Below are 110,441 nucleotides of genomic sequence, written 5' to 3' on the forward strand. Positions count from 1 at the left end.
AATACTCTTTCCAATCCTTTAAGCGAGTGAGAGGGTCCCGCTCAGCCGGTTTTTCTCGTTTTTCTTCCATGAATCCAGTTGGTTTCCCCATGTTCCTCTCCCCTTTCTTACTGTACTACCGCTTGTTTATGGTCTTTGGCAGGCGTTTGGTGAATCTTTGTATTGGCTTCAAAAGCATACATAATTGCGTCTTCTTCTGATAAACCCGCCGCTTTTTGTTCTTCGATGCTGAGGAGCATTTGTTTATAGTTTTTCGGAATGACTTTGATAAAGGTTTCTGCGGCTTTTTCCCAATTGTCCAGAAGATCTGCGGCTTTTTTGCTGTTTGTCAGCGCCGCATGCCGTTTGACCATTTCTTGCACTTCTTTGATCTCCGCCTCATCCATCAGCTTTTCAAATGAAATCATTTCCATGTTGCATTTGCGTTTAAATGCTTTGGCATCATCACTCAGGACGTATGCGATACCGCCTGACATTCCCGCCCCGAAGTTTTTGCCGACTTCGCCGAGGACGACAACCCGGCCGCCTGTCATGTATTCACAGCCGTGGTCTCCGATACCTTCTACAACGACATTGACTCCGCTGTTACGGACTGCAAAACGTTCACCTGCGCGCCCGTTAATGTACGCTTCCCCGCTTGTTGCTCCGTAAAATGCGACGTTCCCAATAATAACGTTATCGTGCGTTTCACAATTGAAGGCATCAGGCGCTTTCACGATGATTTTTCCGCCTGAAAGCCCTTTGCCTACGTAGTCATTTGAATCCCCGTTCAAATGAAGCGTCATCCCTTTAGGGACAAATGCTCCGAAACTCTGTCCGGCTGATCCGGTAAAATGAAGTCTGATCGTATCATCCGGCAGGCCTTCCGCTCCGTAGCGTTTAGAAATTTCACTTCCCGTCACGGTCCCGGCTACGCGATTTGTATTATTGATCTTGATTTCAGCTTCCGCTTCCTGACCGGCTTCAATTGCAGCCTGCACCGCCGGAAGAATAACCGTCATATCAAGCGACTCGTCGATTTTATGGTTTTGCGCCGTACGGAAAGTGCGTACGCCTTCAGGCTGGTACAGCAGTGTGGATAAATCAAGCTGGCCCGCTTTCCAATGCGCTTTCGCACGTTCACTGACATGTAGAACGTCTGTCCGTCCGATCATTTCATCAAGCGTCTTAAAGCCTAACTGCGCCATATATTCACGCACTTCTTCTGCGACAAACAGCATGTAATTTACGATATGGTCAGGGTCGCCCATGAATTTTTTGCGAAGCTCCGGGTTTTGCGTCGCGACACCTATAGGACATGTATCTAAATGGCAGGCGCGCATCATGACGCAGCCGAGAACGACAAGCGGCGCTGTAGCAAAGCCGAATTCCTCCGCACCGAGCAAGGCGGCCATTACGACATCTCGGCCTGTCATCAGCTTACCGTCCGTTTCCAATACCACGCGATCCCGTAAACCGTTCAGCATCAGCGTTTGGTGAGCTTCTGCAAGACCAAGCTCCCACGGAAGACCCGTATGTTTAATACTTGTTTTCGGCGACGCGCCCGTTCCGCCATCGTAGCCGCTGATGACGATGACATCCGCAGTGCCTTTTGCCACACCGGCCGCAATCGTGCCGACGCCGGCTTTTGACACGAGCTTGACGCTGATTCGCGCGCTTCGATTTGCATTTTTCAAATCATGAATCAGCTGCGCCAAATCTTCAATTGAATAAATATCATGGTGAGGAGGCGGTGAGATCAGCCCTACACCTGGTGTAGAACCGCGGACATCCGCGACCCAAGGATATACCTTGTTGCCCGGAAGCTGACCGCCTTCTCCCGGCTTCGCCCCTTGCGCCATTTTGATCTGCAATTCATCCGCATTGACGAGATAATGGCTCTTTACGCCGAAACGGCCGGAAGCAATCTGTTTAATCGCACTTCTTCTGTCGTCGCCATTTTCATCCGGAACGAAACGTTTCGGGTCCTCGCCGCCTTCTCCGCTGTTGCTTTTTCCGCCAAGCCTGTTCATCGCTATCGCTAAAGCCTCATGGGCTTCCTTGCTTAATGAACCGAATGACATCGCTCCTGTTTTAAAACGTTTCACGATGGAAGCAGCTGATTCAACTTCCTCTAATTTTAAAGGCTTGCGGTCTTCTTTGAAGGCGAACAGATTGCGTAAAAATCCGATTCGTTCTTCATCCGCTGCATGAGAATACTGCTTAAACAGGCTGTAATCATTTTTGCGGCAGGCCCATTGCAGCGTATGGATGGTTTTCGGGTTGAAAGCGTGGTGCTCTCCTCCGTTCCGCCATTGGAATTCACTTCCCGGATCAAGGGTTTGGCTGTAATCATCCTTGTACGCCGCTTGATGGCGCTGTTTCGCTTCTTGCGCAATCGTCTCGATATCGATTCCGCCAAGCTGAGATGCAGTACCGGTAAAGTATTTAGCGATAACGTCTTCACCGATGCCGACCGCTTCAAAAATTTGGGCGCCCCTGTAACTTTGCACAGTTGAAATCCCCATTTTTGACATCACTTTCACGACGCCTTCTGTTACGCTCTTTCCGTATTTGCTGACAGCTTCTTCATACGGAATATCAAGCCGGCCTTCATCGATTTCCTGCTTATACGTAGCGTAAGTCAAATACGGATTGACAGCATCTGCACCATACCCGATGAGAGCCGCAAAGTGATGAACTTCACGCGCTTCTCCGGATTCAACGATAATGCTTGCTTTTGTTCGCAGACCTTGGCGGATCAAATGCTGATGCAGCGCACTGACGGCCAAAAGCGGCGGAATCGGTGTCAACTCTTTACTCATTGCCCTGTCAGATAAAATTAACAGAGATACGCCTTCCTTGATCGCTTTTTCCGCCTGCTGAAACAAATCCTTCAGGCCTTTTTCTAGGTCATCGGAAAACAGCGTGCGGATGTTCTGGCTCTTAATGTCAGGATGCACAAGTGTTTTCAGCGCATAAAACTGTTCGTTTGATAATACAGGAGTATAAAGCTTTATGCGGCGTGCATTTCTTTCACTCGGATGCAGCAGATCACCTTCAGCTCCAAGCCAGGTCACCGTAGAAGTTACCAGCTGCTCGCGGATCGCATCAATCGGCGGGTTTGTGACTTGCGCAAACAGCTGTTTAAAGTAATGAAACAGTGATTGGGCGCGGTCGGATAAAACGGCGAGCGGCGAATCATTTCCCATAGAGCCGAGCGGGTCCTTGCCTTCTTTAATAACAGGGATTAAATATTTCTGAATATCTTCATACGTATAGCCAAACGCTTTTTGACGGACGAGAAGATCATCGAATTGTTCCTCTTCCCGGATTTCCGGGTCAGGATTCACTTGAACCAATTCTTCTTCAAGCCATTTTTGATAAGGGAATTCATTGGCAATTTCTGTTTTCACTTCTTCATCTGAAATAATCCGGCCTTCTTCTAAGTCAATGAGCAGCATTTTTCCGGGCTCCAGACGTTTTTTATGAAGAATGTTCTCCTGCTCTACTTCAATAACGCCGACCTCAGATGAGAAAATAATATGGTCATCTTTTGTCACATAGTAACGTGCCGGACGCAAGCCGTTACGGTCAAGGATGGCGCCGATCTGTTTTCCGTCCGTAAACGAAATGGCGGTCGGCCCGTCCCACGGCTCCATTAAAGAGCTGTGATATTCATAAAAAGCCCGTTTCGCTTTAGACATGTGAGTGTTTTCCGTCCATGGTTCCGGAATCAGCATCATTGCCGTATGTGCCGGTTTCCGCCCTGCCATCACGAAAAATTCAAACGCATTATCAAGAATGGATGAGTCACTGCCCTCAGCATTTAGAATCGGCAGCACTTTGTGAAGATCGTCTCCGAAGCTTTCTGAAACGAACTGCTGCTCCCTCGCTCTCATCCAATTGATATTGCCCCGGAGCGTATTGATTTCTCCGTTATGAATCAGATAGCGGTTCGGATGGGCACGTTCCCAAGTAGGAAAGGTATTTGTGCTGAACCTTGAATGCACGAGTGAAAATGCAGATACGAAGGTTTCATCCTGCAAATCCAAATAAAAAGCGTCAACCTGCTCAGGCGTTAACAACCCTTTATAAACAATAGTCTGGCTTGACAGGCTTGCGAAGTAAAAATCAAGCTGTTCTTGAACGCCCCAATTTTCCGCCTGCTTCCGGATGACATACAGTTTGCGTTCAAAAGCAAGGCTGTCTTTCAAATCGTTTGCGGCGCCGATGAATACTTGACGCACATATGGGCAAGTGCCTTGTGCCACTGTTCCGATTTTTCCGACATTTACAGGGACGGTTCTCCAGCCGAGAACGATCTGTCCTTCCTGCTCAATGAATGCATTCACCTGTTTTTCGATCTTTTTTCTTTCCTCTTCATTTTGCGAGAAAAAGACCATTCCTACCCCGTAACGGCCTTTTTCCGGCAGTCTCATTTCTCCGCACTCTTTCTTAAAAAAAGCATCAGGGATCTGAACCATCAGGCCGGCGCCGTCACCCGTATTCGGATCACTGCCCTGTCCTCCTCTGTGATCCAGCTGGCAAAGCATCTTCAGTCCTTTTTTGACAATGTCATGTGAAGGTTTCCCTTTTAAATGGGCATACAAGCCGATTCCGCATGCATCGTGCTCAAATTCCGGACGGTAGAGACCTTGTGCTTTCGGCATTTGATTGTAAGTCATAATTCCTCTCCCCCGATCAGTTTCCGTTAATTATCGGTCATAAAATCTGACAACTTTAAATTAATTGTAAGTTTTCAAAACAATATAAACAATATATAATTTAGATCAAATACATCTCAAAATGAGATAGATAGGTGTGAACGCAATGGAATTACGCCAGCTTCGGTATTTTATGGAGGTAGCAGAACGGGAACATGTGTCAGAAGCGGCTGATCATCTGCATGTCGCACAATCCGCCATCAGCAGGCAGATTGCAAATCTTGAAGAAGAGCTGCAAGTCACTTTATTTGAACGGGAAGGCAGAAATATTAAATTAACGCCGATCGGCAAACAATTTTTAGAACATATTAAAACGGCGATGAAAGCAATTGATTACGCGAAAGAACAAATTGATGAATATCTTGATCCGAATCGCGGAACCGTCAAAATAGGATTTCCGACGAGCCTTGCAAGCCAGCTTTTGCCGACGGTGATTTCGGCGTTTAAAGAGGAATACCCGAACGTTGAGTTTTTGCTCCGCCAGGGTTCTTATAAGTTTTTAATCGAAGCGGTAAGAAACAGGGATATAGATGCGGCGCTGCTCGGCCCCGTTCCGACGGAATTCCCCGACATAACAGGCAATATCTTATTCACGGAAAAGATTTACGCGCTTGTTCCGCTGCATCATCCGCTTGCCAAACAGAAAAATATTCATTTAATTGATCTGCGCGGCGACCAATTTGTTTTATTTCCTGAAGGGTTTATTCTCCGTAACATGGCGATTGACGCTTGCAGACAGGCCGGCTTTGCGCCGCTTGTATCGACGGAAGGCGAGGATTTAGATGCCATTAAAGGATTAGTCTCCGCGGGGATGGGAGTTACTTTATTACCTGAAAGCACCTTTGCAGAAACCACACCCCGGTTCACGGTCAAAATTCCGATTGAATTTCCTCAAGTGAAGCGCACCGTAGGCATTATTAAACCAAAAGGAAGAGAACTTGCTCCGTCTGCAAATGATTTCTATCATTTTGTCATTCAATTTTTCTCCAAACTTGAACAATATCAATAAAAAACAAACCCGAGCTTCAAAACGAAGCCTCGGGCTTTTTCATATTTTTATAGATCTTTCTCAGCCGATCGGAATGGATAGTTCAACGTGGCAGACAAAAGCTTCCGGATCAATGACTGATTGATCGGTCTGTTTGGGCGGCGTTTCTTTAAATGTCTTCAGCTGGGCTGAGGAATAGTTGACGATGCCGAGTCCGAGCTCTTCTCCCTGCTGATCAAGCAGCCTGACAACCGCTCCGCTGCTGAATCTGCCCTTAATCTGCTCGATGTCCTGCGGTGACAGCTCCATATTTCCGTTCGCGACATCGCGGCTGCTTTCTTTTTCCATCACAATTTCGCCTTCGGGGCCGGAATTAAATGCAAGCCATTGTTCTTTGTGGTTTAACGGCAGGGTTCCTTCCGCTTCAAAATAAGTTCCTTCAGCCGCCTCATCTACCGCTTGAAGCAGAATGTCCGGAATGTTAGCCTGCCCGAGAAAGCCTTTAATACCGGAGGCCATCACAATTTTAAAAGCATCCAGTTTCGAACGCATTCCGCCGGTTCCCATTTCACTCCCGGCATCTCCCGCGCTTGCTTCTATTTCCGGAGTGATGTCACTTACATGACTGATTCTTTTCGCTTTCGGGTTGCTGCGCGGATTATCATCATATAAACCGTCAATGTCTGATAAAATCACAAGCATCTCGGCATCAATTAAACCTGCCACCTTCGCTGCGAGTGTATCGTTATCTCCGAATTTCAGCCGGTTGACTGTGACCGTGTCATTTTCATTAATAATCGGAATAATGCCTCGTTCCAAAAGGACGTTCATCGTATTGCGCACATTATGGTAGCGGCATTCATCGGAAAAGTCGCTTCTTGTAATTAAAATTTGTGATGCGACATAACCGTGCGCTAAAAACAGCTTTGAATAAGCCTCCATTAATAATCCCTGCCCGATGGAAGCAGAAGCCTGTTTTTCAGGGAGGCTTTCCGGTTTCTGAATAAATCCGAGCTTCCGATAACCTGCCGCCACTGCGCCGGAAGATACTAAAATCACTTCATAGCCGCTGTCTTTCAGCTGTGCGATTTGATCCACCAATGCTTCCAGCTTTCTTCTGCTGATTTCCCCGTGCAGGCTCGTCAGTGAGCTGCTGCCGATTTTCACCGCGACTCTTTTGATCTTCGTCCGAGACGTCACTGTATCACTCCTGTTTTTTAACGATTATAGTGCTGCCGTTTTTTCAATTGTTTTGCTGATCTCAATAGAACGTTCGGTCGCGTGTTTAATGGCTTTGGCAATGGCTTCTCCGCCGCCTTCTGACCTGAGCGCATCGAGGCCGGCTTCCGTCGTGCCGTTTGGAGAGGTGATGTTTTCCCGAAGCACATCCGGTTTTTCACCCGTTTCCATCAGCATTTTAGCGGCGCCCAATAACGTTTGCGCGCCGATTTTGCGGGACAGCCGTTTGTCTAAGCCGGCTTCTTCACCTGCTTTTTCAATAAACTCCATTAAATAATAAAAGTACGCCGGTCCGCTGCCTGCGATACCGGTGAAAATGTCCATCTGATCTTCCTTGATCACGTACACTTCCCCGAGGCATTCCAAAAGGGATACCGCGGTTTTTGCTGAACCGTAAGAGACATGGTCTCCGAAAGCCGCAGCTGTTGCCGATTCGCCGATCATGCTGGATGTGTTCGGCATCACTCTTACAACCGGCTGACGATCATGTAATGATTGTTGTATAAATGAGGTTGTTATGCCTGCCAGAACAGACAGGATGATTTGATGAGGTTGAATACGCCGTTTCAGCGCAGCCAGAGCGATTTCAGCATCCTTCGGTTTCATGGCTAAAATAAAGACATCAATGTCTTCGGTTTTCATGCTGTCAAAAGCAATGCCTTGAATACCGTATTGATGTTCCAATTCAGCGAGTCGCTCTGTATTGCGGCGGTTTGTCACGCAGATGTTTTGGTTGGGAATTTTTTTTGCGCGGACCATGCCTGATATCATTCCTTCAGCCATTGATCCTGCTCCGATAAAAGCAACTTTCTTTTGATCTAAGATCGGTAACATCTCCCTTGTTCGTATTTTGTTCGTATTTTTCACACGTTTTTTATGTTACCACTTCAGGAGTTGATGTCAAGTTTGAAGGTATTATTGATATGTATTGTTCCGAGCCTGCTATTATGTATAATGAATCACAGAACAAACCTTTTGAGCCCGGGAGGCCGGGGGCGTTCCGGCCGGATTTAAAAATTATCTGAAATGGCTTTTTCTATCAGCTTTTTGCAGCGGTCAAGCTCTGTCTTCAGCTGTTTTTTGTAAAGCTTCGCAGCCTCATAGTCTTTAAATTGATAGAGAACGACTTCCTGGAGTTTGGCTCCCTCTTTTTTCACTTTTACTTGCTTTAAAATCCCGTCATCCAATAGTTCGTGAAGTGAACGGTACACCTCGGTATGATTCGGCTTAAAACCGATGGGTTTAAATTCCGAACGCAGCACTTCGAGAAGCTTCAGTCCGTAAAGCCGTTCCTGCTCTGTCATTGTAATCATGTAAAGCTTTAAAAAAGCTCTTTGTTTCACTAAAAAACCGGTTGAACTTCTTTTTTCTTCTTTCAATATGTGCACACCCTTTCCTCTAACAAATAATTCCATGTACTAAATATTCTCTATAGATGCCCTTTTCCCTTTTTATATGCTGTATCAGTTTTATTTGTATCTTGTTGTTTTTATGGATAGAGGGAAAAATCGAATAACTGAACATTTGGTACATAGTTTATTTAGTATAATTATAACCTGTTTGTGCCGATATTTCATTCTTCCGTTCAGGGGTAGTACCACATCACTATCAAGTTAAAAAACAAAATACCCCCTAAAATGAAAAAATACTGTAAAGTAATAATAAAGATTTGATATTATAATCAAATTATCGAAATGTTTATTTGGAGGTTTTATTAATGAACATTTTAAGTTCGTGGTTATATAACATGAAAATCATAAAATACTTATTGGGAAGGAGTTGATAATTTAAAACTAAAGGAGAGATATTAATGATATATAGAAAAGCAAATCAGAAAGATTATGATACAATTTTGAATATATGGGAAGAGTCGGTTTTAGCTACTCATCATTTTTTAAGAGATACCGATAGAGAAGAGTTTAAAAAAGAAATACCCTCATATTTCCCACATCTTAATGTCCAGTTATGGTATGAGAAAGAAGATTTAATTGGCTTTTCTGCTATAAATAAACAACACTTAGAAATGTTATTCTTAAAACCTAATAAAATAGGTAAAGGATATGGTAAAGCTATTATTAATTCTTTAATTAAAGACTTTGATATTACAACAGTTGATGTAAATAAAGACAATAAGAGTGCAACTAAATTCTATATTAATAATGGCTTTTTTATAGTAAGTGAAACGGAAACAGATTCTTCTGGACGTCCATACCCTATACTAGAGCTAAAGTTAAAATAAGGTAAAGGTGAAAATCCTCCCTTACCTTTGATTTTTGCACTAAACTGCACGTTAGTCCAATAAGAATTAAACAACTTTATTGTCACTTAACAAATACGCTATTCTTTTCTCGTAGAATCATAGGAAAGGATGGCGTATTTGTATGTCTATTTCTATATCTGATGAATTACAATTATTTGCTCAAGAAATTCAAAGGTTTTTATCTCCAAACGCCTTACAGAATCTTACTAGGGAGTTGGGTTTGTTCAGCAATTGAGTAAGTACCAAGCAAAGGATTTAATCGCTTTATGTGTGTGGATGAGCCAAAAAGTTGCTACGACTTCTTTAACTCAGCTATCTAGCTGTTTAGAAGCATCAACTGAAGTGCTTATCAGTCCTGAGGGGCTGAATCAACGATTTAATCAGGAAGCTGTTCATTTTTTGCAACAGATATATCCAAACTACTAAACCAAAAATCAGCTTCATCTGTATCGTTTTCTTCTCCCTATACTTCTGTTTTCAAACGTATTCGTATTCTAGATTCAACTGCATTTCAACTACCTAATTCCTTTTCAAGCGTTTATCCAGGTGCTGGTTTTTGTGAATTGATAGCTTTTAATCTTGGCAAAAGCTACTTCGCTTTGACCGTGACTGTCTACATAATTCTTTTCTATCTTATTTTAAATACACTTCTTTACAAGCTCAGCTTTTAAAGCTGTATGGTACCTACTGACCTATATAGGTTATTTCTTACGTAACCTGGGTGAAATAAATTAAAGATTTTGAATAATAAAAAACAAACACCCTATAAATTCTTATAAAAATCTTTAAAAATGCATATTTCACACAAAGAAAGCTGCTTAAAATGAAACCGTATTATAAATCTTTGTTATTGACTAACATGCTGCTTAATCGATTTTAAAGTATTTGTTAGCAAAGAAGGAGAAGATAGAATGGAAAAATTAGTTGGGAAAGTAGCCGTTATTACAGGAGCTGGCGGCGGATTAGGTAAATATATTGCACTTCGCTTCGCAGAAGAAGATGCTAAACTAGCATTATGTGATATCAATGCAGAAGGGCTTAACGAAACAGCTGAATTATGTAAAAGCAAAGGTGCAGATGTATTTGCAAAAGCTTTTGATGCTACTGATATTAAGCAGTCAACAGAATTTATTTCGGATACGGTTGTACAATATCAAACCGTAGATATTTTAGTAAATTTAGCGATGGCGATTGAGCCACCTCATTCATTTTTGGATCATACAAGAGAGACACTTGATAGAAGTTACCAGACTGGTCTCGTTACAACATGGGATTTTATGAAACTGTGCTATCCATACCTTAAAGAAAATGGTGGTAAAATCATTAACTTTGGCTCTGGAAGTGGTAATGAAGGACAGGAGGGCTATGCAGCTTATGCAGCGATCAAAAAGAGGGATATTGTATGCGTCATAAATCAATTGAGAGATATATTCTAAGTTGTTTTTCATTTTGCCACTCCTGATATATCAAATTTATAAAGCGCCTTCATTTTTGAATTAAAAATAAAGATGCCCCTGGATTGATGAGAGACTGTTCCTTAGAATTCATAGCAAGGTTAAAGTTGTAAAATATTTGGCGGTGTACGCAGGTGAAAAAATTGCTATACATTGTGCCATCACCAAGTTAGATAGCTACTTAGAATTGTAGTGATTATAGTAAAAATAAAAACAACAGGATAATCATAAATGTATGTTATCCAACTTTTTTTATATTATCGCAGGATTGAATGTTTATATTATTATTTGTAATTTCCAAAGTTCCCAAAGCGTCTTTTGGGAACTTTATTTGCTTAACGTTGTAAATCCGCATTTTTCTGACGCTACCCCAATTATAACTTATTTTAATCTTGATATTTCCTTATTTCGGGTTGTGACAGCTTCGCTGGTACTCCCCCGTTCACGGAAATTCAGAAGATGAATCTTTTGATCTATTAACATTCCCTTCAAAAGATAATCAGAAGCGCCGATGGACCGTTTTGAATGGAATAAAAAAGACCCGTCATGAAGACAGGTCCCCTTTTGTTTAAGGATTAGTTGACCACAAACCGGCAGTTTTGATGAAAATGCGCGGATGTAATTTCAATTGAGCAACCATATATTCTGCAAGATCCTCAGGCTGCATGACTTTTTCCGGATTGCCGTCTGTCAGATTTAATTCAATAGACATGTCGCTGGCAACCGTGCTCGGAGTCATTGCGCTGACACGGATATCGTGTTTTCTGACTTCCTGCATGAGAGATTCAGTCAGACCGAGAACGGCAAATTTAGAAGCGCTGTACGCACTTGTCGCCGCGGCGCCTCTTTGGCCCGCCGTAGAAGAAATATTAATGATATCTCCTGATTTTCTCTCAATCATTTCAGGTAGAACGGCGCGTGTCACGTGGTATACACCCATTACATTCACTTGAATGATGTCTTCCCACTCTTCAGGCGTAAGATCCAAAAATCCGCCGAATTTGCTGATTCCGGCATTATTAATCAAGATGTCAATCTCACCGAGTTCTTCTTTAATAGAGGAGACGGCTTGCTCTACCTCTTTTTGGTTTTTTACATCGGCAGCAGCGAATGATGCCTTTACACCAAGGGCTTTCACTTCTTCCGCAACCTTTTCGACATTTGCTTCTGTGCGGCCGATTAAACCGATATTGACTCCTTCTTTGGCTAAAGCGATAGCGGCGGCGCGGCCGATTCCTCTGCCCGCACCCGTGATAAGAGCCGTTTTGTTTTGTAAACTTTCCACGTCTTTCACCCTTTCTGAATGTCCTTATGTACGATTTCACATTATAAGCAGAAAAAAAACAATTAGCAAATAAAATGATTCAACACGATCCGTAAAGGGTATCTACTGAAAAAAAGGAGTGAAAAGCAGATGATCATCATTTTGTATATCAGTGCTGCCGTTGCGGCTGCCGCATTAATTTATGCAGCCGTATCCGCCGTGCATTTTAAAAGAAACACAGCGCCTGATATAAAGAAGATTAACGCCGCGACAGCGTCCATGCAGACGGCCGTTGATGAAATCAAAACAGAAACCGATCTGTTATCGCAAAAGCAGAAAGAGCTGAAAGAAGATTTTCTCACTAAAAAAACAGCCGTGCAAACGACGGCGGCCGAAGTTAAAGGAACGCCTCACGTCCTGAAGATGCTCTGGAACGCCGGTAAAAGTGATGTATGAGCCTGCATGTCATCCGACGTTTTTGATGACACTAAGAGAAACCGGCGGATTCAAGGAGGCATAACATGATTTGCGATCGTGAGCGGCTTGCGCATTTTTTGCAGCAGCTTAAAGCACTATCTTCTTCGGTAGGGTTTACAAAATCGGATTTGCTGACTCCGGCTTTCCATTTAGCTAAGGACGGAGATCTGGATTTGTATTATTCGCCTCATAATGAATATATTAACCCTTATGCAGTCGTTGCCATTTCCGGAATCACACCCGGTTTTTTTCAAATGCAGCTGGCTTACAAAAAAGCGGCACAGCTTTTAAAAGATGGCGAAACTCTTGAAACGATAGCCTATGAAACAAAAAAAGCGGCCGGACTTTCCGGTTCAATGAGACAGAACATCATCGAAATGCTTAATGAATGCGGTCTGCCGGCCGCGCTTCACGTTGAGGATTCATCCCGGTTATTTGATTCAAAACGGGAGCTTCTTCATACAACGTCCGTTATCAAACACCCTGTTTTTTATAAACAGAAAAACTATACGGGACATCGGCCGGCAATCAGCAGGTCAGCTCTTCTCAGCCGTTACGCGCTGACATGTTTTCCGGATGAAATAGAAATGATGAAAAAGGACATTCTGCTTATCCCTCTCGGCAAAGCAGCAGAATCAGCCTGCCGCATGCTGAAGAAGAACGGCAGAATGGGTCATGCGGTCATTCTGGAAGGCTTCCCGCATCCGTCCGGAGCAAACGGACATCGTTTCAAACAATTTCACGAAAACAAACAATCGTTACGTGAACAAATTCAGCGCTTTGCCGGGTTTCTTCAGCAGCTGTAAAAAAACGCCCCGAATTTTCGGGGCGCTGCTGTTAAGAAGCGTATTCAGGCAATGCTTTATTGTGTTTTGCCGTTTTCTCTTCAGGTATTTTGATTTGATTTGTCAAGATTGCACTTACGAAATAGAGCGCTGCGAAAATCCATACAACGCCTTGTGCGCCGACAAGTCCGATGAACGCCCAGGCAAGCGCAGGGCCGACAAATGCCGACAGGCCCGCAGCCAGATTTAACACAGACATGGCAGCACCTTTATCGCTGCCGGCCGCCGTCGGCACGATAGCCCCGATCGGAACGAACCCGGCGAGGAGCCCTCCCCATATAAAACCGACAATGCTGACGAAAAGCAAGTTCCCATGTGATACAACAGGAGCATAATATAATAAAAGAGTAAAAATGCCGCAGCCCACTCCCCCGAACCACATGACAGTCTTCTTCCAGCCGAATGCATCGCCGACTGCGCCGAAGATTAAGTTAAAGACGATATTTCCGAGAAAGATCGTTCCCCAAATTTGAAGCCATACATTTGTAGAAATGCCGTGTTGCGCCATATGCATCGGAAGAAATACCGGAAATCCGTATGTACCAATGCTGTTAATGATCCGAATGATCCCCCCAGAGAGCACACGCGGATTTTCAGCAAGGATGGTGATTCCCTTCATTAATTCCTGCGCCTTTTCCCGCTTATCTGCCTTTTTCTTTTCAAAGCGGTCCCTATTTAAAATCAAAGCAAAAAACGCGCCGAGGCAGACCCAGAAAATTGAACTCCACAGTGTATTCAAATAGCCGAAGGATTTGATGGCCCAGCTTGAATACCAAGCACCGAATACAAACATCCCGCAGCAATATGCAATCCAGAACCAGCCGACCGCCGTACTGAGCCTGTTTTTCGGCGACCGGTAAATCACCCATGTCAAAAAAGAATAGGCAAACAGCGGATAACCCAGCCCTTTAATAAAATACGTGACATACATCACCGGCAAATTAAGATTTTCAAATCCGTATGCGATAAACGCGGCTGTTCCGATAACGTAAAACAACAGCCCCATAAACATCGTCCGCTTTGCGCCGAAGGCTTCGAGGCAGACCCCTGAAAACCAAGACGCCACAGCGAGAGAAACACCGTAAACCGTAAACAGGGATGCTGATTGCTGTACCGTCAAGCCGTTTTCAACTAAAAACGGGCTGAGCCAGCCTTGTTCAAGGCCGTCCCCCATCATAAACAGCACGACTCCCAAAAATCCCCATGCGAGCTGTTTCGGAATTCCTATTTTATTAAGCATTTTTGTTCCTCCTCAGCAATCTTTCATGTTGTCATCTCATCCCCAAGTCAGGCTTTCACCGCCGGCTGAAAATGAGTAAATAATTTTTGCGTATGTTTCCATTCTTCATATAGGAAGAGATCCGTCTGATCCGCTTCCGGCTCAATTACCTTTGTGCGGCTCGAAAGCTCTGCTTTCACACCGAGAGCTTCGTTACAAATCATCACCGCTCCCATTGCGGATGCCTGGCTGAACCCCTCTCTCTTATAGATTTTCTTTTGGAGAAGGTTAGCAAGAAACTGCGTCAAAGCATCACTTTGGAAACCGCCGCCGCACACCTTCACATCATCTTGTGAAAAGGAAGCCACCTCTGTTAACGCCTCATAGTTCCATTTGATTGAAAAAGCGATTTCCAGCAGTGCGGCTTTGACAAAATGGGCTCTGCTTAAGTTTTGGGACAGCGGAGCGTCAAAAATAAATCCGCCTTTTGCCAGTGCGTTTTTCTCAGGCGATAAATAGGATCCTAACGCAGAAATACAAGCATGATCATGTTTCGGCAGACTTGCGATTTCCCGTTCCATGACGCCATAGGATTCATTCGGATAAAAAATGGATTTTAATTTTTGATAATTGAGTCCTGTTACACCCGGATTCGTTTCAAGAAGCCATTGACCTTCTTCTGTATGGCAATTCAGCCATGCTTTCTTTAAACTTTCGGTTCCGGCCTCCGCTGTTATCTTTGTAATCGGCGTCGTCGTACCGGATACGATGACGATATCTCCCGGCTTTGCATCTGCACTTTTGATGGCAAGCTGTGTGTCTCCCCCGCCTGCAATCACAGGCACTCTCTCAGAAAGACCGAGAACCGCCGCTTTCTTGAACGTTAACACTCCGACAACCGTCCCAGATCGGACGAGTGAAGGAAGAATGGCAGAAGGCACACCGAAGATGTTGCATAATTTCTCTGACCACGCCTTTTTCCTTACGTCAAACAGCAGTGTTTCAGCAGCCTGTGACGGTTCATAGCTTAAAATACCGCTCAGCTCAAATGTCACCCAGTCACTGATGCTTGTGATGTACTTCACTTCTTTCCATAAAGACGGCTGTCTGGCTTTTAATCCGACAAGTTTCATGGCGGAAAATAAAGCGCTCGGAAGACGTCCGGTTTGCTGATGCACTTCTTCTTTTGTCTCAATCCCGTCTTCCCATTCACGGCCTCTGTTATCAATGTTGGGCAAACCGAGAAATGCCTTTTTACCTTTATTGATCAGAACAATTCCCTGCCTCTGGCTTGTAGAGGTGATTCCGATTAATGTAATATGTGGGCTTTTGGCAATAACCTTCCTTGCCATAGCGCTGATTTGCTTCCATAACCCTTCCGGTGAGAAATATCGTCCGTCCGGATAAAGCGGATCCGTCACATATTCAATGTCTTCCCTTTCAAGCGCGGTCACTTCGCCGCCGGCAGTCACGACCGCGACTCGCGCATTCCCCGTCCCGATATCAAATACAAGGTAGCCTTTTTGTTCAGCCATTACAGCCTCCTCCTTCCGTTTCAAGTTCTCTTTTGTTATAAAGTTCACGTATTGAGCAGGTTTGATCTTGTTTCCATTTGAAAAGCGCTTCATTTAAAATCTTCACATGATGATCTTCCACTTCAAATGTTGCGCCCGCTAAATGGGGAGTCGCTAACACATTCGGCAAAGAGATCAATTCATAATCAGAAGATTCAGGCGGTTCGTGATAAAACACGTCAAGGATCGCTCCCTTAATCCGCCCTTCTTTCAGCACCCGCAGCAGCTCTTCCCTGTCTGTAACCGCCGCTCTTGACGTATTGACAAAAACAGCTTCCTGTTTCATCAATTGAAAGTGCCGGGCGCCGATAAGGCCGATGGTTTCTTCTGTGCGCGGCAAGTGAACGGAAACAATATCACTTTCAGAAAATACCCGTTCAATCGTCGTTTTTTCATACTCCCGGTTTTCATGACGGACAAATGGGTCATAGTAAAGCACCTTGCAGTCAAAGGCGGCCAATAGCCGGGCGATTCTCTGTCCGACAGCTCCGAAACCGATAAGGCCGACTGTTTTCCCTGTCAGCTCATTTCCTCTGAATTTGACGTAAGCCTGCAAATAATCACCATTCCACTTCCCGTCCTTCAGCCACTGATGGGAAGAATACGTATGACGCAAAAATGAAATCACATTTCCGATAAACATTTCAGCAACAGCCTGGGCATTGCGGGCCGGTGTAAAGAAAACGGGGATTTTTCTTTTAGTCGCCGCCGCAATATCCACGTTAGACGGCATTCCTCTGCAGACACCGATAAAAGCGGAATCGGGCAATATGTCAATAACACGCTCAGACACCTCATCAAGTTCAGTAATAAGCCCCGACGCGTTTGTCTCTTGAATCATTCGGATTAATTCATCTTCCCGATAGGCCCGGCCGTGCTTCTTCCACGGCCGGTGCACAGTCCGGCCGAACAGCTCAGTCAGCTCTTTCAGCCCCTCGTCGTGATATGGTGCGGTAATTAAAACCGTCATGGTGCAAAACATCCTTTTCACATAAATTTTTTCATAAAAAAATCTCTTTCCCCAAAGAAGGAAAGAGATTCATATACCGTCTTTATGCGCTTGAAGCGCACAAATATGTATAGATCATTCTTTCCTATCTTTCAAGCATACGCTTGCTGGAATTGGCACAATAAATGTTGCCGAGGTTTCGTAGGGCCAGTCCCTCCACCTCTCTGGATAGAAAATAAAATGATGAAATTGTCAGGCTGTTTAAAAGAATAAACTCATCATAGAAAAGTCTTTCCATGATGTCAACACTTTTTTTCTGAATTGACGTTCGATTTTGAAATGTTATAATGCTTACAATATAAACAAAGAGGAGAAATGGGCTATGAATTCTGCTGCAACACAGCCGAACGGGGTCTTTAAGTCGGTATGCTCACTAGACTGTCCCGATCAATGCGGCTTGCTTGTGACAAAAAAAGACGGAAAAATCGTTAACATTCAGGGAGACCCCGATCACCCGGTCACATCAGGGAATATTTGCAACAAAGTCAGACACATGGCTGAGCGCATTTATGATGAAAAGCGCGTAACCGTTCCGTTAAAACGGATCGGTAAAAAAGGTGAAGCCGCGTTTGCGCCTATTTCCTGGGAGGAAGCGATCAATACGATCAGTGCGCGCTGGAAAGAGCTTATTGCCGAAGAAGGAGCGGAAAGCATTCTTCCGTACAGCTTTTACGGCAATATGGGAAAACTGGCGGCAGAGGGAATGGACCGCCGTTTTTTCCATCGTCTCGGAGCGAGTCATCTCGAACGGACGATCTGCAGCAAAGCCGGTTCTGAAGGCTATAACTATACAATGGGAGAAGGAGCGGGTACTGATCCGGAGGAGACCATACATGCAAAGCTCTTTATTTTTTGGGGGATCAATGCCGTCAGCACGAATATGCACCAAGTCATGATTGCTCAAAAAGCCCGGAAAAAAGGGGCTAAAATTGTCGTTATCGATGTACATAAGAACCAAACCGGCCGGCTTGCCGATTGGTTTATTCCCATTCGCCCCGGCACAGATGCCGCACTCGCTCTCGGTATCATGCATGTCTTATTCGACGAAAACCTTCACGATGAAGCATTTCTCACAGAATACACCGAAGGCAGTGACGAATTAAAAGCGCATGTCAAACACTATGATCCGGAAACGGTTTCTGCTATTACAGGCGTTAAAGCCGACGATATCAGACGCCTTGCGAGAATGTACGGGGAAACCTCCCCTTCCCTTATCAGGATCGGAAACGGCATTCAGCACCATGACAATGGCGGAATGATCGTCCGCACCGTTGCCTGCCTTCCGGCTGTTACAGGACAGTGGCTCAACACCGGAGGAGGCGCAATCAAGCATAACAGCGCGGTATTAAACTATAACAGACAAGCGCTCCAGCGGCCTGATCTGCTTTACGGCAGGAAGCCGCGATCATTTAATATGAACAGGCTCGGAAGCGTTCTTTTAGAAACAAAACCGCCCGTGCGCTCCCTGTTTATTTACGGTACGAATCCCGCAGTGGTTGCGCCGGAAGCGAATAAAGTCAGAAAAGGACTGCTGCGGGAGGATTTATTTACAGTCGTTCACGATCTGTTTTTAACGGAAACCGCCAAATATGCGGATATCGTGCTCCCTGCTGCATCCGCTTTTGAAAACACGGATTTTTACACGTCTTACTGGCATCATTTTATTCAGCTGCAAAAACCGGTGATCGAACCCTACGGGGACAGCAAATCGAATACGGAAGTGTTCCGTTTGCTTGCCGGAGCAATGGGCTTTACCGAGCAGGAGCTTCAGGATACCGATGAAGAATTGATCAGACAGGCACTGGACTTTCCCGACAATCCGTATATCGAGGATATTGATTACGAAGCGCTCTCACGCCATTCCTTCATGAAAGCCAAACGGAAAAAACCGCTTTTTCCGGGAAAGCTCAAGACACCGAGCGGAAAAATTGAATTATATTCTGAAAAGATGAAACAAGACGGTTATCCGGCGCTGCCGACACACATCCCCCTTGAGAGCGATGGCGATTTTCCGCTTTTATTTGTCCCGGGACCGAATCATAATTTTTTAAATTCGACATTTTCGAATAATGAAAAACATGTAAAACTGGAAAAAGCGCCAAAGCTTTTTATTCATACAGAGGATGCTGTACGCCGGAACATAGAAGACGGGGAAACCGTTAGAGTTTGGAATCACCGCGGAGAGTGTGAATTGACAGTTTCGGTCGGCGAACAGGTGCTTCCCGGCGTTGCAGTCAGCCAAGGTCTTTGGGCCGATATGGATGATAAAAAACAGCTCGTCAATTCGCTCACGCCCGATCGGCTGGCGGATATGGGCGGAGGCGCTGTTTTCTTCTCCGGAAAGGTGCAGGTGGAAAAGCTCAGCAATCAAAACCGTCCGCAATAAACGCCGGGCGGTTTTGATGAAGGCCGAATCCTTTCAGCCGGCTTCACCGTATAAAAAGTGATAACGTTTATTGGAGGTTTGCTTATGGATATCATTACCGGCATCGGAATCGCTTTAGCCGGATATTTCATAGGAGACGGATTGAAAAACTTTAAATCACCTGATCCTCATGAACACACTGACCACATTCTCATTAAAGAAAAAGATCTGCACTTCTATATTGGTTATTATTTAGGGGTTACGAAGGAAGAAGCAAAACAAATCGTGCCCGACACCTCTGATGTTCCGCATATCACGAGAAACGGAAAGCGGTATGTACAGAAAACTGCATTAAGAGAATGGTTGACTTCCATGCTGGAAAAAGTATAACAGCTGCCATGAAAAGCGGGAAGGGTTTTTCTCTTCCCGTTCATTAAGATTTGCCGCCCTTTCTCTCTTCAACCCCAAACATACGATGGATATCGTTCTTACGTAACGAAACATCCCCTTCTTTTGATTTCAAATAAAACCCTTTCATATATAACCGTATGACTTCCTCATATGTAAGCTCATGACGAAGGAGCGCCATTAAACGCCCGTCTTTTTCATCTTGTTTATTGAACCATTCATACCGTTCTGACCAGTTCACTTTCTGCATGTCAAACACCTTCCCACTTTGGATTAATGCCCTTTTCGCATTCTTTTACTTATTACCCCTTCTGTAAATATTCCGATTACCTGTGACATTTTTGAAAACAGCCGTAACCCCTCCCATTAGTCACCGTGTTGACTTGTTTCCCATTTCGTTGTATATTATAATTGTCAACATGGTGATAATTTAGATGGGAGATATTATGGATATTAATTTATTAATGAAGGAACTGCATGTCATGCAACAAAGTTACGCATCATTATTTTCGGTTGTCAATAAAGTGCAGGCTCGGGGGGACGAATACTTAGAAATGTTGACTTCCCGACAGCACATGACTCTTATTGCTATTGCCCATTTACCGACGGAAGATACCACACTTATGAATATCGCTAAAAAGCTGGGCACAACAAAACAAACCGCTAACAAATTAATTTCAACCCTCGCGAAAAAAGGATATGTTCACACTGTGCCAAGCAAACTGGATAAACGTGCAATCAATATTGAGATTACCGCTGAAGGAAAAAAAGCGTTAATTTCCTGTTCAGAAAAATCCACCTATTTTTTAGCGGATATGTTTCATGACTTCACAACTGATGAAATTGAAACATTCTGGAGGCTATTGCAAAAACTTTATCGTTTTGATGGTGAAGAACAGGATGGTTTTGAAGAAAAAGCACATTTGAAAGTTGAAGATCAGGCACAATTCATCTCAGATGACTATGAAGAAAAAATCATGACTGAATTTTCAAAACGGCGATATGGGAGTGCAGACGATGAATAATATGCTTTATCGAAAAGTAAAAGAAACAGAGGATAAAATGAAGGAAAAATGCTATGAGCTGAAAGATAAAATTGATCAATTTATTTCTCATACTAAATACAAAATTCATTGCAACCGTAAACTGGACCGAGCCGGCAATTATATATCAATTGCCATTGGACTCTTTATCCTAACTGCCTCATGGCTGACCGCAACACAATGGCTGCTTTGGATAGGCGCGGCGAGTATTTTGAGTAATGCCTGCTTGCTCATTATAAAGCCTGTTAAAAATTGAAAATCTGAAAAAAGCTCTCTAAAAGAGAGCTTTCTTTTATTAATCGTCCCAGTCTTCATCTTCTTCCCAGTCATCTTTCGCTTCTTGAATCTTATTATAAAAAAATTCGATAAAGCTTTCTGCAACGATATCTTGATAGCCAATTATCCTATCCCATTCCACTACAGGGCATTCTCCGTCTTTCATTTTATTCGTATCTAGACAGTAAGCAAAGAAATCAACATCTTCTATGACAACAAGACCATCAGCAAGTCCATAATGTTGTTTATATTCTTTAGTTTTATCTGCAACTGACGCATGATCGAAGTTATAGCCTAAAACTAAAACCCCAAATAAACCACCAGCACCGTATTTTTCTAAGAACCATTTATAGCTAATAGGAAGTTCGCATTGGAGGATTTCTTCAATGCGAGTTATGTTTTCATGGCTTGCACCCTCTGTGAATATAGCATTTTGCTTGTTTTCATTAATAAAGGTTTCAACCTTTGAATAAATCATTTAATTTAAACACCTCAATTCTCATTCTCAAATTGTTTCGCTCTCCACTTCCAATATCTCTTTCGAAAGCTTCCATATTGTGCTTTTAAAACCTTATCATTTCTAAAACTTTCACCATCAGTCTTAAGCTTATGAATAACATCACTATATTTTGTATGTAAACTGTTTGGAATTTCAAGCATTGGCCCAGGTTCTTCTTGAATCAAGTGATGTAAATTAATCTGTGTGCCATCTTTTGCATAAGGAGCATTACCGTTTTTCGTAAGCTGAAGATTTGTTACGCCAAATTCTGTTTTTTGGTTCATATCAATATCTTTTATAGTATACACTCTGCGGCTTATGTCTTTAACTTTTCCCTTTGCTTTTACCTTGCCCTTAACCTCAAAGGCACCATACTTTTCTTTATTTAACCAAGGAAGGTTTATTTCTTGACCAGTAAACGGCTTTCTCGTTCCATCCGGGATTTTCTTTGCATTGGTCAAAAGTTCATTTTTAAGGTTTTGGCTGTCAACCACATTGTATGGTACGTCACCCGACAGAGCAAGATCATATTTAGAGTTATAAGGAAGCAGTTCTGGAAGTTTAACGTCTTTAATTTTCTTCCCTGCCTGTCCTGCCTTGTTTATGACCTTCCCCGCCGCATCAGCTTTGTTAACGGCTCCTGCGCCTTTCGTTCCGACGACAGCCACAGCTGCTGAACCAATTGCATATGTCACCCATCTTGATCTGGAGTAAGCATCTCCATTTACCATATCCTTTTGATACGTTTCCTCGATTGCTGCTGAAACAGCATCATATGTTTTAACAGGATGAAGTACTGCATTCCCCAGTGCTGACAAGGTTTCTCCCGGATCGGTTATGAAGTCCCATAGACCGGTTACCGTGTCTTTCCCGACATCATATAAACCAACGCCGGCTCCTTTTAATATATCCCAAGTCACTTCTCCGGCTTCTTCCAGCTGTTTTGCTTGTTCAAGCTGAATGACATATTGCTGCTGGGAAGGTTCAAGGTTTTCATAGCCGATCTTCTTCGCAATTTCTAAATATTCATCTGGATCGGTCACACCGTCGGCGAGTTTTTTCTTCAGATCCTTGATTTCCCGCTCTTTCGCTTCTTCCTTTTTAAACGTTAAATATGTGTCTGAGTGTCTTGCAATCTCGTCTTTTTTCTTATGTATGTCGCTTTCTCGGTATGCCTTGGCGTTGTAATAAAGCGGAGTGGCGTTTTCTCCTTGGCCTGTTGCGTTTTGGAGCTGCTGAAAGTCGGCCTGAATGAAATGTTCATTTGCCTCGGTTTCTGCGTATTCTTTCGTTAGATCGTGATCAAGCTTTCCGAGTTTATGTATGGTATCGTTCCTTTTTTTATCTGCTGAATCCAGCTTTTGATCGACATCTTCTGTCGAGAAAACATCAAGATGAATGATATCACTGATTTCATCAAGGATACCTTTCATTTCATTGCGCTGCTCCTGCATGATGGCTTGTGATTTATTCTTCGCATGAATCAGCTCGTGTTCTAAAAATGACTCTTCCACAAACGAATCGGCCAGTCCCGCATCAGCTACTTTTCCAGAAATACTGTTAAGAAACGCAATCTTCATATCGATCAGATCAAGCCAGCTGTCTGTGACACCGGCGTGATCTTGAAAGAATGCTTTAATGTTGTCGGCGCCTTTGCCTGAAAACTCACTGTCATCTAAATCAGCCATTCCCTGAAATGCTTTTCTGAGATTGATAAATTGTTCTCTAATCTGATCGTATTGTTTTGCCCGCTTTTCTGCGGCTGAAATAAACGAGGCTGCTTCGAATACTTTCATTTATGTCTCCTTCCCGCTTCTTCATTCCTAAATTTTACCACAAGATAAAAGATTAGATGAATCTCTTGCATTTGTCGAACTGCTTTATTCAAGATCATAAAATTTCAAACAAAACCTTACACGAAGGGATCTGGGATCGGCAAAACAAAGCCAGATATAACATATATTAAAAAATCTCTTGCATTTCCACACCCGCCATGCTATATTGATATAGCGATGAGCTGAATTGTGTAAGCCGATGCACATGCCCTTGCGGCACACACGAATGTGGCGTGTGGTGTATCGCCTCAATACGCAAAAGACGTTTGCTTCTGCAAACGTCTTTTTTTATTATCCGATTTTCGTTCCGTTCGGTACTGTCTGCTCTGGCGTAAGCAGGACAACGTCTCCTTTTTCCGGGATGCCGCCGAGAACGAGAACTTCTGACTTAAATCCGGCGATCCGCCGCGACGGAAAGTTGACAATAGCTGTCACCTGTCTGCCCGTCAGATCACCCGGTTCGTACCGTTTTGTAATCTGGGCGCTTGATTGTTTCATGCCGATCTCTTCGCCGAAATCTATTGTCATCTTAATGGCCGGCACCTTTGCTTCCGGAAATACTTCCGCTTTTACGACCGTTCCTATTCTGAGATCAAGCTTGATAAAATCTTCAATGACTGCCATATCAAAAACTCCTTTTTTACAATCATGTTACCAAAAAAAGAAGCAGTTTATTTAACCGATTTTCAGGATTATTTATCAGATTGAAAGGTGTTTCGGAAGACACGCGGCGTTATTCCCTTATGTCTGACAAACCATCTGGTAAAGGAAGACAAATTTTGAAAGCCGACCTCCTGACTGATGTCTGTCAGCCGGCATTTTGTTTCAATAAGCATTTGTTCCGCTTTCTTCATACGGAGCTCAGCAATATAAGCTTGCGGGCTTTTCCCCGTCTGCTTTTTAAACCAGTCGGAATAATACGCCGGGTGGTAATGTTCCATTGCGGCAAGCTCTTTAATTGTAAAAGTCTTTGAGAGATTTCGGCGGATATACGCAATTGAATCATTTGTACGGTTTTCTTGTATCTTTTCAGCAATATATTCTGCAAGCAGACTCAATGAATGAGCCGATTGCTGCTTTGTCTCTTCTGTCAGCAGAAACCGAATCGATGTCCAAAAAGGATCAAGCTTATTCAGAACGCCGGGGGCAAAGGAACCTTTGAAAAAATATGCCGGTATGTCGAGAACGAGACATTCATTTCGCTCCAAAGAACGGAACCGATGTTCATGCCCGGGCGGAATATACAACATTTGATCAGGTTTTAATCTGATTTTACGTCTTTCTGTCTCCAGGTCCAGCTGTCCTTCGAGCGGAAAGAGCATTTGACAGTATGTGTGTGCATGAGAATCAAAAATATGTGAATAGGTGCGCCGCTCACAAATGATATGTTGTAATAAATCCATTTGTCCCTCCTTTTTACATGATGCGTCTTTTTATTTAGTTTACATAATAATATTATTGTTTCCTCTCCTGCAAACCTCTTAGGAAAGCAACAACTGCAAACTTCCGGCTTTCCTTAATTGATTCGGTTAATTCAAATGCACTCTGTTTTCTCAACACGGCAAATCCGTGAAGAAGGCTCCTCAGTCCTCTCGCAGCATGAATCGCAGTGTCAGACTGTGCATATCCGTTAGCTGTCAGCTGCCTGACAACAAGCCCTACAAGCAGGCTTGACAGATTCTCAATCCGGCCATCTTTTATCTTTTGAAATGTTGCGTCATATAATCCGGGATTGGCTTCGGCGAAATTGATATAGGCATCGGCGAGAGCAAGCAAAGCCGTTTCGCCCGTCAGTCCTTCTGCAGAGGCCGCCATTTTTTCATATAACATAGTTAAACCGGAGACAGCCAGCTCTGTTTTAATTCCTTGAAGGCCATTGACAAAATTGTAAAGGGAAGGCGGTTTTACGTTTAAGGACTTTGCAACAGCCGCAAGCGTCACTTCGTTCAGCCCTTTTTCGTCAGCGATGCCTGCTGCAGCTCTCAATATCATGTCAAGGCTCATTCCGACTCTCGGTGACATTATGATCGGCCTCCCGGCAGGCTTCGTTCGGCTTCCTCAACAGCCTCAGCCATCATTTCAACGGGATTGCAGAGAACATTTCCATGTCCGGCGGCCAGACTGCTTGGTTGATGAGCGATAAGTGTTCTTGCTGTTTTTACAGCTTCTTCTTTATTCCACGTAGCAAAAGCCGGAAACGGAAATTTCCATTTCAGCTTCCCAGAAACAGCAAGGCCGCCCCGTACTTGAAAGGCATCTCCGACGATCAGCATATCATTTCTCATATCTTTAAAAGCGAGGCTTCCCGGCGTATGACCGGGAGCGGGAATGACAAGTAAAGATCCGATCCGCTCGCCGCCTTTCAGCAGGCGATCAGGTTCGGTCTGAACATTTTTCGGCACTCCCCCCTTTATCGGCGTTTGTGCTTCATGCTCAAATAATGAAGTGTCACCTTTCAGCAAGAAAGAATCCCGCTCAGAAATACAGACGGAAGCATCCGGAAATTCCGCAGCTAATGAGTCAAGCGAACCGATGTGATCCCCGTGCGCGTGGGTGAGTAATATGTCATTCAGCGGCTTCCCAAGCTGCCGCAATGCTTGTTTGATTCCTTTATGACTGTTAGGCAGTCCGGCGTCAATCAGGGTTACTCCTTCTTCTTCTTCAACCAAATAACAATTCACCGGGAAGAGCGCGGGAAAAAAAGTCAGCTGCCAAACGGTTCCGTATTGTAAGATTCTCATCAACATCCCCCTAAAAACTAATATCATTAGTTTTATTATAACTAATACCGTTAGTTTATCAAGAGTTTTCTGTTTAAATCCTGAATAAGGCGCGGGCGCTTCTCTTATGCAAAAAAAAGAAACGTGCATACTGTGATAAAAGATGCTTTCAGCCTGCGAATAAATCAGACTACTAAAACCAGCCGGATAAGCATACACTACTCAACGGAGGGGGAGTTCCACACCATGCATATCACACTTCAAAGCATCTGCCCTGTCTTAATGATTGCCTTTTTTCTGTATAAAAAGGTGAAACGGTCCGTCGGCTTTCAGCCTTTGAAACCCCGCTGGCTTTATACAAGAATGATTTTGTTTTCATTGCTGGCCGCAGCTCTGGCGTTTTTCAGCATCACACACCCAGCTTTATACGGCTATCTTATATTCGGCACTTTTTGCGGCTGGCTTCTGGTCCTGTTTGCAAAACGGAACATTTCATTTGAAGAACGCCGCGGAAAAATGTATTTTCGCACTCACCTGTGGATTGAACTTATTCTATTAACGTTATTCCTATCGAGATTTTTTTATCGCGTTATTGAAATGTACCGGGTCACAGCGGACTTTACCCATCCGGAGGCATACAGCCAAACGGTCGGGGCCGATCCGCTGACCATCAGTATCTTTTATTTCATCGCAGTTTATTACAGCGGCTTCTCTTTTTATGTTTTAAAAACGAGCAGAGACCAAACCAATAACAGTCAGTACGGCTGACATCCCTGTCTAAAAAGCAGGGATGTTTTTTAATCGTGCCGCGTATGGTGAATCATTTGCTGAAGCACATCTAACACATGTTCATCCTCAGGAGAATAATAGATGGATGTTCCTTCTCTGCGTGATTTGACGAGGCGCAGATTTTTAAGAAAACGCAGCTGATGAGAAACGGTAGACTGCAGCAAATTCAGCTTTTCTGCGATATCATTTACCGCGTGCTCACCCTGTGACAGCAAATGGAGAATTCTGATTCTGGTCGGATCAGACAGCGCCTTAAAAGTCTGGGCAACCAAAAATAAAGTTTCCTCATCTAAATCGACAGCGGGGTCATTTTTGTTTCCGGATTCGTGAAATTCAGTCATATACCTCACCCTTCTTTTCTCAAGTAGCCCAATTATACCAAATGTCAATTGATGCAGATACATCCTGCGCCTGACAAAAGAACTGTTATTTTAAATTTATGTTTCAAATACGGGTTTCCGCTTGGTTTCGCGCATTCATCTGTGTCATAATGAAAAAGTCATAATGCTCCTGAAATTGAGGGTGAAACACAGTGGAGAAAAAGAAAAAAGGCTGTTTCGCTGCCGCGGGTCTTATGATGATATGTGTTTTTGTCATGGTTTCCTTCTTCCTCATTCTGTTATTTTCAAATAATGAATGGCTCAAAAGTCTTCCGTTTGATGTCAAGCCGATCGTCCTTGAACGGCTGACAGATTACAAACCGCTTGTTGAAGACGAGCTGGATGAAAAAGGACTCACCAAATATACATCGCTTGTACTCGGCATGATATATCAGGAGTCAAAAGGAAGAGGAAATGATCCCATGCAGTCTTCAGAATCTCTGGGTTTAAAGCGAAATGAGATTAAAAACCCTCAAACCAGTATCAAACAGGGAATCAAACAATTCACTCTCATGTACCAAACAGGCAAGAAAAAAGGCGTAGACTTGGATACGATTATACAAAGCTACAACATGGGAGCCGGCTATATTGATTTTGTGGCTGAACATGGAGGATCGCATACTGAGGAACTGGCAAAACAATACTCCGAGCAGCAGGTCAAAAAGAATCCGAAACTTTACACTTGCGGAGGGAACAAAGACAATTTCCGTTATCCCTACTGCTATGGTGATTACACGTACGCAGAAAAAGTAAAAGCAAAAACAAAAACCGTTGAACAATCCTTAAATGTAACAACACTTGAAACGCTTGAAGAGTAAAAGGCGCCCTGATGAGGCGCCTTTTTCAATCAATAGAAAAAAGCCGCGCAGAGCACGGCTTTTTTTAATAATACGGTGAGATCATTAAGTATACAATGACACCCGTCAGACTGACATACAGCCAGAGCGGCATCGTCCATCTCGCGATTTTTTTGTGGCGCTCCACTTGCATGCTGAATCCTCTGATCAGCGTAAACAGCGCAAGCGGCACGATAACGGCGGAAAGACAGATGTGCGTAATTAAAATAAAGAAATAAATCCCCCGAATGATGCCGTGGCCGCCGAATAAAGTATTTTCAGCCACAGAGTGGTATACGACATAGCAGATCAAAAACAGCAAAGTCGTCGTAAACGCCGCCAAAATAAAACGTTTATGCGCTTGAATATTTTTTTGCTTAATCATAAAGAGCGCTGCCAGCAAAAAGATAAAAGTAAAGCTGTTAAAAATGGCATTTAACATCGGCAGAATATGAATATTGGCAATGCTGACCTGTCCCGATTTCGGCATAAAAAACAGCACCGCAATTAACCCGTTGATCAGAACGGTCAATGTCAGCACGATACCGGTATAACTTTTAGGTTTGTTTTCTGTCTGATTCATCTTATGACCTCTCTCAATTTTACTGACTATCCAAATGGTATGAGAATTCAGCTTTGATGTCAACGGTTTCGCCCGCTTCGTCAGAAATTAGACAAACTTAAGCCCTAAAAAAGACCGGGTGTTTAAGACCCGGCCTTTCGTCATATCATGCTTCCTTCAACAGTTCTTCTATCACCTTATGTTCGTTTTCATTCAACAGATTTTTTGGAATGATCCGATCTATCGGTTTATTCATATGCTGATCGAGAATATCGGCTGTTTCTTTGTCCCCTGCGATTACGAGACGCTCCCATTGGTGTGAAGCGGCCTTTTGATCAAGGTTTGAAGCCAATCGTTTATACAGCCTGTTTTGGTTTTCTTCGACGTGGGCTTTGGCAGCGTCTTCGTCCATCGACGCGGAGCGGCTTCCGCTTACATCCTGCGGTTTCCACGATTCATTGATGACGTCGTAATGATAATGCTCCACTCCTTCAATTTTTCCGAGTACGGTTTCTATGATCTTCACTTCATTCTGCTGGGTGAGAATAAAAGCCGTGCTCGGAAATTGTTCACGAAGAATTTCTAATTGATCAAGGACAGCCGTCTCTTCCCAATAAAATCGTGTTTCAACAGGCACCTGCAATTCAATCGTCTCCCAAATACCGCCTTCTCCCGACGCAAAAAATACGAGACTTCGCGGCATCTCTTTACCAAGCCCATCGATATATTGATAGACACGTTCCATGATGCGGACGAGAGATTTTTCTTCTTCCGGATCACTGGCAGACAGATACTCTTTTAATCTCCGAAAACCGGTTTTCAAGGCGATTTTCCACTCTCCCCCCTGCTGATCCGGATTTCTCATATCCGTATTTACATATAAGGAAAGCATTTTATCAGGAGATTCCGTCATTACGTACTTCAATTTGCCGATGAGTGAGTCAATTGCCATTATAGATTCCTCCTTTTTCCGCTGCTCACTGTTCCTTTCCCTATCCGCACCGCCTTAAAAACGTCAATCCACATATAAACGGCAGACTTTTCTAAAAAAGTTTTTGCAAAACCCATTTACAAACCAAGACATCATTTACTACAATGGATACTTGTGTTTAACTAAGACTTTTACGCTGTGAAAGGAGTATGATTTTGTTTACTGCAGAAGAAAGAGATCAGAAAGAGCTGGAAAAAGAGCTTCATAAACTTGAATTTCAGATTTTCAGAATGCGGGAAAATCTGATAGATGTATCAAAAGACGCGCGAGTGCTTGGTATTGATCAATCGAACAATGACGATTGGATCATTGTTTCCTCGATTGATGATGGCCAAACATGTAAGATTATGCTGACTGATTGTGAATCAGCCTACCGGGGAAGAGGCTGTTTTTCACTGATCGCCTCTTATTATGACAATGCCATTCATATCGGGGACATTAAAGGCCCGCCGAACCATGGCTACGGCTCGATCTGCATGAAATTTTTAAAACATATCGCCAGAGAGCAGAATATCCCGAAAGTGACGGGCGACATCGCTAAGCGTGATTGGGATCATGTCGACAGACTCGTTCATTTTTATGAAAAGCATCACTTTGATGTCTGGATTGACAATGATACGCAATCAGGCGGCATTAAATGGGTCGACCTGTAAAAAATAATAGAGAAACCCTCTTTTATATGGTGTAATAGATTAAACCATATAAGGAGGGTTTTTTTTGTATCCGGAAAAATTGAAAAAAGGTGACGGCATTCGTATTGTGTCTCCGGCCACAAGCATGTCCGTTATGTCAGATGAAAATATAAATGCCGCGAAGACAAAATTGGAGGAGCTGGGCTTTTGTGTCTCTTTTTCAGAGCATGCGAAAGAAATAAATGAATTTGATTCATCATCCATTGAATCGCGTGTATGGGATCTGCACGAGGCTTTCGCTGACCCTGACATCAAAGCGATTTTGACGACACTCGGCGGGTTCCAATCAAATCAGCTGCTCCGCTATCTTGATTATGAAAACATCAAGCGGCATCCGAAAATTCTTTGCGGCTATTCAGATATTACCGCTCTCGGCCATGCCATATATCAAAAAACCGGCCTTATTACATATTCCGGTCCCCATTTTTCTTCATTTGCCATGAAAAAAGGGCTGGACTATACGATTGACTCTTTCTTGGCCTGCTGTGCTTCTGACAACCCGTATGAGGTAAAGCCTTCATCCGAGTGGAGTGATGATAAATGGTATTTGAACCAGGAGGACAGACGTTTTTATCGTAATCCGGGACCGCTCGTTATTCAACCCGGATATGCGGAAGGAACACTGATCGGAGGAAATCTATGCACACTGAATCTTCTGCAGGGCACCGAATACTTTCCGGAGATGGAGCAAGTGATTCTGTTTATAGAAGATGATCATATGTCGGACATTCATATGTTTGACCGGGATTTGCAGTCACTCATCCACCTTCCCGCTTTTTCAGCCGTGAAGGGAATTGTCATCGGACGTTTCCAGCATGCTTCAAATGTGTCTGAGGAGGCTCTCTGTGCCGTCATCCGTACAAAAGAAGAACTGTCATCCATGCCTGTTATCGCAAATGCTGATTTCGGCCATACCTCCCCTTTGATGACATTCCCGATCGGAGGAACATGCAGGATAGAAGCTGGCTCAGAAGGCGGACGGATATGGATCGATCGGCATTAATACATAAAGACGGGAAAACCGCCCCGTCTTTTTATTTTGACGCCTTATGCCGCAGCGTGCGCGGAGCGATCATAATTCGTCCGCCGGCCGCTGCCGTCACCCATACGGAAGCTCCTTCATAAAAACGGCTGATCTCTTCATTATATACGGCGTGTGTCAGTTCACGTTTATCATGCGTTCCGTCTTGGTTTTTTACGTTTAAAATAAGCACAAGCTCGTGCCTGCCATTCTTCATCACGCCAGTATGTCTCACCTTTTCAATAACGGCTGGCCTTCCTCTCCCTCTGTCAAGCGCCTGAAACAGCCTGACAGCAGGCATAGACAGTCCGATAACGAGCACAATGGCGAAAGCGGTGCATATACCTGCTTGAAACACCGGTGATTCTGTGAAGGCATTCCATAAACATATAAATTCCGGCTCCATCAAATTCATACATCCCTTCAGATTCCGTTTTCACATCCATTCCTTATTATATTAGAGAAACGCTTTTTCTTTTTCCGCATATAACGATTATATACAGTCAAAAAAGGGAAGAAAAAAAGAACACAAAGCATTTCGCCTTGTGTTCTTCATCTCTATATGAAACTAGTCTAATACTTTAACATTTACTGTTCTGACGCCCCAGTTGTTAGCGTCACTTTTCTTTGCAACAAATACGTCAATTTTATTTCCTTTAATTGCGCCGCCTGTATCTGCTGCTGTTGCCACTCCGTAACCTTCAACATAAACCTTAGAGCCAAGCGGAATGACACTAGGGTCTACCGCGATGACTTTTGCATCAGGGTTTTTGTTTAAGTCAACACCGGTTGCCGTTACACCGGAAATGCCGCCGTCGTTAGCAGAGTAAGCAGTTGCAGTCATTGTCAGCTGCTTTTTAGGCTCTTGTTGGTTTGTATTTGATTGAACAGGCTGCTGTTTTGCTTCGACAGCCTTCGCTTCTTGTTTAGGTTGTTGTTCTTGAACAGGTTCTTGTTTAGGCTGCTCGTTTTTGACAGCTTCTTGTTTCGGCTGTTCTGTCTCGGCAGCTGGTTTTTGTTCAGTTTGCGGCTGGCTGGCTTCTTGAGCCGGCTGTGCAGCCTGAGCCTGACCTTTCACATTTAACGTTGTGCCTGCGTAAATTATATCTGATTGCAAGTTATTCAAGCTTTTCAGATTGCCGACTGATGTTCCGAATTTCTGAGCAATTTTCCAGAGGCTGTCGCCCTGCTTCACTGTGTACTGCCCAGATGTGGTTGTTTCTACTGAAGAAATAGTCAGTTTCTCTCCTTCAATGATTAAATCAGAAGATAACTGATTCCATTCTTTTAAGTCCTTTAGGTTCACTCCGTTTTTTTGCGAGATCCCCCAGAGCGTGTCACCCTTTTGCACCGTGATTTCTTTAGCAGAAGCGTGAGCTCCAAATGCAGTTGTTGAAATTGCTGCAACTGCGACAAAGGACATAATCGTCTTCTTCATAAGTAAATCCTCCCTTGTTAGCTTTTTATTGGCGGCTAACAGGTGATATCGTAACATATGAAAATGTCAGTTCAATAACAAAACGATTTGAATTAGATTACAGTTCCTTTACATGAAACATTTCTCTCGCTTGGTAAGTCTTGCTGAAACCTTGATACAGCAAGGGTTTTCAAGCTTCTGATTTTTCCGGCGCCAATGAAAAACACAATGTGCAAATTTCTAAAAAAACTTTTTTTCACTCTGTTTCTCTTACATAATTTCGGATTTCTTCTAAAAAAACTGCTCCATATTTCAATCTTTTTTGTTCCCCGACCCCTTTTACGGAAAGAAGATCCTGATCTGTTTTCGGAAGTTTCGCCGACATTTCTTTTAACGTCTGATCTGAGAACACGACAAATGGAGGCACACCCTGTTCAGCTGCAATCTCTTTGCGGAGACGCCGGAGAAGCTCAAATAATTCATCATTCTCGGTAACGGCGGCGGCCTGTAAGGCTTCTTTTCTCGCGACTGCGCTTTTTCCAAGCAGAACATCCCTGCCTTTTTGGGTGACCATAAGCGTCGGAAATGTGCCGTCCGCCATTCTGATATATTCATCTGAAATAAGGAATTCGATAAAATCACTGATTTCCGCTGCGGATTGATGCTTCATAATGCCGTAAGTGGACAGGCTGCTGAAGCCGTTTTCCAGCACTTTTTTATTTTTAGATCCGCTAAGCACCTGCGCCACCATCGTTTTTCCGAAACGCTCATTCATTCTGATGATGCATGATAATACCATCTGCGCTTCTTTTGTGACGTCATGGGCGGTCCTTGTATCAGTGCAATTGCCGCATGCTTCGCAAGCTTCCGCCTCATTCTCGCCGAAATACTTCAGAATAAACCGCTGCAGGCAATCTTCCGTATGACAGTAATCCACCATCTGTCTCAGTTTTTTGAGATCCTGCTTTTGTTTTTCTTCTCCGGCGGCCGATTGGTCTATTAAAAAACGCTGCACCATAATATCCTGCGGCGAAAACAAGAGCACACACTCGCTGTTAAGACCATCGCGCCCGGCCCGTCCGGCTTCCTGGTAATAGCTCTCCATATCTTTCGGAATCTGCGCGTGTAAAACGAACCTGATGTTGCTCTTATCGATTCCCATTCCGAAAGCGGACGTAGCTACCATCACTTGTATCTGATCGTTAAGAAACCGCTCCTGCTGGTCTTTTCTGTCATCATCCGCCAATCCGCCGTGATAACGGCCGGCATTGATGCTGCTGCGTTTTAATTTCTCATATAAACGGTCGGTTTCTTTTCTTGTCGCTGTATATATAATGCCGGCTTCGTGTTTATTTTTTTCCAGATACCGCTCGATAAACCGGTCTTTGTTTTCGCCCTTTACTACTTTAAACGTTAAATTCTCTCTGGCAAAACCGGTATATACAGTTTGTTCTTTCTTAATATGAAGCTGCTTGCAGATGTCATCATGAACCTCAGGCGTAGCCGTCGCCGTTAATGCGATGATGACGGGCGGTTCTTTTAATTCATTAAAAAGGATTTCGATATTCCGGTAACTCGGCCTGAAATCATGTCCCCATTGCGATATACAGTGAGCTTCGTCAATGGCGACAAGAGGAACCGTAATATTCTGCAGGATGTGAATGAATTCAGAAGAAGTCAAACGCTCCGGTGTGATGTAAAAGAGCCGGTAAGCCCCTTGTTTCAAACCGGTCAGGCGCTCATGAATGTCACGGCTTGTCTGGGAACTGTTAATATAAGCTGCCGCGATACCCGCTTCTTCAAGCGCGTCGACTTGATCTTTCATTAAGGAAATAAGAGGGGAAATAACGATTGTGGTTCCTTCAAACAGCAGTGCGGGAATCTGATAGCAGATTGATTTTCCGCCCCCTGTCGGCATAATGCAGACCGTGTTTTTTCTTTTCTCTGCAACTGATTGTATCGCCTGCTTTTGGCCCGCGCGAAGACTGTCGTAGCCAAAATAATGCGCCAGAAGGGATTGGGCTTTCTCCAGCATATGTTGTAAAACCTCACTTTGTCTTTGATTCTTTCATTTTATCATACTGATAAAGTACGCTGCTCAATGGCAATTCAAAATAAAAAGCCATCTCCGCAAGGGAAATGGCTTTCGCTACGTATGCCGTACGCAAGTAAGAAAGTTTTAAACCACCACTCCTCAAAGTGGGTGTTTGCAGAAGCGTTCCTGTCGTCCTCTGCAATGGAGGCATGACATTCCGGCTTCGATATAAAACTCCCTATTACAGCTTAAAGGTTAAAACTTAATTAACAATACGAACAATGTAGCTTCTCTTATATCCTACACCATCAGTCGTATTTTGGCAAGAGGGTTAATTCTTTTACAGAAAACCTTTTTTCTTTGTGAAAAATGCTTTATTCTACATAAAAATTGTTTTTTCGACAAAATATCAATATATCAATATAAGATCAGATCGAAAGCTGCCGCCAGTTTCTTCTATAATAGAAAAAACTCTCACACCCTGTAGGGGCGCAAGAGTTAATGGAAATTAGAATTTTGCAGCCAGATCTTTCGCTTCTTGCAGTCCTTTTTCAATGATCTCTTGAGCGTTATCCGGTGCAGCATTATGGCCTTCAACGACAACAGTGTGAAGATCTTGGACACCCCAGAAACCGAGAACGGTTTTCATGAAGTTTAATGACATTTCAAGAGATGCCATCGGTCCTTCAGAATATACGCCGCCGCGTGCGTTTAAGAGCGCTACTTTTTTATCTCCCATCAGACCTTTAGGGCCTTCAGGCGTGTATGTGAAAGTAACTCCTGCACGAGACAGGTAATCAACATAAGTATGAAGCACAGCAGGCACTGTGAAGTTCCAAAGCGGGAATGCAAACACGACTTTGTCAGCTTTGACAAATTGATTTAAGTAAATGTCAGCAGTTGACGCTTGTTTTTTCTCTTCGTCAGTCATTTCAATTCCTTTTGAAGCTTTAAATGTTCCGTTAATCATATCTCTTCCGAGGTAAGGAAGGTTTTCTTTATGAAGATCAAGTTCGATCACTTCATCATTCGGATTGTTTTCTTTATAAGCAGCCAGAAACGCTTCGTATAATTTTACGGATACGCCTTCTTCAGCCGTACGGTCACTTGATTTTACAAATAATACTTGAGACATTCTAAATTCCTCCCGGTAATCTTTTAATATTTACTTACAAATAGTATGTTACTTTCTTTTTTATATAAAGTCAATGATTTTATTTCGATTTTGAGATTTTTTATGGAATAAAAAAACAGGTACATATGAATGTACCTGCTGCTATTATTGTGAATCCTGCTCGCGATCCAGGATTTCGTATGTTTGTGAGCTTTTTTGATCAACGGTTTCTTTATTTGAGAGGTCTTTCACCTGCTCGTGAAATTCCCTTTCATATGACGGTGCGTCTGTTTTCACATCCCCTTCTGTTTCTCGCTGCGCTTCGACGGTCATTCTGGCGTACGGCACGGCTTCAAGTCTTTCATAAGGAATTTCTTTTCCCGTTTTCTCGCAAATCCCGTATGTTCCTTTATCCATTCGTTCAAGCGCGGCGTTCACCTCATCTAAAAGATTCTGATCGACACCGTCCAGCGTCTGATTCGTGACCCTGTCCAAATAAATGCTTCCGTGATCAGCTAAGTGGTTATCTACTCCGTTCGACAGTTCTCCTGTGTCTTCACTCATTGAATGATTTTCTTTTGATTCTCCCTGAAGACTTTCCTTTAAATCGATTAATTTATGATAAAGGCTGTCCTGCTGTACTTTTGATAATGACATATTCATCATCTCCTTTTTCGTCTGTATTCTTCGCTGTATCTGTTAATACATACCCTCGAAAAAGGAGGCTGAAACAACGGGGTCAATGCTTTCTCCCCCTGATGGTGACATTGGGTGTCTGCTGCTTTGTCTGTCTTTTTTCTTTCGCAGCATCAGTTTGCGGGTTGTCCCGAAATTCTTCAGCGCAGGCTTGTTTGAGCCTGTGCGCCGGTGTATGGTAAGTGGCGCCGATATTCAGCATACCGCTCAGCTCTTCTATACTCAGCTTTTCAAAATCAATATTGTACTCAACCTTGTCCACTTTGACGTGCTCAATATGGACATATGTTTTTTCCCCTTCCACCGTTTGCGGCTCAAAATGACACTTATCCTGAAGCTCATCAAGCTGTTGTTCCACTTTCTTAAGCCGGTCTAATTCTTCTTCACACACTTTTTTGAAAATCTCTTTCATTATTTTTTTCAAAGAAAATCACTTCTTTCCCCGTCACTCTTGGAAAGTTCTATGCGTCCCGCATTGCGAATATATAAACATGATATACAAAAAGGAGGCGAATCATGATGTTTTTTCCATCCGTTATCAATTTTGAGTATATAAAAATGAACGGAATAAGCGGCGGAGCAACTTTTAACACCGGCTCTTCCGTTATGGTGAGAAACACAGCAGCCAATAAAAGAAATGAAGGGTACGGTGAACAAAACGGTGATTGCACCGTTGTCGTCATCCCTATCATGAGTATCGATGATTCAGATCTGATAGATGGCACAGCAAACAAGATCAGCCTTCGATAATGATCTGGCTTGCATCCCCCAGATGTTTAGCAATCGATATATATAAAATCCCGTCTTTGAATACCGCCTGCATTCCCTTCGTTCCCTGAGCGGAATGCGGAAGGTCGAGTTTTTTTTCAAAATCGCCGTATTTTCCGGTCTTCTGTTTAAAATCCTGTTCATTGAAAAAGGATTTTCTCGTGCCTTTTACGACGATATATTCTCCGTAGGACAGCAGCTGAACATCTTGTTTCCGGTAGCCGGGCAGATACAGTAAAAATTGGAGCTCATCATGGGTTTCCACAATATCTATAAGAGGAAAAGCATCCTCATTTCTTTTCATTTGCCCATCTCCCTGTTGAAAGGGAAAATGAGAATGGCCGTTTTGAAATGATTTCAGTTGTTCATCATCAAAAACGTTTTTCCAAAAGTCGCCGCCGGACATGTTTTGCGCCATTTCCATCCATTGCTTCATCTTATCGAAATCCATTTTTATCGCCCCCTGTCTAAGCATACGGTCATAACAGCCGGCATACACCTGTATTAAAGGAGGTTTGCCTGTGGTTCAACCAACTCCATATATCAATATTAATATTTTCATGTTGAAAATTAATTCCTTTGAAAATGCTTCAGCGGTGAATGTCGGACAAAATTTACTGGCGGAATGGCAGAATTCTGATAAAAAGAATCAGGGATACGGACAGAACTTCGGAGATGCAAGCGGCTTCATCGGCACGAACGGCAAAGTGGATGATCGGGATCAAATTGATTCTCCATCTACCTTTGAGTCTGCATGCGATAAAATCCCTGCCGGAAAAGGAGGCCCATTATGATGTTTTCGCCGGTTTTGGTAAATGTAGGAGGCTTTAAAGTAAATGCAGTCGACCGGGGTTCTTCCATTACGATCGGCCCGTATCAGCAAATCGATTATTTTTTATCCAATAAGATCAACTACGGATTCGGTGAAGAAAATGGTGATTTGGCGCCGATTTATATCCCCATCAGTTCTATTGCTGATCCGGATCTCATTGATTCGAACTCCGGAAAAACAAGCATTATATAATAAAAAGGCCATCCGCATGCATTCGGATGGCTTTTATGTGATATTTAACTGCATAAGTATTTTGTTAAGATGGCTTGAACCTCAGTCAAGTCCGTTTCTTTTGCAAATTCCAATTCGAAAGTTTTTCCCCTTGTCATTAATACAAGCCCGGTATCTGGATCAAACATCCCCGCTTCTTGAATGGCGAAGCTTTCAATTGTTTTATATGGAAGAAATACGCGCACTTTCTTTTTGGAGAACATTTTATTATCAAAGAAAATCACTCGTTTATTCGTAAAGCATATTTGGTCAACCCGCAGTTTATAAATCGTTTCGATCCGTTCTCCCTCAACGAGCAAAGCCTCCAGCTTTTTTGTGTCGGTTGATCTGCTGACAGAAAAAATTCCCAATGAAGAACCCCACTTTCTGCTTCTATACTATTGTTTTATTACAATCATAAAAAAATAAGTTCTTTATCCCTATATAAGAATACGACATAGACGGCATTTAAACCATTACGAACAGATTACATTTTTAGAACGTTCATCAAAAAAGCCCTTCGCGAAAGGTGCCGCTGTTATGAAGTAGTACGGTTCAGCGAAAGAAAAGGTTTCAAGAAAACGGTATTTTTTTCGAAAAGTCAGTTTTTTATTTTCGCCATAAAAAACCGCGGCTTTTCCAATGCCGCGGTTTCAACAAAACATCAACGATCCGTATCTTCAATTGTTCCTTCTTTATATGTATCTGAAATTTGTTCCATCGTCGTGTCGGTGCCTTCTTCAGGTTGCACTTGCTGGAGCTGATCTGATGTTTTATTTTGTTTGTCTTGCTCTGTTTTTTTCATTTTGCAGCCACCTTTTATATGTAGTCTTTTTTAGTATGGCTCAGGCAAAATGAATTCATTCAGCTTTAAACTTCTTCAAAATACTCTTTGTAGAAGCCTCCGACTTTGTTTGTATTGTCTACAACAAAAATGAATTCTTCTGTTTCATTTTTGACTTCATACTCTTTACCCGGCGTCAGCACATTTTTGACAATGTATTTTTTCGCATCTGTATGTACGCATTTGACCTTTTTGACGCTTTCTTTTGTCTGCCAATTATTATGAATCATTTATAAAACTCCTTTTCTTAATCGATAAGCTTATTGTAGCCGTTTTTTCTTGTGAATTGCAATAACGGTTATCAATTGATTTTACCGGGGCTGTTATTATAGAATGACTGTATGCGCTTACTTTGCGCGGACATCAAGATGCTCAAAACAGACCATAAAAAAATTTCGGGAGGTTTGTTACGAATGAGTTCTTTAACGATGCAGATCACAAAAAGGCTGGAAACATTTTTACAGGGCACGAAGAAACTTTATATTGACGGAAAATTTGTTCCGAGCGCTTCAGGATCAACATTTGTCACACCGAATCCGGCAACCGGGGAAACGCTGATGACGCTTTACGAGGCACAGACAGAAGACATTGACAGTGCAGTGAAAGCGGCACGCAAAGCCTTTGATCACGGCGAATGGCGCACTATGCCGGCCGCTTCCAGAAGCAGGCTGATGTATAAGCTTGCCGATTTAATGGAAGAGCACAAAACGGAACTCGCGCAGCTTGAAACACTTGATAACGGAAAACCGATTAATGAAACGACAAATGGGGATATCCCGCTCGCAATTGAGCATATGCGTTATTATGCCGGGTGGTCTACAAAGATAACCGGACAAACGATTCCGGTCGCCGGCTCATATTTTAATTACACCCGCCATGAGCCTGTCGGCGTCGTGGGGCAGATCATCCCTTGGAACTTCCCGCTCCTTATGGCGATGTGGAAAATGGGCGCCGCCCTTGCCACAGGCTGCACAATCGTTTTGAAACCGGCGGAACAGACACCGCTGACCGCCCTCTATTTAGCGGAATTAATAGATCAGGCGGGCTTTCCTGACGGCGTCATCAATATTGTCCCAGGGTTCGGCGAGACGGCCGGGGAAGCGCTGACCAACCATGACGATGTCGATAAACTCGCTTTTACCGGCTCTACAGAAATCGGCAAAAAAATCATGGAAAAAGCCGCAAAAAAAATTAAACGCGTGACACTCGAGCTTGGCGGAAAGTCACCTAACATCATTTTGCCTGATGCCAATTTGAAGAAAGCCATTCCCGGCGCTTTAAACGGGGTCATGTTTAATCAGGGGCAGGTATGCTGCGCAGGCTCCCGTGTCTTCATTCACAAAGACAAATATGATGAGGTCGTCAGCGAAATGGTTTCATATGCGAAATCGCTTCAGCAAGGCGCCGGCCTTCACCAAGATACACAAATCGGCCCGCTCGTCAGTCAGGAACAGCATGAGCGCGTGCTTTCATATATTGAAAAAGGAAAAGCGGAAGGAGCCAAAGCTGTCGCGGGCGGCAGCTGCCCGTTTGAAGAAGGGTATTTTGTCTCCCCGACTGTATTTGCGGATGTGGATGACAGCATGACCATCGCAAAAGAAGAAATTTTCGGCCCTGTTTTAGCCGCCATTCCGTATGATACGGTAGATGAAGTCATTGAGAGGGCGAACCGCTCGGAATACGGCCTTGCAGCCGGACTTTGGACTGAGAATGTGAAAAACGCCCATTACATTGCTGACCGTCTCCAAGCCGGCACCATTTGGGTCAACTGCTACAATGTTTTCGATGCGGCATCTCCTTTCGGCGGCTATAAGCAGTCCGGCCTCGGGCGGGAAATGGGCTCTTACGCGCTGAATAATTATACAGAAGTGAAAAGCGTCTGGATCAATCTGGAAGATTAAATCAAACAAGAAACTGCTGCCTGTCAGCAGTTTCTTTCTTTTGTCATGCCGCCTTTTACATATGAATATATATGCTTCTGAAGGAGTTGAGCGAGTGTGAGCACAATTCATGAAAACGTCAGAAGCCGCCAAAAGAAAACCATCTCTCTATTAAGAGAAACGCAAAATGCGGACGGCTCATGGTCATTTTGTTTTGAAGGACCGATTTTGACAAACGCCTTTCTGATCCTCCTTCTCACTTCTCTTGGAGACAATGATAAAGAACTGATCGCTGAGCTTGCAGAAGGCATTCGCGCTAAACAGCGCCCGGACGGAACTTTTGCCAACTATCCTGATGACCGGAAAGGAAATGTGACCGCCACTGTACAGGGCTATGCCGGCTTGCTGGCTTCCGGTTTATATAGCCGTTCTGAGGCGCATATGATTCAGGCCGAACGCTTTATCATCTCAAATGGCGGCTTGCGCAACGTACACTTCATGACAAAGTGGATGCTTGCGGCAAACGGCCTTTATCCATGGCCCGCGCTGCATCTGCCATTATCTTTCTTAGTCATTCCCCCATCCTTCCCGCTGCATTTTTACCAGTTCAGTACATACGCCCGTATTCATTTTGTACCGATGGCCGTGACGCTTAACAAAAGATTTTCGCTGAAAAATCCCAACGTTCCGTCTCTCGCGCATTTAGATCGGCATATGACTAAAAATCCGTTTACATGGCTTCGTTCCGATCAGGATGAGAACAGAGACCTCTCTTCTCTTTTCGCGCACTGGAAGCGGCTTTTGCAGATTCCTGCCGCTTTTCACCAGCTCGGTTTGCGTACGGCCAAAACGTATATGCTTGACCGGATTGAAGAAGACGGCACATTATACAGCTATGCGAGCACCACTATTTTTATGGTGTACGGCCTGCTCGCTCTCGGTGTATCGCGCCACTCCCCCGTTATCAGAAAAGCGCTTGCCGGCACGAAAGCTTTGCTCACGTCTTGCGGCGATATACCGTACCTGGAAAATTCAACGTCGACCGTTTGGGATACGGCGCTTCTCAACTATGCGCTTATGAAAAGCGGCATCTCAGATAACGATCAGATGATAACCAGCGCCGCCCGGTTTCTGCGTGAACGGCAGCAGACGAAAGTCGCTGATTGGGCCGTTCACAACCCGCATGCTGAACCGGGAGGATGGGGTTTTTCAAACATCAATACAAATAATCCCGATTGTGATGACACAGCCGCAGTGCTCAAAGCCATTCCGCGAAAACTTTATCCCGCCTCATGGGAACGCGGACTGAGCTGGCTTTTGTCCATGCAAAACAGTGACGGCGGCTTCTCTGCTTTCGAGAAAAATGTCAATCATCCGCTGGTCCGCCTGCTGCCGCTGGAATCGGCTGAGGAAGCTGCCATCGATCCCTCAACAAGCGACTTAACCGGACGGGTGCTGCACTGTTTAGGAGAAGCGGGGCTTTCTTCTGATCACCCTCAGATTGAAAAGGCCGTCCAATGGCTGATCCGCCATCAAGAAGAGGACGGATCGTGGTACGGCAGATGGGGTGTCTGCTATATTTACGGCACATGGGCAGCGCTGACAGGAATGAAGGCTTGCGGCGTGAGCCAAAACCACCCGGCCGTGAAAAAAGCGATCCGCTGGCTGAAGTCCATTCAAAACGAGGACGGAAGCTGGGGGGAATCCTGTAAAAGCGCAGAAGAGAAAACCTATGTTCCGCTTTCTTACGGGACGCTTGTCCAGACGGCTTGGGCGGCCGAAGCTTTGCTGCAATACGAAAAAACTCATCATCAAGCCGTCACAAAAGGCATATCTTTTCTTATTGAAAACAGGCATTACGAAGGCGCCGCTTTCAGCTATCCGACCGGAATCGGCCTGCCGAAACAGTTTTACATCAGGTATCACAGCTACCCGTATGTGTTTTCTTTGCTTGCGCTCAGCACTTTTATGAAAATGAGTGAAAAGGAGGAAGAAAAATGAAACGGCACGCTTATCAAACCGAGATGCTGAATTGGTGTGAAACCTTGAAGGAACAAGTTATTCAGCAAGGTCGGTTCGATCGCTTCGCGGCACAAATCGACCGGATTTTTCACACCCTTCAGGATGATGGATTAACGGAGGCGGAATGGTACGAACAGGCATCAGCACTTTACCGGGACATTACTGAACCCGAAGAGCCGGATGAGCGCAGAGCTTATGTGCCGATCGGCAAGCATGTCCTCCCTAAACTGCCTTACAGTTATTCCGCACTGGAACCGTATATTTCAAGAGAGATTATGAAACTTCACCATACAAAACACCATCAGAGCTATGTTGACGGTCTGAATAAAGCAGAACTGGAGCTCAAAAAAGCGAGACAGACGAAACAGTACGACTTAGTGGCACATTGGGAGCGGCAATTGGCGTTTCACGGCGCGGGCCATTATTTGCACAGTATTTTCTGGTTTTCGATGAATCCAAACGGAAAAAGACGGCCGACGGGGGCGCTCTTTCAAATGATTGATGTGTCATTCGGAAGCTACTCCGCTTTTAAAGAGCAATTTTCTCAAGCGGCGAAAAAAGTCGAAGGAGTCGGCTGGGCTATCCTAGTCTGGGCGCCGCGCGCCGGGCGGCTGGAGATTTTGGCCGCTGAGAAGCATCAGCTCTACAGCCAGTGGGACGTCATTCCTTTGCTTCCGCTGGATGTGTGGGAACACGCTTATTACTTACAATATAAAAACGACCGAGCGGCTTACGTGGATCAATGGTGGAATGTCGTTGATTGGCGGGAGGCGGAGAAACGGTTCGAGCAAGCGCACCGCGTGATATGGCCGCTTTATTAAAAAAGCCCCCGTCTTGAACGGGGGCCTGCTTCTTTTGGTTTAAAAAATACCAAGGACGTGCAGAAAAACGATAATAATGGCTACAGGAGCCACATAACGGATTAATAGGAGCCAGACTGCAAACCATTTTCGTTTTATACCGGAACCGCTTTTCAGTTCGTCAAACAGCATCTGTTTCGGGATTTTCAACGGTACGAAAACGGCAATTAAAAGCGCGCCCAGCGGCATTAAGACATTGCTGACCAGAAAATCCGCAGCGTCAAAAATACTGCGGTGAAAAATAGAAACATCACTCAAAATTCCGTACGACAGCGCCGAAGGGACCCCGACAATAAATATAGCAAGTCCCCCGATCCATGCATAACGCTTCCGTTTTGCCGAATCGCCTTTTGACAAAACAGCAACTAAAATTTCAAGCATTGAAAAAGCCGATGTCAGCGTCGCAAATAAAAACAGCAGCAAAAAGGCGAGCAAAAACACGATGCCCAACGGCATTTGGTTAAAGACGGTCGGCAGCACGTTAAATAAAAGCTGCGGGCCTTGATCCGGCTTGAGGCCGAATGCAAACACCGCCGGAAAAATCGCCACTCCCGCCATCACAGCAACAAGTACATTTAATACCGTCACCGATACGGCGGATTGAACAATATTTTCTTCTTTTTCTAAATATGCACTGTATGTAACCATTACGGACACTCCGACGCTTAACGAGAAAAATGATTGTCCCATCGCATATAAAATGGTATTGGCATCCATCGCGCCAAAATCAGGCATAAAAAAGAATTTTAATCCTTTTGCTGCATCATGCAGCGTAACGGAGCGGATCATTAAAAGAATAAACAGAATAAACAGGGCCGGCATCAGCACCTGGCTTACCTTTTCAATTCCGCTGCTCACCCCTTTTGCCACAACTAAAATCGTCAGCACGATAAACAGCAGCTGGCCGAAAACGGCTGCATAAGGATTTGAAATGGTATCGATAAATAACGTATCAAATCCCGAAGAAAGCGATAAGCCGCCTGTAAAGCCTTTTATAATGTAGATTAATATCCATCCCCCCACTACGCTGTAGAAGGATAATAGAATAAAACACGTAATGATTCCGAGATATCCGATCCAGTGCCACTTTTTCCCCGGCGCGAGCGCCTTATAGGATTCAACGGCGTTTTTTTGTGTTTTTCTGCCGATAATAAATTCAGCAAGTAAAAGCGGCAGTCCGATTAAAACAGTAAATAAAATAAAAACAAGCAGAAAAGCGCCGCCTCCGCTGGTTCCCGCTACGTAAGGGAACTTCCATATTGCGCCGAGCCCGATTGCAGAGCCGGCCGTAGCTAAAATAAATCCCAGCTTAGATGACCATTGATTAGCTTCTTTCACTTCAGCACTCCCAATTCATTTCAGTATAAAAATCAATTGTAAGAATATATGTCTGAATAGTCAAGAAGATGTTAGTTTACATAATAATTTTATCGAAAACTTATATTTAATATTGAATTATTCAGAAAATTATTTATAATGGAATACAGAAAAGTCAGTCATATTTTCTGACTGCTTGATTGAATGTAAAAGGAGCTGTGTTTATGGAATGGCTGAAAAAAATAAGCGGGTTTGCGGGCCAAACCTTTGGCTTGTGGGTTATCGTCTTTGCCGGTTTAGGATTCGCCTGCCCTGATTTGTTTTCTTGGATCAGTTCTTATATGACGATTTTCCTTGGTATTATTATGTTTGGGATGGGGCTTACTCTTCAAGCAGACGATTTTAAAGAATTAATCAGAAAGCCTTGGCATGTCGTGATCGGAGTCGCTTGCCAGTTTACGATTATGCCGCTTACGGCTTTCTGTTTATCAATCGGGCTCCGCCTCCCCGCAGAAATCGCCGCGGGCGTCATTCTGGTCGGATGCTGTCCGGGCGGTACGGCATCAAACGTCATGACGTTTTTGGCGAAAGGCAATACTGCGCTTTCTGTTGCGGTCACCACGATCTCAACATTGCTTGCTCCTATTGTAACGCCGGCACTTATTATGCTGTTTGCGAAAGAGTGGCTCCCCGTTTCTTTCGGTTCACTGTTTGTTTCCATAATGCAAGCCGTGCTTTTGCCGATCGTCCTCGGGGTGATTGTGAAGCTGTTCTTCAAAAAACAGGTCGGACAAGCCGTGCACGCGCTTCCTCTCGTGTCGGTAATCGGCATCGTAGCGATTGTATCCTCTGTCGTCAGCGTAAATCGTGAGCATCTGCTTCAATCAGGACTGCTGATTGTGTCTGTCGTCATCTTACATAACGGAATCGGATATTTGTTAGGATTCCTGACTGCAAAGCTGTTCAAAATGGATTATGCTTCACAAAAAGCGATTGCGATCGAAGTCGGAATGCAAAACTCCGGACTGGGTGCAGCGCTTGCGACAGCGCATTTCTCCCCTTTGTCAGCCGTGCCGAGCGCAATTTTCAGCATATGGCACAATCTGTCGGGGTCTGTTCTTGCCACCTACTGGTCTAAGAAAAAAGAGAAAAACAGCACCGAAGAAGAAGAAACGGCAAAGATTCCGTTTTCATAACTGAACAAGGATAGGAAAGGCTGCTGCCGCTCCTATCCTTGTTTATTCTGCAGATCACGAAACAGACGCAAAAGCGCTTTTTTTACATCCCCCTGAAATAAACCTCCATGATAACAAATCAATTGACGGATATCGTAATCGAGCAGCCGCTGCACAGAACGGACCGCATCATCCATATGTAACGTATAGCCGGAATTAGCAAGGTTCAGCTTTCCGTCTTCAATGACGACTGCATCACCTGTGACCATTGTTTTTTCGGCAGGCAGATAAAGACTGATATGGCCGGGTGTATGACCCGGCGTGGCTACAACGCGAATGCCTCCGCACCAAGGCAGCAGCTCGCCGTCAGTAACTGTCCGGTGAACTGGAGCCGATTCGACTGATTGAAGCGAGCGGATGAACTGTTTTGCATAAGGCTTTGCATCCTCCGGCAATGAACAAAACGTTGATTCAGCCTGCTCAAGCCGTAAAGATTTTTTAGAGCCGTCAATATACGGCGCTTCACGCTCATGTACTGTCACGCTGACATCCGGATACAAACGGTATAATGCAGCGAGTGAGCCGATATGGTCTATGTCGTGATGCGTTACAATGATTTTTGTCAATGAATGAAGCGACATTCCATGCCGGGCAGCAGCATGTTGAAGATGGTTTGTAAAACCGGGATATCCGCAGTCTATTAATATCGTGTCATGTTCGTCTTGCAGAAGAACCGGAGTGATAGAATGCAATTCTTCATTATATTCAAATTCGATCTCAAGCGGATAACAGCTTTTCATATACATTCTCCCCTTCTCTCAATAAAAAAAGTACACTGCTTGTAAGGGCAGTGTACTTTTTGTCTGTCTCAAATTATCCTTCCAGCAACAGCTGTTCCGGATCTTCAAGCAGGTTTTTAATGGTGACAAGGAATCCGACCGCTTCTTTACCATCTACGATTCTGTGATCGTATGATAAAGCGATGTACATCATCGGACGGTTTTCAGAGCGCTCCGCATCAATCGCTACTGGACGCAGCTGAATTTTGTGCATACCTAAGATCCCAACCTGAGGGCTGTTTAGGATCGGTGTGGACATAAGCGATCCGAATGTACCTCCGTTTGTGATCGTGAAGGAGCCTCCTTGCAGCTCACCTAATGTTAATTTATTGTTTCGCGCTTTTTTCGCAAGTTCGCCGATCTCTCTTTCAATGCCGGCAAACGTCAGGCGGTCAGCGTCACGCACGACTGGGACGACAAGCCCTTCTTCAGCCGCGACAGCGATACCGATGTCATAGAATTTTTTCACGATCAGCTCATCGCCTTGAATTTCAGCGTTAAGGAGCGGGAATTTTTTCAATGCAGCGACGACGGCTTTTGTAAAGAACGACATGAAACCGAGTTTTACATCGTTTTGCTCAAGGAATTGGTCTTTGCGGCGTTTTCTTAGATTCATAACGGCCGTCATGTCAACTTCGTTAAATGTAGTCAGCATCGCAGAAGTCTGCTGCACTTCAACCAATCGTTTCGCGATCGTCTGTCTGCGGCGGGACATTTTTTGCACTTCGACAGGTTTGTCAAAGCTTTGCTGTGTTTTTTGAGCCTGCTGTTTCGGCTGTGCCGCAGGTTTTGAAGCCGGTTTTTCATAAGCTTCCACATCTTGTTTGCGCACGCGGCCGAGCGGGTCTCCCGTCGGAATTTGTGATAGATCAATTCCTTTTTCCCTTGCCAGCTTGCGTGCAGCCGGAGACGCTACCGTTCTGGATTTCGCTTCTGATTGTGCTTCCTGGCTGACTTCTTGTGCAGCAGGTTCAGCTTTTGCTTCCTCTTTCGTTTGTTCATTGGCTGGAGCACTTTCTGAAGGGGCGGGTGCAGAACTTTCGCCAGCGCCTTCTGTAATGGTACCGATAATTTCTCCTACTTGGACGGTATCACCCGAATCTTTCAATACCTCTTTTAGAACACCCGATTCTTCTGCTGTCAATTCAACATTTACTTTGTCCGTCTCCAGTTCAAGCAAGTACTCACCCTGTTCTACATAATCACCGGGCTGCTTTAACCATTGGGCTATCGTTCCTTCTGAGATTGATTCTGCTAATTCAGGTACCTTAATTTCCGCCATTTTTTCATTTCCCCCTTAGTTTTTGCGAGTCAAGCTATCAGATACAATGCGTTCCTGTTCTTTTTTGTGGACTGTCGGATCTCCTTCTGCGGGACTGGATCGTCTTCTTCGGCCGATGTATTGGACATTTACTCCTTTTGGCGCGATTTCCGTCAGATACGGGCTGATATAACTCCATGCCCCCATATTCTGCGGCTCTTCCTGAACCCAAACGATCTCTTGCAGGTTCGGCAGTTTGGCGAAAAGCTCCTTCGTATCTTTTGCCGGGAACGGATACAGCTGTTCGATTCTGGCAATATGAAGCCAATCCTTATCGCCTTCCATTTTGTTGAAGTGATCGCTGATATCAATTGACACTTTTCCGCTTGATAATACGACGCGAGTCACTTTTTCGTAAGCATGGGAAAGACCGGACTGCTCATAGACAGGCTTGAATCGGCTTTCGCTCAGTTCCTGCACTTCAGATACCGTATTCGGGTTGCGCAGCAGGCTCTTCGGCGTCATGATCACAAGCGGGCGGATTTCCTCACGAAGCAACATTTTCGCTTGTCTTCTTAAAATATGGAAATACTGAGCCGCACTTGTCAGGTTGGCCACCGTCCAGTTGTTTTCCGCCGCCAGCTGCAGGAACCGCTCGACGCGGCCGCTGGAGTGTTCAGGGCCCTGCCCTTCGTAACCGTGAGGCAGCAGCATGACCAGTCCTGATTTTTGTCCCCATTTTGCCCGTCCTGCAGATATGAATTGATCAAAATAGACTTGAGCCGCATTAGCAAAGTCCCCGTACTGCGCCTCCCACATCACAAGCGTTTCAGGCGAATACACGTTGTATCCATATTCAAAGCCGAGAACAGATCCTTCAGAGAGCGGGCTGTTATGCACCGTAAATGAAGCAGCGCAGTCGTCTAAGTGATGGAGGGCAACAAATTCTTCTCCTGTTTCGCTGTCATGCAGCACAAGGTTTCTTTGAGCGAACGTTCCGCGCTCTGAATCCTGTCCGGTCAGCCGGATCGGCGTGCCGTCTTTCAAAATGGAAGCAAACGCAAGCGATTCAGCCAATGACCATTCAACTTTACGGTCATCATCAAACGCTTTTGCACGTCTTTCCAGGATTCTTTTCAGCTTGCCGAACACGTTAAAAGATTCCGGCCAGTTGAGAAGTTCGCCGTTCAGCTTGCGGAGAACATCAAAATCAATGGCTGTGTCAACGTCTGGAAAACCGTTGGACACCGGTTCCGGCAATTCAATTTCCCGTACGGCGTCTTCTTTTTTGGCGGGCACCTTTTTATAGGCGTCTTCAATTCGTTTTGTCACTGCCGTTTCGATGTTTTGCGCTTTTTCCTCGCTGATCAGTCCTTCACTTACGAGTTTTTCCGCAAAGATCCGCTTGACAGTCGGGTGTTTTCTGACGGCTTCATACAGCATCGGCTGTGTCGTTGACGGCTCATCCATTTCATTGTGGCCGTACCGTCTGTACCCGATTAAATCGATTAAGAAATCTTTATTGAACCGCTTCCGGTATTCAACCGCAAATTTAACGGCTGACAGGCATGCTTCCGGATCATCCGCGTTGACGTGAACGATCGGAATTTCATAGCCCTTCGCCAAATCACTGGCATATTTCGTGGATCGTGATTCATCGCTTTCAGTTGTAAAGCCGATCATATTATTGGCGATGATATGAATGGCCCCGCCGACCTGATAGCCTTTCAGAGAGCTTAAGTTCAGCGTCTCGGCGACAATGCCTTCTCCCGGAAACGCTGCGTCACCGTGAATTAAAATGGCGAGCGATTTTGTTTCGTCTTGAACCGGGTACCCCTTTTGCGTTCTTGTTTCCTGTGCCGCCCGCGTGCTTCCTTCAACAATCGGATTGATGAATTCCAAATGGCTCGGGTTGTTTGCAAGCGTAATCCGCGCGCTTTTGGTTTCAGCATCCTGAAGCTGTCTGTCTGCACCGAGGTGGTATTTTACATCGCCCGTCCAGCCGTAGCTGATGCCGGTCGATCCTTCAGACGGCACAAGGTCTTTATTCGGCGCGTGCTGGAATTCTGAGAAAATAATCTCATACGGTTTGCCGAGCACATGCGCAAGCACATTTAAACGGCCTCTGTGCGCCATTCCGATATTGACATTGGTTGTGCCCGCTTTCACAGACTGGGCGATAATGTCGTCAAGAACCGGCACAAGCGCGTCTAATCCCTCAATTGAAAAACGCTTCTGACCGACGAATGTCCGGTGTAAAAATTGTTCAAATCCTTCTACTTCCGTCAGTCTTTCTAAAACGGCTGACAGTTTTTCCGGTGAATTTTTCCGGAACAGTTCTCCGGATTCGACCATTTTTGTAATCCATGCGCGCTCTTCGAAATCATGCACATGGTCAAACTCGAAGGAGATGGTTCTTTTATAGGTATTGCGTAAATGCTGGATGGCTTCTAAGCCGTTTGTTATATTGGCAGGTGCGTCTTTACAGATGACAGACGCGGGTATTGCTTTCATTTCTTCTTCTGTAAGCCCGTACTCGGATAACGGAAAGAGCTCGCTCTTTTTCGGATCCTTTCTGAGCGGATTGACGGAAGCGTTCAGATGGCCATAGGTTCGAATATCTTCTGCAAGTTTAACTGCTGCTGCGATCTTTTGAATCAGATCTGCGGTGACGCGTCCCTGTTCCTTTGTACCCGATGCCTCTTTTATTTGGCTTGGCGGAGCGCCGAGTTCGTCAAACATGTCTTTCAGATCCGGATCAATGCTGTCTGGATCTTCAGCATATTGGTCGTACAGCTCCAGTGCGTAGCCGAGGTTCGGTCCGTAAAAATCTTCCCAATTCATTCTTTGTTTCATATTATTTTGAAACATTTGAATATTACCCCCAACCTAGATAATCAAGTGATCAATTCACTATCTTGAAATAACTTTTGAACGCTGTGCCCAAAATTATGTAATAAAAACGCTTCCAAGGATATTTTACCACTGATTGCGTTTGGATTCTACCTTGATTGTTCACAAAATAGTAAAAAAAACAGATCAATACCGAAAAAATTAAATCATTTTAAAATAAAAAGCGAAAAAGCATAGGAAAAAGCCTATCCTATGCTTTTATGAAGCAGTTTTTTCAAGAGCGGATACAGCACATCGGGCAGCTGATCGACATCCGGAACAAAAATACTGTACTTTCCGTACATATCCTGAATGGTTTTCATCTGTGATTCCTCTATTGCAGTATTGGACAGAAAAACATTTATGACTTCTATCCCTTTTTTTCTCGCTTCGATGACAGCCTCGCTCGTATCGACGATGCCGTTTTGTTCGTATCCGAATGCTGCCGGCTCTCCGTCTGAAAACACGATTAAAAATTTTTGCGCCTCACTCCGCCGCATCAGCTGTTTCGTCATTTGTCTGATGGCGTATCCGTCTCTGTTATCTTCTTCAGGCGCAAGCTGCATGATCAGCGGACCCGCCGCCTGCAGCAGCGACTCTTCAAACGGAATGACGGTATTGAAGAAATTCGGCTGGCTCGTTTCAGTCGCTTCGTTCGTATCCTCCCAAAATCCGACGATCTGGTGCGGTACGGACACTGATTTCAAGGCTTCATGAAAAAGAACGATCCCTCTTTTTGTTTCATCCATTTTGTCGAACATGCTGGCCGAACAATCGACAAGCAATGTAAAAACGGCGTCAATGTCTGAAGACGGGTCCTGCTTTTTAAAGAAAAGGCGCGGGTTCCGCTCCGTAAAATAGCGGATCAGTTTGCGATTCAGCCGGCCTGCGTGAAGGTCGGTCCGCGGGAGCGTCTTTTTGTGCTCAAGTGTTTTTTGTATCATCTGCTTCAGGCGTTTTTGATATGATTCTATCGTTTTTGTCTGTTCTTTATAAGACTGCTCCTCTTCAGGAGACGCTTTATGAGGCGTTTGATAAACCGGGAAGGCAAATTTATTTTCTTTTCCGTCAGCCAGCCCCGCGCCCTCATGTTCATCCTGAATGGATTCAAGCGCTTCCAGTTTGGAGTAATCCTCTCTTTTCGTCTGACGTGCGGAACCTTGAACGGAGCCGAGCGCCTGGTCACCGTCATCGCCTTCTCTGGCCGCGTCTTTCCCAAGATCTGATTTCGCGCCGTGCTCAATATCAAATTGAAGGAAACTTTTTGACGGCGCTTCGGTTTCCCGGTGCCACGTATTCATTTTCTCTTCAAGGATTTCTTCATCTCCGTCGGAAGACTCAGGGAGCGTGAGATCGTCACTTAACGAAGGCGCTTTTTTTACACTTTCGAATAAAGGCTCTTCAGCCGCTTTTTCGTAATCAAGTTCCGGCAGAAAAAAGTACGTGTTCAGCATATCTTTCTCAAGCACTTCATCAAGGCCTTCCATGAGGTCTTCCGTTATTTTTGCGATTTGTTCCGTAGAATCCGCCTCATACACCCGGATGAGCTGACGTTCAATATACGGTATCATCATATCAATATGTTCATGCATGGAAGGAATGCCTTCAAGCGGAGACTCAGCCGTCAGCTTGACAAACATCGCGCAATACAAAGCGTCGGTGAAAATGCTCCGTTCTAAATTCAATGTCAGCTGCGTCGTGAAATATTTCCTGTACATCTCCCTCCGCTTCTGAAAAACACGTTTCGTTCCCGGCCGTTCTTTTTTGATCAGCTCTTCAATTCTGATATCCTCAAGCAGCATAAACAGCTGCTTGGCAAAGCTTTGGCGGGTGAAATGCCGGTGAACGTCATTTAAAAACCCCGCAAATTCCCGAAATGAGCTGCTGCGTGTTCCGACAGCGCGCAAATAGACATCGCTTTTCAGGCCGGCTTCCATATCCCCGGCTGATCGGTCTTTCCAAAAGTGGCTCATGTAAATTTTCTTTTCAAAGGGATTGTAGTAAGACTGCACGCCGTATTCCACTTCAACTTCACTGCTTCTGGTCAGTGTTTTGGCCAGATCAGTCAGCATCATGAACAAAAACGAATCAATCGTGCTGTCATTAAATTTGATAAACTTCATTGTATATCCCTCATTCGAACAGCGTTTCTGCAATATTTCTGACAGCGGCTTTTTCCCTGTCATCGTCAAGTTTTTCTACGATGCCTCTTTCAATCGCCCGTTTCGGCGGGATGTACGCAGCCAAGTCGCACGTATCAATGAGAGCCCTGATGGACGCCGCTTCTTCTGACACTTGTCCGTTATGCGCTTGTGCGATTAAATCAGAAGACAGCGTCATAAAGCGCTCAATTAATTTCTCATCTTTTAAGACAGACTGAGAGGTCAGCACCTGCTTCAGGAGGCTTCCTTTAATATACGGGACATCAATGATGACAAAACGGTTTTTAAGGGCTTCGTTCAGCGGAACGGTGCCGACGTAGCCTTCATTAATCGCGGCGATAACACCGAATCCTTCGCTTGCCTTAATCACTTCTCCTGTAAAGGGATTTGTCATCATTTTTCTGTAATCAAGCACGCCGTTTAGAATCGGAAGGGTTTCAGGCTTAGCCATATTGATTTCGTCAATGTATAAAAAATGTCCTTCGTTCATTGCGGTTGTTACAGGTCCGGGAACGAATTCAATTGTCGCCTGTCCCTGTTCATTTTCAATCGTTTTATAGCCGACAAGCGCTTCTGCATCGAGGTCTACGGAGCAGTTGACGCTGTGCATCGGTTTATGAAAATAGTTCGAAAGCGTTTCCGCCAATTTTGTTTTCCCTGAACCCGTCGGTCCTTTTAATAAGATATTTTTTCCCATAGTCAAAGCGATGACGGCATCGAATACAATCGCTTTATCTTCGGCCTCATAGCCTGATGATCCGATTAAATCCCGGAATTCTTGGGAAACGGGATGATTTTGATAAGCCTGCAGTTTGTTTTGTATATCTTCCGGAAGTGATAGGTGCTGTAATTCTGAAGTCATAGGTGATGTTTCCTTTCCATTTGTATTCCATAACCGAGTATACTAAAAAAGCCCTTGTATACTCAATACAAAAGGGCTCATTCCCTGCGGGCGCTTTTTGTCAGGGGAGCGCAGGCGATTCTGGCTCCGGAATTTCCGCTCGGGTTTGTCAAATAATCGTCCGTATGTTCATGAATGACGAACGCGCTTCCGTCCCGGTCGAGCAGGCTGAGTCTGCTCCCTTCTTTTAATGAAGTTTGCGGCGCGTTCATAATGACATCCACTTTACCGTCAGCCCCCACTTCAAGATTGGGGAGATCCCCGGCGTGATGACCCATCGGATTGTTGAAGCCGTGTTCTTTGTTCAAAGGGTTGAACGGACCGCCGGCTGATTCGAAATCAGGTGCCTGACAAGTCCCTTTTTCATAAATATGAAATCCGAGAGAAGTGCCGGGCGGCAGATGCCCCGCTGATATATGAATGTCTGACCCTTCATCATCAGATTCCCTCACTTCGATATATCCGATCGTTTTTCCGTTTTGATTGATGAGTCCGGCATGCTCACGGTATGCAGAAGCTTCCAATGCGCGGCTTTCCCCATGTTTTTTGGGCGGAACAGGAGCGGGTCTCCCCCCGCAGCCGCAAAGCGTAATTGATGCGAGCATGAGAAAAAGCAAGAGACGATTCATGCTTCCTCCCCCTTATTTTTTACCCATCAGTCTTGTCAAAACGTAAAAATGGTAAACAAAAAAAGCCCCGAAAGGCTTTTTTTAAAAATAACTGCGCGCTCCTAAATAAGCTTTTTTCCAATACGGATTGCTTAAGTTTGAAACTTCAACCCCGGAGGAGCTTGCGTGAATAAAATCTCCTCCGCCTAAATACATCCCCATATGAGAAGGGCCCGCTTTATATGTCGTAAAGAAGACAAAGTCGCCTGCTGACGGCTGGCTGATATGTTTCATCGTATTCCAATATCCGGCCGTGCTCAGACGGGAAACAGAGCTTACCTTATTTAAAAGGTAATAGATGTAACCGCTGCAATCGAAGCCCGCAGGCGTATTGCCTCCCCAGCGGTAAGGCACGCCGACATGTTTTTTCGCCTCGCCTATCATTCTGTCAATCTTTGACCCTGTCACCGGAGGTTCGGGAGTATTCGGCTTGTTTGGTTTTGCCGGTTTGTTATCCGGCTGCCGCACAGGATCTTCTGTTTTTCCCGTTCCGTTAATCACCAGAACTTGTCCGATTTGAAGCACATCAGTTGTCAATTTATTTTTTTCTCTGATGAACTGAGCGGTGATGCCGAACCGATTAGCAATTTTCCAGAGGGAATCGCCTGCTTTTACTTTGTAAGTGGATGGCTTCTCAGAAGGGTTTGAATGAGATGGCGGTGTTGTGCCGCTGTTTCCGTTATGTGAAGAACCTTTGATCTTTAACACTTGATTCGGATACAGCATGTCTGATGTTAATTGATTCAGCTTTTTCAGTTCGGCGATGGTGATGCCGGTTTGATTGGCGATTTTCCACAGCGAGTCACCCGGCTTCACAGTGTAAGTCCCTGATGCGCCTTTATCAGGCTTTGTCTGTCTGCCGCCTCCGTCCGTGCCGCCGGCAGACCCTTTAATTTTCAGTTTCTGGCCCGGATAGATGACATCTGAACTCAAACGGTTCAGGCTTCTCAGCTCAGAAACGCTCATTTTGTATTTTTTTGCGATCACCCATAACGAGTCTCCGTATGTAACTGTGTAGTCACCCGTGCTTCGTTTTCCCTTTTGCCCCGTTTTATGTGTGCCGCTGCCGTCGGGAATGTGCAGCCGCTGTCCTGGGTGGAGTATCGTTGATTTCAGTTTATTTTCCGCCTGCAGGGCTGAAATACTTGTATGATATTGCCGGGAAAGCTTCCAAAGAGAGTCGCCGCTTTTTACTTGAATGGTTTTTGCTTCAGCGGCATGCACGGCGAAGGTTGAAGTCATTACTGCAGATACAGCCAGTCCGGCTGCGATTTTTTTCTTCATATAACGAAAAACCTCCTATTTATCATTGCTGAAAGGGACGTTCCTTTTCTTTGGACGCCGCCTGTTATACAGGATTCATTCAGAAGTCGACATTAATTCCGATTCATTTGGCCTTAGATCATCACCAATGCCACACATTTTACATAAATTGAGAACATTTCACAAAAGACTTTGGAATCATTTTCATAACATGGCTTTTTTCCGCGACATTCCACCTTTCTTGTCTGTTTTTCATACAATTCTCTTTACGGCGTGAAAAATCCTCCCGAAAAACAATCAAAAAAAGCCCGCTTCCTTTAAAGGAAGCGGGTGAGGGCTGATTACAGAACCCGGGTCTCGGCAGTTTTCACGTCTTCTGCTATCAATTCCGCTGCACGCTGTGCTCCGCCGGCCGCTTTCAGGGATTCTCCGATTTCAGAAGCTTTTGTCTGATATTCAGGATTTTCGCTCAATTCTTTTATTGCTTCAGTAAGCAGTTCCGCTGTTACATCTTCTTTTTTAAACATTTTGCCCGCGCCCGTCTTTTCCACTTGGCTTCCGACGGCGAACTGATCTGCGCCCATCGGAATGACGATCATCGGGGTTTTGTAGTAAAGCCCTTCGCTCGTACTGTTCATTCCGCCGTGAGTGATAAATAAGTCCGCTCTCTTCAGGATCTCAAGCTGCGGAACATAAGGCTTGACAATGACATTCTCAGGAATTTCATCAAGCTCCGCCGGATCAAGATGTTTGCCGATTGACATGACGGCTTTTCCGTTAAAGTTTCTGACCGCTTTTAAGCATTTATTAAACAATTCCTTCTGATTGTTAAAAATCGTACCCATGGAAATAAACAGGACTTTTTCTCCTTCAAGCTGTTCAAACGGGAAATCTTGAGCCGCCGCCCTTTCGGTTATGGACGGACCGACAAAGAGATAAGAATCGCCAAACTCTTCTTCTTTCAGCTGAAACGCTCTTGAAGTAAATACGATGGTTTTTCTGCCGTCATTTGAGAAAATATCATACGGCGTTTTAATGTCTGCGCTGAATTCTTCATTGAGCCGGCTGACCGCTTCGGTATAAGCCGGATAATGAGATGATTCCTCTGATACAAGGTTTGTATTTGAAAACACTTCTTTAATAAATGCTTCATTCATTGCAAATGTCGTACAAAGTGAATATGCCGGCAGTTTCAGCTGGTTTCTCACGAGCCTTCCTGCCAGAAAATGATGATCATACAGGATGTAGTCGTAGGATTCATCTTTTACTTCCTCAAGAATACGGAGTGCGGCTTTTTTGGAAGTCTCAATCATTAATAGCAAAAACTCGGTAGCGTCCCGCTGTTCATCACCCGTTGCGTTTTTTCCGAATTCATCTTTACGGAAATCTTCATATTCACGGAATTCCGCTCCGCTTGACGCGATTTTGTTCTCATATTCCTTCACGCCGTAATATACGACATGTTCCCCTTTTGCCTTCAGTTCTTTTACGACGCCTAAAGACGGATTGATATGCCCTTCTCCCGGAAAGCCGATCATCAATACATTTGCCATCTTTCCACTCCCTATTCTTTTAAATTTTATGTATATTTAAACGATAACATCAATACAGAAAAAGGTAAAGATGTTCACCTTATTAATATTAAATGGGTACAATATTCCCATTTTCTTATTATTTCGCATGAAGCGCCCGCGGCGAAACAAGCGGATACAGTCCGCCGTCTTTAGCAAAGGACATTTTTCCCGTTTCTTCTGAAACAACGAGCACGAGTGCATCAGTCACGGCCGAAAGTCCCATCGCGGCCCTGTGGCGCGTCCCGTATTTGAGATCGACATGTTTTGGTGTGAGCGGAAGCACATTGGCTGCTGATACCACCCGGTTTTCTCTGACCAATACGGCTCCGTCATGAAGCGGATTGCCGGGATAAAAAATACTCTCAATTAAAGCTGCACTGATCTCGGCATGCAGGCTGGTCCCTTTTTGTATCATTCCGTCCAGCGGATCTGCACGTTCAATCACAATCAGCGCTCCGTGTTTTTCTTCCGCCAGATGCTGCACGGCCCTCGCCAGCTCTGTATAGGAAGGCGTAAAATGTTCGATATATGACTGCAGGTAAAACGACGAAGCGACAGCCTGCATTTCCTGAAACGTATGTCCCAGTTCATCTAATTCGCAAAGAAGGCATTGGTCTTTTTCATTCAATGTCCGCAGTATCATTCCGGCATCCTCTGTAATTTGTTTCAAATACGTTTGAACGGCAGCGGTAAACGCGCTTTCCGTCATTTGAGTGTGGCGCATGTCACATCAGCTCCTTTCCCTTATTTTCTGCATCGCGCGCATGGATATGCGCCGCTGTGTGCACCATAATCATGAAAGGAGGCGCACATCATATGGAATTCGCACGGCTGATGCAATATATCTGCACCTTTTTAGGGGTCATTTCACTTTCATTCATTTATGCCAAGATGTTTAAAAAGCCGAAACCGGACAAAAAAGAGTAGGCCGGCTTTCATTGCTTTTTATACATAAAATGTTATAATTTCTCTCGTTAAAATAAAGAAACGGGGAACCTAACTTGAGAGAAACGAACACGATCGGCCAAAAGGTCAGACAGCTGTTACATATCTTCATTCCGATTTTAATCACACAGGCGGGCCTTTCCCTGATCACCTTTTTGGATACGGTGATGTCAGGGAAAGTGAGCGCTGCCGATTTAGCCGGGGTTGCAATTGGTTCAAGCCTGTGGACGCCGGTTTATACGGGCCTGGCAGGAATATTAATGGCCGTTACGCCCGTTGTTTCGCAGCTGTTTGGAGCCGGCAGACAAAAGGAAGTGCCGTTTTCCGTCATCCAGGCCGTTTATGTAGCGGCCGTTCTCAGTGCGGCGGTTATCCTGATCGGCTTTTTCACCGTTGATATGATCTTGGGACATTTGGGCCTGGAACCTCGTGTCCGGACGATCGCAAAACACTTTTTAGGCTTTTTATCCCTCGGTATTTTTCCTTTGTTTGTGTACACCGTTTTGCGCTCGTTTATTGATGCACTCGGCAAAACGCGAGTCACAATGCTTATTACGCTTTGCTCATTGCCTATTAATTTTGTTTTAAATTATGTATTTATTTTCGGGAAATTCAACATGCCGGCATTGGGAGGAGTCGGGGCGGGGCTCGCTTCCGCCCTGACTTACTGGTGTATTTGCGCCATCAGCTTTTTTATCGTCTGCAGATTTGAGCCGTTTGCCGGGTACTCTGTATTTCGGAAACTGTACCGTTTTTCTCCGTCTGAATGCAGAAAGCTTTTGAAAATCGGATTGCCTATCGGTTTTGCGGTATTTTTTGAAACGAGCATTTTTGCGGCTGTCACACTGCTTATGAGCCATTTTCAGACGGTGACGATTGCAGCCCACCAAGCGGCAATGAATTTTGCTTCCCTCTTGTATATGCTGCCGCTCAGCGTATCCATGGCCATGACCATTTTGGTCGGCTTTGAAGCAGGCGCAAATCGCTACAGGGATGCCCGCTCATACAGCTATATCGGGATCGTGATGGCGCTTAGTTTTTCTTTATGCACGGCGGCTTTCATTTTGCTGTTCAGACCGCAAATCGCCGGAATGTATACATCAGATCCGGCGGTGCTCATGTTGACGCAGCACTTTTTAATCTATGCGCTGTTTTTCCAGCTTTCTGATGCCGTAGCAGCTCCGATACAAGGCGCTCTGAGAGGATATAAGGATGTCAACTATACACTCGGCGCGGCTTTTGTGTCGTATTGGATTATCGGGCTTCCGGTCGGTTACGCAGTCGGCACTTATACGGGCCTCGGGGCATACGGCTACTGGATCGGGTTAATTGCAGGACTTGCCGCAGGAGCTGTCGGTTTATTCTTCAGACTGATGAAACTGCAAAAGCATTATGTGAAAAAAATGATTTCATAAAGGAGGAGCAGCAATGCCAAAACATAAACTGCTGTACGATTATTTAACTGAACGGGCGGAGGACATCAGTCAGACATGGTTTGATACCCTTCATGATACGGATCCTGATTCTGTTTATGCTTCTACTGACCTTGCTGTACTCACGAATCTGAAAAAACAAAATCTGGCGTTTAATTATCAGCTCAATCGGATTTTTTCTGAAGAGAAGGAAGTATATACAGCGGCATTAGAAAAGTGGGCGTTCGAAGCCGCACGGGATGAAGAACATTTAAAAACTCCCATCCATTATATTATTCGCGAGTTTATCAGAGTTCGTGATTTGTATGTCGGCCATGTCAAGCAGTTTACCAGACTTCATGCGGACACCGTGACAGAAGAAGATGCCGAAGATATATTCCATACGCTGATTAAATCGTTTGATGTGGTCATTCATATTTTCATAGAAGAAATGTATAAAAACACAAACATTCAGCTTGAAGCGCAAAAAGAATTGATTACCGAGCTGAGCTCGCCGGTAATTGTGCTTTTTGACAATGTCGGACTGCTGCCGCTGATCGGGGATATTGACACGGCAAGAGCCAAAATGATTTTAGAGAATACGCTGCACCAGTGTTCAGAGAAGCGCATCACGCAGCTGTACATTGATTTATCGGGCGTAGCCATGATTGATACGATGGTTGCCCAACAGCTTTTCACCTTAATTGAATCACTCGGAATGCTCGGCGTGAAAGCGACATTATCCGGAATCCGTCCTGAAATCGCCCAAACCGCAGTGCAGCTGGGACTGAGTTTTTCAAATTTATCAATAAGGTCTTCGCTTGCAGAAGCGATCGCTTCCGATCTGACACAAAAAAAGGGATAAGGCATTTCAGCCTTATCCCTTTTTTTATCAGTCTTTCCACGGATATGTCCAATACACTTCTTCTTCAAACCATGTCTGAAGAACCGGCTCGTTATTTTTTATTTTTTCTTCCAGCTCTCTCAGCATGCCTTCCGTTTGGGTGCGGTGCGCTTTTAAGGCATTCATTTTAATATCGGCAACCTCTTTAATATCAAGAATAACATCAGGCTTGCCGACGGCTTCCTCCCTGTTGCGGGTGATTGCCATGCAAAGCGTGCGCGGGCGGTCCTCTTTTTTCTTTCTGTAAAGCGCTCTGATAACCGCTTCGCCGCATGCATCATGATCCGGATGGACGCCGTGCTCCGGATAGAATGTGACAATCAGACTCGGTTTTACATCGTCGATAATCTCTTCCATCATATCAGCGAGCCACTCGTCATCTTCAAATTCAAGTGTTTTATCACGAAGCCCGAGCATTCTCAGGTCAGTAACGTCCATTGCTTTGCATGCGTCGATCAGCTCTTGTTTTCTTAACAGCGGCAGTGTTTCACGGTTCGCGAAAAAAGGGTCTCCCATGTTCCGCCCCATTTCGCCAAGCGTTGCGCATGCATACGTAACGGGAATATCTTTTTGTCTGTGTAAAGCAATCAGCCCTGCCACTCCGTATGATTCATCATCAGGGTGAGGCAGGATGACGAGTACATGTTCTTTCATGATTTTCACCCTTTTCTTTAAACTGTAAACGGCTTTTCGCTGATTTGAAGCGAAATCGCCAATTTTCCGCCCGGCAGATGCCCTGCCATTAACAAGCGGTCTTCGTCATCTACTGTATATTCAGTCAGACCTTCTGCGTAAATCCAGCCTTCTTCCGTTTTCAAACCGACGCGGTACGGGCCGTTTCCCTTGATTTTCGCCTGATGGTACGTCACTTTTGCATTGCGTATATAGGCTACAACCGTCATGTTTTTCTCATTCAGATGCGCTGAATAAGAACCGGTCGTTGTTTCCAAATGGATATATACAGGACGATCGGCATATCGCTCTAAAGAAGTTTGCACATCTTCTTTTATAATCGCTTTCATAGCTGCTCCCCTCTTTCTTCTTTTAAAAATTGCAAACGCTTCGTATGTAGTTCAACCAATTCATATTTCTCAATCGGCCGCAGCCGGGAATCTACAATTCGCTGCACCGCCAGAGCAAACTTTTCCTCGGGTGACTTCCGGAGCCTCGGATGTGTTCTTTGATCAAGCAATTCAAGATCAATTGCCTTCTCCGCTTCTTCAAGAGTTGAAGCCGGGAGAGTGCGGTTATTCCACAGTGCCTGATAGGCTTTTGCTATGTCTTTATCAGTGCCCATTGTACAGCTCCTTTACATACTCGTAATGATTATACATAATTTAAGCTATCGCTGGAAAGCGAAAGGCTTAGCGGCTTTTTATCGGCCGCTTCCATTTTATCTGTGAAAAGGTAAACAAAAGCAATGCTGCCCATATACAAATGAAGGTAAACGCTTTTTGCCCGGAAAACGGTTCATGATACACAAATACGCCGAGCATAAGGGTAATGGTCGGCGCTATATATTGCAAAATGCCGACTTGATACAGCGGCAGACGCTTTGCCCCCTCTGCAAACAGCAACAGCGGCAGGGCCGTAAATACGCCTGCGAAAAATAGGAGCGCCCATGTTCCTGCCCCCAAGGACCCGGAAGTGCTCCCGTAAGCTGTATATCCTAAATAAATAAGTGCAGCCGGGGTAATCAAAAGCGTCTCCAGCGTCAGTCCGATCGTGCTGGACATGCGGGTTCTTTTTTTACATAAGCCGTACAGACCGAAGCTGAATGCAAGCAGCAATGCGATATAAGGAACCGCGCCATATTGAAACGCAGATATGATCACGGCCGCCCCGGCAATAGAAACGGCTGCTGTTTGCATCTTGTTAAGCTTCTCTTTTAAGAATAGGATGCCCAAAAGAACGGAAACGAGCGGATTAATGTAGTACCCGAGACTTGCTTCAAGCAAAAAGCCGTGATTGACGGCCCATATGTACACAAACCAATTAACGGAAATTAAAACGGAAGCGAAAAAAAGCGCCAGCAGGCCCCCTTCCGATTTCAAAAGACGCAGTTCACGCCATCCGGTTTTCCACTTCTTAAGCACAGTTAAAAGCACACACATGAAAACAAATGACCATAAAATCCGGTGAGCTAAAATGTCCAATGCGGGTATTTGTTCAAGAAGTTTCCAGTAGACCGGAAACAGCCCCCACATGGCGAAAGAACAAGCGGTATAAATGATTCCTTTTCTTGCGTTATTCCCTTGCACGGCCTTCCCCTTCCTTTCTGTAAACAGATTATATTATATCACGGGAAGCTTCCGGCGGGCATATACTATGTTGTCCGTTAAGAAAGGGTGAGATGCCGTGTTTGATTGGAACAAATATTTTCCCTTCCAAAATCAGTTCTCTAAAGAAACGTTTAAAAATGCTGATCCGAAAGATGTCGAGACATATGTCAACCGAGTGATGGAAAGCGTATTCGGCGCCGGTTATGCCGGACAGTTCCCTTTTCGCGATCCCATGTCCAAAAATGCCGAGCCGGTCGAAGCGGAACCGCCCAAGCCGGAAATTGACCTGTTTGAAACATCCGATCATGTTTTTGCGAAAATTCCCGCCGAACAAGAGGAACTCGACCGTATCAGGATTAAGCATACGTCACACAGCCTCGTTGTAGAGAACAGCAGTCTGGGAGAAGGAAAAAAAGAAATCGTCCTTCCGAGCCTCGTCAAACGGAAAGGAACAAAAGCAGTCTATAAAGACGGGATGATTGAAGTTATGTTTTCAAAACAGGAAGACTACAATCTATCGGAAGTGGAGATTTTAAGATAAAAAAACGGCCCGCGCGATGCAGGCCGTTTTTTCTTTAATAAAATGGCGGATAACCGCCGGCTCCCGGCCCAAAACCGCCGTATGGGACGCCTCCGTATCCGTAACCGGCGAACCCGTACGGATAGCGGGGTCTTGTGAAACCTGTGGCAATCACGCCTCCGAGAAGACCGCCTAAAAATCCGCCGAATAAAGGAGCGCCGAACAAAAAAGGACTTCTCGCCGGAAATCCGGCAGGACCGAAATTCCCGCGATACAATGCATGACGAGGGTACATGTTTTTCCTCCTTTATGTCTGCCTATTCTTAAGCGTATTCATAAAATGAGGAAATTGATTGGGCGATTGTAACAACATGTGCCTTTCTGTGATATTGCATTAATGTATAAATATTTTGGTTATAATTTGATTACATTTTGATTAACTGTTATACTTTTTTACAAGTTGCGACATGATAAAAAACCATCAGGGGGAATAAAATATGCCATTACTTCGTTTTGACGTTATTGAAGGCCGGGATGACGCAGCATTAAAAAAATTACTGGATACCGCCCATTACGCCATGGTTAAAGCTTTTGACGTCCCTGTAACGGACCGTTATCAGATCGTTCACCAGCATCGGCCTCATGAGCTTATCATTGAAGATACCGGGCTCGGTTTCAAAAGAAGCAAAGATCTTGTCATCATCAGCATTGTCAGCAAAGCGCGCACCGAACATCAAAAAGAAACGTTATATCAACTGATGGCTGATCAGCTTAAAACAGAATGCGGCATATCACCCGAGGACATCATGATTTCCATTACAGAAAACGGGAACGCCGATTGGAGCTTCGGGCTTGGTGAGGCTCAGTTTTTAACCGGGAAACTGTAAAAGGCCTCCCCGCTTGTTCTGAATGATTGCAAACTGAATAAAAGAGGGATGTATGTTGGTTAGTGAGTTATATCCTTTTTTGCGGATTTAAAGGATTAGAGACAAATCCCGTTTATAACGGCGAATATCAAAAAACATTGATATTTGCCCCTGCTGCGGGTTTGAATTCGGCTACAGTGAGGACCATGACGTAAGCTTAGGGTTTATTGTAACGCCTGATCATTTAATTGAAGCGGCATTTCAGTTATACCGGAAACAGTGGATTGAGGGAGGAATGAAACTATTTTCTCCAAATGATGTCCCGGCGGAATGTAAAAATGATCATTTCCTTACATTCGATGCTCTATTAAAGCAATTAAAAGGCTTGAACCTCAATCTGAACAATTTTGATATTAATGGTTTTTATGACGAGTAAACATGATCATTAAGAAAAGGCTGCCTTGGGCAGCCTTTGTTATTCATCACATGTGTCGTTGGCAGATCCCCCGGGCTCGCAAAAACTGTCTGCCCATTTTTGCATTTCCTGAAAAACGGCTTGCAGGGCCATGCCTTTATCAGTCAGTTTATAAATGACTTTGACAGGTGTTTCAGGCAGCACCTGACGCTCGACAATTTCATTTTGTTCCAGCTCTTTGAGCCGCTCCGCGAGCATTTTTTGGCTGATTGTCGGTATCGTTTCGGTCATATCTTTAAATCGTTTCGGCCCGTCCATCAGTACATGGATAATGAGGCCGTTCCAGCGCTTTCCCAAAAGAGAAAAAGCGGATTCCATTTTAGGACACATTGTATATCCCACGTGCGTTCATCCCTTCATCTATGAATTGACAAGTTTTTTGTGATCCATTAAAATTAGTTTTCGAGTTACATTTAGTAAGCTTCTAACTTTTCTATTATGATAACACGTTTATCCGAAGGAGGAAACATGATGACATCCGTATTAGACGTTTTAAAAGAACGCGCATCTGTTAAAGAATACGATAAAGACGCGATCATTACAAAAGAGGAATTAACAGAACTCCTTGAAATCACAACGCAAGCGCCTTCCGCCTGGAACCTTCAGCATTGGCATTTTCAAGTCTTTCACAGTGATGAAGCAAAAGCTGCCCTGCTTCCGGTTGCTTTTAATCAAAAACAGATTATTGATTCATCAGCAGTTATTGCCGTATTAGGCGATTTAAAAGCAAATGAAAATGGTGAAGACGTTTATGCTGAACTGGCTGAGCAAGGCAATATCACAGAAGAGATTAAACAAACGCTTTTAGGCCAGATTAACGGTGCATACCAAAATGATCAGTTTGCCCGTGATTCAGCATTTTTAAACGCTTCTTTAGCAGCGATGCAGCTGATGCTTGCCGCTAAAGCAAAAGGCTACGACACTTGCGCGATCGGCGGATTCAATAAAGAGCAATTCGTTAAGGAATTCGACGTGAGCGAGCGTTTCGTGCCCGTCATGCTGATTTCAATCGGCAAAGCCGTTAAGCCGGCGCATAAAAGCAACCGGCTGCCTGTATCTAAAGTGTCAACTTGGCTGTAAGATGAAAGAAACCCTTAGTCCGCTTAAGCAGACTAAGGGTTTTTTATAGGAATCGCTCACTGTACCAGGTTCGTGCCTGCTCTGCTTCCTGCTGTGTGAGCTGATGACCGCCCTCCTGCCATTCAAGAGCAACGGATGCATGAGCATCTGTCAGATACTGATAAAGCTCCTCCGATTCTTCTTTTGTACATAGGGGATCGCGTTTTCCCGCACCGATAAACACAGGCAGCCCTTTCATATCAGGCAGCTTCACTCCGCGTATCGGCACCATCGGATGATGCAGAACCGCTCCTTTCAGTACATCTTTATAATGAAACAAAAGACTTGCTGCAATATTGGCGCCGTTTGAATACCCGGCAGCAATCACGTTTTCTCTGCTGAATCCGTACATTTGCGCCGCTTCATCAATAAAATTCTTTAATTCTTCCGTCCGTTCAATTAAATCTTTCTCGTCAAATACGCCTTCTTTCAGCCGCTTAAAAAAACGGGGCATGCCGTTTTCCGACACTGATCCTCTGACCCCGAGCAGACTTGCGTTCGGATCGATAAAACGTCCGAGCGACAGAAGATCATGTTCATTTCCTCCCGTTCCGTGCAAAAGCAGCAGAACATTTTCTGACGTTCCCTGTTCAAACACATGTTTCATCATCATTCTCCTTTCTCCATTTTGGGCAAAACAGCTGTAATCTGGCTGCGATGCTCTTCCAGCCATTCCGGAAGCTTCAGCTCTGTTCCGAGATTTTCAAAGGATTCATCCGTCATAAACCCCGGTTCATCGGTTGCCATTTCAAATAAAATGCCGCCGCTTTCTCTGAAATAGATTGAAGTAAAGTAAGACCTGTCAAGAATGTCAGATGAAGCAAGATGAGAATCAGCAAGAATATCCTTCCATTCCGTCTGCTCTTTTTCGCTAGTGCGGAAAGCGACATGATGAACTGTCCCGTAACCGCCGATACCTGCTTCTTTCGGTACGAGATCAACATCTATAATATGTCCGATCCGCGCCTCCGATTGCAGCCTGACAATCTGATTTTCTTCTCCTGTCTTTGAATAACCGAAGCATTCTTTGAGAAATTGAATGGTTGCTTCAGGACGGTACGAGTACAGAAGAACACCTCTCATGCCTGTGATCGCTTCTTTTTCAGTAATACCCGCAGGAGTCCATTCACTCTGTCCGCTTCTTTCATCTTCCATTATGGCAAGCGGCAGGTCTTCTGTATCATTAAAGAGAAGCACTTGTTCAGACAGCATGATCTGTTCTTTTACAGACAAGCCGTTTTCTTCAAGCCGGCGCTTCCAAAACGCGAGTGCTCCTCTCGGCACGGAGAAATAAATTCTTCCGGCCTGCCCTTTTCCCACGGTTCCCGGGCGGCTTCCCTGAAAAGGAAAAAATGTAATGATCGTGCCCGGCTCTCCGTTTTGGTTGCCGAAATAAAAGTGATAAGTGGCCGGGTCGTCAAAATTAACGGTTTTTTTAACGAGCCGCAAACCCAGCACTTCAGTATAAAACCGAAGATTTTCAGCAGGATCTTTTGCAAATGCGGTAACATGGTGCAATCCTTGCGTATTCGATGTATTCACTCCTAAATATCTTGATTTCGAGATATTAACTATTTTAATTTAATATGAATGAAGATGCAACTAAAGTGTTTCAGTTAAAAAAGTAATAGAATTCTTTTTTTTCTGAAAAATATCTTGTGATCTTATCTGACACCTGCTATGATAAGGAGCATTATCAAGTTTCAGGAGGAAAGTAAATGGTCAGAAAAGCACTAATTTTCGTTCTCATCTTAATCCCTTTCAGCCAGCTGGCCCTGCTGTCAGTCGCTAATCGGGTTCATCCGATCATTATCGGGCTGCCTTTTTTTCATTTCTGGCTGCTTTTATGGATCGCAGTCACTCCATTATGTTCGTTTCTTATTTATAGGCTGCAGAAGAAACAAGGAGGACTGGACTGATGCCCGCAAATATAACAGCATTGATCATTACAGCCGTCATCGTTTTAACCGTTGTCTGTATCGGCTTTATAGCCGGGAGAGACAAATCATCACGCACTTCTGTTGAGGAATGGTCTGTCGGCGGCAGACGGTTCGGGGGGCTCCTCGTCTGGTTTTTAGTCGGCGCGGATCTCTATACGGCTTATACGTTTTTAGGCTTAACAAGCACAGCCTACACAGGGGGAAGCGTTGCTTTTTTTGCAATCCCGTATTCTGTTTTGGCGTATTTTATCGCGTATTTCTTTCTGCCGAAGCTGTGGAAAGTGGCAAAAATACACAAATTAACGACGCTTGCCGATTATGCCCGTGAGCGTTTTGACAGTAAACTTTTGGCCAGTCTTGTCGCCATTGTCGGCGTTCTAATGCTCATTCCTTATATTTGTCTCCAGCTGAGCGGAATTCAAGATACGCTTCAGGTGGCCGGAACGGGTGTCATTAATGTCAATATGGTCGTCATCATCTCTTTTATTCTTGTAGCGCTGTATACTTTTTTCAGCGGAATTAAAGGGCCGACGTTTACGGCAATTATTAAAGACATTCTCGTGTGGGTGATTATGCTGTTTATGGTCGTGTCACTCCCGCTGATCCATTTTCACGGCTGGACGCCGATGATTCACACTTTGGCTGAAAAAGCGCCGCAAATGCTGACGATTCCGGACTCGGGGCCGAAAGGAATTCCTTGGTTTATCACAGCTTCCATCGTATCTGCGCTGGCGCTCTTTATGTGGGCGCATGCGGCAACCGGCGTATTTACGGCAAAAAGCGCAGATGCCGTCCGCAAAAACAGCATGTTTCTGCCGCTTTATAATATTGTTTTGATTCTTGTTATTTTTCTCGGCTTTATCGCGTTTCTTGTCCTGCCGGAAGATACCAATCCGCGGCTTGCTTTATTGAAGCTGATTCAAACGTCTTACGGCGGAGTCGCGCAGGGCTTTGCTTACTCCACGATTGCCCTTGCGTCATTGATTCCCTGCTCTATCATGGCCATCGGAGCATCAAACTTATTTGCGAATAACTTATATCGGGATTTGATTCACCCGAATGTGTCACCAAGCAAGCTGACGATGATCACCCGTTCAATGGTATTTGTCGTCATCGGACTCGCGCTTTTATTCGGCATGCTGTTCCCGACTGCGCTCGTTACCCTTCAGCTTCTCGGTGTTTCCGGCATGGTTCAGATCTTTCCGGCTATCGCCGTCAGTCTGTTTTGGAAGAATCAAACGAAAGAAGCGACAATTATCGGTCTTCTCGTCGGTCTTATCGTGACATTCACGGTAAATATCACCCAATCCGCCCACGGTATATATGAAGGCTTTTGGGGTTTGACCGCTAACATGGCAGCCGTTATTATCCTTAACCCGTTTTTTGTAAAAAAAGCGGCTTCAAACGCCGTCAAAGACGGTTTATTCAATAAAGCGCCTTCTGATCAACTGAACCAAAAAGGCGCTTAACAGAAAGAAGCCGGCACGTAAATGTGCCGGTTTTTTACTTTTTTCACTTCCATTTGTAGGTAGCCACAGTTTTAGCCGGGATGACAGCTTCAAACTGCCGATTTTCTGAAACGACATGGAATTTTTGATCGGCGGATGTCTGGTTGATTACGACTGTCACAATGGATTGATCAGGATTAAGGAACGATACATTCGAGACTGTGTTTTTGGAGCCGTAATTACTTTCTATCCGCTTTGCTCCCCGGTCGATAAATTTTGAAAAGTTGCCTGTCATATGAAAGATCGGGATATTCCAATAGCGGTCAGGGTTTTTAGCATCCTGAATAAACAGCGTCGGGTCTGGGGTGCCTATCCAATGATGCGTCTTGATTTGACTGTCGAGCATCGTCACCCACGCATTGTAGCTCGACGCGCCGTTGCGGAAATACTGCGCGATCCGGTCCGCCCCTGCCGTCCCCCAGACAGACCGCTCCGTTAAGTGAATAGATTGATCAGGATATCTCTTTCCGATTTCCGACATGACGGAAAGGTCACCGTCATAATCGTGAAAAGCGATACCGTCTGCGGCCCGGTTTCCTTTTTTATCATCTAAAATCGGCGGAATATAGTTCCACGCCCCGCTCGCATTGTGATCATAAATCCAAATTTTCGTGTCAATTACGTGTTTTTTCATTTCTTTTTTTAAGGCCAGTGCCAGTTTGCGCTGCTGAGACGGCGGCATATACATGCTCGGATAGTCGATTTCCAGCAAAGGTTCATTTTGAAGGGTCATCGCATAAATCGGAATTCCCTGCTTTTCGTACGCCTCAATAAATTTGCGGAAGTAAACGGCCAGTGCGCCGATATATTTATCTTTCAGCTTTCCCCGCTTGAGGTTTTCATTCGTTTTCATCCAAGCCGGCGGACTCCACGGTGAGGCAATGATTTTCAGTTCCGGATTTATCGCCAGCGCTTCCTTGATGGTTGCTGTAATGTGTAAATCAATATCCTTTTGGATCGAGAAATGACGGAGCTTAGGATCTGTTTGGCCTTCAGGCATATCGTCATACGTATAAAATTCCTGTGCCGTAAAATCAGATGTCCCGATCGTTATGCGCATAACGTCCATTCCGATACCATCTTTGGGATCAACGAGTTTTTTCAGCACTTCCTTTCTTTTTGCGGGTGTCATTTTTGATAAATTATGGATTGTGGATTCTTCCAGGGACGATCCTACGCCTAACACATTTTGATAGCGGCGCGACGGATCAATATACACAGCGGCGGAGTCAGAAGCCTTCTTTTTTGTCAATGTAAGCGGTGTTTGTTCGTCTAAGGCGTATTTCACTTCCAGCGGCCCGTCATACCACGTACGGGAAGCCGGATCTTTTTCAGAACTGAACCACACCCTTACTTTGTTTTTGTCTGAAGCCTTCCGATCAGCCGCATACACTTCGGTTTCCATGCTGCTTGATATGAAAAAGAAAAACATAAGAAAAACCAGCGTTATGTGCAGACCTTTTTTAAAAAACATGAACCACCATCCCTTTCCTTATTTTTATAAGCGATTCTAATTGAAAAGCCGGACAGTCACCTCCTTCCCGCTTGAATGAATGCGCTTTCAAAATTACTGATAAAAAGCCGGCTTCACACAACGGTGAAGCCTTCCCTTTTTACACCTTTAAAATACATATGAGCCGTTTGTTTCAATCACTTTTTTATACCATTCAAATGAGTCTTTCTTAAGCCGCCTCATTGAACCATTGCCTTCATTATCCCGATCAACATAAATCATGCCGTAGCGTTTTTTCATTTCTCCGGTTGTAAATGACACGATATCAATAATTCCCCATGGTGTATAGCCCATTACATATACACCATCATATGTGATTGCTTTTTTCAAAGCTTTTATATGTGACGATAAATATTCAATTCTTGAAGTGTCATGAATTGAACCGTCCTCTTCTAATGTGTCGATGGCGCCGAATCCGTTTTCCACGATAAATAATGGAATCTGATAGCGGTCGTATAAGCGGTTTAATGTGTACCGTAAACCGGTCGGGTCAATCGCCCAGCCCCAATCACTCGCTGTAATATAAGGATTTTCCACGCCGTTTGGCAATCCTCCGTTTACGACATCTCCGGTATTATCGTTTGATACATCACTTTTTACGGTTGTAGACATGTAATAGCTGAATCCGAGGTAGTCCACTCGGCCGTTTTTCAAAATCTCTTCATCACCGTCTTCAAAGTGTATCTGATAGCCTTCTCTTTCAAACTCTTTTAACGCATAGCTTGGATAATATCCGCGAACCTGCACGTCCGGGAAGAAAAAACGCTGTCTCATCGTTTCTTCAGCCAGCATCACATCGCCGGGGTGAGATGAGTACGGGTAAATCGGAACATGTGATACCATCGCGCCGATCCTGAACTCAGGATTGATGTCTCTTCCCTTCGAAACAGCCAATGCGCTTGCCAGCAGTTCGTGATGGCCGGCCTGATACATGACTTCTTTTGCGTTTTCGTTTTCTTTGACGGCGACGCCCGAGTTCGTCCATAAAAAGATCGGATTATTCACATCCATCTTATTATTGATTTCGTTAAACGTCATCCAATACTTCACCTTATGTTTATAGCGTTCAAAACACACTTCAGCGAATTTCACAAAAAATCCGACTGTTTTTCTGTTTCTGAAACCGCCGTATTCCCTCGCCAAATGCAGCGGCATCTCAAAATGTGACAGCGTGATTACCGGTTCAATCCCATGTTTCAGCAATTCATCAAACACCCGGTCGTAAAAAGCCAATCCTTCCTCATTGGGCTCGGCTTCATCACCTTTAGGAAAAATTCTGCTCCAGCCGATGGACGTTCTTAAACATTTCAGGCCCAGCTCGCTGAATAATGCGATGTCCTCTTTATAACGATGATAAAAATCGATCGCTTCATGATTCGGATAAAATTCCCGCTCTTCAATTGTATCTGTTATTTTCCGGGGCACACCATGCGCGCCTGCCGTCATGACGTCCACTACACTCGGCCCCTTGCCGCCTTTATTCCATCCCCCTTCAAATTGGTGGGCGGCCAGAGCGCCTCCCCATAAAAAATCTTTTGGCAATGTCCCCATCGTTTATATCCTCCTTTATTTGACTGCCGCTTGCATGCCGAATAAATGCACTGCAGCCGCTTCAAGCATCCGCTTCGCAAGTGCAGAAGAATGCCTGCCTTTATTTTCATATTATACGTTTACATTATAATTGTACCGGTATAATTTATCAATACATAAACAATTATAGTTAATTTACGAAATGGCTTTTAAAAACGATTATGCTATAATTCTGGAAGAAGCGGGACAATAAATGAATGAGGAATGTATATGTTAAAATACCAGCAAATCGCGATAGATATTGAAAAATACATAGAAGAACATCAGCTGCAGCAAGGGGATAAACTGCCTGTGCTGCAAACCTTAATGACACGGTTTAACGTGAGCAAAAGCACGATCACCAAGTCCTTAGATTTATTAGAAAAAAAGGGGATTGTGTTTCAAGTGAGGGGAAGCGGCATTTTTGTCAGACGGAATAAAAGAAAAGGGTATATCAGTCTGCTTTCTAATCAGGGATTTAAAGAATCACTTGAAGATTTTAATGTCACTTCCAAATTATTAGCGCTGGAAGTGAGAAAACCCACGCCTGAGGCTGCCCAAAATCTGAATATGCCGCCTGACGGCGACGTGTATTATGTCAAGCGAATCCGATATATTGACGGGCTGACATTGTGTATCGAAGAGTCATTTTACAACAAATCGATTATTACGTATTTGAATAAAGAGATCGTGGCAGAATCAATATTTGATTATATTAGAGAAGGTCTCGGGTTAAAGCGCGGTTTTTCAGATTTATATCTGTACGCGGGGATGTTAAATGAGGAAGAAGCGGAGTACTTAGGTCTGTTTACAGGAGCGCCTAAGCTTTGCGTTGAAACGATTTTTCATTTAACCAACGGCCAGCCGTTTGACTTCTCAAAAGTCACCTATCACTATGAGCAATCACAGTTTTTCATTCAGGCGAACAGCCACCTTTTTGAACAGGAAACGACATAAGACGGGCTTTTCGCAAACAAAAAACACCCAATGCGCGAGCGGCGCATCGGGTGTTTTTTACTATTTCATATTCTTATTTAATGTTTCAACGGCTTTTTTCATTTGTGTATCGTTGTCCGCAAGCTGTTTTTGCAGATCCGTCATCAATTTGGCCGTTGTGTCTCCCTTTATAATGCCTGTTTGTTTCAGTTTCTCTTTTGCTTGGAATTGTTTAACGGCTTGTTCAAATGCTTTATCATACGTGCCGTTTACTTTCACGCTGTACCCCAGCGCTTTCAGCATTTTTTGCGCATTGGTGACGGTGGTTCCGGAATCCCCGTATTTGTATGTTTTTTTCGCATCTAAATACGGCAGGTTCGCATATTCAGGAAGCTTAACCTGATATTGCGGTTTAATGCCTTTTTTATGAATCCACTCTCCGTCCGCTGTCAGCCATTTAGCGATTGTCAGTTTAACGGTAGAACCGTCGCTGTAATCTTTTGCCGTCTGCACGGTTCCTTTTCCGAACGTTTTCTCGCCGATCAGCGGAATGCCCGATGATTCATGCAGCGCAGCCGACATGATTTCCGCGGCGCTCGCGGTGCCGTCATTGACGAGGACGACTGTCGGTTTTGTCACTTTGCGCTCTTTCGTCGCTTTCATGACCTCTTTCGTGCCGTCTTTGTATTCGACCTGCATGATATTTTTCCCTTTATCGATAAACATGTTGCTCATTTTGATGGCTTCATCCATCAGTCCGCCCGGGTTGCCCCTTAAATCGAGAATGTATCCTTTCGCTCCTTGTTTTTCGAGGCTGTCAATGGCTGAATTCAGCTCTTTTGCCGTCGATTCGGAGAAGGATGTGATTTGGATTTCGCCGATGTCTCCTTTTTTCATTTCAGAGTACACCGTTTCAACCGGAATGGTGTCACGTTTGATCGACAGGTTCAGATCGCCGACACCCGCTCTGTGCAGCACAAGCTTGACGTTTGTTCCCTTTTTGCCGCGGATTAATGCGACGGCTTCGTTTACATTAAGGCCTTTAACGCTTTTGCCGTTGACCTTCAAGATCTGGTCATTCGGTTTAACCCCCGCTTTTTCCGCGGGTGACCCTTTAATCGGCGATACGATCAGGATGCTGCCGTCCTTTTCTTCCACTTGTGCGCCGATGCCTTCAAACGAAGCGGAAATGGTTTCTTCAAAAGACTTTCCTTCCTGCGGGTCCATATAAGAAGAATATGGATCATCCAGGGAACTGATCATGCCTTTTATCGCTCCGTCTACTAATTTGCTGTCATCTGTTTTTTGATAGTAATCACTTTTAATCTGCTCGTAGGCTTTATTGAATTTCTCAAATTTGCTGTTCGTCAAAGCAGCCGATCCTTGCCCGAAAATGGTCGTATTGCCCGTGATAAACAGCGTAAGCGCCGAGGCTGCGACCGCAGTGATCAATATAATAAAAAACAGTTTAAATTGCCGCTTCAAGAAAACACCACCTTTTTATTCTTACATTATTATCATAGACGAACGCTCATTCGTCAACTTCAAACATGAGGCGCCCTTCTTTCCCGTTTACCCAAACCTATGCTTTTCTCTCAACATATGCTGAGGAAAAAGGAGGATTCGGCCTTTGAGCAAATATTTAGAAATGCTGTCCTTATTCGGAGTCGGAGGGGCTCACCCCGGCGGGCTCGCTTTTTCCAAAGCCGTTCTCACAAAAGCGGCTCCTCCTCCTGGCGAACCGATTCTTGACGCCGGCTGCGGAACGGGACAGACGGCCGCTTATCTCGGCCACCTGCTGTACCCCGTCACCTGTGTTGATAAGGATCCCCTTATGCTTGAAAAAGCAGCAAAACGATTTGCCGCTGAAGGCTTAACCATTCCGGGCTATTTGGCGGAGCTTGAGCGGCTTCCGTTTGCTGAAAATCAATTTTCCGCCGTTCTTTCCGAATCAGTTCTCACCTTTTCAAATCTTGATTCATCGCTGTCTGAAATCCTGCGAGTCCTTAAACCCGGGGGTATGCTGATCGGCATTGAAGCTGCTTTACAAAAACCCATGCCGGAAAACGCCATCACGCAGATAAAAGACTTCTACGGTTTTACCGTATTGCAGGATGAAACGGCATGGAAACAGAGATTGCTTCAGCAAGGCTTTCAGAAAGCGGATTTCATTCCCGCTGTCTATGAAAACAATGCGCAGGAGCCGACTACAGAAATGGATTTATCACCCGTTATTCAGCCGGTTCACTACGATACGCTGACGGCTCATTACGAGCTTATGCAGACGTACCGTGAATATATGGGACACTGCGCTTTTGTCGCTTACAAGTAAAACGGCGATTGTCCTCCTGTTTTCGTCCAACCTTTTTACCGCACTCTATCATAAGCTGACATAGAAAGATAGGTTGGATAGGAGGAGAAAAGATGCAAAACTATTATCATCTTTGCCGGCAGCACCAGGGAAAAGTAGCAAGAATTACAGAACGAAACGGCAGAGTCCACGTCGGAAGAATCGTACGGGTGACTAACAGCAAAGTGTATATCGCCCCTGTCGGCGGCCGTCACAGAGGATACGGGTTCGGCTATTGGGGAGGCTGGGGAGGCTGGGGAGCAGCCTACGGTATCGGCCTTGGTTTAATTACCGGATTTGCGCTTGGAGGTTTACTCTTCTGGTAATAAAGAAAGCCCGCTTTCTATTTTTCAAGCGGGCTTCTTCTTATTACACTTTCTTTACTTCATTAAAATATTCTTCAAGCGTTAATTGATGGTCATGGATGGCTTTTGCCGCTTTTTTGCCTACATAGCGTAAATGCCATGGTTCATACTCATACTTTGTGACATTTTCTTTGCCTTTAGGATAGCGGATGATAAAGCCGTATTCATACGCATGGTCTTTCACCCATTTGCCGTCCGCCGTGTTTCCGAACGCTTCATTCAGCTCATATCCGTTGCTTTTGCTGGAAATGTCCATGGCAAGCCCCGTCTGGTGTTCGCTTTGCCCTGGATATGCGACGGCTTCTTTCGCCTTTTTTTCACCTTTCAGACTGACTTCATTATCGAAAATAACTTTCTGTCTGTCATAAGAGCGGTATCCTGAAACGGCAACCAGGTCATAACCTTCTTTTTTCCCGGCGCTGAATAGTTCCGCCAAAGCATCGGCGGCAGGTTTGCGGATATATCGTTTCTCGATTTTCTCAGTAAAAGAAAATTCGACTTTCGGGATCACGAGATCATTCGGTTTATAATCTCCCGGCAGCGTGTATGTCTTATTCACGAGCGCAAGTGTATTTGTCGGGTTTTGAATGGTCTCAAGCCCGTTCACTTCTTTAATATCATTAAAATATTTGCTCTCCAATACAAAATCGCTGTTTTCTGCCTTCGTTGTTTTTTTGCTTGATGTGTCATCTGATTGTTTTGTTTCAGCTGCTGTTTTTGTGTCCTTGTGGCTGTCGCCGCCTGAAATGCTGCAGCCGGTTCCCACGATTGCGGTTACGCTGAGAGCGGCAGCGAGCGAGAACCATTTAGTGGATTTCTTCATTTTACACTTACCTTTCTTTTTTTGAATCAGGGCGATGCATAAAGAAGAGGGCTGCTTTAATCAGCATAACCCTCATCTCAAGTTTACGATACAGTATGCAGCGCCAGTTTAATCATATCATGAAAAGTCGTTTGACGCTCTTCTGCCGTTGTTTCTTCTCCCGTTAATACGTGATCGCTTACAGTCAGGATAGACAGCGCTTTTTTGCCGTATTTAGCGGCAAGCGTATATAAAGCAGTCGTTTCCATCTCTACGCCGAGAACGCCGTATCTGGCAAGCTTTTCGATTTGGGAGTCTTCATTGTAAAACTGATCGGCGGTGAATACGCTTCCGACCGCTACGGGAAGATTGTTTTTTTGCGCTTCCTGGTACGCTTTATGAAGCAGTTCGAAGTCTGCGCAAGGAGCATAATCTACACTGCCGAAGGCGACACGGTTCATCTGTGAATCAGTTGAAGACGTCATAGCCAAAATCACGTCACGCACCTTCACGTCATTACGGATGGCTCCGCATGAGCCGACTCTGATTAAGTTTTGAACATCATAGCTTTGAATCAGTTCATTCACATAAATAGAGATAGACGGAACACCCATGCCGGTGCCTTGGACTGATACTTTTTTACCGTTATATGTACCCGTAAATCCGTACATTCCTCTGACTTCATTATAGCATTCCACATTTTCAAGATAAGTTTCCGCAATAAATTTCGCTCGGAGCGGATCTCCCGGCAAAAGCACTGTATCCGCAATTTGGCCTTTTTCTGCGTTTATATGTACACTCATTTCCTTTTCCTCCTGCCTATTCAAACTCCCACCCATTGTACACTGAATAACGGTAAGAGACAATCATCAGCATGATCAGGGCGATCTTGGGCAGAATATGCGGGATGACAAGCTTAAAGTAAAAGGAGTGAACATAATGGGCAAAAAACAGCGTAACCGGGTGACCGGCCAGAAAAAGAACAATCACGTGCCCGTTTCAGACGTCATTGCAGCTGATGAAGCGCATGGAAAAGAGCATTCCGCCGCTAAACGGAAGCCTTAACACTGTCTTTCCCAGACAATACGGAAGCCGGCTGAAGATTCAGCCGGCCCCGTCTTACCTCGGCTGGACGAGCAGCCGGTTAATTTTGCTCCATCCCGCAGGGTTAAGCCTGTAATAGGTCTTTCCTTTTCTTCCTTCGTCTATGAGTATGACATCTCCGGTCGCTATGAATCTGGCTTGATAGTCGTTTGGGACCGTATCAGGCACATTAAAAACAGAAAATGCCCTTTCCAGTGCGTCTTGATGATTGTCAGCGGCCAGCTCTGTCCGATAGACGACCCTGTATCCCTTTTTCTCGCCGTAGCGGGGTGTTTGAAAAATCGTCACATCATAGGCGCAAATCTTTTTTTTAAACACGGGCAGCGATAACAGCATCAAGATCCCTCCCTCTTATTTCTTAATAGTATTAGCGTTTTTTCTCATTTTTCCTGTCTCTATTTTTGTCGAAACGGATGATACTTTTCGTCAAAGAGCGCAAAAAGCGAAACGAGGCAAAGTCCGAGACTGAATCCGGCAAGCACATCCGTCGGAAAATGCGCGCCCAAATAAATTCTGCTGAATCCGATCAGAATGACGAGAACCCCGGTAAAGACGGTGACGGCCCGTTTTCTTTTCGTGAAAAACGGAACATGCTTGATCAAAAAGTAAGCGATGACGGGATACATCACGGCCGAATTCATGGAGTGGCCGCTCGGAAAACTGTATGAGGTTTCATGGACGAGCGGTTCAAAAGCGGGTCTGGCTCTTTCAATCAATTCTTTTATTTTTATGTTTACAATCCGTTCAATGAGAAAGAGAAGCGGCAAAAAAACAACATCCGGCGTTTTTTTGTACATATACAGAGCCGCGCCTGTCAAAAGAAGAAGCGGCAAAAGCACCGCGGTCGTGCCGAGCTCCGTTATCCATAACATCAATTCATTCAGCCAGGCAGCCCTGATCCTGACAGCCGCTTCTATGACACGCTCATCAAAAACCCGGACGGCTTCTATCCGGATCGCTGCTGCGAGCAGAATAAACAATGCGAAAAGACTTGCTGGCTTGTACAACGTTTTCCCCCCATGTTTCATTCTCCCGAGCTGATTGAAAAAACCGAAGCTTTTTCACTTCGGTTCCGCAGTTTCAGTCTTCATCAAGCTCTTCGTCTATCATACATTTTTCTAATAAATAATCAAAGGTGATGTCGGCTATTTCGAAGATTTCCTCTTCACTCGGTATGTACCCGCGCATAGCAAGCTGACTGTAAAAATAATCAGCTATTTCTTCTGTGTCAATCACAAGATCTATTTCTTTCATGCAAACACCGCCTCCTTTTTTATGTTTTATGAAAAAACCGTTCAAATTATACCCGAAAGTTCTAAACGTTTTGTCCGCTCATATACTTTTAAAAAACAAGCCCCGGAGGGAGAAAAGATGATGACGAAAATGATGGCTTTATTGGACGGAGATGGATTTGATATCGTATTGAAAAAAGTGCTGAAAGGAATGTCGTTTGTAATCTTTGCCGGCTGTCTGCCCTGGTTTTTATATGTCACCGTCCGTTTTTTTGCCGGCTAGCTGAAATGCTCCCGCAGGCTTTCCAGCACAAAATTCATCATATCTTTATATTCTTCGTCACCGAACAAATGATAAAGAATCTTATAATCGTTATAAATATCAAGCAGCTCATCTACAATCGATACCGCCAGCACATGCAGGGCATCGGGATCATCAGCATCGCCTTCAAACTGAAGAAGAGCAGACGCGACGGTATCCTCGCCGATCTCATGAGATGCTTCCCCAACATAGTGGACAAACAGCAGCTGATGCACAAACTGATCCATTTCATATTTTCTCAGAACCAGCGTGAGATCCTCTTCCTCCGTTTCAAGCCACTCTCCGTCTTTCAGCCGAGTCAGCTCATAAATAATATCCTCCCAGCCATCCTCTAAATATCTCCATATTTCAGTTCTGTGGCCGATGACACGGAATAATTCCTTTCCGTAGTCCTTTACATATACTACGTCGCCGATCAGAAATTCATATTCAATATCCAATTTTTCCATATCGACGATCACGCCCTCATAATCTTTATAAAGCTGGATGGACGATTCAAAATAAAGCACTTCATTATGATTGACTTCGTAAAGATAATGTTTATCAATTTGATGAACCTTCGTAATGGTGCCGACGGTTCCGTACATCACGACGACCACGATGTCTCCCACTTGAAATTTCGGTTTATCTGGCTTCATGCTGTCTCCCCCTTGCCGCGGACTGTCATACGCTATCGTATGCCGGCCGCCATCATTTCGCATGGGCATGAAAACCACAGGAAATATCTATTTCTGTACCTGTTCAAAATGGCAAAAACCGCAACATGCTTGTGCGTTTTTTCACTTACCGTAACAGAAGCGTCCGATGACATTCCGCTCTCGATCGAATGAGCAGTAACAATGCTGAGACAAAAAGCTTCTATTTTTTATGAGTCTTTGTTTTTTTCTCTATGACGCAAAGGTAAATACCCGGCCCGAAGGCATGTTGACAATATCACCGCCGTGATGTTCAAGATTTGCCGTGAAACAAATCATCGAAGGTGTAGGGAGATCCAATTCCGGCTGCATATTTGCAATGGCTTGTTTATCATGAACAACCAAACTCGTTTCGGCTTTCAATGAAGGCACAACTTCAATCCGCTTCAACCTTGTCACATAAAATCCCCTTTTCCGTCCAAACGTCAGTGCCTCATCAGGCTTACCTGATGGATCATTTGATTCCCCTCACTTCATTTAAATGTTTGATTATTTCTCCGTGAAAAGCGGTTCCTTACACGGGACCCCGCCGGCAGCAGGCCTGATCCGGTGAACTCTGCAGCTATACATTCTACTGCCTTATGATACGTGCCGTCAGGAAGATGTGTTTACGTGCTGATCAAAACGGACGGCGTTGCGGGATTTGATCATACGGCACCTCATAAGCGAGTCATTTCAACAGAAAAAAACCGCACAATGTGCGGTTTTTCGTCAGGCGTGATGCACCTCGGTCTCATATTTTTCCCAAGCTTCATCAAATGTCGCCATCGTTTCTAAATAGTCGGCGCTCAGTTCTAAATAAGAACTGAGCTCGTGATAATCGCTTGACGTTTTCGGAAAGCCGTGATCTTCGTATGCCTGATTCGCAAACTGGCTGATTGCGTCCTGCGGCTTGGGATGCCTGTATTTCATCAAATAGTGATAAAAGGATTTCATGGGTTTCCCCTCCTGATGACTGTCTTTTGTTGTACTATTATACAATTCAAGTGTGAAATTACAACAAAAGAAGACTAGGAGAAGTCAAAATAATTCCGTTTCAAGATCCGTTCTGTCTCCATCAGCTCTTGATATGTGAGTGTTTCCGGTAATTTTTTTGCATTGACTAAAAAAAGCTGATTTTCGATTTCCGCTATGACCGCTTCCTCCTGATAAGTCATGCCGCAGGAGGAACAGGCGAATGCGGGTGTTTCTGTAATTTCTATGGCCCTCGTACCGTCAGGAAGCTCCCAGTACACAGCCGCCTGACAAGCTGACGCCTTCTGATTGCCGCACCACTCGCATGGCTTCACGGCGACTCACCTCCGACTTCCGATCCTGCTTTTTGCTCTTTCTTTTGCTGTGCAATAAATTTCTTTTCTTTCAATTCATCTCTTTTTTCCCTGCGGTCTTTCAGCGTTTCATGATCAGGGTTGGATGTAAACGTTTTCCTTCTGTCGATCCTCGATACATTTTCCGGTGTGAACGAAACCTCTTTGTCCGCGAAAATGGCGCTCAGTCCGACCGGCTCACGTTTGGCCATCGTTCCCGGAAAAACAGATTCAAAATAGTCGTCGGCTTGATTCGGGATATAGTTTTCCGGCTCGGGATAAGATGTAATCACCCCTTCGAAGTTTCTGATCACAACTTTCTCCGGACTTTGGGAGAGCAAGTAGTTCGGCTGCAGGGCGATTTTACCGCCTCCGCCCGGGGCGTCGACGACAAAGGTCGGCACGGCAAAGCCCGTTGTGTGGCCCCTCAGTCCTTCAATGATTTCCAGCCCTTTCGACACAGGCGCTCTGAAATGGCCGATCCCCTCTGACAAATCACATTGATAAATATAATACGGACGCACGCGGATTTTCACTAAATCATGCATGAGTTTTTTCATAATCGGCACCGAATCGTTAATGCCTGCTAAAATAACGGCCTGGTTACCGACCGGAACACCTGCGTTAACGAGCTTTTCACACGCCGCAACCGATTCTTCCGTCAGTTCGATGCTCGTATTAAAATGAGTGTTCAGCCAGACCGGATGATACTTTTTCAAAATTTGACAAAGGTTATCCGTTATCCGCTGCGGAAATACGACGGGTGCTCTCGTTCCGATCCGGATAATTTCAAGGTGGGGAATGTCACGCAGGTTTTTTAAAATATATTCCAGAATCTGATCGTTGATTAAAAGCCCGTCTCCGCCGGAAATCAGGCAGTCACGGATTTCCGGCGTTTCCCGGATGTAAGCGATGGCCGCATCAAGCTGTTTTTTCGGCACCCCCATTCCGATCTGTCCGGAAAAACGCCTTCTTGTGCAATATCGGCAATACATCGAGCATTGATTTGTCACCAGAAAAAGAACGCGGTCGGGATAGCGGTGCGTAAGACCGGGAACCGGTGAATCTTCATCTTCAAACAGCGGATCTTCAAGGTCATATTTCGTTTTGTGCATTTCTTCTGACAGCGGCACGGACTGCATGCGGATCGGACATCTCGGGTTATCGGGATCCATTAAAGAAGCATAATAAGGCGTAATGTTCAGGGGAATGGTTTTTACAGACATCCTGACGCCTTCTTCTTCCTCTTCGGTCAAATGAATGACTTTTTTCAGGTCATCGACGGTTCTTACAGTATGGGTGAGCTGCCACAGCCAATCATTCCACTTGTCTTCCGGCACATCTTTCCACAATTCAATCTCCTTCCAATGACGCTTCGGCTGAAACCATTTGTTTGTCAAACGAATTCCTCCTTATGAATGGCCAAACGTAAAGTCTTGCACCATATATTCATATTTTCGAGCCCTTCTGAAATGCGGCAGTTGTTCACAAGCCTGCCTCTGTAGCCGTATCCCGCATGGTACAAAACGGCATTCATCCCGTAAGACGCTGCACGGGCCAAGGAAAAAAGATGGATGATTCCCCGGCCCGCGAGTTCCTGCTCCAACGCTTTAAACAAGTGTGCCGTTACGGAGTTCCCCCTGTAAACTGACAGAACCGCGCAATCGGTCATTTCAGCGTGCCCCAATACCGGATTGATATCTGCGCTTGCCGCCCCAATGAGACGATCCTGATCGAATGCGGCATAATAGATGGTGTTTTCTCTCATTGTTTTTTTAATATAAAGGGGATTAAAGACAGGAGTCGGATAGGTAAGAAAAACATGTTTATATAAATGCGTTAAACGGTCTGCATCATCTTCGTCCGCTTTTCTGAACATCAGCGTGCTTTCTGTCTGAGTCAGTCCCCGCCGCGGTGTCTCATATAAACGGTCAACAGTCGAATCTTCTGATACATATGAATCTGACCGTCTCCGCTCCTCTGCTAAATAGCGCACCATCACAACAGCCTCATGCCCGTTGTAATACCCGTCTATGACACCCTCAACAATAAAAAGATGCTTGACAAATTCCGGCTCATCGCCGCGCTTGGCAAAGAAAATTACCTTTTGGGCTCCTTCTTGCTTTGCTTCTGCCAAAACGGCCGGAATAAGCGCCGTGATCTGTCCGTCATAACGAATGACTCTGAGCCGCTCATTGAAACGGTCTGCATCAATCTCGGCCGCTCCCTTTTCAGCCCTCAGTTCCTTTATCAGCTCCGTCACCCCCATCTGCCACCCCGCACCATTCCATGATAAAAAGAGAAATGATTTTGACGGCATCGATTAACGCCCGGATTTCAATGTATTCATTCGCCTGATGCGCCGCCTTGACTTCTCCCGGCCCGAAGACGATGACCGGCGTCTGTCCCGCGTGCTGCAAAAGCCCTCCGTCCGTTCCCCACGGGGACGCTTCACGAACCGGTTTTGCCCCTTTCATTTTCTCAAAAGAAGATTCCAGAGCGGAAATCAGCGGATGCTCATCCGGGAGATCATTCGGAAGCCACTGAGCCCCAAACCATTCTATTTCCGCGGGGTGGTGTTTAAACCATTCATCCCGGTACTCCAAATCTTTCAGCCAGCTTGCGAGCTCTTCTTTTACTGCTTCGGGCGTTTCATCCGGCGCTATTCCGCACCTGCCTTCTATCACCACACGGTCAGCTACCGATGATGGCCACGTTCCCCCTTGGACGGTGCCGATATTAATGGGAACCGGAATCGGAACGTCCCGATAAAGCGGGTCTGTGATACGGGCGTTGCGGACGTGTTCAAGCTCTTTAAGGGCTGTGATGACATGCAGGCTTTTTTCAATGGCGCTCACCCCTTCATAGCGGGTGCCGCCGTGTGCGGACAATCCCCTTACCGTAATGCGGAACCACATAGACCCTTGCTGCTTAACAAACAGCTTTAAATTAGTCGGTTCGGGAATAAGCGCCCCGTCAGCCTTGTAGCCCCTCATAACAGCCGCCAGTGTTCCCGCGCCGCCGCACTCTTCATCTACGACACTTTGAAACAGAACATCTCCTTTTAATGTAATCCCGCAGGCTTCAAGCGCTTCTAACGCAAACAAGAGGGCTGTATTGCCGCCTTTCATATCCGTTGACCCGCGGCCGTAAACTTTGCCGTCCTTTTCAACAGCGGTAAACGGTTCATACGTCCATGCGGCGGGATTTCCTTCCGGGACAACATCAATATGTCCGTTCAGTATCAGTGATCTTCCGCCCCCGGCCCCTTTCTTTACAGCTGTGATATTCGGGCTTTCATGGAAGTCTTCGCGTTCCGATACAAAATAAGGATGCTCTTTCAAATGTTTGACACTCGGCTCCCATACATCAATATCCATGTCAAACTGTCTCAGTTTTTCTAAAACGACTGCCTGTGCGTTAAATTCATGGCCGAACGTGCTTTTTTCCCCGATCAGCCGTTTCAGCAAGCTTACCGCTTTTGCTGTGTTTTCTTCCGCCCACTCAGTGACTTTCTTTTCTAATTGATCCATGGACAGGCCCCCTTTTAAGAAAACATTCTCCCAATCTGATTTCGGCATCCGTTGTTTGAATGACATCGTCTATGGTCGTGCCATTCAGCAGTTCCTCAAGAACAAAAGCCCCCTCATCTATGCTGATGACGGCTTTCTCTGTAATGATGAGATCTGCACAGCCCGCTGCTGTAAGCGGCAATGAACAGCTTTCGACCAGCTTCGGCCGGCCTTTCTGATCGGTGTGGCTCATGACGACAACCACTTTTTTCGCGCCTTGGGCAAGCTCCATCGCCCCGCCCATTCCGGGCACTTTTTTCCCCGGCACGAGCCAATTGGCGAGATCACCTGTCCTGCTGACTTGGAGCGCGCCTAAAATGGTAATATCTATCAGCCCTTTTCTGATCATGGCAAAAGACAGAGCTGAATCAAAATAGGAAGCTCCCTTAACTGTACTGACAGGAAATCCGGCCGCATTGCATAAAAGCTCATCCTCCTCTCCGCGCTCCGGACTGCCGCCGATCCCGAGGACGCCGTTTTCCGCCTGCAGCATGACCTCCATGCCGGCCGGCAGAAAGTTCGGCACTAAAGAAGGAATGCCGATCCCCAGGTTGACAATCATACCTGAGGTAACTTCACTGGCGGCCCGCCTCGCGATACTCTCTCTTTCCGCTATTCCCAAGCCCATTTCCACTTCACTCCTTCACTTTGCACGACACCCTCCACGAAAACGCCCGGCGTTACAATATGCTCGCTGTCAAGTTCGCCGGCAGGCACAATCTCTGCCGCCTCAGCAAATGTTCTTTCGGCCGCCGCAGCCATCAGAGGGTTCATGTTGCGCGCCGTTTTGTCAAACGTCAGATTCCCGAATTCATCAGCAGTATGTGCGGACACAAAAGCGAAATCAGCCGTCAGCGCTTTTTCAACTAAATAGGACTTTCCGTCAATCGTTACGGTTTCTTTGTTTTCACAAACGGTTGCGTTATCAATGCCGATATCAGTTAAAATACCGCCTAGCCCCGCTCCGCCTGCGCGAATCCGTTCAGCAAGCGTCCCTTGCGGCGAAAATTCCACCTCAAGCGCTCCGTCAGTCATTTGTCTGCCCGCGACAGGATTTGAGCCGATATGGGAAGCGATCAGCCTTTTTACCCGCTTATGAACGATAAGCGGGCCGATGCCGATTTCCGGAAATCCGGCATCATTGCAGATGACGGTCAGCTCTTTAACGCCGCTTTCCAAAATCGCTTCGATTAATGACGGAGGTGAACCCACTCCCCCAAAACCGCCGAACATAATGACAGATTCGTCCTTGACATCGGCAATTGCTTCATGAATATCGATTTTTTTATGAAAAATAGACATATCAGCTCAATCCTTCTTCATCATTTTTTCAACTTCTTCTGCGGCCTGTGAAAATAGATCTGACAGCTCATCCAGCTCGGCATATGAAATCGTGAACGGCGGGGCGATGATGACGGCGTCTCCTTCTCCGCTGTCAATACCGGGCTTTGCAGGGTAAATAAGCAGGCCCCGTTTTTTTGCCGCTTTAATGATTTTTTCGGTGAAGGCCTGTTTTTTCGAAAAAACGTCCTTCGTCGTTTTATCCTTAACGAATTCAACCCCGATCAGGAGGCCTTTACCGCGGACATCCCCAATCACCCCGCTGCGCTCTTTGATTTCTTCTAATTTCCGCTTCAGCATTACGCCTTTCTCCTCTGACTGCCGAAGCAGATCGTGTTTCTTAACATAGCGAAGCACTTCAAGCGCCGCTCTAGCACAGTATGGGTTGGCACTGTACGTATGTCCGCTCATAATGACCCCGGAGCCCCGCTTGATCGTTTCAATGATGTCATCAGAAGCAACGGCTGCCGCAATCGGAGCGTAACCGGCGCCTAACCCTTTTCCGAGCACCGCGATATCAGGTGCGATCCCCCAATGCTCAGAAGCAAGCATCCGCCCTGTTCTCCCGAGCCCCGTCATGACTTCATCCGCGATAAACAAAATACCGTGCCGGCGGCAGACCTCCTCAAGCGCTTCATAATAACCTGCCGGCGGAGTGATGGCCGCCCCGGCTGCTCCGACAATCGGTTCTGCGACAAATCCCGCGATAAATGAGGAACCGATCCGTTGAACAGCCGTTTCCAGTTCAGCCGCCGCAGCTTTCACAAATTCCTCTCCCTGCAGCTCTGAACGATACATATTAGGCGCTGAAACGGCAGGAAACCGTTCGATCAACTGGGTGAAGCGGTATCTCCGTTCGTAGAACCCCGATAATGAAAGCGCTCCCAAAGTAATGCCGTGGTAACTGCCCCATCTTGATAGGAAGACGGATTTTTGGTATTGCCCTTTTTCCTGCCAATATTGAACGGCTATTTTCATCGCTGTTTCGACTGCCTCTGATCCGCTGTTTACAAAAAATGACCAATTCAGCCCGCCCGGCAGATGATCCGCCAGAAATAAAGCGAGTTCTTCTGCCGGAGTACTGGTGAATTGCGAGCGATACACAAACGAAACAGAGTCAAGCTGCTCTTTTAAAGCTTGTATAATATCCTCCGTGCCGTGGCCGATATTGCAAGTGACCGCCCCCGATGCTCCGTCAAGATACTTGTTCCCCTCCTGATCATACACATATGATCCCTTTCCATGACTGACTGACGGATAATTTGCGTCAAGCTCCGGTTTGATTAAATAGCTCCCCATATCTTTCCACCTCGAAAACCCATTTGCTTCATTGTATGAACAGATGAATAACCGCATTCTTATCCTTCAGAAAGTTTTTTGCAGAAAATACCTTTCTGTAAAACAGGCTGCCGGAGATGTCGCGACAGCCTGAAGAGCGTTCTGGAAATTCTATTCCTATTGTTGATTTTATTCTTTGCTCAGCTCATCATCACATCATTTTTGATCTGAATCAGTATAAGCAGAGGGCGGAAAATTCCCGTCTTCTTTACTGTATGGGAATCAATATTTCACACAAATGATGATTCACCTTTTGTAAAGTATACCTTTCGATAATGGGCTGCTCTCTGATTGATAAATTATTTTTTTCGATCTCGGAAAAAACAATGTTCCAAAATCCACTGACTGCTTCTTTTGTATGATCAAGCAAGAAAACAGCATACTTCCCTCCGGAAAATGTACCGATCCGGGCTGGTTCAGGCACATGGTCTTGATTGATAACAAGACAAACATCATAGCGGCATTTCTCTTTAGGAGTACGATTCGGATGATCTTGCGGAATTGCTAAAATGACAGAATGATCAAGCAGACCATTCAATTGCGCCCAGTTTTTAAATGACTCCATCAGTTCTTTGTTTTGCTTTCCGCCATACTCTCCGACGTTTCGGAAATAAGCAATTCTGGATTCAGGTAATTCTTCAATCGTTAAGTTCACATTTTCGCCCCCTTCTCCAGAAAGGTAATATGTATTAAAATGTTTTTCAAGCTGATTTTTCAGCATGGATATAACAAAAAGCCTGCAGAAAGTGATGTTCTCTGCAGGCTGATTTTCATTATAGGATTTTTTTCAGTCTAACAAATAAAAGCCGCACCGACGATGATTAATAAAATAAACAATACCACGATCAGCACAAAAGTGCTGGTTCCGCCTCCGCAGCCGCCGTGCCCGTAACCATAGCCAAAACTGCCGCAACCGTAGCCATATCCGTATCCGTACATACGCAAATCATCCTTTCTTCTTACGATATACGGCATTGTATGCGGGCCAACTCCCAATTGGTTTATGCGAATGCCCAACTATGTAAGAAAATAATGAAAAATTGTATGCACGCGCCGAAATCTTTTGAAGCCGAGTTTTTCATAAAAGCGGTTTACACCGTCCATCCCGGACGTCACAAGGTATACGGTTTCCATGCCGTTCAGCTTTGCCGCCGCCATCAGCTCATTCATCAATATCGATCCGTAGCCTTTTCGTTGGAATTGATCCAGAATTGCGACTTCTTCTATTTTTGCGGTTTTATCTGCTTTGTTGATGAAAAGCTCTCCGCAGCCGATCGGAATCGTTTGCGAGGCGTCGCTGTAGCACACAACAAGCATGACCGTTCCGTCCTTATACAAAGGATATTTCCGCTCAAGCTTTTGTTCGGCCGCCGCCTCGCCAATGTAAAGGGCGTCATAGATGTTCATAATAGACGACCCGTCGGCGAGGCTTTTTTCCGTCCCCCAAGCAGTGAGCGGGTGTCCCGCCTGCAGGTCCCCATTTTCCAGTTTCCTTGCAAAAAACAGCTCATCTTCCACTACGCAGCCCTGCTTTACGAGATTTTGTTTCAGAAGAAGCGGAAACGCGTGCTCCGGAGCCGCTTTCACATGAATATAATTGGCTTGAAGCAAGCCCGGAACGGACGAAAAAAACGGCAGCAGTTTGTCTAACGGAAATGTACGGTGCAGCTGAACAAAGTTATGCGAAAAAATCTGCGGCAAAAAAGGGTCCGTATATACACTGAAATGCTCGAACCTCTGAATGCCGGAAGTAAGCTCTATATACTGCTTCTCGGTTTTATCAAATTGATCGGTCATAAAAGCTCTCCTTTTCCTTACACATCCAACTGCATCTCTCAACCTTTTGTTATATTGAGATTTCTCATAATTTCATCGTACACCGGATAGAACGGCATTCCAATTGGTAATTGTTTAATTTGCTGAAAGGAAATGGGTATCGCCTTCTGATTCGCAAAAAAACGTTTCGCTACGTCATGACTGATCGGATGGAGAACCCCTCTCAAATAAACATAAAATTCCCGTTCAATGCGAAACAGCATTCTCCCGGGCAGATGTTGAATACAGCCCGATGTCCCCCGGCTGATCGGCGGACCGTCCGGAAGCGCTTGTATTTCGTCCCGTTCTAAAGCCGGGATGTCATGCCGTTTAAATCGGTAAAAGCGAAATGCGCTATGATCAACCAGTCTTTTCTCCCCGTCTTCTATAAAATAAACATGAAACTGATCCCTGACGAGCTGAAAATTCGGAATACTGACGGAGTTCTCTTCCTCATATTGAAATAAAAACGGATCCGGAATGACGACGGTTCGGCCTTCATATAACGTATGCCAGCGCTCGTTTACAGGCTTCCTTTTATTTCGGTCAAGCTGATATACTTTCTGATCCGTCCCCTTTACAAAGGATCCGTCGATCAGGACAGACGGAAGCGATTGATACGTGTTCTGAAATGAGTGGGGTGTTTTATAGGTCGTATCCAACACTTCTTTTATCGGCAGAAATGATGTAAATGTGTTGAGCCTGCTCCAAAAAACAGAGTCTCCGTGATTCCAATGCATAACATCTTCGTCCCAAAAGCTGCCGAACTTCTCTTTCACACGCTCAAGCAATGATCTCCGGTGCATCACTGAACAGTGATCAACGAGAAAAGCGGCCTGATCAAGCACCTCTTCAGCAAAACGATAGAAGTGGAATTGTTCTGTTCCGCGCCCGTTTACATGTATCACCTTCTGGCTGGAATAGACGGCATCAAACTCGCTGTATTGATTAAGCGCTTCCGCCATGCGGCTGAGCCTATCCGGATGAAATACGGTGTCGTCTGTCAAATAAGTGATGTATTCGCCTTTAGCCCGTGAAAGCGCATCATTAATCAAAACGGCATACCGGGTCGACTTCAGCCGTTCGGCAGGATTGATAAAACTGTTGTCATAATATATGCGAGGATCTTTTATATACGTACTGATGGCAGCCGAGGTTTCTTCATTTGAATGATCATCCATCACAAACAGCTCCCAATTGCTGTAGGTCTGATGCAAAACACTTTCAATCGCCTGTTTCACAAGATCCGGTTTGTTGTAACTCGTTAAGATAATTGAGATCTTCTTTTCCATCCCATCACCCCTTCTGTAAAACATAAAAAACGGCTCCGAAAGAGACAGAGCCTGATATCCGTTATTAAAAAGCACCCCAGCTGACGATGCTTGAAATCGCGACGTTTGATCTCGTATGATTGAGCGGATTTTGAAAAACGGCCAAATCTGACAGCACTTCTTTGACAATTACGTTTTGCAGTGTGCTGCCGTTAATCAGATTGACGCGTGATACAGGAACCCCAAGCTCTTTTGCCATTACAAGCTGACGCCGCAAATCTGAATGATCTCCGGACGGCTGACGGGATAACAAAAGAAGAAGAAGCAGTACGAGCTGAAATTCCTCCTCAAAACCCCCGTGTTTTACAGTTTCTTCTGAATCCAAAGTATTCCTCTCCTTCATTTTTTAATCTATACAACGTATGTCATACTCTTACAAACCGCATAGGCAAACAAAGCCTGATTCGAAAATTCAGCTGTTTGATTAAATATTGAAAAAAACACAAGCAAAACGGCATTCGACTTATACCAATCTCTTCAATCAGGAATATGAATAAACGTGAGGTTGAAATTGTTAAAGGAGGTGTATGTCCGCATGAGCGAAGATCGTTTGGAGCTTAAAAAGAACTTATTGAAAACTCTTTTAGCCCCTGTATTTGACAACAGCGCTTTATCTGGCGTTACAGATGGAGGAGATAACGTGAAAAACAGCGTAAAAGAATTATTGGAAGCGGCAATTGATGCAAAAGTAGATGAAGCAGCGGCGAAAGACAGTCTCAGCGCACAATCTGTATTGGGAAGCGGTATTTCATTAGCGGCGAGATGGATATTTGCAAGAATTCAGCCCGGCACTGTCATCAGCATTGTGATGGATTCAGGAGACATGATCGGCCCGGTTCAATTTGTTGCCTTTGACGAAATTCACGGAATCGTTTTTGTTACGCAGGAAAATTCCGTTACACCGGCAGGCTCTGCTACAACATTGCTTGACGTCGACAAAGTTGAAAGTGTCACGTTCACTTCGTAACAGCATATGAACGTTTTATATATCCGTTCAGGATATAAAGGCATATACACGTATTTTGACCGCTGGATCGAGGAAGGCTTTTTACAGTCTTCCGTCCGCTTTTTTTCTGTTTCTGAGTTTGAGGAAGATACCATCCGCAGTATACGGGCATTCAAACCAGACATCAGTCTGATGATGACGGGAGACCGTATTCCGTCTGAATGGCTTCAATGGCTGAAGACAGAACAGATTCCCGTTTATCTATGGATGACGGAAGATCCTTTTTATTTCGATGTGAGCATGACAATCGCCCCTTTCGCCGATGTCGTTTTAACGATAGAACAAAACGCGCTTGATGCTTACCGGCAAATGGGCTTACAGCACGTATATTATGTCCCGATCCCCGTTAATCAGCGGCTTTTTAAGAAACAACCTGCTGAAGCTTCTCTTCACACAAATCTGCTTCTGATCGGATACCCGTACCCGAACCGCGTTGAACTGGTGAAAGCAGCGGCGAAGCTTCCGTATACGCTTCGTATCATCGGGAAGGGATGGTGCAGACATCTGCCTAAAAAAATCGCCAGGCAGCAAAATGTGCTCGTAATGGATGAATGGATTGCACCCGAACGTGCCGCATTATATTACAACAGCGCAGACGTGGTCTTAAACCCTCACCGTTCTTATCGGTTTGCGCTCAATCAGAACGGACGCGGCATCGAAAATATCAGTTTAAATACGAGAAGCTTAGACATTGCGGCTTGTCAGGCCTTTCAGCTGACAGACCTTTCTCCCGCGCCCCCGTTTTCATCCTTTGTTTCTTACAGCGGGCTTGCGGATTTTGCGGATAAAATCCATTTTTATATGACAAACCCGGGTGAACGTAAACAAATCGCGGCGCTTAATTATCAAGAGACAGTACCAGCGTACACGTATGACCAGCTTCCGGCTGTGCTTGCGGCTATCCGTTCCAAGACTTTCTCATGAAACGCTCTTCACATCAAAAAGCAGCTTGGATAAGCTGCTTTTTTCATGTTTATTTTCCGCTTCTGTCAGTCAGTTTTCTCGGGTCAACCTGTTTATTGACCTGCGGGTGAAAGCCGATTTTATCAGCGATTCTTTCCCAAGGCACCATTTTAAAATTTTGATTGGCCTTTTGGCCGTGATCTATATTTTCTCCGTCCTGTGCGACAAAAAGGCCGAACGGATATTCAGGTCCCAGCCCGAAACCCAGAACGTCAATTCCGTCTGTATCGCTTGTGCCGTCTGTCTCAGACCCGTCTGTTATCTGAAAGTCCGCAACATATTTGTTCTGTCCCTGTCTTTCATAAATCGCGTAGCTGCTGTTACCCTGGCTTGATGCAAGCAGATAACCTTTCCCGTCAGCAGCGTAGTAAATCGTCAGTCCTTCAATATCAGGGGTTAAATGCCTGCCGTCGGCACGATCGATAACCGTTCCGTTACTGCCGCTGTCCGGCTCAGCGCTGAACTTCCAGATGGCCTCATCTTCTTCTGCGATATAAAGACTGCCGTATTCATCGTCTGCTGCCATCCCTTCTGTCTGAGAATTCATTTTAAACGCCCTTACCTTTTTGCCGGATATGTATCCATTTTTATCAGCATTTAATTCGTATTGTTCAAATTCGCCTTCTTTCCCTGTCACCATCGCGTAATATTTTCCTGTTTTTTGACTGTGGTACAAGCTGAAACCGTATACTTCATCAATTGCTGACGCAATCGGGCGGTCTGGGTTCGTAATGCTTTGTAATGTGCCGTTTTTCCCGTCAATGGCGTAAATCTCAATGGTATTCTTTCCTTCAGACCGATTGGATGCCGCCGCAATATCGACTTTTTTTCCGTTCAACGGAAAATCATAGCGGATATCAACATTGTTCAGCTTCCCGGTAGGATAGGAATGAAGCATCTTTCCCTCTAGGCTGTACACGACTAAGCCTGATTTTTTATTGGTTGTGATCAATTTGCTGTTCTGAGGATTCTTGGGGTCCAGCCAAATCGCAGGATCATCAGCTGCATCACCTGCTGTATCAACCGGTTCCGTTTCCGCCGCCGCATTCACGGTAAAATGATAAGGATCAGACAGCTTATGCTTGGCCTGGGAAGAAACCGCACCGCATGTGAGCATCAATCCGGCTGCCGCGGTTAACAAAAGTGTTTTTGAATGATTCATTTTCCTTCCTCCTTTTATGAAAGTGTACTTCAATTGTAAAATACATACAGGAATGTCAGTGTTAAGTTTTTGTGAAGATTGTCCGCATGTGAGAATTTATGAAGAGAAAGAATTGACGTGAGCAAATATTTAAAATGAACATTTAGTACAATGTTTTATTTGTGATTTCTATTCTATTAATCGGGTAAAGCGATATGAAAGCGCATCAGATTAATGTTTTTCTCTAATTTTTGATTTATTGGTTTCTTTCATTAACTCGCTGAAATTGTTCAACATATGATGCATGGTAGAGAAACGAGAGTTGGAGGATAAGCCATGCCTAAACAGCAAGCAGTAGAGCTACAACCGTTTTTTCACGATAAAACTGTTCTCGTCACAGGCGGGACAGGATCAATCGGAAGCCAAATAGTAAAACGCCTTTTGCTCTTAACCCCTAAAGAAGTCATTGTGTTCAGCAAAGATGACAGCAAACAATATGTGATGAAACAAAAATACGCGGATGAACAAAGACTGTCGTTTGTGCTCGGCGATGTTCGTGACTACAGAAGAGTCAACCAAGTGATGAAAGGTGTTGATATTGTCTTTCACACAGCTGCGCTGAAGCAGGTTCCGACATGTGAGGATAATCCCTTTGAAGCCATTCAAACCAACCTTATCGGCGGACAAAATGTCGCCGAAGCCGCTTTGCTGCAAGAGGTGACGCATGTGATTAATATCAGTACCGATAAAGCCGTTTATTAAGATACTTACTACAACAAATCAAAAAAAGAAGCTTACTTTGCACTCCTTTCCAAAGCAGCCTCCAATAAATGCTGAGCAAATTGTTTATAAAATTCATCTAAGTCATTACTCGCTTCATCCTGATCTATATAACGGATACTGTAATTATCTTTATGGACAACCTTTATTGTTTTCTTCTTTAATTCCTCATAACGTTGGTAAGGTTCCAAAACTACACCCCCGCTTTCACAGGAGTATTATATGTATGTAATGGTTCGTCTCTTGACTGTTCTTTCTTTATCAAAGCCTCGCAAGCTTGTTCAAATGTATGGTTAACTTTTTTCTTTATCCAGCGTTCAGTACCGATTTCATCAAAGATGAAATCGGTGTTTTGTACTTGCTTTACTTTTTATATAGGTATGTGTTAATTGATTTTCAGCTATGTTCTTATACATAAGGAAATCATTTATATGTACGACATAAACTTTATTCTCTGGCTCTCTAAACCATTCAAAATCCGCAGCTATATCCACCCTTTTGCGAATTTCCTCAGACCTGCCTTCGATATTTTCGGTTCATCAAGTGTTCATTCCTTCCATATTATCAGTTCATTTACCCGTACTTCTTTAATGCAGCAGCAGCCTCGTCAACACAAATATTCCGCAATTCCGAAATCTTTATCTCCTTCTTTAACCATCATTCTTGTATCTTTTGTTTCCAACTAACCGCCTCCTTAAAATTTTCACCGAAGAAATTTACACTCCATTCAGAAAATTCACCATATATTCACAACATTCTCCATTTATTTCAAAATTAATTGTTATAATATAGTTGTATTACATACCTAAACCAAGGGAGATGCTTTTAATGAAAAAAACAGCAATTGCTTTATTAGTTTCAACTATCGGTCTTACTGGTGCAGCTGCTTCTGCGAACGCTGCTGCTAAAAGTGAGCCAGCTTCCCTGCCTCACAGTAATCTTGAAGCTTTAACAAATACTGATAGCTTCCATGTTTTAAAAACTGGCACAGATCGCAAAAACGGTGTAGGCAAAGTCAATCTAGCTAGAACAGGGCCAGACTCATGGAAGACTGTAGTCAGCAGCTTCACACCAAACAATGTAACCAAGATCTCTCTGATGGGATTCCAAGAATCAGGCGCAACGGGCAGTGCCTCTGCGGATGTGACGTATGAATTAGTAAAGTCAGATGGAACTGTAGTTTCTACTGTTAGACCGAGCGGAGGAAATTATTCAAGAGAACAATTTTACAAAGTATTTAGCGTCAACACATCAAGCATCACAGGAAAACAATTGTATATCCGAGCTCATAATAATGACACTTCAGCCCAAGTAACAGTTAATGTCGATGTTTACTGGGACTACAATTATTAATGCATTGAGAGGGTTTCCCTCTCTTTTTTATTTTTAAAATATTTGTTTAAAATAATAATGCAGACTTGTGCTTAAACTGAATAATACTCAAGATGCTTATTTGCTAATCTTATATTTGACTTTGTTGAGTTCATCCATCACCATTTTAACGGTACTCAGTAATTCAAAAATATGTTCTTGGTATCCGCTCCTGTGGTCTTTTTCAATTACTCTCTAATTATCATTCAGCCTTTGAAAATATAAATGTGTCTTTTTCATCATCTGAATCGTCAAATAAACCTTGGAGCAGGAATGCTTCATATATAGAGCCTCCGTCAATGAACGTTACTTCTTCACTAAGTATCCAATTGAGCGCTCATCAGCTTTAACACATCGTCAACAGAAAAGATCAGCGGATGAGGTGAGGTTTGAAGACATTATTGCTGTTCAATATGACATTCCCTAGTTTTGCAGCGGTTTTTCTAGGAAACAATACCACTTACTGAATAATTTTAAATTTTGATATGTTTGTTTTTGGAGGTGAAGATTCATTTAATTTTTTATACCAAATACGAATTTTTTGTCCTTTGCTCAAGTCATCTTTATTGTTAAGTTGACTAAGTCCCAGTAAAACTATATCCGATCTATACTTCTCAATAATCTCTTTTTCACTAAGATTTTTAAAGTCTTTAGCATCAGCTTTTTCATTAGGTATGAGAATTGCTTGGTTCTCTCTTTTTAAAATGACATAGCCGACCATAGTTTGCTCAGCCTCCATAAAATGTTTGTTATGTTGATTTTGGCACCCTAATGTTATACATAACAAAATTAACAGCATTATAAACACTCTATACAAGTTCAAACCGCCCTTCTTGCATATTTGTAACAAGAATAAAACACTGTTTTAGGAAATGACAGACTAAAACGCCTCATGTTTATGAATTTAAACAAATTCCCCCCTAGACAAATGGAACACGGCGAGGTCTTCACCATTATAGAACTGCACAATTGCATCATGAAATATTCAATTGACTGATCAACCACATCACCTTCTTTAAGCGATCTAATGTTTATATTATAAGGTCCTATAAGTCTATACAGCCTTTCCGCTTAATCATTTTGCTTATCTATAAGCAGTTTACATTAACTAAGGGTATGTACAGTTTTTCAGACATGTTCAGCTTGTCCTTGAAATGTCGGATTGCTTTATCTTGTTCTTTACTTAAAATGTTTATCATTTAATCATGCTGACTTAATATAATGTTTAAGTGTTTTTATATGGGGGGGAATATGTGTAAGGAGGCGGTTTATTTGAAAAACGATCAGAAAATAACGCTAAACTCTTCTTTTGCGTTATCCACTCTTATTGTCTTACTTATTGCATTGTACCCGTCCTATTCTTCTTGGTTTGTCACAATATTCTTTTTAGGATTTGCACTGATATACACATTTGAAAAAAAGAGCAAATCTTCAAAACTAATTGCTGTTATCTCTTATCCATTATTTATTGTTGCGTTTGTTTACAGCATAATAAACAGCATGTCATGATCCACTCTAAATTTGTTCTTAAAATTACGATTTTAAGTTAACTTTAAACTGCATTATGTTGAGAATATCACCTTTAATTGGTAAGCTGACATCTAAGGTCATACTTATACAAAGCAGGTGATATATTGAATAAAATAATCGGAATGACCGGATTAATTATCTCCTTACTTGTGCAAGGGTTCTCAGCAAGTGATTCATTGACTCATAAGATCGCCATGGCTTGTCTATTTTTGTTCTTATTGGTTTATAATTTTAACCATACTAAGGAGTTCTCTAAAAAGTCTCTGGCGATTATAGGCGCTTCCTTTATTGTGCTAATGCTTGGAATTTATCAATTCCTCTTTTTTACCAGTGATTACTTTGAAAGTCGCGGTTTAAATTTTGGATTTATCCTCTTACTTGAAATTGTTTTAGTTATTGGATTAGTGACTGCTGCGCTGAGTTTAATTAAGCATATTGCAGACCGCTTAAGGAAAACACCTGATGGTAAAGAGCGTTGACTCTTTGCCTTTTTTTAGCTAACCATTTCTTTTTATGCCGTCTTTCTATGTACAAAATCAAACGCAATATCGACTTTTGCCGGCTCTCTTCTGTCAAATGATGAATTGACTCCAGACATTGCATCTTAATGGGCTCTTTTTCATTTTTCACCAGAATTTCTCGATCAATTACCTTTTTGACACTTTACAAAAGATCCAGTCGCATTGCTCTCTTTGATAAGAACTCTACATTTCTAATAGCAAGATTGAATATTGTTTGTTAATACACTTGGCCCCAACTTTTGCGTCTTAGAATTTGAAAGGCGCACTTGCACTTTAACATTTGTCATTTCAGCCGATATGGAATCAATCCTTCCAGCCCAATTAGGACTCTCTTCCTCGGGAGTCGGATATAGTTTAAATCGCCAACTGATCTCCCCTGTTTTGGCGGCAAATCCTTCATAACCGTCGTAGCTTCCATAAGAAGATGGCTGAGGAAGGTGGACAGCAAGAATACTCATATTCGTTCTTGCAGCACTTGGCGGGTATAACTGCACTTTATAGATTAGTGCCGCACCCTTCGCATTTTTCAGTTTTTGATTTACCGGTTCGAGTACTGCACTACAAGGCATTGGACTTGCTTTCATTTGAGTTGGAGAGGCAATAACAGCAGACAATAAAGGTATAACCAAGATAAATCGTTTCATCTACATTCCCTCACATTTTTTTGTTAATTTCCCTTACTCCCGCCTTGAATATTCATCACTTTTGAATGGTTAGCTTCATTAAAAGGTGAAAAAGGCAGTACTGGAGCTAAAGGAGCTACTGGTGCTGCCGGTAAAGATGGAAAATCAGCATATGAATTAACCGTTCAACAAGGTTTCTCAGGAACATTAGATGAATGGCTTGCCTTACTAAAAGCAACAGCAAACTGATCACGTACCCTTCTCTAACGAGGAGGGTATTTTTTTCGCATTTCATACCTAAATTGATAAATAAGAAAAAACACCCTTCCCAACTTATTACATTATGATAAAATATTACATAATCAGACGAAATGCTAGGAGGGTGATTTTTTTGGAGCAATTGATCTCTTCTTCAAAAGTTGGCTTAAAAATCAATGAATGGTACAAATACATAAGATTGTTCAGTGTTGCAGATGCAGAAATTCTAAAGGATGAAGTTGAACAAGAAATAGAGCATATGGAAGAAGATCAAGATTTATTGTTGTACTATTCGCTCATGTGCTTTAGACATCAATTAATGCTTGATTATCTTGAACCAAAAACCATGAATGAAGAACGACCTAAAATTTCAGACTTATTAGAAAAGATCGAAAGTAAACAAAGTGATCTAAAAGGAATTCTTGAATATTATTTTAACTTTTTTCATGGGATGTATGAATTTGAACAATACGAATATCTTAAGGCAATAAGTTTTTACAACCGAGCTGAAAAGAAGTTAGCCGTTGTCCCCGATGAAATAGAGCGAGCTGAATTTCACTATAAGGTAGCTGAAGTGTACTATCACATGAAGCAAACCCACATGTCTATGCACCATATTGTTCAAGCAATAGAAACATACAAAGCGCACGAAACTTACTCAATAAGAGTAATTCAATGTTCATTTGTCATTGGCCTGAACTATTTAGACATGGAGTATCCAGAAAAAGCAGTGCCACATTTCATAAATGCATTAAAACAAGCACAAGAAATTGATATGCCACGGTTAATGGGTTCTTCTTTGTACAATCTCGGTTTATGCTCATTTACAAGAGGAAATATGGAGAAAGCATTGGAGTATTTTAAAGAAGGCGTCTCAATTTATCAAAGTAATTCTCTTCACAATTCTAGCCGACTGCTTGACATACTTCTAATGCTGGCAAAAACGCACTTTAAATTGTTCAACATGGTTGAGGGAAAACAGGTTTGTGAACAAGGTCTTATGCTATCAAAGGAATTGAACGATGAAGTATTAGGAAAAATGTTTGATTTTCTTATGGGTTTATTCGTTGGGAATGTCAAAGACCGACTTTTTAAAATCTTAGATTACTTAGAATCAAAAGCTATGCTTTCAGATGTGGAAGACCTAGCGACTGATGCAGCAATGTATTATAATGTAAATGAAGACCATAAAGTAGCTACCGCCTTTTATGAGAAAGTGCTTTATGCCCGAAAACAAATTCAGAGAGGGGATTGTCTTTATGAAATTTAAACTTACATCTGCTTTTATTTTTTTAGTTATTTTACTTGGGTTTGCCGGACATTATCTTCTTGACGGCCACAAAGTTTTTAAAGAAGCCCGAAGAGGCCACACAGCCAGTATCCACATCGCGCTTGATCACCATAATGACTTCTCAGCGGAACGCCGAGGGCAAACCGCATAATGTTTTGGCACTCCCATATAAGGGGGTGTTTTTTATGATCTGTGTTCACCTGTAAAACTTTATGCAATGCTGTCCTTGGTAGTAAAGCTGCAACCAAAAAAGCACAAATAAATAGTATTGCTCTAAACTTGTGTGGCAATCATACAAAAATTCAAAAGGAACGGACCTAGACAGTAATGGAGGCGCACTTGTCACATCTGCAGATATTGATCGTTCATCAAAAACTGTTAGCTACTAATCATTTTACTTGCAGATTTATTCTGCAAGTGTCTTTTTATTTTATATAAAAGATAAGGAGCGTTATATGAAAAAGTCTTATGTTTTATATGGGATTTCAGGAGTTCTAATTGGTGCAATAGTTATATTGTTGATCAATGCATTCTTTATAAATAAAGGTGAACACTCTGTAAGTACTTCTAAAATTAATCCAACCGAGGATAAAATCTTTTTTATCTATTCAAATCCACTCATCAAGAAAAGCGTACTCATATCCACATTACAAGGAGAAGAATTCAATAAACGATACTTTAAGGTACCGGATATACCATATATCCAGAAAAAAACCCCCTCTTCAGACGATATCGTCTTGTTAGCTGAACATGAACCATATTATTACACATTAAAAAACAACACCATTAAAGAACATAAATTATCCAATCCATTTGCTTTTTGGTATCAAGAAGAAGATATTTCTGTAAAAGCCTATAATGTCGACACCAATGGAAATGAACTGAAAGTAAATGATAAAAAGTTCAATAAAAAATATAGCCTGACTTTGCCCTCCCTCGTAACCATGGGAGAAAGCGATGATAAGTATATTTACGTCATTCAAGGAATGTCTTTGTACGTCATTGATAGAAAAACAGCAGAGATTGTTAAAACGATTGGATTAGCTTCCTATGGAGATGTATTTGATCACTCTGAAAAATATGTTGTGGCTAGCTCAGAAAATGAACTAACTGTAATCGAAAAAGGATCCTGGAAATCAAAATTTCATAAAATATCCTGATGATCTTGAACAAGCGGACACTGTATATTACGACAAAAAAAGCAACAAATTTTACGTTACATATATTAATAAATCCGGATACGCCTGCTTACTTGAGTACGATAAAGATTTTTCTTTTGAAAAATTCGATTTAAAATTTCCGTATATGAATGCAAAGTTTAAAGATCAAAAACTTTATGTGATTTCACAAGAGGAAAACAAAAAAGGCATTGGTGGCTATATGGGGATTTTTGATATCCGTACTAAAAAGAAACTTAATGAATTTGATTTGCCTGAAGAAGAAACAAAAGTGCAGGACTTTATGGTTTTAGATTAAACATAAAGAATAAGTTGCAAAGCAAAAGCCCCTTCCTGAATAAGGGGCTTTAATTTTAAATTAAATAGATGTTTTATACGCGTTAATTGCTTGATTTCTCAAAAGCATATTATCTTTCGTAACCATTCCGAGATTGTATGCTTGTTTGATGATATCCAGCACTTGATTATCAGTTTCAGTTACAGCTCGTCCCCCAGTTATTCTGGACTTCCAGTAATCAAACTGGTGATTTAACTCTGAACTGCTTTTAAGGTTTTTATTATCAACTACTTTGCCATTCTCCAGCGCTTCTTTGAATTCAGTAAAACCAATTGAACATTGCTGATTCGAACTAATTCCTGCGCCTTCTGTCGCTAAACTGCAAAACGCTAAAAACTTCGGATCTTTCGTGATATTGTAAGAGTTATTTAGACCTTCCATAACATTCACCCTCTCTCGAATTTTACAACGTTGCTATAAATGATTTTCATGTTTTTCCCAAGACCTTCAACTTGAATCTCATTTGAAGGAAGTTCGTTCATTGGAATTTCAATGTATTTGTCCCATCCTATCACAACTTTGTTTTGTCCAAGTATAGGGTCATATTTGTATATGTTCGCTTCACCTTTGTATAACAAATTTCTCCCATCCTTTGCTTTAATGACGGTCGAATTTGTATAGCCCATAAAGCGAACTTTAATATGCAGCTTGTCACCTTTCAAAACATTTGTTGCATTTGGTTTGCTGTTTGTAATGGGTTCCCAAGCAAATTTGTTGCCGTCTGATGTGACGGAAAGAATCTAAAGACTGTAAAGCGGTGCTGCTTCAACTGCTTTTGCTTTCGATGTGTGAATGGAAAACATCGTTGTACAGCAAGAAGTGTAATTGTTACTAAACTAAGCACTTTTTTCAATTCCTTAACCCTCTTGGTATTATTCCACATGTCATTTATCGGTAATTCCGGCGAGGTATTTAACTTAAATACAAAAAAAGAACCTGATTCTAACATGGTTCTTTTCGTTTTAGTAACTGAATGGGTTTTTAACGACATATAAATGTTTCCTATACATTAAGTTTGCTCACTCAAGGGAGTCTTGCTCATCCCCTATGGAAAGGGGGTGATGCTTATGTCAACATTTCAAGCATTAATGTTAATGCTTGCATTCGGGTCGTTTATAATTGCCCTGTTGACGTATATAAATAAAAAATAGACCTCCCTTAAGCCTCAGAACCTGAAGGGATAGGTCTATTAAGAAACCGCATCGAGCAAGCCTTTTGACGGGGTGTGACCAACACCATGCTCTTTTTATTTTATGCATTTCTTATTAAAGAAATACACTATAACCAGTTTGTATTTCACAGTTTGATTACAACAGATTAAATGAAATAATTGGAATATTTACAAAACTTTTGTTTATTGAATATCACCGTTATTTTATTTAGAGCCGATAAGAAGCTTTAATGTATCAATGTGCTTCAACACTTTCCAAATACTTTTCATGTTGTTCTTCTAAAACATTGATATCCTTTTTAATAATTTTAACTTTATATTTTTCTTTAGCTTCCTCAGATAAATTGTCATTTAGATAGCGCCGTAATTCTTCTTCATTTTTTGTTTTATCCATACCAATTGATATGACTGGGTCTGTTTCTCCAATTCCAAAGCTAAATAAGCCAAATTCATCCCATGCACTTTCTAATACTTCCTCAGTGGATTTTTGATTTTTAAAAGAATGTGTAACTGCGCCATACATGAACACAGAAAAACAAACAATGATCAAGACCCCAATTAATTTCTTTTTCATTGTCTCCTCCTTCCATTCCAAGAATACCATAAAATACAATACATGGAAAAATAATTCCTCAGCCAACAGTATCCTCGTTCATTACGGGTTGGTTTTGAGAGGATAAATGCTAATCCGCACCTTAATAACGATCTAATTAGATTAAGTTACCGTCTATCATCGTTTGTGAAAGTAACCTCCCACACATTCACCATAATCTCGGGAATTTTATTTTAATACTTTTAGGAGTTTTACATATTCACCATATTCATCTTCACAAAAAAATAATACGGTTGTAAAACCCTTCTTTTCATATAGATGCCTTGCGTTTAAGTTATCTGTATCTGCACCGAGTGTTATTTCCTTATCTCCAAGTTGTTTAGCATAATCAATCAAATAATCAACAATAATACCACCTATCCCACAATTTCGATATCCTTCTTTAACAATCATACGAGATAGATAAATGCGATTATCCGGAATGGTATAATCTGGGTCATTGTTTTAAAGAACTAACGATCCTTCTCCTATAAACTCGTCATTCACTGAAGTAAATAAAAGTAATTCTGTTTCCACTTACTAATTCGTCATAAAACACCTTAGCCATTTTCTTTTCCATGTCCCAAATATTATTACACTTATTGTATTCTTCGGGTTTTAATTTCTTTATTTGGTACGAATCCATAACCTCTCTCCCTTTTTATAATTAGTTTCTATCGAAAATAAAAAAGCTCTCTTTCTGAGAGCTTAACTTTGCAATACTTTTCCTAAAAATAAAAGCTAATTGTCCTTACCAAAGAGCAATTTTCCAAAGTCATTGTCTAAAATCTCAATTTCCACATCACTGTCACTATCATCCGTTTCAATTGGTTCGTCTACTAAACTTAGGATAAACTCCTCAAACGAATTGGCAATTAGGAAAAAGTCTTTATCAGGCTGACTTAATTCGTGATCCCAAAACAAAACTTTTTCATTGTCGATGTCCATACATATTTCATTACCACCTGCCGAGCTTGCTATAGGAATAATATTCCTAGGAAAGCGATCAGAATAAGTATTGATTGCTTCTTGGAGACTGTTATGATCGTTAGCTAAACCATAGAAGCTCTCTAGTAATTGTGTATCATCTTCCTTACCCATCCAAGGATCTTTCTCTATAGGTTTATAGCAAACGTCGTACTCAACTTCATCTGTTGTTTTTTTACTTTCTAAATAACAGCCTCCATATCCCTTCAAAAAATCCTTATAGTCGGAAGGCAATTGATTACCTATATTTCTTTCAATTTCTTTGAGTTGCTCGTTTGTATTAATGTTGGATTCTGTTTCAGTATCTATCGTAAATTCTTTTAACTTTTGTTCAATTTTATTGAAACTCATTCTAATACCCTCCCCTTAAATCAGAAGCTCCTCCAATATGAGGTATTTTGTTATTAATCACACTAGGCACTAGTTGTATTGTGACACTATCCAAATGGTGTGGGGTAAGTCCCTGTTGTGACAGCCATTTTTTCGCCTGCGCTTGAGATTTAAAACCCTTGATCTCTTTAATTTTTTTATAAACAAGCCTAAAATCTTTTTTCGTTCCATTTAATTCACCAGACTTAAACTTAATGTTTGCAACAGTCCATGGAGTAAAATCAGGACGTCCATCTTTAAAAGTAATCGGTTCTCCCTTAGTCGCTGCTTTTACTTCAGGTATGTCGGAATACCATTTTCCGTCACCAGGTGCGCCTTCCCATCGACCTTTATTCCTTGGTAATACCGTTCTAGGATTTGCTGATTCAATTAATCTAAGTAACCGATCCTTTAAATTTTCACTGTTAAATACATTATAAGGAACTCCTCTAGCCGGAACAACATCGTAACGGGGATTATAAGGCAATAAATCAGCAATTGAGACCTCTTTCAGTTTTTGGCCTGCTTTATTGACTTTAGAGGTGACTTTTCCTGCTACGTCAGCTTTTGTAAGAGAACCGGCTCCCTTTGTGCCTACTACAGAGGTAACTACTGTACCTATCGCATATGTAACCCATCTTGATCTGGAATACGCATCTCCATTTACCATATCCTTTTGATATGATTCCTCAATTGCTGCTGAAACAGCATCATATGTTTTAACAGGATGAAGTACTGCATTCCCCAGTGCTGACAAGGTTTCTCCCGGATCGATTATGAAGTCCCATAAGCCGGTTACCGTGTCTTTCCCGACATCATATAAACCAACGCCAGCTCCTTTTAAAATATCCCAAGTCACTTCTCCGGCTTCTTCAAGCTGTTTTGCTTGTTCAAGCTGAATGACATATTGCTGCTGGGAAGGTTCAAGGTTTTCATAGCCGATCTTCTTCGCAATTTCCAAATATTCATCCGGATCGGTCACACCGTCAGCGAGCTTTTTCTTCAGATCCTTGATTTCCCGCTCTTTCGCTTCTTCCTTTTTAAACGTCAGATAAGCATCCGAATGTCTTGCAATCTCGCCTTTTTTCTTATGTATGTCGCTTTCCCTGTATGCCTTGGTATTGTAACGAAGCGACGTGGCATTTTTCCCCTTACTCGTGGCATTTTGGAGTTGCTGAAAGTCAGCTTGAATGAACTGTTCGTTCGCTTCGGTTTCTGCGTATTCTTTCGTTAGATCATGATCAAGCTTTCCGAGTTTATGTATGGTATCGTTCCTTTTTTTATCTGCTGACTTAAGCTTTTGATCGACATCTTCTGTAGAGAAAACATCAAGATGAATGATATCGCTGATTTCATCAAGGATACCTTTCATTTCATTGCGCTGCTCCTGCATGATGGCTTGTGATTTATTCTTCGCATGAAACAGCTCGTGTTCTAAAAATGACTCTTCCACAAACGAATCAGCCAATCCTGCATCAGCTACTTTTCCTGAAATACTGTTAAAAAATGCAATTTTCATATCGATCAGATCAAGCCAGCTGTCCGTGACACCGGCGTGATCTTGAAAGAATGCTTTAATGTTGTCGGCGCCTTTGCCTGAAAACTCACTGTCATCTAAATCAGCCATTCCCTGAAATGCTTTTCTGAGATTGATAAATTGTTCTCTAATCTGATCGTATTGTTTTGCCCGCTTTTCTGCGGCTGAAATGAACGAGGCTGCTTCAAATACTTTCATTTACGTCTCCTTCCCACTTAATCTTATCTAAATTTTCTATTCTGAAATATATTTATAATACTCTTGGATTTTCGGCTTCACTTCCCAGTATTTAGCTCTATTTGATGACACCAACATGTCAAACCATATCTCAAAGTTAGAGTCTAAATATACCGCATCTTCAATATTATCAATTGAATCCAGATGCAACATATACCCCAATCCTTTATTTGATTTGTTTACATCAATAACATACCTGCCATCATAATGATACCCAATTAGGACATATCCCTTAGGGAAGTCTTGAACTTCATTAAATTCAATTATCCCTTCTGTACTAAGAAGCTCAATACCATTAAACATTTCCATTCCATTGTGATTGAATAGGAACTCTTTATAATCATTAGGCAAAGTTACCCCTAACATCTTTTCTAAACTATTAATTTCTTGAGGACTGGCTGGGTCTCTGAATTGAAAAGCAGCATCTTCCATGACATGCCCTCCATGTTGGAGCATAGGAAAAGTTCCGTATTTAGAAACAGCTTCCTTTATCCCATCAAGAGTCATGCGAATTAACTTTCCTTCTTCCATTTAAATTTCCCTCCTCTAAGGTGTTTAGGTCACTAAATTTTACCACACAACTGTATTTGAGTGTCCTAAAATGCCAAAACGGAATTTACAATCTTTGGTTTTATATTTATAATTAGGAAGGTTTGTCCGATATAGAGACAGAACAAACAAATTGGGGGAATTACATTGAAGAAATGGCTGTTAGGTATTGGCGCATTATCTCTAAGCTTTTCTTTGGCTGCGTGTGGATCTGATTCTGCTTCTACAGATAAAACAGATTCAGATCAAGCTAAAACAACAGAGCAAGAAGAAAAGGATGCAAAAGAGACAAAGGCAGACACTCAATCAAATGACAAAAGTGAAAAAGCCGAAAATGCTTCAAAGAAGGATTCGTCGGATAAAAAGGCGTCTGACAAAAAGAAAAAGCTGGTCGATGTAACACTTAACAGAACAGTTGATGGGGATACGATTAAAGTTAACTATAAAGGCGAAGTCAAAACTGTTCGTTATTTACTTGTTGACACGCCTAAAACTAAGAACCCAAACTCTTGCGTACAACCATATGGTGAGGATGCTTCAGCAAGAAACAAACAGCTGGTTAACAAGGGAAAACTTCAACTGGAGTTTGATAAAGGAGATCGTACAGACAAGTATGGCAGAATGCTGGCTTACGTTTATGCAGATGGCAAATCAGTACAAGAAACACTGCTTAAAGAAGGATTAGCACGAGTAGCTTATGTATATGAGCCAAACACGAAGTATTTAGACACGTATAAGAAAGATGAGCAAGCTGCGAAAGATAAAGACTTGAAGATTTGGAGTAAGAATGGATATGCGACTGATAAAGGATTTAATGGCTGCGTAACGAAACCGAAGAAATCAGTAAGTGTATCTAAGCCGGCTCAAAAGTCAGTTACAACACACCAATCCGAGACACATAAATCGAACTCAAGCGGTTCAGCATCAAGCAGCTCTTCTAACTCTGCTCAAGCCTCCCCTTCTGCTGGAGGAACAGAACACTTTGCAAACTGCACAGAGCTGAGAAAGAAATATCCGCATGGTGTATCAAGCACTCACCCTGCTTATACATCTAAAATGGATCGGGATAATGACAACTTTGCATGTGAGAAGAATTAATTATTTTGAAGTCCTCTGAGGCTTCTTTTTTTATTTGGGTATTTTCTCAGGCTAACAAAAAACATAGAGCGTATGAGCGAGCTCTTTAGCCCAACACTTAAAGAATACAGCCCCTACAATATTTATTAGGTTATTTTCGTATTCAATGTCAGACAGAATATTGTACGAATACTACTGTTTTTACAGTAAATACAATAAAGAGGAGGTGCTGATTTTTTGGAGTTAAAAAACATCGTTCATTCTTACAACATTACAAATATTTTGGGTTATCTTAGACGCTCTCGTCAGGATATGGAGCGAGAAAAAAGAACAGGCGAAGATACGCTAACTGAACAAAAAGAACTCATGAATAAAATACTGAAGTCGATTGAAATCCCCTATGAATTAAAAATGGAAATCGGGTCTGGGGAAAGCATTGAGGGCCGCCCTGTTTTTAAAGAATGTCTTAAAGACCTCGAGGAAGGCAAGTACCAGGCAATTGCTGTTAAAGAAATAACAAGACTCAGCCGCGGGAGCTACAGTGATGCGGGACAAATTGTTAACCTTCTTCAAAGCAAGCGATTGATTATCATTACACCATATAAAGTTTATGACCCTCGAAACCCTGCAGACATGCGTCAGATTCGTTTTGAATTGTTTATGGCCAGAGAAGAATTTGAAATGACCAGAGAGCGTATGACAGGCGCTAAATACACATATGCGGCACAAGGGAAATGGATTTCCGGACTAGCGCCTTATGGATACCGATTAAACAAAAAAACATCCAAACTAGTCCCAGTCGAAGAAAAAGCAAAAGTCGTTCAATTCATCTTTAACATCTTTTTAAATGGGTTGAATGGAAAAGATTATAGTTATACAGCGATTGCTTCTCACTTAACAAAATTACAAATACCGACTCCATCAGGAAAAAAGCGCTGGAATCAATACACAATTAAAGCAATTCTGCAAAACGAAGCGTATATCGGAACTGTTAAATATAAGGTTAGGGAAAAAACAAAAGACGGTAAACGAACAATTAGACCTGAAAAGGAACAAATTGTAGTATCGGATGCACATGCCCCTATAATAGATCAAGAACAATTTCAACAATCACAAGATAAAATTTCAAACAAAGTCCCCCTGCTGCCTAATAAAAATGCATTGGAATTAAGTGAATT

Annotated in this window: 123 protein-coding genes, 1 other RNA gene, 6 pseudogenes and 1 riboswitch (2 of these 131 cut by a window edge); of the genes and pseudogenes, 46 read left to right on the forward strand and 84 right to left on the reverse strand. The window is 43.7% G+C overall.

Translation table 11 applies throughout. The features are described 5' to 3' along the window. A protein-coding gene (gltD, locus tag JNUCC21_RS09870; protein WP_007611890.1) for a glutamate synthase small subunit crosses the window boundary here: on the reverse strand, positions 1 to 91 show its 5' end (the start). 1,391 nt of this gene lie to the left of the window's left edge; 91 of the gene's 1,482 nt are visible here — the first part of the coding sequence; the start codon lies at positions 89 to 91; its stop codon lies off the left edge, out of view. A 16-nt stretch (positions 92 to 107) separates the two neighbouring features. Further along, a complete protein-coding gene (gene gltB / locus JNUCC21_RS09875; RefSeq protein WP_369878796.1) occupies positions 108 to 4,667 on the reverse strand; it encodes a glutamate synthase large subunit in 4,560 nt (1,519 codons plus the stop codon). A gap of 145 nt (positions 4,668 to 4,812) precedes the next feature. Between gltB and JNUCC21_RS09880 the strand changes: the two genes are divergently transcribed. Further along, positions 4,813 to 5,715 carry a LysR family transcriptional regulator gene (locus tag JNUCC21_RS09880; RefSeq protein ID WP_015239986.1) on the forward strand — a complete coding sequence of 301 codons (903 nt, stop codon included), beginning with the start codon at positions 4,813 to 4,815 and terminating at the stop codon, positions 5,713 to 5,715. 60 nt (positions 5,716 to 5,775) lie between these two features. Here JNUCC21_RS09880 and proB read toward each other — a convergent pair whose 3' ends face one another. From proB to rtp, 3 genes are all read right to left on the reverse strand, one after another. After that, positions 5,776 to 6,894: a glutamate 5-kinase gene (gene proB / locus JNUCC21_RS09885; RefSeq protein ID WP_369878797.1), complete on the reverse strand. Its 1,119-nt coding sequence runs from the start codon at positions 6,892 to 6,894 to the stop codon at positions 5,776 to 5,778. A gap of 24 nt (positions 6,895 to 6,918) precedes the next feature. Beyond that, entirely contained in the window at positions 6,919 to 7,767 is an 849-nt protein-coding gene (gene proC / locus JNUCC21_RS09890; RefSeq protein WP_069007403.1) for a pyrroline-5-carboxylate reductase, read from the reverse strand. 176 nt (positions 7,768 to 7,943) lie between these two features. Further along, positions 7,944 to 8,312, reverse strand: coding sequence for a replication termination protein (gene rtp / locus JNUCC21_RS09895; RefSeq protein ID WP_003153833.1), 369 nt, complete (start codon positions 8,310 to 8,312; stop codon positions 7,944 to 7,946). A gap of 431 nt (positions 8,313 to 8,743) precedes the next feature. Here rtp and JNUCC21_RS09900 point away from each other — a divergent pair, with 431 nt between their 5' ends. The 3 genes and pseudogenes from JNUCC21_RS09900 (at position 8,744) to JNUCC21_RS09910 (ending at position 10,629) form a co-directional block, all read left to right on the forward strand. Next, positions 8,744 to 9,172 carry a GNAT family N-acetyltransferase gene (locus JNUCC21_RS09900; protein WP_000640391.1) on the forward strand — a complete coding sequence of 143 codons (429 nt, stop codon included), beginning with the start codon at positions 8,744 to 8,746 and terminating at the stop codon, positions 9,170 to 9,172. Between the two features lie 142 nt (positions 9,173 to 9,314). Continuing rightward, positions 9,315 to 9,753 (forward strand): annotated as a pseudogene (locus JNUCC21_RS09905) (IS4 family transposase); the annotation flags it as partial. A 351-nt stretch (positions 9,754 to 10,104) separates the two neighbouring features. Beyond that, positions 10,105 to 10,629, forward strand: coding sequence for an SDR family NAD(P)-dependent oxidoreductase (locus tag JNUCC21_RS09910; protein WP_232321921.1), 525 nt, complete (start codon positions 10,105 to 10,107; stop codon positions 10,627 to 10,629). A 586-nt stretch (positions 10,630 to 11,215) separates the two neighbouring features. Here the strand turns inward: JNUCC21_RS09910 and JNUCC21_RS09915 are convergent. Continuing rightward, positions 11,216 to 11,932: a 3-ketoacyl-ACP reductase gene (locus JNUCC21_RS09915; protein ID WP_169509976.1), complete on the reverse strand. Its 717-nt coding sequence runs from the start codon at positions 11,930 to 11,932 to the stop codon at positions 11,216 to 11,218. A gap of 129 nt (positions 11,933 to 12,061) precedes the next feature. Here JNUCC21_RS09915 and JNUCC21_RS09920 point away from each other — a divergent pair, with 129 nt between their 5' ends. Further along, positions 12,062 to 12,367 carry a hypothetical protein gene (locus JNUCC21_RS09920; protein ID WP_012117722.1) on the forward strand — a complete coding sequence of 102 codons (306 nt, stop codon included), beginning with the start codon at positions 12,062 to 12,064 and terminating at the stop codon, positions 12,365 to 12,367. Positions 12,368 to 12,432: 65 nt separating this feature from the next. Beyond that, positions 12,433 to 13,194 carry a hypothetical protein gene (locus JNUCC21_RS09925; RefSeq protein ID WP_012117723.1) on the forward strand — a complete coding sequence of 254 codons (762 nt, stop codon included), beginning with the start codon at positions 12,433 to 12,435 and terminating at the stop codon, positions 13,192 to 13,194. Positions 13,195 to 13,225: 31 nt separating this feature from the next. On the opposite strand, the gene JNUCC21_RS09930 is transcribed toward JNUCC21_RS09925, so the two are convergent. The 3 genes from JNUCC21_RS09930 to JNUCC21_RS09940 are packed head-to-tail and all read right to left on the reverse strand — an operon-like array spanning position 13,226 to position 16,996. Beyond that, on the reverse strand, positions 13,226 to 14,473 hold the full coding sequence (locus JNUCC21_RS09930) for an RbtT/DalT/CsbX family MFS transporter (protein WP_061581690.1): 1,248 nt from the start codon (positions 14,471 to 14,473) through the stop codon (positions 13,226 to 13,228). Between the two features lie 47 nt (positions 14,474 to 14,520). Then, complete coding sequence (locus JNUCC21_RS09935) at positions 14,521 to 15,987, reverse strand: FGGY-family carbohydrate kinase (RefSeq protein ID WP_369878798.1); 1,467 nt, start codon at positions 15,985 to 15,987, stop codon at positions 14,521 to 14,523. Then, on the reverse strand, positions 15,980 to 16,996 hold the full coding sequence (locus tag JNUCC21_RS09940; RefSeq protein ID WP_015239990.1) for a 2-hydroxyacid dehydrogenase: 1,017 nt from the start codon (positions 16,994 to 16,996) through the stop codon (positions 15,980 to 15,982). Before JNUCC21_RS09940 ends, JNUCC21_RS09935 begins: the two co-directional genes overlap by 8 nt. A gap of 121 nt (positions 16,997 to 17,117) precedes the next feature. Continuing rightward, positions 17,118 to 17,210: riboswitch (SAM riboswitch) on the reverse strand. Positions 17,211 to 17,357: 147 nt separating this feature from the next. Between JNUCC21_RS09940 and JNUCC21_RS09945 the strand changes: the two genes are divergently transcribed. Both JNUCC21_RS09945 and JNUCC21_RS09950 read left to right on the forward strand, forming a co-directional pair. Beyond that, positions 17,358 to 19,421, forward strand: coding sequence for a molybdopterin oxidoreductase family protein (locus JNUCC21_RS09945; protein WP_072589160.1), 2,064 nt, complete (start codon positions 17,358 to 17,360; stop codon positions 19,419 to 19,421). 84 nt (positions 19,422 to 19,505) lie between these two features. Next, on the forward strand, positions 19,506 to 19,790 hold the full coding sequence (locus JNUCC21_RS09950) for a hypothetical protein (RefSeq protein ID WP_076425206.1): 285 nt from the start codon (positions 19,506 to 19,508) through the stop codon (positions 19,788 to 19,790). Positions 19,791 to 19,833: 43 nt separating this feature from the next. On the opposite strand, the gene JNUCC21_RS09955 is transcribed toward JNUCC21_RS09950, so the two are convergent. Beyond that, on the reverse strand, positions 19,834 to 20,058 hold the full coding sequence (locus JNUCC21_RS09955; protein ID WP_052827529.1) for a hypothetical protein: 225 nt from the start codon (positions 20,056 to 20,058) through the stop codon (positions 19,834 to 19,836). 196 nt (positions 20,059 to 20,254) lie between these two features. On the opposite strand from JNUCC21_RS09955, the gene JNUCC21_RS09960 reads away from it, so the two are divergent. Both JNUCC21_RS09960 and JNUCC21_RS09965 read left to right on the forward strand, forming a co-directional pair. Next, entirely contained in the window at positions 20,255 to 20,833 is a 579-nt protein-coding gene (locus JNUCC21_RS09960; RefSeq protein WP_369878821.1) for a MarR family winged helix-turn-helix transcriptional regulator, read from the forward strand. Further along, positions 20,826 to 21,107: a hypothetical protein gene (locus tag JNUCC21_RS09965; RefSeq protein WP_061581688.1), complete on the forward strand. Its 282-nt coding sequence runs from the start codon at positions 20,826 to 20,828 to the stop codon at positions 21,105 to 21,107. Before JNUCC21_RS09960 ends, JNUCC21_RS09965 begins: the two co-directional genes overlap by 8 nt. 39 nt (positions 21,108 to 21,146) lie before the next feature. Here the strand turns inward: JNUCC21_RS09965 and JNUCC21_RS09970 are convergent, their stop codons facing one another. The 6 genes from JNUCC21_RS09970 to JNUCC21_RS09995 all read right to left on the reverse strand — a co-directional run bounded on the left by JNUCC21_RS09970 (position 21,147) and on the right by JNUCC21_RS09995 (position 26,202). Next, on the reverse strand, positions 21,147 to 21,605 hold the full coding sequence (locus JNUCC21_RS09970) for an SMI1/KNR4 family protein (RefSeq protein WP_160223471.1): 459 nt from the start codon (positions 21,603 to 21,605) through the stop codon (positions 21,147 to 21,149). A gap of 14 nt (positions 21,606 to 21,619) precedes the next feature. Next, on the reverse strand, positions 21,620 to 23,422 hold the full coding sequence (locus JNUCC21_RS09975) for a T7SS effector LXG polymorphic toxin (RefSeq protein ID WP_369878799.1): 1,803 nt from the start codon (positions 23,420 to 23,422) through the stop codon (positions 21,620 to 21,622). 330 nt (positions 23,423 to 23,752) lie between these two features. Continuing rightward, positions 23,753 to 24,085 (reverse strand): chaperone CsaA, encoded by a 333-nt coding sequence (gene csaA, locus JNUCC21_RS09980; RefSeq protein ID WP_043021809.1) that lies wholly within the window; start codon positions 24,083 to 24,085, stop codon positions 23,753 to 23,755. Positions 24,086 to 24,153: 68 nt separating this feature from the next. Next, entirely contained in the window at positions 24,154 to 24,864 is a 711-nt protein-coding gene (locus JNUCC21_RS09985; protein ID WP_369878800.1) for a helix-turn-helix domain-containing protein, read from the reverse strand. A gap of 52 nt (positions 24,865 to 24,916) precedes the next feature. Next, the gene (locus JNUCC21_RS09990) at positions 24,917 to 25,483 is read right to left on the reverse strand and encodes a TetR/AcrR family transcriptional regulator (RefSeq protein WP_015239994.1); all 567 of its coding nucleotides are present in this window, start codon (positions 25,481 to 25,483) and stop codon (positions 24,917 to 24,919) included. Beyond that, entirely contained in the window at positions 25,483 to 26,202 is a 720-nt protein-coding gene (locus tag JNUCC21_RS09995) for an MBL fold metallo-hydrolase (RefSeq protein ID WP_020955928.1), read from the reverse strand. The genes JNUCC21_RS09990 and JNUCC21_RS09995 overlap by 1 nt, the downstream gene beginning before the upstream one ends. A 225-nt stretch (positions 26,203 to 26,427) precedes the next feature. Between JNUCC21_RS09995 and JNUCC21_RS10000 the strand changes: the two genes are divergently transcribed. Then, a complete protein-coding gene (locus tag JNUCC21_RS10000) occupies positions 26,428 to 26,949 on the forward strand; it encodes a hypothetical protein (RefSeq protein ID WP_059368391.1) in 522 nt (173 codons plus the stop codon). 29 nt (positions 26,950 to 26,978) lie between these two features. Here JNUCC21_RS10000 and czrA read toward each other — a convergent pair whose 3' ends face one another. Then, positions 26,979 to 27,311 carry a Zn(II)-responsive metalloregulatory transcriptional repressor CzrA gene (gene czrA, locus JNUCC21_RS10005; RefSeq protein WP_012117736.1) on the reverse strand — a complete coding sequence of 111 codons (333 nt, stop codon included), beginning with the start codon at positions 27,309 to 27,311 and terminating at the stop codon, positions 26,979 to 26,981. A gap of 191 nt (positions 27,312 to 27,502) precedes the next feature. Between czrA and JNUCC21_RS10010 the strand changes: the two genes are divergently transcribed. Next, complete coding sequence (locus tag JNUCC21_RS10010) at positions 27,503 to 28,168, forward strand: lysozyme family protein (protein WP_003153802.1); 666 nt, start codon at positions 27,503 to 27,505, stop codon at positions 28,166 to 28,168. A gap of 64 nt (positions 28,169 to 28,232) precedes the next feature. Here JNUCC21_RS10010 and JNUCC21_RS10015 read toward each other — a convergent pair whose 3' ends face one another. Continuing rightward, the gene (locus JNUCC21_RS10015; protein WP_007407990.1) at positions 28,233 to 28,769 is read right to left on the reverse strand and encodes a DUF420 domain-containing protein; all 537 of its coding nucleotides are present in this window, start codon (positions 28,767 to 28,769) and stop codon (positions 28,233 to 28,235) included. A gap of 145 nt (positions 28,770 to 28,914) precedes the next feature. Then, the gene (locus tag JNUCC21_RS10020) at positions 28,915 to 29,700 is read right to left on the reverse strand and encodes a VLRF1 family aeRF1-type release factor (protein ID WP_072589162.1); all 786 of its coding nucleotides are present in this window, start codon (positions 29,698 to 29,700) and stop codon (positions 28,915 to 28,917) included. Between the two features lie 188 nt (positions 29,701 to 29,888). Between JNUCC21_RS10020 and JNUCC21_RS10025 the strand changes: the two genes are divergently transcribed. Further along, positions 29,889 to 30,392, forward strand: a complete 504-nt coding sequence (locus JNUCC21_RS10025) for an N-acetyltransferase (protein WP_014418107.1) — start codon at positions 29,889 to 29,891, stop codon at positions 30,390 to 30,392. A gap of 64 nt (positions 30,393 to 30,456) precedes the next feature. After that, entirely contained in the window at positions 30,457 to 31,434 is a 978-nt protein-coding gene (locus JNUCC21_RS10030; RefSeq protein ID WP_369878801.1) for a S66 peptidase family protein, read from the forward strand. 31 nt (positions 31,435 to 31,465) lie between these two features. Here the strand turns inward: JNUCC21_RS10030 and JNUCC21_RS10035 are convergent, their stop codons facing one another. From JNUCC21_RS10035 to gerPC, 7 genes are all read right to left on the reverse strand, one after another. Beyond that, the gene (locus tag JNUCC21_RS10035) at positions 31,466 to 31,858 is read right to left on the reverse strand and encodes a hypothetical protein (protein WP_072589164.1); all 393 of its coding nucleotides are present in this window, start codon (positions 31,856 to 31,858) and stop codon (positions 31,466 to 31,468) included. Between the two features lie 162 nt (positions 31,859 to 32,020). Beyond that, positions 32,021 to 32,890, reverse strand: coding sequence for a 3D domain-containing protein (locus JNUCC21_RS10040; RefSeq protein WP_007407985.1), 870 nt, complete (start codon positions 32,888 to 32,890; stop codon positions 32,021 to 32,023). Between the two features lie 235 nt (positions 32,891 to 33,125). Beyond that, a complete protein-coding gene (gene recQ / locus JNUCC21_RS10045; protein ID WP_150941261.1) occupies positions 33,126 to 34,904 on the reverse strand; it encodes a DNA helicase RecQ in 1,779 nt (592 codons plus the stop codon). A gap of 107 nt (positions 34,905 to 35,011) precedes the next feature. Beyond that, positions 35,012 to 35,197: non-coding RNA, 6S RNA (gene ssrS / locus JNUCC21_RS10050), on the reverse strand. Between the two features lie 215 nt (positions 35,198 to 35,412). After that, positions 35,413 to 36,039 carry an FMN-dependent NADH-azoreductase gene (locus tag JNUCC21_RS10055; RefSeq protein WP_007407983.1) on the reverse strand — a complete coding sequence of 209 codons (627 nt, stop codon included), beginning with the start codon at positions 36,037 to 36,039 and terminating at the stop codon, positions 35,413 to 35,415. 144 nt (positions 36,040 to 36,183) lie between these two features. Further along, positions 36,184 to 36,675: a TraR/DksA C4-type zinc finger protein gene (locus tag JNUCC21_RS10060; protein WP_025284851.1), complete on the reverse strand. Its 492-nt coding sequence runs from the start codon at positions 36,673 to 36,675 to the stop codon at positions 36,184 to 36,186. Between the two features lie 82 nt (positions 36,676 to 36,757). After that, positions 36,758 to 37,138, reverse strand: a complete 381-nt coding sequence (gene gerPC, locus JNUCC21_RS10065; protein ID WP_025284852.1) for a spore germination protein GerPC — start codon at positions 37,136 to 37,138, stop codon at positions 36,758 to 36,760. 92 nt (positions 37,139 to 37,230) lie between these two features. On the opposite strand from gerPC, the gene JNUCC21_RS10070 reads away from it, so the two are divergent. Further along, on the forward strand, positions 37,231 to 37,464 hold the full coding sequence (locus tag JNUCC21_RS10070) for a hypothetical protein (protein WP_012117743.1): 234 nt from the start codon (positions 37,231 to 37,233) through the stop codon (positions 37,462 to 37,464). Here the strand turns inward: JNUCC21_RS10070 and JNUCC21_RS10075 are convergent. Beyond that, the gene (locus tag JNUCC21_RS10075) at positions 37,451 to 37,933 is read right to left on the reverse strand and encodes an Hsp20/alpha crystallin family protein (RefSeq protein WP_025284853.1); all 483 of its coding nucleotides are present in this window, start codon (positions 37,931 to 37,933) and stop codon (positions 37,451 to 37,453) included. The genes JNUCC21_RS10070 and JNUCC21_RS10075 overlap by 14 nt on opposite strands. A 70-nt stretch (positions 37,934 to 38,003) precedes the next feature. Here JNUCC21_RS10075 and JNUCC21_RS10080 point away from each other — a divergent pair, with 70 nt between their 5' ends. Next, entirely contained in the window at positions 38,004 to 38,276 is a 273-nt protein-coding gene (locus JNUCC21_RS10080; RefSeq protein WP_003153786.1) for a hypothetical protein, read from the forward strand. Then, complete coding sequence (locus JNUCC21_RS10085; protein ID WP_003153785.1) at positions 38,273 to 38,506, forward strand: hypothetical protein; 234 nt, start codon at positions 38,273 to 38,275, stop codon at positions 38,504 to 38,506. Before JNUCC21_RS10080 ends, JNUCC21_RS10085 begins: the two co-directional genes overlap by 4 nt. A 44-nt stretch (positions 38,507 to 38,550) precedes the next feature. Here the strand turns inward: JNUCC21_RS10085 and JNUCC21_RS10090 are convergent, their stop codons facing one another. The 3 genes from JNUCC21_RS10090 to JNUCC21_RS10100 all read right to left on the reverse strand — a co-directional run bounded on the left by JNUCC21_RS10090 (position 38,551) and on the right by JNUCC21_RS10100 (position 39,598). Continuing rightward, complete coding sequence (locus JNUCC21_RS10090) at positions 38,551 to 38,895, reverse strand: PH domain-containing protein (RefSeq protein WP_003153783.1); 345 nt, start codon at positions 38,893 to 38,895, stop codon at positions 38,551 to 38,553. Between the two features lie 293 nt (positions 38,896 to 39,188). Beyond that, complete coding sequence (locus tag JNUCC21_RS10095) at positions 39,189 to 39,329, reverse strand: DUF4025 domain-containing protein (RefSeq protein ID WP_003153781.1); 141 nt, start codon at positions 39,327 to 39,329, stop codon at positions 39,189 to 39,191. Positions 39,330 to 39,394: 65 nt separating this feature from the next. Beyond that, positions 39,395 to 39,598: a DUF6501 family protein gene (locus JNUCC21_RS10100; RefSeq protein ID WP_007407979.1), complete on the reverse strand. Its 204-nt coding sequence runs from the start codon at positions 39,596 to 39,598 to the stop codon at positions 39,395 to 39,397. 183 nt (positions 39,599 to 39,781) lie between these two features. Between JNUCC21_RS10100 and JNUCC21_RS10105 the strand changes: the two genes are divergently transcribed. The 3 genes from JNUCC21_RS10105 to JNUCC21_RS10115 all read left to right on the forward strand — a co-directional run bounded on the left by JNUCC21_RS10105 (position 39,782) and on the right by JNUCC21_RS10115 (position 44,091). Next, positions 39,782 to 41,269 carry an aldehyde dehydrogenase family protein gene (locus JNUCC21_RS10105; RefSeq protein ID WP_025284854.1) on the forward strand — a complete coding sequence of 496 codons (1,488 nt, stop codon included), beginning with the start codon at positions 39,782 to 39,784 and terminating at the stop codon, positions 41,267 to 41,269. Between the two features lie 96 nt (positions 41,270 to 41,365). Beyond that, complete coding sequence (locus JNUCC21_RS10110; protein WP_369878802.1) at positions 41,366 to 43,249, forward strand: prenyltransferase/squalene oxidase repeat-containing protein; 1,884 nt, start codon at positions 41,366 to 41,368, stop codon at positions 43,247 to 43,249. Then, positions 43,246 to 44,091: a superoxide dismutase gene (locus JNUCC21_RS10115; RefSeq protein ID WP_007611962.1), complete on the forward strand. Its 846-nt coding sequence runs from the start codon at positions 43,246 to 43,248 to the stop codon at positions 44,089 to 44,091. The genes JNUCC21_RS10110 and JNUCC21_RS10115 overlap by 4 nt, the downstream gene beginning before the upstream one ends. A gap of 39 nt (positions 44,092 to 44,130) precedes the next feature. Here JNUCC21_RS10115 and JNUCC21_RS10120 read toward each other — a convergent pair whose 3' ends face one another. Further along, positions 44,131 to 45,468: a sodium-dependent transporter gene (locus JNUCC21_RS10120; protein ID WP_007407975.1), complete on the reverse strand. Its 1,338-nt coding sequence runs from the start codon at positions 45,466 to 45,468 to the stop codon at positions 44,131 to 44,133. Between the two features lie 203 nt (positions 45,469 to 45,671). On the opposite strand from JNUCC21_RS10120, the gene JNUCC21_RS10125 reads away from it, so the two are divergent. Next, positions 45,672 to 46,643 (forward strand): bile acid:sodium symporter family transporter, encoded by a 972-nt coding sequence (locus JNUCC21_RS10125; RefSeq protein WP_032873418.1) that lies wholly within the window; start codon positions 45,672 to 45,674, stop codon positions 46,641 to 46,643. A gap of 32 nt (positions 46,644 to 46,675) precedes the next feature. On the opposite strand, the gene JNUCC21_RS10130 is transcribed toward JNUCC21_RS10125, so the two are convergent. From JNUCC21_RS10130 to cdaS, 9 genes are all read right to left on the reverse strand, one after another. After that, a complete protein-coding gene (locus JNUCC21_RS10130) occupies positions 46,676 to 47,422 on the reverse strand; it encodes an MBL fold metallo-hydrolase (RefSeq protein WP_369878089.1) in 747 nt (248 codons plus the stop codon). A 73-nt stretch (positions 47,423 to 47,495) separates the two neighbouring features. Beyond that, positions 47,496 to 48,743 carry a 2-oxoglutarate dehydrogenase complex dihydrolipoyllysine-residue succinyltransferase gene (odhB, locus tag JNUCC21_RS10135; RefSeq protein WP_003153764.1) on the reverse strand — a complete coding sequence of 416 codons (1,248 nt, stop codon included), beginning with the start codon at positions 48,741 to 48,743 and terminating at the stop codon, positions 47,496 to 47,498. 15 nt (positions 48,744 to 48,758) lie between these two features. Further along, a complete protein-coding gene (gene sucA / locus JNUCC21_RS10140; RefSeq protein ID WP_369878091.1) occupies positions 48,759 to 51,593 on the reverse strand; it encodes a 2-oxoglutarate dehydrogenase E1 component in 2,835 nt (944 codons plus the stop codon). A gap of 227 nt (positions 51,594 to 51,820) precedes the next feature. Continuing rightward, complete coding sequence (locus JNUCC21_RS10145) at positions 51,821 to 53,737, reverse strand: VWA domain-containing protein (protein ID WP_342795230.1); 1,917 nt, start codon at positions 53,735 to 53,737, stop codon at positions 51,821 to 51,823. 10 nt (positions 53,738 to 53,747) lie between these two features. Then, positions 53,748 to 54,638, reverse strand: coding sequence for a MoxR family ATPase (locus JNUCC21_RS10150; RefSeq protein WP_003153758.1), 891 nt, complete (start codon positions 54,636 to 54,638; stop codon positions 53,748 to 53,750). Between the two features lie 77 nt (positions 54,639 to 54,715). Continuing rightward, positions 54,716 to 55,306 carry a superoxide dismutase family protein gene (locus JNUCC21_RS10155; RefSeq protein ID WP_007407968.1) on the reverse strand — a complete coding sequence of 197 codons (591 nt, stop codon included), beginning with the start codon at positions 55,304 to 55,306 and terminating at the stop codon, positions 54,716 to 54,718. Positions 55,307 to 55,387: 81 nt separating this feature from the next. Beyond that, the gene (locus JNUCC21_RS10160; RefSeq protein ID WP_150941267.1) at positions 55,388 to 56,629 is read right to left on the reverse strand and encodes a LysM peptidoglycan-binding domain-containing protein; all 1,242 of its coding nucleotides are present in this window, start codon (positions 56,627 to 56,629) and stop codon (positions 55,388 to 55,390) included. Positions 56,630 to 56,949: 320 nt separating this feature from the next. Beyond that, a complete protein-coding gene (locus tag JNUCC21_RS10165; protein WP_150941268.1) occupies positions 56,950 to 58,161 on the reverse strand; it encodes a macrolide family glycosyltransferase in 1,212 nt (403 codons plus the stop codon). 118 nt (positions 58,162 to 58,279) lie between these two features. After that, the gene (gene cdaS, locus JNUCC21_RS10170; RefSeq protein ID WP_369878092.1) at positions 58,280 to 58,906 is read right to left on the reverse strand and encodes a sporulation-specific diadenylate cyclase CdaS; all 627 of its coding nucleotides are present in this window, start codon (positions 58,904 to 58,906) and stop codon (positions 58,280 to 58,282) included. A 277-nt stretch (positions 58,907 to 59,183) separates the two neighbouring features. Here cdaS and JNUCC21_RS10175 point away from each other — a divergent pair, with 277 nt between their 5' ends. Beyond that, entirely contained in the window at positions 59,184 to 60,542 is a 1,359-nt protein-coding gene (locus JNUCC21_RS10175) for an MATE family efflux transporter (RefSeq protein WP_032866245.1), read from the forward strand. Between the two features lie 13 nt (positions 60,543 to 60,555). Then, positions 60,556 to 61,404, forward strand: a complete 849-nt coding sequence (locus JNUCC21_RS10180) for an STAS domain-containing protein (RefSeq protein WP_072589170.1) — start codon at positions 60,556 to 60,558, stop codon at positions 61,402 to 61,404. A gap of 27 nt (positions 61,405 to 61,431) precedes the next feature. On the opposite strand, the gene bshB2 is transcribed toward JNUCC21_RS10180, so the two are convergent. From bshB2 to rarD, 4 genes are all read right to left on the reverse strand, one after another. Further along, positions 61,432 to 62,097: a bacillithiol biosynthesis deacetylase BshB2 gene (gene bshB2, locus JNUCC21_RS10185; RefSeq protein ID WP_007407961.1), complete on the reverse strand. Its 666-nt coding sequence runs from the start codon at positions 62,095 to 62,097 to the stop codon at positions 61,432 to 61,434. Between the two features lie 17 nt (positions 62,098 to 62,114). Next, a complete protein-coding gene (locus JNUCC21_RS10190) occupies positions 62,115 to 62,465 on the reverse strand; it encodes a YojF family protein (RefSeq protein WP_007611980.1) in 351 nt (116 codons plus the stop codon). After that, positions 62,462 to 62,740 carry a hypothetical protein gene (locus JNUCC21_RS10195; protein ID WP_003153742.1) on the reverse strand — a complete coding sequence of 93 codons (279 nt, stop codon included), beginning with the start codon at positions 62,738 to 62,740 and terminating at the stop codon, positions 62,462 to 62,464. The genes JNUCC21_RS10190 and JNUCC21_RS10195 overlap by 4 nt, the downstream gene beginning before the upstream one ends. A gap of 67 nt (positions 62,741 to 62,807) precedes the next feature. After that, a complete protein-coding gene (rarD, locus tag JNUCC21_RS10200; RefSeq protein ID WP_072589171.1) occupies positions 62,808 to 63,704 on the reverse strand; it encodes an EamA family transporter RarD in 897 nt (298 codons plus the stop codon). A gap of 97 nt (positions 63,705 to 63,801) precedes the next feature. Between rarD and JNUCC21_RS10205 the strand changes: the two genes are divergently transcribed. Then, a complete protein-coding gene (locus JNUCC21_RS10205; protein WP_012117757.1) occupies positions 63,802 to 64,266 on the forward strand; it encodes a hypothetical protein in 465 nt (154 codons plus the stop codon). A gap of 34 nt (positions 64,267 to 64,300) precedes the next feature. Here JNUCC21_RS10205 and JNUCC21_RS10210 read toward each other — a convergent pair whose 3' ends face one another. Then, entirely contained in the window at positions 64,301 to 64,540 is a 240-nt protein-coding gene (locus JNUCC21_RS10210; RefSeq protein WP_003153736.1) for a hypothetical protein, read from the reverse strand. A gap of 202 nt (positions 64,541 to 64,742) precedes the next feature. Here JNUCC21_RS10210 and JNUCC21_RS10215 point away from each other — a divergent pair, with 202 nt between their 5' ends. Together JNUCC21_RS10215 and JNUCC21_RS10220 are read left to right on the forward strand one after the other, a co-directional pair. Further along, positions 64,743 to 65,132: a tautomerase family protein gene (locus JNUCC21_RS10215; protein WP_015240015.1), complete on the forward strand. Its 390-nt coding sequence runs from the start codon at positions 64,743 to 64,745 to the stop codon at positions 65,130 to 65,132. Between the two features lie 62 nt (positions 65,133 to 65,194). Then, a pseudogene (locus JNUCC21_RS10220) lies at positions 65,195 to 65,547 on the forward strand (hypothetical protein). Positions 65,548 to 65,586: 39 nt separating this feature from the next. Here the strand turns inward: JNUCC21_RS10220 and JNUCC21_RS10225 are convergent. Next, a complete protein-coding gene (locus JNUCC21_RS10225) occupies positions 65,587 to 65,928 on the reverse strand; it encodes a winged helix-turn-helix transcriptional regulator (RefSeq protein ID WP_003153729.1) in 342 nt (113 codons plus the stop codon). Positions 65,929 to 66,057: 129 nt separating this feature from the next. On the opposite strand from JNUCC21_RS10225, the gene JNUCC21_RS10230 reads away from it, so the two are divergent. Then, a complete protein-coding gene (locus tag JNUCC21_RS10230) occupies positions 66,058 to 66,666 on the forward strand; it encodes a nitroreductase family protein (RefSeq protein WP_085342089.1) in 609 nt (202 codons plus the stop codon). A gap of 43 nt (positions 66,667 to 66,709) precedes the next feature. Here the strand turns inward: JNUCC21_RS10230 and JNUCC21_RS10235 are convergent, their stop codons facing one another. Together JNUCC21_RS10235 and JNUCC21_RS10240 are read right to left on the reverse strand one after the other, a co-directional pair. Then, a complete protein-coding gene (locus JNUCC21_RS10235) occupies positions 66,710 to 67,312 on the reverse strand; it encodes an alpha/beta hydrolase (RefSeq protein ID WP_349552570.1) in 603 nt (200 codons plus the stop codon). 2 nt (positions 67,313 to 67,314) lie between these two features. Beyond that, a complete protein-coding gene (locus JNUCC21_RS10240; RefSeq protein ID WP_369878093.1) occupies positions 67,315 to 68,247 on the reverse strand; it encodes a ring-cleaving dioxygenase in 933 nt (310 codons plus the stop codon). Between the two features lie 176 nt (positions 68,248 to 68,423). Here JNUCC21_RS10240 and JNUCC21_RS10245 point away from each other — a divergent pair, with 176 nt between their 5' ends. Both JNUCC21_RS10245 and JNUCC21_RS10250 read left to right on the forward strand, forming a co-directional pair. Further along, a complete protein-coding gene (locus tag JNUCC21_RS10245; RefSeq protein WP_003153716.1) occupies positions 68,424 to 68,624 on the forward strand; it encodes a DUF3311 domain-containing protein in 201 nt (66 codons plus the stop codon). Then, positions 68,624 to 70,114 (forward strand): sodium:solute symporter, encoded by a 1,491-nt coding sequence (locus JNUCC21_RS10250; protein WP_012117763.1) that lies wholly within the window; start codon positions 68,624 to 68,626, stop codon positions 70,112 to 70,114. The genes JNUCC21_RS10245 and JNUCC21_RS10250 overlap by 1 nt, the downstream gene beginning before the upstream one ends. A gap of 43 nt (positions 70,115 to 70,157) precedes the next feature. Here JNUCC21_RS10250 and JNUCC21_RS10255 read toward each other — a convergent pair whose 3' ends face one another. Together JNUCC21_RS10255 and bglA are read right to left on the reverse strand one after the other, a co-directional pair. Continuing rightward, positions 70,158 to 71,627, reverse strand: coding sequence for a glycoside hydrolase family 30 beta sandwich domain-containing protein (locus JNUCC21_RS10255; RefSeq protein WP_025284867.1), 1,470 nt, complete (start codon positions 71,625 to 71,627; stop codon positions 70,158 to 70,160). A 147-nt stretch (positions 71,628 to 71,774) separates the two neighbouring features. Beyond that, positions 71,775 to 73,217, reverse strand: a complete 1,443-nt coding sequence (gene bglA, locus JNUCC21_RS10260) for a 6-phospho-beta-glucosidase BglA (protein WP_369878095.1) — start codon at positions 73,215 to 73,217, stop codon at positions 71,775 to 71,777. Positions 73,218 to 73,466: 249 nt separating this feature from the next. On the opposite strand from bglA, the gene JNUCC21_RS10265 reads away from it, so the two are divergent. Next, complete coding sequence (locus JNUCC21_RS10265; RefSeq protein ID WP_015417645.1) at positions 73,467 to 74,192, forward strand: GntR family transcriptional regulator; 726 nt, start codon at positions 73,467 to 73,469, stop codon at positions 74,190 to 74,192. A gap of 60 nt (positions 74,193 to 74,252) precedes the next feature. Here JNUCC21_RS10265 and JNUCC21_RS10270 read toward each other — a convergent pair whose 3' ends face one another. Further along, positions 74,253 to 75,656 (reverse strand): S41 family peptidase, encoded by a 1,404-nt coding sequence (locus tag JNUCC21_RS10270; protein WP_039254848.1) that lies wholly within the window; start codon positions 75,654 to 75,656, stop codon positions 74,253 to 74,255. Positions 75,657 to 75,801: 145 nt separating this feature from the next. On the opposite strand from JNUCC21_RS10270, the gene JNUCC21_RS10275 reads away from it, so the two are divergent. Both JNUCC21_RS10275 and JNUCC21_RS10280 read left to right on the forward strand, forming a co-directional pair. Beyond that, entirely contained in the window at positions 75,802 to 76,503 is a 702-nt protein-coding gene (locus tag JNUCC21_RS10275) for a class I SAM-dependent methyltransferase (protein WP_007407947.1), read from the forward strand. 92 nt (positions 76,504 to 76,595) lie between these two features. Continuing rightward, positions 76,596 to 76,847 (forward strand): hypothetical protein, encoded by a 252-nt coding sequence (locus tag JNUCC21_RS10280; protein ID WP_007612011.1) that lies wholly within the window; start codon positions 76,596 to 76,598, stop codon positions 76,845 to 76,847. 43 nt (positions 76,848 to 76,890) lie between these two features. Here JNUCC21_RS10280 and JNUCC21_RS10285 read toward each other — a convergent pair whose 3' ends face one another. After that, positions 76,891 to 77,709 (reverse strand): D-alanyl-D-alanine carboxypeptidase family protein, encoded by an 819-nt coding sequence (locus tag JNUCC21_RS10285; RefSeq protein ID WP_007407945.1) that lies wholly within the window; start codon positions 77,707 to 77,709, stop codon positions 76,891 to 76,893. Positions 77,710 to 77,792: 83 nt separating this feature from the next. Next, positions 77,793 to 78,491 (reverse strand): purine-nucleoside phosphorylase, encoded by a 699-nt coding sequence (gene deoD / locus JNUCC21_RS10290; protein WP_003153702.1) that lies wholly within the window; start codon positions 78,489 to 78,491, stop codon positions 77,793 to 77,795. Positions 78,492 to 78,627: 136 nt separating this feature from the next. Here deoD and JNUCC21_RS10295 point away from each other — a divergent pair, with 136 nt between their 5' ends. After that, a complete protein-coding gene (locus JNUCC21_RS10295; protein WP_003153701.1) occupies positions 78,628 to 78,753 on the forward strand; it encodes a hypothetical protein in 126 nt (41 codons plus the stop codon). Positions 78,754 to 78,807: 54 nt separating this feature from the next. Here JNUCC21_RS10295 and JNUCC21_RS10300 read toward each other — a convergent pair whose 3' ends face one another. The 3 genes from JNUCC21_RS10300 to JNUCC21_RS10310 all read right to left on the reverse strand — a co-directional run bounded on the left by JNUCC21_RS10300 (position 78,808) and on the right by JNUCC21_RS10310 (position 80,046). Continuing rightward, entirely contained in the window at positions 78,808 to 79,128 is a 321-nt protein-coding gene (locus JNUCC21_RS10300) for a YodL domain-containing protein (protein ID WP_012117769.1), read from the reverse strand. Positions 79,129 to 79,187: 59 nt separating this feature from the next. After that, positions 79,188 to 79,799 carry a phosphatase PAP2 family protein gene (locus JNUCC21_RS10305; protein ID WP_025284872.1) on the reverse strand — a complete coding sequence of 204 codons (612 nt, stop codon included), beginning with the start codon at positions 79,797 to 79,799 and terminating at the stop codon, positions 79,188 to 79,190. Between the two features lie 73 nt (positions 79,800 to 79,872). Beyond that, positions 79,873 to 80,046, reverse strand: a complete 174-nt coding sequence (locus JNUCC21_RS10310; RefSeq protein ID WP_003153696.1) for a YozD family protein — start codon at positions 80,044 to 80,046, stop codon at positions 79,873 to 79,875. Positions 80,047 to 80,163: 117 nt separating this feature from the next. Here JNUCC21_RS10310 and JNUCC21_RS10315 point away from each other — a divergent pair, with 117 nt between their 5' ends. Continuing rightward, positions 80,164 to 80,307 carry a hypothetical protein gene (locus JNUCC21_RS10315; RefSeq protein WP_007407942.1) on the forward strand — a complete coding sequence of 48 codons (144 nt, stop codon included), beginning with the start codon at positions 80,164 to 80,166 and terminating at the stop codon, positions 80,305 to 80,307. Here the strand turns inward: JNUCC21_RS10315 and JNUCC21_RS10320 are convergent. The 15 genes from JNUCC21_RS10320 to cgeC all read right to left on the reverse strand — a co-directional run bounded on the left by JNUCC21_RS10320 (position 80,304) and on the right by cgeC (position 92,070). Then, positions 80,304 to 80,984, reverse strand: coding sequence for a hypothetical protein (locus JNUCC21_RS10320; RefSeq protein WP_003153690.1), 681 nt, complete (start codon positions 80,982 to 80,984; stop codon positions 80,304 to 80,306). The two genes, JNUCC21_RS10315 and JNUCC21_RS10320, sit on opposite strands and share 4 nt — an antisense overlap. A gap of 249 nt (positions 80,985 to 81,233) precedes the next feature. After that, positions 81,234 to 81,440, reverse strand: coding sequence for a hypothetical protein (locus JNUCC21_RS10325; RefSeq protein ID WP_012117772.1), 207 nt, complete (start codon positions 81,438 to 81,440; stop codon positions 81,234 to 81,236). A gap of 312 nt (positions 81,441 to 81,752) precedes the next feature. Further along, complete coding sequence (locus JNUCC21_RS10330) at positions 81,753 to 81,977, reverse strand: YozE family protein (protein WP_007407941.1); 225 nt, start codon at positions 81,975 to 81,977, stop codon at positions 81,753 to 81,755. 74 nt (positions 81,978 to 82,051) lie between these two features. Then, on the reverse strand, positions 82,052 to 82,330 hold the full coding sequence (locus JNUCC21_RS10335) for a YokU family protein (RefSeq protein WP_012117773.1): 279 nt from the start codon (positions 82,328 to 82,330) through the stop codon (positions 82,052 to 82,054). Beyond that, positions 82,327 to 83,748 (reverse strand): lysine 2,3-aminomutase, encoded by a 1,422-nt coding sequence (ablA, locus tag JNUCC21_RS10340; RefSeq protein WP_031379013.1) that lies wholly within the window; start codon positions 83,746 to 83,748, stop codon positions 82,327 to 82,329. The genes JNUCC21_RS10335 and ablA overlap by 4 nt, the downstream gene beginning before the upstream one ends. Next, positions 83,745 to 84,617, reverse strand: a complete 873-nt coding sequence (gene ablB / locus JNUCC21_RS10345; RefSeq protein ID WP_072589176.1) for a putative beta-lysine N-acetyltransferase — start codon at positions 84,615 to 84,617, stop codon at positions 83,745 to 83,747. The genes ablA and ablB overlap by 4 nt, the downstream gene beginning before the upstream one ends. Further along, complete coding sequence (locus tag JNUCC21_RS10350; RefSeq protein ID WP_033574678.1) at positions 84,580 to 85,881, reverse strand: peptidase; 1,302 nt, start codon at positions 85,879 to 85,881, stop codon at positions 84,580 to 84,582. The genes ablB and JNUCC21_RS10350 overlap by 38 nt, the downstream gene beginning before the upstream one ends. Further along, positions 85,853 to 86,548, reverse strand: coding sequence for a 3-oxoacid CoA-transferase subunit B (locus JNUCC21_RS10355; protein WP_033574679.1), 696 nt, complete (start codon positions 86,546 to 86,548; stop codon positions 85,853 to 85,855). Before JNUCC21_RS10355 ends, JNUCC21_RS10350 begins: the two co-directional genes overlap by 29 nt. Further along, complete coding sequence (locus JNUCC21_RS10360) at positions 86,533 to 87,222, reverse strand: CoA transferase subunit A (protein ID WP_015240035.1); 690 nt, start codon at positions 87,220 to 87,222, stop codon at positions 86,533 to 86,535. Before JNUCC21_RS10360 ends, JNUCC21_RS10355 begins: the two co-directional genes overlap by 16 nt. A gap of 6 nt (positions 87,223 to 87,228) precedes the next feature. Then, a complete protein-coding gene (locus JNUCC21_RS10365) occupies positions 87,229 to 88,560 on the reverse strand; it encodes an aspartate aminotransferase family protein (RefSeq protein WP_015417655.1) in 1,332 nt (443 codons plus the stop codon). A 247-nt stretch (positions 88,561 to 88,807) separates the two neighbouring features. Beyond that, complete coding sequence (locus tag JNUCC21_RS10370) at positions 88,808 to 89,254, reverse strand: GyrI-like domain-containing protein (RefSeq protein WP_326243768.1); 447 nt, start codon at positions 89,252 to 89,254, stop codon at positions 88,808 to 88,810. 137 nt (positions 89,255 to 89,391) lie between these two features. After that, a complete protein-coding gene (locus JNUCC21_RS10375) occupies positions 89,392 to 89,538 on the reverse strand; it encodes a YjcZ family sporulation protein (RefSeq protein ID WP_014418145.1) in 147 nt (48 codons plus the stop codon). Positions 89,539 to 89,616: 78 nt separating this feature from the next. Next, a complete protein-coding gene (locus JNUCC21_RS10380) occupies positions 89,617 to 90,396 on the reverse strand; it encodes a GNAT family N-acetyltransferase (RefSeq protein WP_015240038.1) in 780 nt (259 codons plus the stop codon). A 38-nt stretch (positions 90,397 to 90,434) separates the two neighbouring features. Further along, the gene (locus JNUCC21_RS10385; protein ID WP_369878096.1) at positions 90,435 to 91,706 is read right to left on the reverse strand and encodes a glycosyltransferase family 2 protein; all 1,272 of its coding nucleotides are present in this window, start codon (positions 91,704 to 91,706) and stop codon (positions 90,435 to 90,437) included. A gap of 64 nt (positions 91,707 to 91,770) precedes the next feature. Then, positions 91,771 to 92,070, reverse strand: a complete 300-nt coding sequence (gene cgeC / locus JNUCC21_RS10390; RefSeq protein ID WP_012117782.1) for a spore maturation protein CgeC — start codon at positions 92,068 to 92,070, stop codon at positions 91,771 to 91,773. A gap of 210 nt (positions 92,071 to 92,280) precedes the next feature. Between cgeC and JNUCC21_RS10395 the strand changes: the two genes are divergently transcribed. Further along, entirely contained in the window at positions 92,281 to 92,712 is a 432-nt protein-coding gene (locus JNUCC21_RS10395; protein ID WP_015417658.1) for a hypothetical protein, read from the forward strand. Between the two features lie 6 nt (positions 92,713 to 92,718). After that, positions 92,719 to 93,675, forward strand: coding sequence for a DUF3880 domain-containing protein (locus JNUCC21_RS10400; protein WP_369878097.1), 957 nt, complete (start codon positions 92,719 to 92,721; stop codon positions 93,673 to 93,675). Positions 93,676 to 93,724: 49 nt separating this feature from the next. Here JNUCC21_RS10400 and phyC read toward each other — a convergent pair whose 3' ends face one another. Beyond that, positions 93,725 to 94,876 carry a 3-phytase gene (phyC, locus tag JNUCC21_RS10405; protein ID WP_025284881.1) on the reverse strand — a complete coding sequence of 384 codons (1,152 nt, stop codon included), beginning with the start codon at positions 94,874 to 94,876 and terminating at the stop codon, positions 93,725 to 93,727. Positions 94,877 to 95,191: 315 nt separating this feature from the next. Between phyC and JNUCC21_RS10410 the strand changes: the two genes are divergently transcribed. Next, positions 95,192 to 95,617 (forward strand): SDR family NAD(P)-dependent oxidoreductase, encoded by a 426-nt coding sequence (locus JNUCC21_RS10410; RefSeq protein ID WP_003153663.1) that lies wholly within the window; start codon positions 95,192 to 95,194, stop codon positions 95,615 to 95,617. Positions 95,618 to 95,649: 32 nt separating this feature from the next. Here the strand turns inward: JNUCC21_RS10410 and sprB are convergent, their stop codons facing one another. Both sprB and JNUCC21_RS10420 read right to left on the reverse strand, forming a co-directional pair. Then, positions 95,650 to 95,826 (reverse strand): recombination directionality factor SprB, encoded by a 177-nt coding sequence (sprB, locus tag JNUCC21_RS10415; protein WP_132104996.1) that lies wholly within the window; start codon positions 95,824 to 95,826, stop codon positions 95,650 to 95,652. Positions 95,827 to 95,828: 2 nt separating this feature from the next. Continuing rightward, positions 95,829 to 96,102 (reverse strand): annotated as a pseudogene (locus JNUCC21_RS10420) (hypothetical protein); the annotation flags it as partial. A 361-nt stretch (positions 96,103 to 96,463) separates the two neighbouring features. Between JNUCC21_RS10420 and JNUCC21_RS10425 the strand changes: the two are divergent. Further along, complete coding sequence (locus JNUCC21_RS10425) at positions 96,464 to 96,988, forward strand: hypothetical protein (protein WP_025284882.1); 525 nt, start codon at positions 96,464 to 96,466, stop codon at positions 96,986 to 96,988. A gap of 478 nt (positions 96,989 to 97,466) precedes the next feature. Here JNUCC21_RS10425 and JNUCC21_RS10430 read toward each other — a convergent pair whose 3' ends face one another. Then, complete coding sequence (locus tag JNUCC21_RS10430; protein WP_225307329.1) at positions 97,467 to 97,727, reverse strand: DUF3221 domain-containing protein; 261 nt, start codon at positions 97,725 to 97,727, stop codon at positions 97,467 to 97,469. Positions 97,728 to 98,278: 551 nt separating this feature from the next. Between JNUCC21_RS10430 and JNUCC21_RS10435 the strand changes: the two genes are divergently transcribed. Then, complete coding sequence (locus JNUCC21_RS10435) at positions 98,279 to 98,515, forward strand: hypothetical protein (RefSeq protein WP_015240043.1); 237 nt, start codon at positions 98,279 to 98,281, stop codon at positions 98,513 to 98,515. A 125-nt stretch (positions 98,516 to 98,640) separates the two neighbouring features. Then, the gene (locus JNUCC21_RS10440) at positions 98,641 to 99,015 is read left to right on the forward strand and encodes a YoqO family protein (protein ID WP_015417664.1); all 375 of its coding nucleotides are present in this window, start codon (positions 98,641 to 98,643) and stop codon (positions 99,013 to 99,015) included. Positions 99,016 to 99,031: 16 nt separating this feature from the next. On the opposite strand, the pseudogene JNUCC21_RS10445 reads toward JNUCC21_RS10440, so the two are convergent. Both JNUCC21_RS10445 and JNUCC21_RS10450 read right to left on the reverse strand, forming a co-directional pair. After that, positions 99,032 to 99,110, reverse strand: a pseudogene (locus tag JNUCC21_RS10445) (hypothetical protein); the annotation flags it as partial. 138 nt (positions 99,111 to 99,248) lie between these two features. Continuing rightward, complete coding sequence (locus tag JNUCC21_RS10450) at positions 99,249 to 99,701, reverse strand: hypothetical protein (RefSeq protein WP_369878098.1); 453 nt, start codon at positions 99,699 to 99,701, stop codon at positions 99,249 to 99,251. A gap of 370 nt (positions 99,702 to 100,071) precedes the next feature. Between JNUCC21_RS10450 and JNUCC21_RS10455 the strand changes: the two genes are divergently transcribed. From JNUCC21_RS10455 to JNUCC21_RS10465, 3 genes and pseudogenes are all read left to right on the forward strand, one after another. Beyond that, complete coding sequence (locus tag JNUCC21_RS10455; protein ID WP_369878099.1) at positions 100,072 to 101,208, forward strand: aspartate phosphatase; 1,137 nt, start codon at positions 100,072 to 100,074, stop codon at positions 101,206 to 101,208. Then, complete coding sequence (locus JNUCC21_RS10460; protein WP_015240046.1) at positions 101,198 to 101,380, forward strand: hypothetical protein; 183 nt, start codon at positions 101,198 to 101,200, stop codon at positions 101,378 to 101,380. The genes JNUCC21_RS10455 and JNUCC21_RS10460 overlap by 11 nt, the downstream gene beginning before the upstream one ends. Before the next feature lie 304 nt (positions 101,381 to 101,684). Continuing rightward, positions 101,685 to 102,705 (forward strand): annotated as a pseudogene (locus JNUCC21_RS10465) (hypothetical protein). A gap of 60 nt (positions 102,706 to 102,765) precedes the next feature. Here JNUCC21_RS10465 and JNUCC21_RS10470 read toward each other — a convergent pair. Beyond that, a complete protein-coding gene (locus JNUCC21_RS10470; protein ID WP_045926142.1) occupies positions 102,766 to 103,125 on the reverse strand; it encodes a hypothetical protein in 360 nt (119 codons plus the stop codon). Between the two features lie 5 nt (positions 103,126 to 103,130). Beyond that, a complete protein-coding gene (locus JNUCC21_RS10475; RefSeq protein ID WP_164504870.1) occupies positions 103,131 to 103,484 on the reverse strand; it encodes a DUF4879 domain-containing protein in 354 nt (117 codons plus the stop codon). Positions 103,485 to 103,805: 321 nt separating this feature from the next. Here JNUCC21_RS10475 and JNUCC21_RS10480 point away from each other — a divergent pair, with 321 nt between their 5' ends. Then, a complete protein-coding gene (locus tag JNUCC21_RS10480; protein ID WP_076982784.1) occupies positions 103,806 to 103,895 on the forward strand; it encodes a putative holin-like toxin in 90 nt (29 codons plus the stop codon). A gap of 255 nt (positions 103,896 to 104,150) precedes the next feature. Here the strand turns inward: JNUCC21_RS10480 and JNUCC21_RS10485 are convergent, their stop codons facing one another. The 5 genes from JNUCC21_RS10485 to JNUCC21_RS10505 form a co-directional block, all read right to left on the reverse strand. After that, positions 104,151 to 104,489, reverse strand: coding sequence for a hypothetical protein (locus JNUCC21_RS10485; protein ID WP_122504082.1), 339 nt, complete (start codon positions 104,487 to 104,489; stop codon positions 104,151 to 104,153). Positions 104,490 to 104,696: 207 nt separating this feature from the next. Beyond that, a complete protein-coding gene (locus tag JNUCC21_RS10490; RefSeq protein WP_232603425.1) occupies positions 104,697 to 104,921 on the reverse strand; it encodes an N-acetyltransferase in 225 nt (74 codons plus the stop codon). A gap of 327 nt (positions 104,922 to 105,248) precedes the next feature. After that, complete coding sequence (locus JNUCC21_RS10495) at positions 105,249 to 105,845, reverse strand: SMI1/KNR4 family protein (RefSeq protein ID WP_007407917.1); 597 nt, start codon at positions 105,843 to 105,845, stop codon at positions 105,249 to 105,251. A 1-nt stretch (position 105,846) separates the two neighbouring features. Then, positions 105,847 to 107,598 carry a T7SS effector LXG polymorphic toxin gene (locus JNUCC21_RS10500; protein WP_218791235.1) on the reverse strand — a complete coding sequence of 584 codons (1,752 nt, stop codon included), beginning with the start codon at positions 107,596 to 107,598 and terminating at the stop codon, positions 105,847 to 105,849. 36 nt (positions 107,599 to 107,634) lie between these two features. Then, on the reverse strand, positions 107,635 to 108,069 hold the full coding sequence (locus JNUCC21_RS10505) for an SMI1/KNR4 family protein (RefSeq protein WP_369878822.1): 435 nt from the start codon (positions 108,067 to 108,069) through the stop codon (positions 107,635 to 107,637). 264 nt (positions 108,070 to 108,333) lie between these two features. Here JNUCC21_RS10505 and JNUCC21_RS10510 point away from each other — a divergent pair, with 264 nt between their 5' ends. Together JNUCC21_RS10510 and JNUCC21_RS10515 are read left to right on the forward strand one after the other, a co-directional pair. Continuing rightward, positions 108,334 to 109,284: a thermonuclease family protein gene (locus JNUCC21_RS10510; RefSeq protein WP_072589182.1), complete on the forward strand. Its 951-nt coding sequence runs from the start codon at positions 108,334 to 108,336 to the stop codon at positions 109,282 to 109,284. Between the two features lie 216 nt (positions 109,285 to 109,500). Then, positions 109,501 to 110,441 (forward strand): annotated as a pseudogene (locus JNUCC21_RS10515) (recombinase family protein); it runs 744 nt beyond the window's last position.

It is taken from the genome of Bacillus sp. JNUCC-21 (assembly GCF_041222765.1).
Classification (GTDB): domain Bacteria; phylum Bacillota; class Bacilli; order Bacillales; family Bacillaceae; genus Bacillus; species Bacillus velezensis.

What these genes read in the sequence shown, in the direction of transcription:
- JNUCC21_RS10145 (WP_342795230.1), bottom strand. Translation starts at nt 53,737, where the DNA reads ATGAAGTTTATCAAATTTAATGACAGCACGATTGATTCGTTTTTGTTC.
- JNUCC21_RS10360 (WP_015240035.1), bottom strand. Translation starts at nt 87,222, where the DNA reads ATGTCTATTTTTCATAAAAAAATCGATATTCATGAAGCAATTGCCGAT.
- JNUCC21_RS10265 (WP_015417645.1), top strand. Translation starts at nt 73,467, where the DNA reads ATGTTAAAATACCAGCAAATCGCGATAGATATTGAAAAATACATAGAA.
- JNUCC21_RS10095 (WP_003153781.1), bottom strand. Translation starts at nt 39,329, where the DNA reads ATGAAAAAAACAGAGCAAGACAAACAAAATAAAACATCAGATCAGCTC.
- gltB (WP_369878796.1), bottom strand. Translation starts at nt 4,667, where the DNA reads ATGACTTACAATCAAATGCCGAAAGCACAAGGTCTCTACCGTCCGGAA.
- JNUCC21_RS10025 (WP_014418107.1), top strand. Translation starts at nt 29,889, where the DNA reads ATGATTTTGTTTACTGCAGAAGAAAGAGATCAGAAAGAGCTGGAAAAA.
- JNUCC21_RS10425 (WP_025284882.1), top strand. Translation starts at nt 96,464, where the DNA reads ATGAAAAAAACAGCAATTGCTTTATTAGTTTCAACTATCGGTCTTACT.
- JNUCC21_RS10450 (WP_369878098.1), bottom strand. Translation starts at nt 99,701, where the DNA reads ATGAAACGATTTATCTTGGTTATACCTTTATTGTCTGCTGTTATTGCC.
- JNUCC21_RS10155 (WP_007407968.1), bottom strand. Translation starts at nt 55,306, where the DNA reads ATGAATCGTCTCTTGCTTTTTCTCATGCTCGCATCAATTACGCTTTGC.
- bglA (WP_369878095.1), bottom strand. Translation starts at nt 73,217, where the DNA reads ATGGGGACATTGCCAAAAGATTTTTTATGGGGAGGCGCTCTGGCCGCC.
- bshB2 (WP_007407961.1), bottom strand. Translation starts at nt 62,097, where the DNA reads ATGAAAGAACATGTACTCGTCATCCTGCCTCACCCTGATGATGAATCA.
- JNUCC21_RS10000 (WP_059368391.1), top strand. Translation starts at nt 26,428, where the DNA reads ATGCATATCACACTTCAAAGCATCTGCCCTGTCTTAATGATTGCCTTT.
- JNUCC21_RS09965 (WP_061581688.1), top strand. Translation starts at nt 20,826, where the DNA reads ATGAATAATATGCTTTATCGAAAAGTAAAAGAAACAGAGGATAAAATG.
- JNUCC21_RS10350 (WP_033574678.1), bottom strand. Translation starts at nt 85,881, where the DNA reads ATGGATCAATTAGAAAAGAAAGTCACTGAGTGGGCGGAAGAAAACACA.
- JNUCC21_RS09985 (WP_369878800.1), bottom strand. Translation starts at nt 24,864, where the DNA reads ATGGATTTATTACAACATATCATTTGTGAGCGGCGCACCTATTCACAT.
- JNUCC21_RS09935 (WP_369878798.1), bottom strand. Translation starts at nt 15,987, where the DNA reads ATGGCTGAACAAAAAGGCTACCTTGTATTTGATATCGGGACGGGGAAT.
- JNUCC21_RS10160 (WP_150941267.1), bottom strand. Translation starts at nt 56,629, where the DNA reads ATGAAGAAAAAAATCGCAGCCGGACTGGCTGTATCTGCAGTAATGACT.
- JNUCC21_RS09930 (WP_061581690.1), bottom strand. Translation starts at nt 14,473, where the DNA reads ATGCTTAATAAAATAGGAATTCCGAAACAGCTCGCATGGGGATTTTTG.
- recQ (WP_150941261.1), bottom strand. Translation starts at nt 34,904, where the DNA reads ATGCTGGAGAAAGCCCAATCCCTTCTGGCGCATTATTTTGGCTACGAC.
- JNUCC21_RS10250 (WP_012117763.1), top strand. Translation starts at nt 68,624, where the DNA reads ATGCCCGCAAATATAACAGCATTGATCATTACAGCCGTCATCGTTTTA.
- JNUCC21_RS10380 (WP_015240038.1), bottom strand. Translation starts at nt 90,396, where the DNA reads ATGACCGATCAATTTGATAAAACCGAGAAGCAGTATATAGAGCTTACT.
- JNUCC21_RS10365 (WP_015417655.1), bottom strand. Translation starts at nt 88,560, where the DNA reads ATGGGGAGCTATTTAATCAAACCGGAGCTTGACGCAAATTATCCGTCA.
- JNUCC21_RS10180 (WP_072589170.1), top strand. Translation starts at nt 60,556, where the DNA reads ATGCCAAAACATAAACTGCTGTACGATTATTTAACTGAACGGGCGGAG.
- JNUCC21_RS10100 (WP_007407979.1), bottom strand. Translation starts at nt 39,598, where the DNA reads ATGATTCATAATAATTGGCAGACAAAAGAAAGCGTCAAAAAGGTCAAA.
- JNUCC21_RS10255 (WP_025284867.1), bottom strand. Translation starts at nt 71,627, where the DNA reads ATGTTTTTTAAAAAAGGTCTGCACATAACGCTGGTTTTTCTTATGTTT.
- proC (WP_069007403.1), bottom strand. Translation starts at nt 7,767, where the DNA reads ATGTTACCGATCTTAGATCAAAAGAAAGTTGCTTTTATCGGAGCAGGA.
- JNUCC21_RS10085 (WP_003153785.1), top strand. Translation starts at nt 38,273, where the DNA reads ATGATGTTTTCGCCGGTTTTGGTAAATGTAGGAGGCTTTAAAGTAAAT.
- JNUCC21_RS10495 (WP_007407917.1), bottom strand. Translation starts at nt 105,845, where the DNA reads ATGAGTTTCAATAAAATTGAACAAAAGTTAAAAGAATTTACGATAGAT.
- odhB (WP_003153764.1), bottom strand. Translation starts at nt 48,743, where the DNA reads ATGGCGGAAATTAAGGTACCTGAATTAGCAGAATCAATCTCAGAAGGA.
- JNUCC21_RS10460 (WP_015240046.1), top strand. Translation starts at nt 101,198, where the DNA reads ATGAAATTTAAACTTACATCTGCTTTTATTTTTTTAGTTATTTTACTT.
- JNUCC21_RS10190 (WP_007611980.1), bottom strand. Translation starts at nt 62,465, where the DNA reads ATGAAAGCGATTATAAAAGAAGATGTGCAAACTTCTTTAGAGCGATAT.
- JNUCC21_RS10150 (WP_003153758.1), bottom strand. Translation starts at nt 54,638, where the DNA reads ATGACTTCAGAATTACAGCACCTATCACTTCCGGAAGATATACAAAAC.
- JNUCC21_RS10470 (WP_045926142.1), bottom strand. Translation starts at nt 103,125, where the DNA reads ATGGAAGGTCTAAATAACTCTTACAATATCACGAAAGATCCGAAGTTT.
- cdaS (WP_369878092.1), bottom strand. Translation starts at nt 58,906, where the DNA reads ATGCGCCACACTCAAATGACGGAAAGCGCGTTTACCGCTGCCGTTCAA.
- deoD (WP_003153702.1), bottom strand. Translation starts at nt 78,491, where the DNA reads ATGAGTGTACATATAAACGCAGAAAAAGGCCAAATTGCGGATACAGTG.
- JNUCC21_RS10385 (WP_369878096.1), bottom strand. Translation starts at nt 91,706, where the DNA reads ATGGAAAAGAAGATCTCAATTATCTTAACGAGTTACAACAAACCGGAT.
- JNUCC21_RS10430 (WP_225307329.1), bottom strand. Translation starts at nt 97,727, where the DNA reads ATGGTCGGCTATGTCATTTTAAAAAGAGAGAACCAAGCAATTCTCATA.
- JNUCC21_RS10215 (WP_015240015.1), top strand. Translation starts at nt 64,743, where the DNA reads ATGCCATTACTTCGTTTTGACGTTATTGAAGGCCGGGATGACGCAGCA.
- JNUCC21_RS10165 (WP_150941268.1), bottom strand. Translation starts at nt 58,161, where the DNA reads ATGGCAAATGTATTGATGATCGGCTTTCCGGGAGAAGGGCATATCAAT.
- JNUCC21_RS10245 (WP_003153716.1), top strand. Translation starts at nt 68,424, where the DNA reads ATGGTCAGAAAAGCACTAATTTTCGTTCTCATCTTAATCCCTTTCAGC.
- JNUCC21_RS09995 (WP_020955928.1), bottom strand. Translation starts at nt 26,202, where the DNA reads ATGAGAATCTTACAATACGGAACCGTTTGGCAGCTGACTTTTTTTCCC.
- JNUCC21_RS10020 (WP_072589162.1), bottom strand. Translation starts at nt 29,700, where the DNA reads ATGGCAATTGACTCACTCATCGGCAAATTGAAGTACGTAATGACGGAA.
- JNUCC21_RS10075 (WP_025284853.1), bottom strand. Translation starts at nt 37,933, where the DNA reads ATGGATTTCGATAAGATGAAGCAATGGATGGAAATGGCGCAAAACATG.
- JNUCC21_RS10235 (WP_349552570.1), bottom strand. Translation starts at nt 67,312, where the DNA reads ATGAAACATGTGTTTGAACAGGGAACGTCAGAAAATGTTCTGCTGCTT.
- JNUCC21_RS10060 (WP_025284851.1), bottom strand. Translation starts at nt 36,675, where the DNA reads ATGTCATTATCAAAAGTACAGCAGGACAGCCTTTATCATAAATTAATC.
- JNUCC21_RS09940 (WP_015239990.1), bottom strand. Translation starts at nt 16,996, where the DNA reads ATGACGGTTTTAATTACCGCACCATATCACGACGAGGGGCTGAAAGAG.
- JNUCC21_RS10285 (WP_007407945.1), bottom strand. Translation starts at nt 77,709, where the DNA reads ATGAAGAAATCCACTAAATGGTTCTCGCTCGCTGCCGCTCTCAGCGTA.
- JNUCC21_RS09990 (WP_015239994.1), bottom strand. Translation starts at nt 25,483, where the DNA reads ATGTCACCGAGAGTCGGAATGAGCCTTGACATGATATTGAGAGCTGCA.
- JNUCC21_RS10300 (WP_012117769.1), bottom strand. Translation starts at nt 79,128, where the DNA reads ATGCTGTTATCGCTGCCCGTGTTTAAAAAAAAGATTTGCGCCTATGAT.
- JNUCC21_RS09880 (WP_015239986.1), top strand. Translation starts at nt 4,813, where the DNA reads ATGGAATTACGCCAGCTTCGGTATTTTATGGAGGTAGCAGAACGGGAA.
- JNUCC21_RS10230 (WP_085342089.1), top strand. Translation starts at nt 66,058, where the DNA reads ATGACATCCGTATTAGACGTTTTAAAAGAACGCGCATCTGTTAAAGAA.
- czrA (WP_012117736.1), bottom strand. Translation starts at nt 27,311, where the DNA reads ATGACTGAATTTCACGAATCCGGAAACAAAAATGACCCCGCTGTCGAT.
- JNUCC21_RS10310 (WP_003153696.1), bottom strand. Translation starts at nt 80,046, where the DNA reads ATGAAAGAAATAGATCTTGTGATTGACACAGAAGAAATAGCTGATTAT.
- JNUCC21_RS10280 (WP_007612011.1), top strand. Translation starts at nt 76,596, where the DNA reads ATGCAAAACTATTATCATCTTTGCCGGCAGCACCAGGGAAAAGTAGCA.
- csaA (WP_043021809.1), bottom strand. Translation starts at nt 24,085, where the DNA reads ATGGCAGTCATTGAAGATTTTATCAAGCTTGATCTCAGAATAGGAACG.
- JNUCC21_RS09910 (WP_232321921.1), top strand. Translation starts at nt 10,105, where the DNA reads ATGGAAAAATTAGTTGGGAAAGTAGCCGTTATTACAGGAGCTGGCGGC.
- JNUCC21_RS10355 (WP_033574679.1), bottom strand. Translation starts at nt 86,548, where the DNA reads ATGGGCTTGGGAATAGCGGAAAGAGAGAGTATCGCGAGGCGGGCCGCC.
- JNUCC21_RS09945 (WP_072589160.1), top strand. Translation starts at nt 17,358, where the DNA reads ATGAATTCTGCTGCAACACAGCCGAACGGGGTCTTTAAGTCGGTATGC.
- JNUCC21_RS10490 (WP_232603425.1), bottom strand. Translation starts at nt 104,921, where the DNA reads ATGATTGTTAAAGAAGGATATCGAAATTGTGGGATAGGTGGTATTATT.
- JNUCC21_RS10500 (WP_218791235.1), bottom strand. Translation starts at nt 107,598, where the DNA reads ATGAAAGTATTTGAAGCAGCCTCGTTCATTTCAGCCGCAGAAAAGCGG.
- JNUCC21_RS10315 (WP_007407942.1), top strand. Translation starts at nt 80,164, where the DNA reads ATGATGACGAAAATGATGGCTTTATTGGACGGAGATGGATTTGATATC.
- JNUCC21_RS10055 (WP_007407983.1), bottom strand. Translation starts at nt 36,039, where the DNA reads ATGTCTCAAGTATTATTTGTAAAATCAAGTGACCGTACGGCTGAAGAA.
- JNUCC21_RS10395 (WP_015417658.1), top strand. Translation starts at nt 92,281, where the DNA reads ATGAGCGAAGATCGTTTGGAGCTTAAAAAGAACTTATTGAAAACTCTT.
- JNUCC21_RS10125 (WP_032873418.1), top strand. Translation starts at nt 45,672, where the DNA reads ATGGAATGGCTGAAAAAAATAAGCGGGTTTGCGGGCCAAACCTTTGGC.
- JNUCC21_RS10330 (WP_007407941.1), bottom strand. Translation starts at nt 81,977, where the DNA reads ATGAAATCCTTTTATCACTATTTGATGAAATACAGGCATCCCAAGCCG.
- JNUCC21_RS09925 (WP_012117723.1), top strand. Translation starts at nt 12,433, where the DNA reads ATGATTTGCGATCGTGAGCGGCTTGCGCATTTTTTGCAGCAGCTTAAA.
- JNUCC21_RS10040 (WP_007407985.1), bottom strand. Translation starts at nt 32,890, where the DNA reads ATGAAGAAGACGATTATGTCCTTTGTCGCAGTTGCAGCAATTTCAACA.
- JNUCC21_RS10210 (WP_003153736.1), bottom strand. Translation starts at nt 64,540, where the DNA reads ATGTACCCTCGTCATGCATTGTATCGCGGGAATTTCGGTCCTGCCGGA.
- JNUCC21_RS10400 (WP_369878097.1), top strand. Translation starts at nt 92,719, where the DNA reads ATGAACGTTTTATATATCCGTTCAGGATATAAAGGCATATACACGTAT.
- JNUCC21_RS10035 (WP_072589164.1), bottom strand. Translation starts at nt 31,858, where the DNA reads ATGGAGCCGGAATTTATATGTTTATGGAATGCCTTCACAGAATCACCG.
- JNUCC21_RS10505 (WP_369878822.1), bottom strand. Translation starts at nt 108,069, where the DNA reads ATGGAAGATGCTGCTTTTCAATTCAGAGACCCAGCCAGTCCTCAAGAA.
- JNUCC21_RS10410 (WP_003153663.1), top strand. Translation starts at nt 95,192, where the DNA reads ATGCCTAAACAGCAAGCAGTAGAGCTACAACCGTTTTTTCACGATAAA.
- phyC (WP_025284881.1), bottom strand. Translation starts at nt 94,876, where the DNA reads ATGAATCATTCAAAAACACTTTTGTTAACCGCGGCAGCCGGATTGATG.
- JNUCC21_RS10070 (WP_012117743.1), top strand. Translation starts at nt 37,231, where the DNA reads ATGATGTTTTTTCCATCCGTTATCAATTTTGAGTATATAAAAATGAAC.
- JNUCC21_RS09975 (WP_369878799.1), bottom strand. Translation starts at nt 23,422, where the DNA reads ATGAAAGTATTCGAAGCAGCCTCGTTTATTTCAGCCGCAGAAAAGCGG.
- JNUCC21_RS09920 (WP_012117722.1), top strand. Translation starts at nt 12,062, where the DNA reads ATGATCATCATTTTGTATATCAGTGCTGCCGTTGCGGCTGCCGCATTA.
- JNUCC21_RS10480 (WP_076982784.1), top strand. Translation starts at nt 103,806, where the DNA reads ATGCTTATGTCAACATTTCAAGCATTAATGTTAATGCTTGCATTCGGG.
- JNUCC21_RS10195 (WP_003153742.1), bottom strand. Translation starts at nt 62,740, where the DNA reads ATGGGCACTGATAAAGACATAGCAAAAGCCTATCAGGCACTGTGGAAT.
- JNUCC21_RS10375 (WP_014418145.1), bottom strand. Translation starts at nt 89,538, where the DNA reads ATGTACGGATACGGATATGGCTACGGTTGCGGCAGTTTTGGCTATGGT.
- JNUCC21_RS09960 (WP_369878821.1), top strand. Translation starts at nt 20,255, where the DNA reads ATGGATATTAATTTATTAATGAAGGAACTGCATGTCATGCAACAAAGT.
- JNUCC21_RS09900 (WP_000640391.1), top strand. Translation starts at nt 8,744, where the DNA reads ATGATATATAGAAAAGCAAATCAGAAAGATTATGATACAATTTTGAAT.
- sucA (WP_369878091.1), bottom strand. Translation starts at nt 51,593, where the DNA reads ATGTTTCAAAATAATATGAAACAAAGAATGAATTGGGAAGATTTTTAC.
- ablB (WP_072589176.1), bottom strand. Translation starts at nt 84,617, where the DNA reads ATGGGGGTGACGGAGCTGATAAAGGAACTGAGGGCTGAAAAGGGAGCG.
- JNUCC21_RS10485 (WP_122504082.1), bottom strand. Translation starts at nt 104,489, where the DNA reads ATGAAAAAGAAATTAATTGGGGTCTTGATCATTGTTTGTTTTTCTGTG.
- JNUCC21_RS10015 (WP_007407990.1), bottom strand. Translation starts at nt 28,769, where the DNA reads ATGAATCAGACAGAAAACAAACCTAAAAGTTATACCGGTATCGTGCTG.
- JNUCC21_RS09970 (WP_160223471.1), bottom strand. Translation starts at nt 21,605, where the DNA reads ATGATTTATTCAAAGGTTGAAACCTTTATTAATGAAAACAAGCAAAAT.
- JNUCC21_RS10320 (WP_003153690.1), bottom strand. Translation starts at nt 80,984, where the DNA reads ATGAAGCCAGATAAACCGAAATTTCAAGTGGGAGACATCGTGGTCGTC.
- JNUCC21_RS10105 (WP_025284854.1), top strand. Translation starts at nt 39,782, where the DNA reads ATGAGTTCTTTAACGATGCAGATCACAAAAAGGCTGGAAACATTTTTA.
- JNUCC21_RS10130 (WP_369878089.1), bottom strand. Translation starts at nt 47,422, where the DNA reads ATGAAAAGCTGTTATCCGCTTGAGATCGAATTTGAATATAATGAAGAA.
- JNUCC21_RS10115 (WP_007611962.1), top strand. Translation starts at nt 43,246, where the DNA reads ATGAAACGGCACGCTTATCAAACCGAGATGCTGAATTGGTGTGAAACC.
- JNUCC21_RS09950 (WP_076425206.1), top strand. Translation starts at nt 19,506, where the DNA reads ATGGATATCATTACCGGCATCGGAATCGCTTTAGCCGGATATTTCATA.
- JNUCC21_RS10295 (WP_003153701.1), top strand. Translation starts at nt 78,628, where the DNA reads ATGGGCAAAAAACAGCGTAACCGGGTGACCGGCCAGAAAAAGAACAAT.
- JNUCC21_RS09955 (WP_052827529.1), bottom strand. Translation starts at nt 20,058, where the DNA reads ATGCAGAAAGTGAACTGGTCAGAACGGTATGAATGGTTCAATAAACAA.